This is a genomic window from Limimaricola variabilis (assembly GCF_014195545.1).
In the GTDB taxonomy this organism is placed as follows: Bacteria; Pseudomonadota; Alphaproteobacteria; order Rhodobacterales; family Rhodobacteraceae; genus Limimaricola; species Limimaricola variabilis.
The window spans coordinates 110,477-221,928 of record NZ_JACIBX010000003.1 but is presented as its reverse complement, the minus strand read 5'-3'; the positions used below and the strand labels follow the sequence as shown (position 1 = coordinate 221,928).

Below are 111,452 nucleotides of genomic sequence, written 5' to 3'. Positions count from 1 at the left end.
GCACCCGCTCAACATCGATGGTATCGGTGGCGGCGCGGCGGTGACCACCAAGGTGGCGATGCTCTCGGCTTCCGAGGACGACTGGGCCGATGTCGACTACTTCTTCGCGCAGGTCGCGGTCGCGGAGCGGCTGGTGGACTTCAAGCCGACCTGCGGCAACATCCTGTCCGGCGTCGGCCCGGCGGCGATCGAGATGGGGCTGGCGCCGGTGACCGGCGACGTCACCGAGGTGAAGATCCGCGCGGTCAACACCGGCGCGCGGGTCGTGGCCCGGGTGATGACGCCGGGCGGGCGGCTGTCCTATGACGGCAAGGCGGCCATCGCCGGGGTTCCGGGGACGGCGGCGCCGGTCGAGCTGAGCTTCCGCGGCGTGGTTGGCTCGGCCACCGGGGCCTTCCTGCCCACCGGGCAGCTGCGTGATGAGATTGGCGGGGTCGAGGTCACCTGCATGGACGTCGCCATGCCGATGGTGATCGGCCGGGCCGCGGATTTCGGCGTGACGGGCTACGAGAGCGCGGCCGAGCTCGATGCCGACCGCGATCTCTTCGCGCGGATCGAGGCGGTGCGGCTGGAAGCTGGGCGGCGCATGGGAATGGGTGACGTGACAAAGTCGGTGACGCCGAAGTTCGGATTGCTCGCGCCCGCGCAGGGCGGCGGCTCGATCGCCACACGCTATTTCATGCCATGGAACACCCATCCATCCATGGCGGTGACCGGGGCGCAATGCCTGGCTTCCTGCGCCCTGACCCCAGGCACGGTGGCCGATGGTCTGCTCGAGCGCCCCGTGGGCTCGCCCGCGAACGTCGTGCTCGAGCACGGCTCGGGCACGATCGACGTGCTGGTCGAGTATTCGACCGAAGGCGGCTTCACCCTCGAGGCGGCCGGGCTCCTGCGCACCGCACGAAAGCTCGCGGAGGGCAAGGTCTTCGTGCCAAAGTCAGTGTGGGGCGGCTCGGAATAGGGAACGCAGATGAAGGTCCACATCCTCGACGACTGGTTCGACACGCTACGCGGGCTACCGTGTTTCTCGAAGCTCGGAGGTCACGACATCAACGTATGGACCGATCACGTCGAGGATGTGGACGAGCTGGCCCACCGGCTGCGCGAAGCAGAGGCGCTGGTGCTGTTCCGCGAACGTACCAAGGTCACCCGGAAGCTGCTGGAGCGGCTGCCGAAGCTGCGGCTGATCTCCCAGCGCAGCGTCTACCCGCATGTTGATGTCGTGGCCTGCACCGATCACGGCGTGCTCTTGTGCTCGAACATGCATGCCGACGCGCCCTCCTATGCCGCGGCCGAACTGACTTGGGGGCTGATCCTGTCGGCGATGCGCCAGATCCCGCAGCAGATGGCCGCGGCCAAGGCCGGGCGCTGGCAGATCGGCGTCGGCAAGACTCTGCGCGGGCGCCGGCTCGGGCTCTACGGCTACGGGAGGATCGCCAAGACCGTCGCGGGCTATGCCGAGGCCTTCGGCATGGAGGTGGTCTGGTGGGCCTCCAAGGAGGGGCGCGCGCGGGCTGAGGCCGATGGCGTGCAGGTGGCAGCCAGCCGTGAGGCGTTCTTCGCCGAGAGCGACGTCGTCTCGCTGCATGTCCGGCTAAAGCCCCACACGCGCGGCATCGTCACGCTGGACGACCTGTCGCGGATGCGGCCCGGCTCGGTGTTCGTGAACACCTCTCGCGCGGGGCTGATCTCGCCCGGCGCGCTGCTTGAGGCTCTGAACCGAGGCCGTCCCGGCATGGCGGCGATCGACGTGTTCGACACCGAGCCCGCGATCGATCCCGCCGATCCGCTGCTCGCGCATCCGAACCTGATCTGCACGCCGCATATCGGTTTCGTCACCGAGGACGAGTTCGAGCTGCAATTTTCGGACATCTTCGACCAGGTCGTGGCCTATGCGAATGGCGCGCCGATCAACGTCATCAATCCCGAAGCCCGGCCCGGCGCTTGATCCCGGCGACCACCGGCGCACCGGTGATCACCAGCACGATCCGTGTCAGGTGATGCGCGATAACATAGCCGAGATCAGCCCCGGCGACGATCGCAAGCACCGTCATCTCGGCCTGGCCACCCGGCGCGAAAGCGAGGAAGGCGTCGACGCCCCCGGCGAGGTCGAGCCACCGCACCAGCGATGACACCGCCGCCGCCAGCGCCGCCAATACCACTACATAGGCCGCGCCCGCCGCCACGTCGCGGCCGAGCTCGCGCATTGTGACGCCCACGAAGTGGACGCCAATGCCACAGCCGATCAAGAACTGCGCGGCGAGGATCGCCTCGGCGGGCGGGCGCGCATGGATCAACCCCGAGAGCGAGAGCGCGGCGGTCACGATCATCGGGCCGAGGATCGAGGCGCCGAACAGCCCGATCCGCTCGCCGCCCTTCCACCCGATCCATGCGGCGGCGGCCATCAGTGCCATCTCCGCCAGCGGCAGGTCGGAGGCGGGCGCGCCGATCGGGTTCGATAGGCTGCTGCCGTAGAGCTGTGTCAGCAGGATAGGGGCCAGCGTGACGATGAACAGCACCCGCGTCGCGTGGATGAGCGACAGGGCCCGCGCGTCGCCGCCCGCCTCGATGCCGAAGATCACCATGTCCTGTAGCCCGCCGGGCATCGCCGCATAATAGGCCGTCGCTCCGTCGAAACCCCAGACCCGCCGGAAGAACGGCACGCCGACCGCGCCGATCACCGCGATGAAGACCGGCACCAGCGCGATCGAGACCGCCATTTCGGGCAGCCGCGCCAGCACGGCAGGCGTGATCGAGGCACCGACCGCGACGCCGAGGATCGTGCGACCTGCGACAGAGACCTGCCCGAAGCCACGCAGCGGTAGCCCCACGAGTGCCGAGAGGAGGCAGGCGAACATCGGCCCAAAAAGGAAGGGCAGGGGCAGGCTCGCGGCATGGAAGACCAGCGTGCCAAGCGCTGCGACAGCTGCGGTAAGGGCGATGCGGGCAGCGGGCGGAAGCGGCAGGCGAGGCATCGGAAACTCCGCGTTGACTCGGTATGTGTCCAATTGTATCCAACTGTATGCAGTTTGCAAGGGGAGCATCATGACGCTGAGCGAGGAGGATCGCGGCGAAGGGCAGGGTGGTGCCGCCTATCGCCGCCTGCTCGAGGAAATCCGGGCTGGCCGGCTGGCAGCGGGCGACCGGCTGCGTGAGACCGAACTGGCCGAGCGGCTGGGCGTCAGCCGCACGCCGGTGCGCGAGGCGATCCGCCAGCTCGAGGCGGACGGTCTCGTCACCCATGTCCCGCGTCAGGGCGCAAGCGTACGCGGGCTCGACTACGCGGAGGTAATGGAGCTCTATGAGATGCGCGCGGTGCTCGAGGGTACGGCAGCGCGTCTCGCGGCTCGAGCGGCCTCGGAGATCGAAATCGATGAGCTCGCCACCTTGAACGAGGAGTTGGTCCGCGCCGGTGCCACGCCACAGGCCTACGACCTCAACCGGCAGTTCCACGCGGCGCTTCTGGATGCCGCCAAGAACCGCTTTCTCACCCGTTCGATCCAAGGGCTTCAAAAGGCGCTGATGATCCTCGGGCCGACGACGCTCACCGCGCCCGAGCGGGCCGAGCGGGCGGTCGAGGAGCACCGCGCCGTGCTCGACGCGCTCATCGCGCGCGACGGCGTGCGCGCCGAAGCCGCGATGCGCGCGCATATCGAGGCCGCCCAGCGGGTGCGCGTTCGCGCTGTCCGCGCCAAGGCGCCACCGCTTGACGATGGAGACATGCTGTGACGGACACGCCCGACATTCTGGTGATCGGCGGCGGCAACGCTGCGCTTTGCGCCGCCATCGAGGCCGCGGAGGCGGGGGCGCGGGTGCTGATTCTCGAGGCTGCGCCCAAGCCCTATCGCGGCGGCAATTCGCGCCACACCCGCAACTTCCGCTGCATGCATGATGGACCGCTCTCGGTGCTGGTCGATGCCTATGAGGAAGAAGAATACGTAGCCGACCTGATGAAGGTGACCGGCGGCAAGACTGACGAAGGACTCGCGCGCCTCGCCATCCAGTCCTCGCAGGACTGCCTGCCCTGGATGGAGGCGCATGGCGTGCGCTTCCAGCCCTCGCTCTCGGGCACGCTGAGCCTCGCACGGACCAACGCCTTCTTCATGGGCGGCGGCAAAAGTCTGGTGAACGCCTATTACCGCACCGTCGAGGCACTGGGCGTCGAGGTGCGCTACGAGGCGCATGTCACGCATCTCGAACTCGATGGCGACTGCATCGCTCGGGTCGACTTCGATCATGAGGGCCAATCCCATAGCCTGTCACCGCGCGCCGTGGTCGTGGCCTCGGGCGGGTTCCAGGCCGACCGCGACTGGCTGGCGCGGGCCTGGGGACCGGCGGCGAAGAACTTCCTGATCCGAGGCACGCCCTACAACCGCGGCGTCGTGCTGGCCGATCTATTGGGTCAGGGCGTGGCCTCGGTCGGCGATCCGACCCAGTGCCACGCGGTCGCCATCGATGGGCGCGCGCCGCTCTATGACGGCGGCATCGTCACCCGGCTCGACTGCGTGCCGTTCTCCATCGTGGTCAACAACGAAGGCGAGCGCTTCTACGACGAGGGAGAGGATGTCTGGCCCAAGCGCTACGCGATCTGGGGCCGTCTGGTCGCAGCGCAGCCCGACCAGGTGGGCCACGTCATCATCGACGCGAAGAGCATAAACCTCTTCATGCCCTCGGTCTTTCCGCCCCTGAGGGCGGACAGCATCGAGGAGTTGGCCGGGATGATGGGGCTACCCGCACAGAAGGTCGCGGCCACGGTGGCCGAATTCAACTCGGCTTGCGGCGACACCTCGGGCTTCAGCCCGATGGAACTCGACGGCGTCACCACGACAGGGCTGACCCCGCCCAAGACCAACTGGGCCCGGCCAATCACCGAGCCGCCCTTCTACGGCTACTCGCTGAAAACCGGTGTCACGTTTACCTATCTCGGGCTCAAGGTCGACGAACGCGCGCAGTGCGCCACCGACCGGGGCCCGATCCGCAATCTCTGGGCCGCAGGCGAGACCATGGCGGGCTCGATCTTGGGCCAAGGCTATCTCGCCGGCTTCGGCATGACCATCGGAACCGTCTTTGGACGTATCGCAGGCAAGGAGGCCGCCGCATATGCAAATGCAGCCTGAATTCGTCGAAGAAGCACGCCGCCAGGCGGAGATCTGCAACGCCTGCCGCTACTGCGAGGGCTATTGCGCGGTGTTCCCCGCCTTGCAGGCTGAGCGCGCTTTCGCGGAGGCCGACCTCACACAGCTTGCCAATCTCTGTCACAACTGCCGCAACTGCTACCATGCGTGCCAGTACACCGCGCCGCACGAGTTCGACCTGAACCTGCCCAAGGCGCTGGCAGAGCTGCGGCATGACAGCTGGGACACCTTCGCCTGGCCCGGCGGGCTCGCGCGCGCGTTCCAGCGCAGCGGCACGATGATCGCCGTCGCCTTCGTGCTGGGCTTCGCGGCGCTTTTCCTCGCCGCGCGCGCCCTGCCGGCGGAGGGCGAGGGCTTCTACGCGGTGCTGTCGCACAACGCCATGGTGGCGATCTTCGCGCCGGCCTTCCTACTGCCGCTCGCGAGCCTTTCCGTCAGCCTGCGCCGCTATTGGGCGCATGTCGGAGGCGGGCGGATCACGCTCGGCCATCTGCGCCATGCCTTTGGCTCGGCCGCGAAAATGCGCAACCTCGCTGGCGGGCATGGTGACGGCTGCAACTTCGAGGAGGAAGACCGCTTTAGCCAAGCGCGCCGACATGCCCACACCGCCGTGCTGGTAGGCTTCCTGCTTTGCTTCGCATCGACCTCGTCTGGCACCGTGCTGCACTACGTCTTCGACGCGCCCGCGCCTTACGGCTTCTGGTCGCTGCCGAAGCTCCTGGGCGTGCCGGGCGGGCTGCTGCTCGGGGTGGGTGCGCTGTGGCTCGCGCATCTCAAGCTTAAGGCCGATCCCGAGCTCGGTGCACCGCGCGCCTGGGGCGGCGAGATGGGCTTCGTACTGCTCCTGGCCTTCGTAGCATGGAGCGGGCTGGCGCTCTGGCTGCTGCGCGATCACGCGGCGCTGCCAATGATCCTCGCGCTGCATCTGGGCGGAGTGCTGGCCTTCTTCCTGCTGATGCCCTTCACCAAGATGGCACATGGCTTCTACCGGCTGGCGGCGCTGGTCCGGGACGCGCAACGGCGGGAGGCGAGCTAAGCGAATTCAGGATAGCGGGAGGACGGCTTCGAACCGCGCTCCTTGGGTGCCCGAGGCGAGCCGCACATCGCCGCCATGCGCCTGCGCGACATCGCGCGCGATCGCAAGCCCCAGACCACAGCCCGCAGTGCCGTCATCCTCCGCACGAAAGAATCGGTCGAAGATCCGTTCGCGCAGGTCGTCTGGCACACCGGGGCCGTCATCCGCTACAGCGAGGGTGACGGCCTCAGGGGCGAAATCGAGCGTCACGGCAATTTCACCGCCATGAGCCGCGCCGTGCATCAAGGCGTTGTCGAGCAGATTGACCAGCATTTCCTCCACCAGCACGCGGTCGGCTATCACCGACCGGGGCGTACCGGTCGAGGCGAAGGAAACTTCCACACCCCGCCGCAAGGCGCGCGCGGCGAAGCCTCGGGACGTTTCCGTCGCCAGCGCCACGAGGTCGAGTTGGGACCGTTCGCGGCGCAGGCTGCGGCCGCGGACCTTCTCCATCGACAGCAACTGGTTGGTCAAACGCCCGGCGCGCCGCGCATCTGCCGCCAGATCACCGGCACGGCGGCGCAAGCTGGCCTCGTCGGGTGCGGTGAGAAGTGCTTCGGCCTGAACTTGCAGCGATGCGATTGGATTTCGGATCTGGTGAGCTGCGTCAGAGATGAAGGCGTCGCGCGCGGCGAAGGCTGCACGAAGCCGCGCTAAAAGGTCGTTCGTCGCCTCGACCAAGCGGTTCATCTCGGGCGGCACCCAGCGACGGATCGGATGGAGATCGTCGGGGGTGCGGGCCGCGATTGCCGCTTCGAGCTGGCGCATCGGCCGCAAGCCACGGTGGATACCGAACCAGACGATCAGCCCGGCCGTGACAATCACAGAGGCGAGCGAGAAGATCGTCTGTGCCAGCAGCCGCAGGCTGAGCGCAGCGCGTTCGGACACGGTTTGCCAGACCTGCACCGTGACCCAGCCTTCGAAACGCGGGTCGTCGAAGTGCTCGCGCAGCGTCACGACCCGCACCGGCACCCCGTCCAGAGTGCTGTCGTAGAAGCGCGGCATGTCCGCGCCATCGCCGGGTGGCGGCGCGGGAGCCTCCGAGAAGCCGGTGACGAAACTGCCCTCCGGTCCGACAATCCGGTAGAAGACGCGGTCTCCCAGCGCCTCGCTCAGCGCGCCCGTGAGCGCACCGGTCAGGATGTCGCCCTCGCTCAGCAGCACGTCACGCGAGATCACCAGCGCCACGGCCATCAGCGTCTGGTCATAGAGCCGCTGCGACAGCTGCGTGGCGCTGTCGAGTCGCGCCCAGGACGCGAGACCGGCCACCAGCACCAGTGGCAGCACGATCATCGTGAACAGCCGCGCCCTGAGCGACAGCCGCATCACGCGCCTCCGTCGTCGAGCATGTAGCCCAGGCCGCGCGCGGTCCGGATCGTTACGCCATGACCCTCGATCTTGCGCCTTAGCCGTGACACGAGGATCTCCACGGCATTGGGCTCGACCTCCGAGCCCGTACCGTAGAGCGTGGCGGCGATTCTCTGTTTCTCGACGATGCGGCCGGAATTCGCCGCGAGAACCTCGAACAGGGCCAACTCGCGGCGGGGTAGGTCGATGGGTCCTGCCGGCCCGGAGAGCCGGCGTGCGGCGCGGTCGAGCCTGAGCGCCCCGAAGCTTTCGACATTGGCGCGCAGTTCCGGCCGCCTGCGGGCCAGCGCGCGCAGCCGCGCCACCAGCTCGGCCACCTCGAAAGGTTTCACGAGATAGTCGTCAGCTCCGGCCTCGAGCCCGGTGACCCGGTCCGAGGTCTTTCCCATCGCGGTCAGCATCAGGACTGGCACGGCATCGCCGCGCACCCGCAGGCTGCGCAGGATTTCCAGCCCGCCCAAGCCCGGCAGGTTGACGTCGATGATGGCAATGTCGGCCCCCTCGTTGCGCAGGAACCTCTCGCCCTCCGCCCCGTCGGCGAGCCAGTCGACGGCGAAGCCATGATCGCGCAGCGCGGCAGAAAGCCCCTTGGCGAGGCCCTCATTGTCTTCGATCAGAACGATCCGCATGAAATTCGATCCCGACAGCTTTCGGACAGGTTGCGGGTGTATCCCGCCGGGTCAGGGCCACCGGCGACAGCCGCCGTGGACCCCGGGCACGGCGGGGACGAGGAGATCCGCCGGGACCGTTCGAACTCTAAGACATCAAGGGAGGACGACTTGTCAAAGAATCTCGGCATCACCCGCAGGACGGGACTGGCCATGGCGCTGTGGACCGGCGTCGCGCTGACGCTGCCCATGTCGGCGCAGGCCTCGGTCAGCTTCGAAGGCGAGACCATCGAGTGGATCATCCCGTTCTCGCCCGGCGGCGGCTCGGACACTTGGGCCCGCTTCAACGCACCGTTCCTGCAAAAGTACCTGCCGGGCAATCCGACGGTGGTCGTCGTCAACGAACCAGGCGGCGGTTCGACCAAGGGCGCGAACCTTTATGCAGCCCGCGCCAAGCCGGACGGATTGCAGCTGCTGGGCACCTCCGGCTCGACCCAGTTTCCCTACCTCTTGAACGACCCGCGCGTGCGTTACGACTATCAGGACTGGAAGGTGGTCATGGCCTCGCCCACCGGTGGCGTGGTCTACACCACCCCCGCGACCGGGGTGACCGCGCCTGAGGAGATCGGCAAGCTCGCGGATCAGAAGCTGACTTATGCCAGCCAGGGCGCGACTTCGCTCGATCTCGTGCCGCTGCTGGCCTTCGAGGCGATGGGGCTCGATGCGCGCCACGTCTTCGGTTTCCAGGGCCGCAGCGATGGACGGATCGCCTTTGAGCGCGGCGAGGTGAACATCGATTACCAGACCTCCTCCGCATATATCAGCAACGTCCAGCCACTGGTCGAAGCCGGTCAGGCCGTGCCGCTATTCAGCTGGGGCGCTCTCGACGAGGATGGCGTGCTGGTTCGCGACCCGACCTTCCCCGACCTGCCGCATTTCGGCGAGGCCTACGAGACCCTGACCGGTCAGCCGGCCGAGGGACCGGAATTCGACGCCTACTTCGCATTCTTTGCCGCCGGCTTCCCGGCCCAGAAGCTTGTCGTCGTGCCGTCGGAAACCCCCGACGAGATCGTCACGGCCTACGAGGCAGCCTTCGAGGCAATGAAGGCCGATCCTGAATACCAGTCCGCGAAGGAGGCCGTTCTCGGTACCTACGAGCAGGTGACCGGTCCGCAGGCCCAGACCCTATTCGAACGTGGTACCACCATCGCGCCCGAGCTTCGCGATCAGGTGGTCGAGATGCTGGCCGGCGAATACGGCGTTCGTCTGGGCGAATAAGCCCGGCCGCCGGGCGGCCCTCATGTCCGCCCGGCACCATTCCCTATTACCGACATCGCTGCGGCGGGCATGCGCTTGGCCTACCCCATCGCGCAAAGCGGTGGGGGCGGGCGCCGGCTTGTCGCTGCCATACCAAGGATCGCTGCCGTGGCGGACACGCTCATCAACGCTCTCGCGACTTTGCTCACCTTCCAGCACCTGCTCTACATGCTGCTGGGCGTCTCGGTCGGCCTGACGGTCGGCGTCATCCCGGGTCTGGGCGGCATCGCCGGCCTCTCTCTTCTGGTGCCGTTCCTCTATGGCATGGACGAGGTCTCGGCGCTGGCGATGCTGATCGGCCTCGTCGCGGTGATCCCGACTTCTGATACATTCTCCTCGGTGCTGATGGGCATTCCCGGCTCATCGGCAAGCCAGGCCACGGTGCTGGATGGCTTTCCTTTGGCCCGGCAGGGACAGGCGGCGCGCGCGTTGTCCGCCGCCTTCGTCAGCTCGATGTTCGGCGGCCTCTTCGGTGCGCTGGTGCTGACCGGTTTCGTGGTAATCGCCCGGCCGCTGATCTTGATGTTCGGCTCGGCCGAGCTTTTCATGCTGACCCTGTTCGGCCTCTCGATGGTTGCTGTGCTCGCGGGGCGCAGCCTCGCCAAGGGGCTCGCGGCCTGCGTCGTGGGCTTGCTGATCGGTTCGATCGGCGGCTCGCCCGCGACCGGCGAATTTCGCATGATCATGGGATTCGACTATCTCTATGACGGCATTCCACTCGTCGTGGTGGGTCTCGGCTTCTTCGCCATCCCCGAGATCGCCGACCTGCTGCGCCGCAACGCCGCCATCGCCGAAGGCAACGCGCTGGGTTCTGGCTGGGGGCAGGGCCTGCGCGACTGGTGGCGAAACGTGTTCCTGTCGCTGCGCTGCTCGGGCTTGGGCTGCATGATCGGCGCGATCCCGGGCCTCGGCGGCTCGGTGGTCGACTGGATCGCCTATGGCCATGCGGTGCAGAGCACCAAGACTGATCCGAAATTTGGCCAGGGTGACATCCGGGGCGTTGTTGCCCCTGAAAGCGCCAACAACGCCATGCAGGGCGGGGCGCTGTTGCCGACCATGCTGTTCGGCATTCCCGGCTCGGGCTCGATGGCGGTGTTTCTGGGCGGCATGGTGCTACTGGGAATCGAGCCCGGCCCGGCCATGGTCGGTGCCGATCTCGACATCACCTATTCCGTGATCTGGTCGCTGGCGATCGCCAATGTCATGGGCGCCGGGATCTGCCTGATGCTGGCGCTTCCGATCGCCCGGCTGACCCGCGTGCCGTTCCAGGTGCTGGCGCCTTTCATGATCGCGCTGATCTGCTTCGCCGCTTTCCAGGCCACCCGCGACCTCGCCGATCTCGTGGCGCTGCTGGTGCTGGGCGTGCTCGGCGTGCTGATGAAGCGCTTCGGCTGGCCGCGTCCGGCGCTGTTGATCGGCTACGTGCTCGCACCTCAGGCCGAAACCTATTTCTACCAAGCCGTGCAATTCTACGACTGGGGCTTCGTCACCCGTCCCGGCGTGATCATCCTCGCATTGCTCACCGTCGCCTCGGTTGTGCTCGGCCTGCGCAATCGTGTCGACGACACCGGAAGCGCGGGTAGCGTCGAGGCTGGCGGGACCGATCGCCAGCGCCTGCCGCAGGTGCTGTTCGCGGCGGCGATCGGCCTGTTCTTCCTCTGGGCGCTACGCGATGCGCTCGGTCATAGCTTCCTTGGCATGATCTTCCCGGCCAGCGCCGCGGTGATCGGCCTGGCGATGATCGCGCTGCTGCTGCCGCAGCTGGTCACCGCCGCGCCGGGCCATAAGGCGCGCTTCGATGCCGAGCTTGCCGTCACGCCCGATCAGGGGCTGGCGGGGATGTGGGGTGGCATCGGCTGGATCGCCGCGCTGGTCGCGGGCAGCGCGGTGCTGGGCTTCTATGCGGCGCTGCTGCTGTTCTTCCCGGCCTTCCTTCTGTTGCGGGCCCGGACCCGGCTCGTCCCGGCGGCGCTGATGACCGCCTCGGCGGCTGGGGTGGTGCTGCTCCTGGCCTGGGCGCTGTCGCTCAACTTCCCCTACGGGCTCGCGCAGGAGCACATGGCATTGCCTTGGCCCTTCAGTTGATCCGAGCCTGCTCGAAGCTGCGGCGCCGGAAGCCCCGGTGCCGCGTCCGTCTCCACCGACTTTTCTGACGGCCTGTGGGCCTCGTTCGGAGCCTCCATGACTCAGACTGGCATACCCTTTCTCTTTTTGCGCGGTGGCACGTCGCGGGGGCCGTATTTCCGGCGCTCGGACCTGCCCGAGGATCGCGAGATCTTGGCTGAGGTGCTGATCGCGGCGCTCGGCGCCGGGCACCCGCTCAACATCGATGGTATCGGTGGCGGCGCGGCGGTGACCACCAAGGTGGCGATGCTCTCGGCTTCCGAGGACGACTGGGCCGATGTCGACTACTTCTTCGCGCAGGTCGCGGTCGCGGAGCGGCTGGTGGACTTCAAGCCGACCTGCGGCAACATCCTGTCCGGCGTCGGCCCGGCGGCGATCGAGATGGGGCTGGCGCCGGTGACCGGCGACGTCACCGAGGTGAAGATCCGCGCGGTCAACACCGGCGCGCGGGTCGTGGCCCGGGTGATGACGCCGGGCGGGCGGCTGTCCTATGACGGCAAGGCGGCCATCGCCGGGGTTCCGGGGACGGCGGCGCCGGTCGAGCTGAGCTTCCGCGGCGTGGTTGGCTCGGCCACCGGGGCCTTCCTGCCCACCGGGCAGCTGCGTGATGAGATTGGCGGGGTCGAGGTCACCTGCATGGACGTCGCCATGCCGATGGTGATCGGCCGGGCCGCGGATTTCGGCGTGACGGGCTACGAGAGCGCGGCCGAGCTCGATGCCGACCGCGATCTCTTCGCGCGGATCGAGGCGGTGCGGCTGGAAGCTGGGCGGCGCATGGGAATGGGTGACGTGACAAAGTCGGTGACGCCGAAGTTCGGATTGCTCGCGCCCGCGCAGGGCGGCGGCTCGATCGCCACACGCTATTTCATGCCATGGAACACCCATCCATCCATGGCGGTGACCGGGGCGCAATGCCTGGCTTCCTGCGCCCTGACCCCAGGCACGGTGGCCGATGGTCTGCTCGAGCGCCCCGTGGGCTCGCCCGCGAACGTCGTGCTCGAGCACGGCTCGGGCACGATCGACGTGCTGGTCGAGTATTCGACCGAAGGCGGCTTCACCCTCGAGGCGGCCGGGCTCCTGCGCACCGCACGAAAGCTCGCGGAGGGCAAGGTCTTCGTGCCAAAGTCAGTGTGGACCCCATAGTCAATTTATTGCCAGGCCAAAGTTCTGCGGAAACCTTTTCGGTCATATCGAAGCAGTGGCGTAGCGCATATTCTCATTAGTTCCCCGCCGGAACCGGCGCGCCCTCATGCAATAACCTCTTCGACATTAGGGTGACCCAGAAGTCGCGCGGAATCGGCGTACACTTACGCTCGATGAGAAGCCGACGAAGATCATCGCGGACATGATCGCCGAGGTACCTGAATGGCTGAGAGAAGCTATGAGGGAGCTCGAGCGGGGCAGAGGAGACGGACATAAAGCGATCGCGTTTCACGTAAGAACAGATAATCGGAATGCTAAAGGAGCGGGATACCGACAGCTGGGGCGGTTCAATACTTTCAACCAAAGGCAGTCTTGAACACAGCGAAATCGCCCCTATCTTTGGTCTGAGCGCTGGAGAGAGACGGTTCCGGTCTGCTCCGAGGTCTGCGTGATCGTGCGACCTCGTCTTGACGGCCGTGGCGGCTTCAGCCGTCCTATCCGATGCGGCCATCGGGCGAAATTGCCCCGGACTTCCCTGATGGAGGTTCGTTATGAACTTGATCGTCTTTCCCCCCGTCGCCGCCGCACCCGTGGAGGGTGCATCCATCCTCGAGATCGCCCTGAACCGCCTCGGTGCCTGGTACGACGCCGAGCGCTATACGCTCGGCGGCGTGCTCGCCCAGGCCGGACGACGCCAGGCTGCCGCCGCTCTCGAGCGGCTGGAACAGCTGCATCTCGAACCGGACTCGAGCGAGGAGGACCTGCGGGACCTGCTCGAGGAGGCCGTGAGCTGCCTCGAGTTTCTGCTCGATACCGTGAGCGAGATCCCCAGCCGTTGCCGGCTCACAACCGCTTATGGTCTGCCCGGACCCGCGCCTTTCGATCGTCACGTGCTTTGGTCGGGAGCGCGGCTCCAAGACATCGTGGCGACGCTCCATCGCGCGCTGGCGACCTGAGGCGGGGCAGGGGCCCGGGGCATTCCCTCGGGTCCCTTGCCGTTTCATTGCATGGTTCGGAAGGCAGGAAGTTGAGGACCACAGGCACGGGGCGGTCAGCCAAGGAGGGCGGCCTCGACTGCATCCCGCGCGTTGCGGCCATACTCTGAGCGAGGGTGGCCGGTCTCTCCGAGCCAGTCGGGGATCAGGGCACCCTGCGATGCAAAATGCTCGACATGAACGAACGTGACCTGACCGTCCGTGTATGCGACTTCGTTCAGAGTTCGCCATGTTCCAGGCCGCACGGTTTCCAGAAGTTTTCGCGTGGCGCGAACGTAGTTGAGCCCGGTTCCCAGCCCGAACATGACGACGAGGCGCGTTCTTGCCGGGAGCGTGCCCAAAAACTCCGATGCACAGTTCGTCGCGACCTCGTTCCCGAAACCGGTTCCCGTGAACCTGTCGAGCATCCCGCCTCCCGATCCTTTCCAGGTGCGGGATTTTTCGTCGTATCGCACTACGGTGCATCGCACGAGAGATCCGAAATGGAAGCGGCCGCTCCGATCCGAAACAAGCCTGTCGACCATCTCCTTGTATCGACCGCCCTCTGGCTGAGGCACTACACCGATATGTGCGAGGATCTTGCCCACGGCGGTGCGCGATCCCCTGTAGGCGATCGCGTCGTGCGGTGCGCTGGCCAGCGCACCGGCCTGCGTGGGCCCCTTCGAGAACCCCAGAACCACGATCTCGGGTTCGGCGTTCCCCCAGGCAAGGGGGTTCGAGGTAATGCGCCACGTTCCGTCCGGAGACGTCCGCCTCGTAGTGTCGAACTTCACGGTATTCGCAGAAGCAAAGCAGCGGGTGCAGTCGACGCGACCGTGCAGGGGCAGACAGGCCATCGGGCTCTCCGAATGTCGGGATGGAACGGGGAAATCGGTCAGTGCGGGCGGCGCCGGTTCCGGCGACGCCGGTGACGCCGGCTGTCGTGGCAGACGGTCACGACGGTTTCGGTCGCGAGGATCGCGTGGATCTTGAGACGACCGCGCAGCTCCGGATGCTCCGCTTCAAGCTCATGAAGGGTGTCGCGATCCAGGCGGACGAGGGTTCGACCGTCGAAGGACGTTTCATCGCGGCCCCAGGCAAGCACCAGATCGAGCGCCTGCGCCCGGATCGAGCGACCCTGCATACGGGCGCGAGCGTGGCGGCAGGTCCGGAACCCCGGGTGGATTGCGCCGATCATGCCAGATCCCCCGCATCGCGACGCAGCGCCAGCTCGAGCGCCTTACCCACGAAGGTCGGCGCATCGGCACCGATCGCATCGGCCACGTTGCGGGCCGCGGCCGCGTCGAACGTATAGCTGCCGTCGAGCCAGGCCGCGGCCTTCGCACCGAGCGCTTCGGTCGAGCCAAGCCGCCGGGTCGCATGGCGCCCGATGAAGTCGGTCAGCTGCTCCATCCGGTCGAAGGCGCGCAGGCGCTCGTTCATGATGGGATCGTCGGAAGGACCGGTCGGGGTCGGTTGGAAACCGCGCCGCCCGGGAAGCCAGCGGCGGGCCTCGTCGAGTGAGATGCGCACCGGCTTTGCCCCGGGAACGGCGGTGAGGCCGGCCGCTCCGCTCTGGGAAAGCGCGTTGCGCACCGCCCCCTCGGTGATGTCCGCGAGAAGCGCCACCTGTCGGATGGAAAGATCGTCCGTCCAGGTGCCCTCCTGTCCATCGATGGCGGCGCGGGCGGAAGCTGCATCGAGGACGTCGGCCAGCGCAGACGGCGCCCCTCGGTTCGGAAAGCCATGGACGCTGCCGTCCCAGTCCTCGCGGGGGAGGCTGGAGAGGAAGTGCGCCATGCCATGCAGGGCATCCACGTCATAAAGATCGTCGCCTGTGGGCGCAAAGGCATAGGCGTGGAGCGCCTCGATCCCGGCCGCGATGGGGAAGCGGGACAGGTCCACAGCTTCGGCGCGGGTCTCCTCGGGATCGCATCCGAGAAAGGCTTCGCCCTGTTCCGGGCTGTCGGTGGCAAGGACGATGTGCTTCGCCTGCACGATGAGCGAGGCGGCGAGCTCGCGGCGAAGGTCGGAGAGGGAAGGACGCGACATTGTGAACTCCATGCAGCGTATCTGCATGTCACCTCTACGGCGCGGTCGGTACTCGCGTCAACAAAAATATGCAGACACGCAAAATAAATGCTTACTCAACCTTCGGCGAGGTCAGAGCGGAGCAGGGAAGGAGAAGACGGTCGTATCCGATAAGACGGGTTATCGGATAGTAATGGGGCATGGATACCGACCCCCTCCACCGCGACGCATATGCCGTTCGCCGTGCCATCGAGGTGTGCCATGGCGACCTTGGTGCAGGCTTCAGCTGCTTTCCCCGGGGCTGCTGCGGCGATGTCTCCCAACTTCTCGCGGCTTTCCTCGAGAGCCAGGGCCATGGCACGTTCGACTACATCTGCGGCCTCCGGTTCGAAGAAGACGGTCCGCCATCGTCGCATGCCTGGCTCAAGCGGGGCGGGCTGATTATAGACATCACCCGGGACCAGTTCGACCCAGGCCTGGGCCCGGTGTTCGTCGCGGCCGATAGCAGCTGGCACGACGACTGGTTCCCAAGTCGAGATCCCCACGGGCCCGGCGAGTGGACCCTGGAACTGCACTCAGTTTATGCCCGTATTCAGTTAGAACTGAAAAGCGGGAGCGGCACCGCATAGACCTCTGTCGAGAGGGTGCGGCGTACTGATCCAAGTACCCTCGCTCTCGACTCCCCGCAAAGCTTGGAAGGGTGTCAAACCCTGACGATCCGATCTCCACACCGTTCTTGTGGAAGCTCCTGGAAGTCGAGTTAATAGGATGCTCCCTCACGGCCTCCGAGGCAAACGGTTCGAAGCATTGCGCCGCCTGTGCGTAACTTCCCTGAGCTGGCATTGCGATAGGGCGCGTAAAAGAATGCTCCAAGGGCAATGCCAGTAAGGACTGGACAACTTGGGATTGCAGAAAATAAGATGATGTTTGTGGGGGCGAAGGCGAAGGTGGAACGTTGATTATTGGTTCAGAGTATATTCGATCAGGTTACGGAGAGGTGCTGCTCGAATACCCATGCGATACTGCGATTTCCGCCAAATCTCACTATGTTAGAACCCTACATCCCGACGTGAGGGATTACTACGGGAGAAAACGCAGTTATCTCCTGAGGGAAGTTGAAGATCCAGAGCGCATCTTGAGAGTTCAAGAGCTTTGTATGATGGCTGATTGCCTTTATTATGGACTTTTTGGTTACAAAGATATTTGCAAGGCTGCGGCGCTTTATAGATACTGTGACAATGCGGGATTGCCCCGCGCCTCCCATAATATTGGATTATTATGCCTCGCCGAAGGAAATTATCAGGGGGCATTAACTTCATTTGAGAAGGCGTCTGAGACGCGAGCCGATTCATGCTTAAATCTCGCGCTTCTTCATGATGATATGAAGATCTCATATGAGAGGAAAATGCTTCGGGAGAAAGGAGCCTCTGCTCTATATGAGCAGCCCGGATACGCGGAACATTATAAAATAACAGTGCCGAACTACCTTGAGAAGGTTAAGCTGTATGCGGATCAGGGTGATGCAAATTGCGGTAGATATATTGAGGGTAAAAATTATTCTGCCGCCTCTCAAAATGACGATCAATGTGATTTTCAGAGAGGATTCGAGGACATAAAGTCCAGGGCGTACGGTGGAGATCCCATCTCTATGCTTCAGTATGCTTGGGAAGGGTATGCTGGGGCAGAAAAGATATGGATGAAGGAGCGGGACTTCATCCAGAAGTCCGGCCCGAAGGATCAGGGTCATCTCCTCTATTGGCTAAGGTTGTCAGCATTGGCCAATAACTCAGATGCATGTGTTCAATATTCCTCTTTGAAGGCAAGGCACTATGCTAAGGGTAGCATCGAGTTTGCTTCTGGCGATCTCCCCCTTTTCCGGAAGGCCGCAGGATATGGAGCTCGGGCCCCCCAGCAGCTTCTCGGAGTTGCGATGATGAGTGGAGATTTGGGGCTTTATTTGCAGGATGAGGGTTGCTTCTGGTGGATTCTTTCACAAAAAGAAGGGGCGGGGGTATTTAGGCCTCATGAGAAAAACTTTCGTGTCCCATCCTGTATGTTTATGGGGGATGATAATGAGAAAGGGAAGTATTCCGAGGCTTGCGAAAGCTTGATATCTTCTATGAGCAGGTCTCGCGGGCAAGATATTGAACTGCGTGCTTTGGAATGGAGGCCAGATCCCATGGATGACTACATTGATCAAACTTGGTGGTCTAATTATGATGCCCCCGTTCATTTTGAGGTTCCGCTGGGGAAAATATCGCCCTACAACGTTGATCTTAGCGTGCTCTCAGCTCCATCCTTTTATGAGGGGGCTATTGAATACAGGGCATGGCTGTAGCAGATCACTCATGACCCATGGGAGATGTGCAAAAATAACCTGCAACTCCGTATCTTATAGGTATATCCAGCGCTCTACATATGGGCTGGCTTTTTTAGCCGTTCTTTTTAGGCTTTCCTAAAGGTATGGCAAGGTGCGTCCGCTATCGATCTACTTCCATCGTTTATTGCAGCGAGCTGTTTCGTGTAACAAACCCTCAAGGGCCTGTTGGGAGAGCGGATTGGCTTATGGGGCGTGTGCGAAGGTCTTTGTCATCATCTGCGCGCAGACCATATCGCCCAAGCCGGCGTATGCAGCGGGATCTTCGGGAGATCGACGCTGCGTTGACCGGCGTGGTAGGAGCGCTGCTTCATGACTCCAGTCGGGTCGCCGGCACGATCGTCGGGGCCGCCACTTCGAAACTGGTGGCGGCTGGCGTCATGGCCGGGACTTTCGGGGCGATCGGGCTCTTCGGCGCAGCCAGCACAGGCACTGCGATCGCCACGCTGTCCGGGGCCGCGGCCACCACTGCAACGCTGTACTGGATCGGCTCGAGCGTCGGGATGGGGGTCGCTGGGGGCAGCCTGATCCTGACGGGCGGAGGTCTCGTTCTCGGCATTCCCGCTGCCATCCTGGTGCGACGGCGCCTCTTCGGGCGACGCCGCAGGCCGGAGCAGTTGTCTGAACTGGAACAGGCGGCACTTTACGCCGCGCTTCGTCTGGCCGCCCCGCTGCGCGTGGCCCGGGCCCGTTCCATGGCCCTGTCACCGCTCGAGCGGCGGCTTTACGCCCGGGAGGGCCTTGCGCCGCTCCTCGCCGTCATGGGCGAACTCTCCAAGGATGGGAAGGAAGCAGCATGCGCCGAACCGCAGGGATCTCTCGCCTACTGGCCGCGGCGACGCCTGCGGCGCTCCGCCGCGCGCCTCGCGAAGATCAAGAAACGATGGAGCCGAGCGTAGGCCGACGCAGCGCTACGGTGGTGCTTGCGGTCACGCTCCAGCGCCTGCTCGACGATCCGGAGCGTGCCTGGAGCGTGGAGGAGGCGCTCGTTCTCGACGCGTTGCGCCGCTCCAGCACCGCGCTGGACGAGGCCAGTCCGAAAGAGCTGGCAGACTACATGGCTGGCCTCGAGCCGGAGCAGTTGCGCGGGGTGATCTCGAACGTGAAGGGCATCTACCACGAGCTGCTTTTCGCAGCCGCCGAGAATGCCGATGGGGATGCCGTATTCGCCCGGCTTCCCGAAGCCACCAACCACCCGGGCTCGGATGTGGAGTTCGTTGTGAACGGCGAGGTCATCGGGGCGGTCCAGCTCAAGGCTGTGGCTGCGCCGGAGCATGTCTACGAGCACCTCGCCAACTACCCGGGTATCGAGGTGCTGTCGACCGAGGAGGTGGCGGCGATGATCCCCGGTGTGTCGGGAAGCGGGTTCGCCAATACGGAGCTCGAGGCGGAAGTCCGTGCGGCATTCGGCGCCCTGCCGGGCGAGAGCCTGCCGCAGGACCTGCTGGAAGCGGCCGGGGCCTCGCTCTTCGTCAGCGCCGCTCTGACCGCTCGGGGAGCTCTGCGCGCGGGGCGCGTCGAGCCCCGCGCCTTGAAGGCCGCAATGGGAAACCTGGGGGTCGGTCTGACCACGGCCCTCGCGCTCGATGTGCTGCTCGGCGGCGTGTAGGCGTCTACGCCTCGATGACGATCCGGACCTTCTGCGGATCGACGCCGAGTTCCTCGGCCAGATGCTGGCGATGCTCCTCGATCACAGCGCCGAAACTCCGGCTTCCGGACGCTGCGGATGGCGCCTTCCTACCCCCGTGGGCGGCGTCCCACGCCCGCCGCGCCGCTTGAGCATCCGGGAAACCGACCTCGGGCATCCGCTGCCATTCTCCCGCTTCCACCGAACCGAGCACCTCGTCCGCGTCCATGTAGGCCACAGGGTTGCGGTAACCCGGCCACCGGAAGCTGCCCTCCACCTCGGCATACTCCTCGAACTGGATCAGCCAGCGGCCGTCCTCGTCCTGCCGCACGTGCCGGACCGTGCCGCTCAGGAACGCCTGCCCGTGCCGATCCTGGTCGCCGCGTTGCCGGGGATCGTTGGCATTGTGAACCAGCAGCACCCGGCCGGCGGTCGAGACGCGGGTGGGATCGATCTTCCACCAGCCGGCGCCGCCGACCTCCATGATGTCCTTCCGGGTCTTGCAGGTGAAAATCACGACGATCTCGCTCATGGCACGCTCCAATCTTTTGCTACAAGGTATACGATAGCTATAAAAAACTATCTGTCAACTACATACTTTTTATATGTAGGCTATGACTTTCTGGATGCCTCTCCGAGCGCTGACAGGGCCTCTTCGTGGCATGAAGCTTGTTGTCGTTCAGGCGGTTGCGACGGCAACCCGCTTGTCGATCGGACGAAAAAGGTGCCCTGTAGAAGCAAGCTTCCGGGTCGCAGACTCCAAGGAACGTCCATGCCTCTGTCCCAAGTCCAGATCATCCAGTCCCTCGCCGAAGCCCTGGCATGGTTCGAGAAGGAGCTCGGATGGGGGGTGGCGCCGGCCGAGCTCAATCACCTGACGGGCCGGATCGGAGAGCTCTATGCCGCGATGATCACGCGTGGGCAGATGGCGCTTGCCACCAACCAGCAGGGTTACGATGTGGTCAGCGCCGAGAACGAGCGCATTTCGGTGAAGACCGTGACGACCTCATCCCAGGTCAGCTTCAACGTTGCGACCTTCGATCTGGTCGACCGGGTGATCGTGCTTCGCCTCAACATGGACGAGGGAGAGGCTTCGATCGAGGAACTGCTCGACTGCTCGGCCGAAGAGGTCCGGCAGACCTTCCGCTGTTCCGCGGGCAAGTATGTCTTTCCGACAGCTTCGCCCACCCGGCCTCGAAGGGAGGTCGAAGACCTCAGGGTCACTGCCTCGGCACGCCATGGCGCGCATGTCGTGCAGCAATACGAGAACGGGACGATCTTGGTGGAAACGTCAGGCACCAGGGAAGCGACAGCAAAACCGGTCCTCCGCACGATCGCGGGCGATATCGGTGTCGATCTGGTAAACGGCAGCGGCAACCCGAAGAACACCCGGCAACTGGGTGCGGACATCATCCGGGTGCTGCAAGAGGTAGATTCCGCCTGACCATGGCCGAGTACGGCAACCACATAGTGCTACCCAGCCCAGCAGTGCGTTACGCCCTGCGCGCCAAAGGGTACACAAAGCTCAGGGATCAAGATGATCGCCGCGCGATATACGCGTCGTTTATTCGCCATTCAAATCGATGACGCCCGGGCCGGAAATCCATCCCGGGCGCGTTATCATTAGGACTCATCTCTAAAGGGCGATGGAGACCCTATAGCATCTGGCGCAGCCAGCTTAGGCCTTGTAAGGCTTCTGCCCCAGTTTCCAGAGATTATAGATGTTGCGGAGATAGATGTCCGTTTTTTCAGAGGCGCCCTGTATCAGCATCCCCTGATAATCGCCCCCCGTAGCCGTTGTGCCAGGCTGAGAGCGCACATCAAACACCCCAAACTCGGTGGGCCAATAGTCTTCATCTACAGCCGCTGCAATATCCTTGACACGGGCCTCGTAGGCTTGACGCTCTGCTGGGGTGACGGTGCAGGCATAAATCTCAGAAAGTACGACGGTCAGGCTGCCTTTACGCTCACCGATAAACAAGACAGGGAACAACAGCCCAGACATATAGAGGCGCTCAATAACCCCAATGACGCGCTCATCGTGATCCTCGTCCCAGATCACAGCCAGATCCTGAATCGACGCACTGGAACGCTTGCCGCCAGTTTCGTCGAGCCATGTGGCTCCGCGGAGCACGGAGTAGTGCGTTCCTCTACCAATCTGACCACGAGGGCAGGGTTCGTCATAGAGGCAGTGCAGGAAGGCAGAGTAGTGAGGTGTATCACTCATAGGGTTTCCAATCTGTTTCGAGTTGATCGCGGGTTCCCCCGCCGCACCCCAGCTTTCGGCTGGAATGCATTGCCCAAAATGCGCTCTCGAAAGCGGATATCAAGACCAGAGATGCAACATCTTTGCGGATATGTCCGTCGTCAGACCATCGTGTCCCAAATCATCTGACGACGGACAGGTGACGCCGCACGCCTTGCGGTCTCAGTATCAGAGAGCTTCTTTCGCTTCTGCTCTTCCAGGATGGCGAGCTTCTCGGCGTGAGATCGGTGGCTTCGAGCGGCGCGACGAGGAGCCGTCTCGGCGACAGGTGCCTGGCTCGCTTTGGGTGGCGCCGGAGCCGATTTGGCAACCGGAGCGGCAGGCATCTCGCGAGGCAGTTAGTCGAGGCGGATAGCGGTCGCGACCTCCTCGCGCCATACGCCGAGGGTGCGGTCGTCGATGCCGGTGATCTTGCTCAGACCGGCCGGAGAGAGCCCCTCTCGGATGCCATACTCGAGGGTGGCGCGCTTGTCTTTGAGGCTTACCTCGGCGGGGTTTCGGCATGGGAAGATCGAGGGCAGGGGCATCGGGTTTGCGTCCAGTGGGCAGGCCTGGAAGGGATGTGGGTTTCTTGGGACAGTTATGGAAACGAAGGACACGGAGTACCGGCCGGGACTTCGTGTCCCGAAGATCCCAAGTTGAGTTGGGAGAGCCGGCTCACCGCATATGGGTATGGGACATTGTCCCGGCCGGAACAGTGTCCCGCCTTCGGCTTCGAAATGCTCCGACTTGAACACTGTTCCGGCCGGAACAGCGTTCAGGGAGACACGGTGTTCCGGACGGGAATCCGTGTCGTGGTGGTCGAGATTGAACGGTGTTCCGGTCGGAACAGCGTTCAGTCCTGTTCGGGAAAGCCCGCCGCCGGCGCGCCTGGGAGAGGTTCGGAGAGGGGCAGCGCGTGCGCCCCCCTCCGGGCACGAGAGGGGGTTCCGGGGAGAGCGTAGAGCGTCCTCCCACCGGTCGGCAGACGGCCCCGTCGGAGACGCCGAAAAGGAGGTCCAGGAGGAAACAGCGGCGAGCGTTTTCCTCTTACGTCGCTGGGGGTCAGGGGGAGAGCGAAGTCTCCACATGCGGGGGTAAGGGTTTGGGAAGGGGGCGGCGCCACTGTCCCAGGGTGTTGGTGGGGTCAGGGGAGGAAGGGCGGAAGCAATAACCTCCCATGCGAACGGGAGAGAGTCTGGATGCGCTTGCGCGTCCTGACACTCTCTTAGTGAGTATGCCCCTGTCAGAAATCTGTCACGAAAAGGAGCGAGCCGGTATTTGAGGCGCGATTTCCCCTCCGGAAACCAGAACCGGAGGGAGGGCAGAATGTCACAAAACCAACTCACACACGCTCAAAAAATGAGGGCGGACGGGAAGTTCCCCATCGTTCTCCGCTTCGCGTCGATGACGCCCGCGGACGCGTTCGGAATGATTGCCCACGGCGAGCGGACGATCGGAAACCTGGATCACGTTGACCCGGCTCGGACGCACATAAACAAGATCGTCACCGGGTCGGTCGAGACGGCGAAAGATCTCGTCGCAATGTCGAGGGAGATGTCCGAGCTTAATCTCCGCTCCAACCTTCTCGGCCTCGAGAAGATGGGTCGGAAGAAGGATCTCGCCGCGGCGAAAAGGACGGGTCTTCGTCAGCCCTGGAATGAGCAGAAGAAGAGCCGGGGCCCGCTCCGTGAAGCAGTGCTCACAGTGCACCGAGACTTCTTCCGAGCGGATGAGGATACGCCGAAGAAGGAGATTTTCCAGTTCCTCGACGATCAGGGCTTGGTCGCCCGTTTTGACAAGCGCAAGATGCAACGCTTCGCCCGCGTCGGTCACGCGTTCCTGGTTGAAGAGTTTGGCGAGATGCTCGCTTACGAGCGCATCGACGTCGACGAGCAGTCGATCCACTTCCAAGCGATCCTGGCTCAGGTGAGTGAGGAGAAGCCGAGCAAGCGTTACGCGCTCGGACGCAAGCTCTGGAAGCTTACGGATCACCGGTGCATCGGGGATCACGTCGAGACAAAACTCGTCGACGGGAAGCCGAAACGGGTCGTCGTCAAGCGTGGCTACGAGGTCGCTCAAGACGTTGTTGGGGACTTCTTCGATCAGCCCGAACATCGAGACATGGGCATCGTCCGCGGTGAGGCTCGAGCGGCGAAATCTCGTCGGGCGAAGATCGAGGCGAAGGACATCGAGGAGGGGCTCAAAGCGGCTGGAGACGTGGCCATCCCTCGCGGCTCGAAGCAAGCCCAGGCGATGTGGCTCATCCGGAAAGCGATGGCCGAGAAGATCGCTGAGAAGGGCTCAGCCGAGAAGGTTCGGAAGGACGATCGGCAGACACTCGCGCTCGACTACCTGGAGGCTCTTGGCGTCATTTCCCCGGACGTGCGGCACGAGGCGAAAACCCGTCGCGAGCGTCAGGCACTTCTCGACCTGCATGCCGTAAAATACGGCACGAGTGAGCAGATCATCGAGAAGCCGGAAGCGGTCGCCGATCTCGTCATGGAGGAGATGAAGGCCCGAGCCGAGGCCGCAAAGAAGGACGAGGAGGCGCGTCAGAAGGCGGCGCGGAAGGGGTTCCTTGACAAGGTGCGGAGAGAGCAAGCGGCGGCCGAGAAGGCGGCGATCGAGCGTCGCGCCCAAGAGGATCGGGAGCGTGCCGAGTGGTTCAAGAGGGAGGACAAGGAGCGCGCCGAGAAGGCCAAAGAGCTCGCCGCGAAGGAGGTCGATCTCGTCACGAAAGAGACCGAGCTTACCGAGAAAGAGACGAAGCTCAGGGCCTTCGCGAAGTCTCTCGGCGAGATGCGCGACAAGCTCGTCTCATACGCGAAGCCGCTCTACATAATGGCGAAGCAGCTCGGCATGCTGAAAGACCCGGAGGTCAAGCACGGGATGGAAGCGATCCGCGAACTCGGCGCCGATCGCGACTAATCCGAGGTCTCTGGTGAGGGCGCCGGGCGTGCCCTCATCACCTCGAAAAACTCTCGCGGGGTCATCGGCGCGAGGTAGGTTCGAGGGTCATCACCCAGCGCGAAAGCGATCTGTCTGATCGTGTCGAGACGCGGGTTTTTCGCTCTCCCGCTCATGATTTGTTGAAGGGCGTTCCTGTTCATACCGGCGCGCTCCGATAGCTCGTTCATCGACCATCCGGTGCGCTCAAACCCGGTCCTGATCTTCGTCCGAAATAGATCCATCGCCCGCCTCTATGTCTCCCCTGTATGCATGAAATATCAGGCGTGCAGCACTCGTCGAGGTTGAGACCATATCAAGCCAAAATCAAGCAAGAAGCCCGTGAGAAGCACGCCCAGGGCGTGCGCCGTATTCTCATCCAACTCGTGACCGGCGGAGGAAAAACTAACCTCGCCGAAGAAATCCTCCGCGATGCTGAGAGCCGCGGCTCGGTCGCCTGGTTTGCCGCCCATCGAGACAACCTCATCAGCCAGGCGGCGCGCCATTTTGGGCCGCAGGGTTCGAGATCGGGGTTCATCAAGGCGGGGCAGAGACCGCGATCCAGGTGGCCTCTATCGGCTCTCTCGGCTCGCGCTACGAGAAGGTCAGGACGCCGGATCTGATCTTCATCGACGAGACACATCACGCGCTGAGCAATCAATACCGGGTCCTTTATAAGGCGTATCCTGACGCGATTTTCATCGGGCTCACGGGAACGCCCTGGCTCCTCGACGGGCGGGGTCTGTGTGAGGCGTTTGAGGCGATGATCGACGGCCCGGCTCCGTCCTGAATGATCTCCGAGGGCTTCCTATTGCCATGCCGTGTCATCGGGTCTCGGCGTAAGCTCGGCGCGATCCACGTGGGACCCGGCGGCGACTTCGACCTCGTCAAAGTGGGGGAGGTTCTCGCTTGAAAGGAAGTCACCGGCGACGCGGTGGCGACGTTCTTGGAGCTATTCCCCATTAAGGGTCGAGGGGTCACTTTCACATGCTCAGTCGCGCACGGAGAGCAGGTCGTCGCGGCCTATCTTGCAGCCGGCGTCTCGGCAGAAACCCTCACCGGCGAAACACTGGATGATGAGCGGGAAGCCATCATCGAACGCATTGGCCAGGAGAAGACCCGGCAGCTCGTGGTCATAGATTGCGCCTCTGAAGGCTTCGATCTCCCCGAACTCGAGTGCGCCACGCTTCTACGTCCCAGCGCGAGCCTCACATTAGTGCTCCAGCAGATCGCCAGGGCGATCCGGCCGGTCTACGCAAAGGGCTTCGACCTTGAGACGAGAGAGGGTCGCCATGCCGCGATCCAGGCGAGCGGTAAGACCCACGCGAAGATCATCGATTGCGTCTCGAATACGCTTTGCCACGGCATCCCTGAACTCGACCATAAGTGGAGCCTCGAGTCCCAGGATCGGAAGGCTCGAGCCGCCTCGAAGACCGAGGACGGCGAGACGCTCGCGGTGCGTCAGTGTCTCGAGTGCTACGCCATCCATCCGAGCGCGCCGGAGTGTCCGCAATGTGGGCACGAGCACCCGGTCAAGAGCCGCATCCCCAAAGCTCGCGCCGAAGAGCTTCGCGAGCTTGAGAAGTCCGAGCGCGAACGGCTCCACCGCGAAAGTTAGAAAAAGGAGGAAGGCCGAGGAGAGCGTCGAGAAGACCCTTGAGGACTGGCTCCCAGCTCGCACGAGAGCGGGGCTACAAGCCCGGCTGGGCCTATCAGCGGCACAAGCTCAGGCAGAGCAAGAGGTCGGCCGCATGAAAGAGCGGACGATACAGAACGGTATCCTCGTCGCTTTCTCGACCGCATTTGCAGGAGAGGCGATCTGGTGGAAGAACGATACCGGCACCGGAAAGAGCATGGACGGGAAGCGGGTCATCCGCTTCGGCCTCAAAGGCTCGCCGGACATCTTGGGATGCTATCAGGGGCGTTTCATCGGCGTCGGAGTGAAGACCCCCACCTGCTCTCAGGAAGAGAGCCAGAAGAGGTTCCAGAAAGTCTTCGGAAAGTCAGGCGGGATCTACATCGTCGCGAGATCACCGGAGGCGGCCGTCGCCGAAGTCAGGAAGCGGTTCGCATCGCTTGCCGCATAGCTTCGAGCCCCTCGGCCATTTTCCGGCGCGAGGGCGTATCTGAGAGGCTCGCGGGTGGGGTTACTTTCACCGCGCTCCACGGCCTCCTGAGCGCGCTCACGCACTCCCAGCGTCGAGAGGAAGGCGGCGGTATCCTGGTCGAAGGGTATCCCGATCCGCCCGCCTGATTTCGAGACGCTCACGAGAAGCTCGCCGTGACGAAGGAGGACGGCACCGTCGAGTTGGCGCACGCTATCAGAGCCGCGGGAAACGGCTCCGATGAGTTCGAGCTTCCGATGGTTTGAGAGGCTCACTCGACGACCTCGGCGGCTTTGCGTCGAGCGAGCTGAGCGGCATGGCGTTCCATTTTGTCATGGTTGCTCTCATGCTTCCGGATGTGAAGCTCGTGGCCGGCTTCGAGCTGGAGCGCCCATTGCGGCGCGGCGATCTTGGCGTCCATCGGGTCGAGCTTACGCCGTTCGAGGTCTTTCACATGGCCGGCCGAGTATATCTGAGAGAGCTCCTCGTCATCGAAGCCGAGGAAGGGTCTCTCGCCGTGCCGGCGGTGGAGGATATTCCGAGAGTGCACGACGTAGACCTCCCATAGCGCGAGCTGAATCGAGTTCTCATGAGGGAGGAAGGGGTGGAGGTCGACGAAGTGGCCGGAGGTAGCCTCTTCCACCTTTTTAACTGAGACGGCCCTGAGTGAGACGCCCACGAGCCCGCCTGTCTTGTTGTAAGAGAGGCTCAGGCGGTGAGGTAAGGCGAAGTCAGCTTCAGCCTCGGCGGCCATCGACTGGAGCTTCTCGACGCTCATTGCGCGGAGCTTCTTCCAGGCGCCTTCAATACGAGGGAGTGCGCGCTTTGCGACGCTCGGCGGAATGTCGGGCGGGAGGTAGGCGAGTGGGTCGAAGAATGGATCGGTCATCGGTATCCCTTTCAGGGTAAGCCGGGCCGTGGCGCGATGCCCCTGCGGTATGATCAGGCGGTGGCTGCGCGGGCGTAGAGCTCACCCTCGAAGACGGCGAGGCGATCCTCAATCGCGTCGACCTCGTCGTCGTTAGCACTCTCGAGAACCTGCTCGAGGAGCTCGATGGTGGCGGTCAGGGCGCCGGAGGTCATGGCGCGAGCCTCGTCGATCAGCTCAACGCGGGCGGCATTGATGAGCTCTTGCCTGGCATCCTTGACCGAGAAGCGGACGTCCTTCCACTCGGCTCGGCCGGTCTCAACGGTCATCGTGTCGCCGTCGCGAGCCGCGCTATAGGCGGCTGTCTTTCCGGCCTCGAAGCCGTTCGCCTTCGCGTCGGAGTGGACGCGGACGAGGAGCTCGAGGAGGGCGGGAGCCGCCTTGAGGTTATCGGTCACATAGGCGGCCGGGATGAAGATCTCGTCGCCATCTGCATGTGTCGCGTCGAGCACCTCGATACGACAGAGGGCGCCGTTGAGGATAGCCATTCCGCCATCGAATGCGATGGTCTTGAGAGCGGAGAAGTTCTTGAGGTTGTTCATGGTGTTATGTCCTTATCAAGCGAGGGGTGGGCCGCCCATGCTGTTCAGAAGCGGGTCTCGAGAACGAGCTCGGCATCGACTGCGACTTCGTCGGCGAGACGATAGAGGTTCCGTCGAGCGGCCGAGATTTCGAGTTTCTCGTGATTGGAACCAGTCCGCTCCAGACGGGTGATGTATTCGTCGCCGCCGTCGATGAACTTGCCGTAGGTGGCGACGAAATCGGCCGCCTCCGGCATTTGGCGAAGGATGGGAGCAAAGAAGCCGGGCATCGGCGTGTTGCGGTCAGCTTCGGCCTGTGCACGGAGCGCGCAGGCATTCAGGACGAGAGGATGGAGCGCATCCTCGAAAGCATTAAACGCCGCTCTCATGGCCAGCTTCTCGGCACTGTCGAACTCGCAGTCGCAGGCGAGGTCGTTTAGGGCGATGCGCGCCTCGCACACAGCGTCGAGGAGGGGGGTGGTGTCCTTGAGATTCGTCATAGTCTTCTGTCTTTCATGTTCGATATGAGAAGGGGGTTGCCGGGACTTTGACCCCGGCGGTGGCCTTAGGCGGCGTTCTCGCGCTGAGCGTCGAGATCAGCTTCCCAGCATTCCCGAACGGCCTTCTGGAGCTCCTCGATCGCTGGGTAATCGCCAAAGCGATGCCAGATACCGCCATGTTGACCGACGGCGACAACGGCGCGCGAACCGTCAGCCTCGACGTCGATGCTGAGGCATTCCTCGTCGCGCATCTCAGCGATCACGGCCTTGGCGCGGGCGGCGGAGATTTTCTGAATCTTGCTCATGGTATTTGTCCTTCGTTCTACCCCGCGGCGGTTGGGGCGTTGTGTTTTTGTTCTCCGCCGCTGAGTAGAAGTTAGAGAGAGCATCCCACCCCTCAAAACAAAAAGCAGCAGAAATACGAGATATGTTACAACTTTACTATAAGCCACTGAAAGACAACAAAAGAAAAACTCCTTCGAGATGGCGGGGCTTGGCCACAGAGCGGATCGGCGTGATCTCGAGGGTCTTGGCGGTCTCGCCTCGTCGGAGGAAGGCGATGGCGCGAGCGGCGTCTCCGAGCGTGTAGAAGTCACCTTCCGGGCTCTCGACGTTCACGCTCATAACAGAGCCCAAGCTCGCAAGAGCCTCCAGCGCTTGGGCGCATTTTTCCGGATCAGAGTGAGAGACTGAGTGCCGGCCGCCGTCGAGCATGTAGATCGCGACCTCGAAGGGCTCGCGGCCGATGTCATAGCTCTCAGGGGTATCGAGCGCGGCGCCCATACCCACTTCGTCCCAGAAGTCGCCCTCGCGCTCGTAGAGCTCGTCCTCGAGCCATTCAGCCACGTCCTCGACGCTCGCGAAATGCTCGACGCCTCCAGGGCCGGATACCCGGATCGGATTATCGGCCGAGCCAATGGTGAAGGAGAGGGCGTATTCGTGAGTGAGTGCGCCGTCGGCGATCGTCATGGGAGGCCTCCTGTTTGCCTGTCTTTCGAGCTTGAGGAGGATCTAAGTTCGTTTGTCGGCGGTCGGAAAAATCCGGCCGGTATAGACAAGTATTCTCGGCGCTATACCGGTATCCCTCGCGAGATACCGGAGGTATACCGATGCACCAGAAAGAAACCCCGGCACGAGGCCGAGTGATGTGGGATGGGGCTATGACTTGGCGAGAAGCGATTTCAACTTCTGAGCGCTCTCTGCATCGGCCGTCCGAACGAACGCGATGCCATCGTTTGCAGAGACGGCAACGGTGTAGGTGCTATCCTCGTTCATATCGACGGTGATGAAGGGGGCATTCCTACGAACCTTCACCACCCGGCGATCCGCCTCCCTGACCGAGATCAGCTTGCCTTGGCGCTCGGCGAGTTCGAGTTCCAGAATGGCGGCGCCGGGCTCCTTCATAGCTGACGACATCCTCCTCATAGGAGCTCTCGTCGGTATCACCATACCCTGGGCAATCCTCGATCCCGCAGCCGCCGTGGCAGTTGCAGTTTTCGGGGGTATTTATAAAGCTCGCACCGCGCTCCAGCATCATGTCGAGCTTCTTGGTCAGTATGCCACTGCGCTTCTGCGCCTCGACTGCATCGACCTGATCCTCGAGGGAGAAGCGCATCGTGAAGTCGCGGAAGGTCTTCGCTTCGCCGGAGATAAACTTCAGATCCTCGCTGCGAACGATCCGCGCTCCGACAGGTAGTTGAAGCTTCCCCACATCAACTCGCGAGATGCCGGCGCCGGAGATCCAATGCACTGGAGCAGCCTTCATATTTACCCCGTCCATGATCGGGTCCGTCAGGTTTTCGCCTGATGCACTGAATCGCTCACCCGTTTTGGGGTCGAAGAAAACGCCCTCACTTTCGCGCATTCTCGTCGCCCTCCTTGAGCCACGACTTGGCCCATACTGCCTGGAACTGCTTTTGATCGGTTTTCGCCACTGCCCGGTCTCCTTTTAAGGAGGTAGGCCCCCGGGGATCTCGGCGGAAATTGCCTGAGCCCTGCATTCAGTGTAGGCAGAAAAAAATTTCAGAGGGGGCAGGGGTTTGAGCACCACGGATGATGCGCAGGCTGCGATGTTCGACAAGATCGATAGGTTCATAGCCGACGAAACAGTTCGCAACGTAGCGATCGCTCATGCCCCCGCGGTGATTCCGGAAAACATCCTTGCAGACTTGGACGTAGTTCTGCCCCACCGCCATGTGAGCTATCGCGACGGCATCCTAATCCAGTTTTCGTTCGGCTTGGCTGAACCAGAATGGGATCTGACGATGCGCCCCACCGGAGGACGCACGCTCGCTCAGGCGCTGGGTGTCTTTCTTGCTGACCGGCACATCAAGTCCGTGAAAGACGCCTACCAGAACATCGCGAAGAACACGGACCGTCTTGCCCGCGGCAACTTCGCCGAGTTCGACAGCACACTCATCTGGGGGAACGGCGCGACGGTAGATCAACGTCAGGCCTTGTTCGACTATGCTTGCGCCCGCGTCGCGGAGACAGCGCGCCCCGTCTTTCCGATGCCCGAACTGAACCGGTCGACGCTGACCTTTGCTCGAACCGCGGAGCTTCTCCTGGGGCTCGTCGACGTTCCATCCCAGGGAGCATACGACCAGTTCACGACGGCCGCCCTGCTACAGACTCTCGTAGCAGAACATGACGCCAGCGCGGCCAGGGTGGAGACCAAGAACCTGAACGCCTCGGACAAGAGCTCGCGGGCGGCAGGAGACGTCCAGATCGTCGCCGGCAGCCACGTCCTCGAGGCGTTCGAGGTAACCGCCAACAACTGGTCGACCAAGATGGACGGCGCCTCGAAGACGATCCGAGACAACGACCTCTCCAGGCTTCATGTGATCGCCCGCCGGCCTGATGCCGAACGTGCCGCTTCAATCGAGCGCCTGAAGGAGCTTACAGAAGACATCGCAGTCCTGGATGTCCGACAGGTCATCGAGGTCCTGACAGCTGCCCTCACCCGCCCTCAACGCGCCGATGCTCTGGTAAGGCTCTATGAGCTACTCGACCGATATCAGCCGGACGTCGACCGGGTGAACGCCTACGTCCGAAAACTTGAAGAGGCGGGGTTAGTGGAGCGCGGCGGCGACTGATGCGCCGATGACTTCGGCGAGGCGCGGCGGCACGGCATTTCCCACTTGGGTGTATTGAGAGCTCTTCGAACCCTCGAACACCATGTCGGCGGCGAAGGTCTGAAGCAGCGCCGACTCCTTCACAGTAAGTCGGCGTCCGCCGTCGAGCGTGCCTTCGCGAGGCTTGCCACCGCTTTTGAGGTGGTGGTGGTATCCTGGGACAAGATCCATCTCGTCAATGAAGTGGGTCTTATTGCCACCCGCCGCGGCCAGGATTGTCGGAGCTGGCTTGCTGAGGTCGATGGCGCGGCCGCCGCCGTTGAAGAGTTGCCCGGCGTAGGGGCTCTGGCGGAGATCTGGATTGCGAGCGTAGACGACCTTCGATCCGTTCGGCACCCCCTGGACCTCTCCCGACCGGATGACCGAGCGGGCTGCGACGTAGTTCTTCTCGCAGTGGGTCGGTGCTGGGAAGGCGATAGAGCCTTTGAGTATCCCAATCAAAACGATGCGGAGTCGCTTCTGTGGCACGCCGTAATCGGCCGCGTTGACGAGGTGCGGTCCGATGATCGTGTAGCGATCGTCGAACTGTGCCAGAACTTGGTTCAGATACTCGCGATTGCGGGAGGCGAGAAGACCGGCGACGTTCTCCATGATAAATGCTCGAGGCATGATCTCATTCACGGCATGCGCGAAGTGAGGAAGCATGTCGCGGCGATCTTCGGCAGCGAGGCGCTTACCGCCGTTAGAGAAGGGCTGACAAGGCGGTCCGCCAGCTACAACATCAACACCACGCCATTGCCTGAAGTCATAACCGACGACAGATTTTTCTTCCGCCTTTGCGTGAGGCAGGTTTCGCGCATAGGTCGCGAGCGCGTCGCGGTTGGTGTCGAGGCCCATGACCGACTGGAAACCGGCACGCTCCAGCCCGATGCTCAGCCCGCCAGCACCGCAAAACAGATCTATGCTCGTGAACTCCAACTGTCTCTCCCGGATTTGCTTTTCTCAAGTTGAAGCAGAATCGCACGCGAAGGACAAGAACATATTGACAACATGCTGACCTAAGCGTAGGAGCGCCGTCCCATTAGATGTGCACCTACTATGGTAGGCACATCACGGTTCCTGTACTCGTCAGAAATGTTACAGCGTGCGTCGCCTACAGCTGGAAGAACCACTGTCAAGCAGGACTGCTATAAGATTTTCGCCCACCGGTAGACCCGTTCGGCGGGACGGGTGGTCTCCTTAAGGGGAAAGGTGCGGAGGTGACGCATTCCGTCCGGTCCGAGACCTTCCCTTTGCTCTGGGTCCGGTCCTCTACCCAAGCGAGCGGAGAGATCAATAAGACCGTCGGTTTTCCCATCCTACCACGCCACCTGCGCAGGACGCTGAAGAAGCTGCCGTTGACCAAGAAAAGCTGAGTCAGGACCTGCGCGAAGAGCTCGTGCCTTGAGTCTACAAGGCGACACTTCAGCCTGTCAGCTCCTTTATGAACTCTCTGCGTGAGAGGATGAGCGTCGCCGCCCGGGCCGGCAGTGGAGGTGCCCGCGTCGGCGGCTCCTACATCCAAGGCGCGATCTTCAATCCCAAGACCCTGATCGCGCTCCTGAACATCTATCGCGTTCACTACAACTTCTTCGAACCGCGGGCCTACGTATGTCCCTACGAGGAGATCGACGCTCTCATAGATCCTCCGAAGCTGATACCGCGCGCCCTGAGGATACCTGGGACGGATGAGTTCGTTGATCTACCGCCACGGGCGCGGCGCTCGCGCGCGAATGACGCCGGCCATGCGCCACGGCATGGATGCCTATACGAAGCGCAAAGACGGCACGCAGGACCCGCCCGACATCTACCGGATGCTGTATCGCCCATGGCTTTACATGGGCGCCAAACTCGGCGCGCGGTTCGAGCGATCCCGAGGAGGAGAAAGCAAAAAGGCTCCAACCACGTTATAGGCCAAGTGCCTGACGAAAAAGGGTTTCAATCATAGGGCGACTGAACCAATATCTTGGTTCACTTGGTCCATTCAGGTGGCCGAGATATGGCATACCTAAGAGTATGCTCATGTGTAGTAGGTGAATGATTTCAGAGGATTAAGAGGCCGCGTCCGTCAAGCTGGTGTAAATTCCGGGATGGTCATTGCGGATCATCGGTCAGGCGGCTTGTGTTGATAGGCTGAGAAGCGGGTCGATCTGCGCCGCATCGATGAGCGCAAAAGCTTCGACCTGCATGTAGCGATGCTGGCTTTGCCAGTCGTCGTTCTGCTCGAAGAGCACCGCACCGATCAGGCGGATGATGGACTCCTCGTTCGGGAAGATGCCTACGACATCTGCCCGCCTCTTCACCTCCTTGTTGAGACGTTCCAGTGGGTTGGTGCTGTGCAACTTCGTGCGGTGCTGGGCCGGAAAGGCCATGTAGGCGAGGACGTCGGCCTCGCTTTCGTCCATGAGCGCGCCGAGCTTCGGCCAGCGTGGGCGCAACTGGTCGGCCACGTGGCGCCAGACTTCGATGGCACTCTTCTGGTCGGGTTGGGTGAACGCCTGACGGATCGCGGCGGCAACCACCGTATGCTGCCCCTTCGGCACGTGGGCGAGCGCGTTGCGCATCCAGTGGACCCGGCAGCGTTGCCAGGTCGCCTCGAACACCCGGGCGATCGCGGCCTTGAGGCCGGTGTGGGCGTCGGAAATGACCAGCTTCACGCCGGCCAGGCCCCGGCTCTTCAGGCTGCGCAGGAAGTCGGTCCAGAAAGTCTCCGCCTCCGAGGGGCCAATCCTGAGGCCGATGATCTCACGGCGTCCATCCGTGTTCACGGCCACGGCGATTATGGCCGCGACAGAAATGATACGGCCGCCCTGACGCACCTTCAGGTAGGTGGCGTCGAGCCACAGGTAGGGCCAGTCGCCAGCCAGGGGACGCTCCAGGAAATCGTGGACGCGCTCATCGATGTCCTTGCAGAGCTTCGACACCGTGCTCTTGGAGATCCCTGACAGTCCCATCGCCTGCACCAGATCGTCGACCTTCCGGGTCGAGACCCCACCGATCCACGCCTCTTGGATCACCGCTACCAGCGCCTTCTCCGAGGTGCGACGCGGCTCGAGGAAGCCGGGGAAGTAGGTGCCCTGCCGCAGCTTGGGCACCCGCAGGTTCAAGGCGCCGAGCCGCGTCTTCAGCTCTCGATCCCGGTAGCCGTTGCGATAGGTCTGCCGGCCGTCGCCCCGCTCGTAGCGGCCAGCGCCGATCAGACCCTCGACATCGTGCTCCATCAGCGTCTGGAGCACCGCCTCGGTCACAGCGCGGAGAAAGTCGCCCTCATCATGCTTTTGCAGCAGCTCGATCAGGGGCATGTTGGTGTCGGTCATCGGGGTCTCCCTCGGTCCGTGGTTGAAGTCCGCAAACTCCACCATAACCGACGTCCTCGATGGCCACCCCGGTTACACCGTCAGCGCGGTGTGAAAGTCCACCACGTGGCAGGACACTACCGGATTAAGATGGACGCTGACGAGTTAGAAGCCAGGCTTGGACTTCTTTCCAGGGGGGATAACGAATATCGTGTGACTGCCCGGGAGAGCACCGACTTAGAGTTCAAGCGCGACATGGCGATCGCGACATTTCGGAAATCTCTGAAGACCATCGCGGCGTTTGCCAACAAAAACGGCGGGATCATTGTGTTCGGGGTCTCCGATAATCCTCGCATGCTCGTCGGACTCAACGGCCAAGTCTTAGACGAAGGTCAACAATCGGAGCAAATCGCCTCAGTGATCTCGCCGATTCCCACCACGCACTTCGTTACGCTTGATATTCAGGGCCGGGACATTGGGGTGCTACTCGTTGAACCTCTATCGAAACCACCTGCCATCGCAATCAAGGATCTCTCGGGCGCTCAAGGCACTGACAATATTCTGCGCAAAGGCACGGTCTACACTCGGCGTAGGGGGCAGACCGCCCCCATCACAGGTGAAGAGTTCTCGCAGCTCCTACAATCTCGGGATGAGAGAATCCGAAGCGAAATATTCGCATATCTGGGCCGAGGCCGTGAAATCGGATTTGACCAAGTTGTTGTTGCCGACCCGAGAAGTGACTCGGAGGAAGGCAATGAGGAGATGACTTTCTATCTGCCTGCCACAGCTGCATCCAACATGAACGTTATCGACAGGGGAACTTTGGTGCAGGACGGCGGCGCGCCAGCCTACAAACTCGTAGGCAACGTTCAGCTGTCGACACCTGCCGACAGAGACCCACGAAACCCAAAGCGACCCTCCGATGCAGTTGAGGAGATGCGCCCGACTATCAAGGAGATTTTTGGGGATGCGTTTCCTTGGTCGCATTCGCATCTGCGTAGAGCAGCGGATCACCTTGGGTTCTGGAACAAACCAGAAGGGGACAAGACCCACACTGGCGTAGAGCCTATCACGGGAACTACGCTTTATTACGCCAGGGCGCGGGAAGCAGTATCCCAGTTCGCGAGGCAGACACCAGACGACTTCGTTGAAGTTGTCGGCTCACAGAGAACACAACAAGCTTGGAGGCAAAGCCGCCTTGAGGCCGGCGATGCAGATGATCCAGAGGGTGACATTTGAGAGCTGGTCTCAAGCAAACCTACCAAAGAAACGGGTCATGGCTCCAAAGTTTATGAGATGGGCCGCGATCGAAACGATCGCGGCCCTTTGCTTCTGGAGCGATTGCTGAGCTGAAGGCCTCCCATCATACGGAATGCGTCAGTGCGGAGAAGGCCTACTTTCTTCTCACTCTATCAATCCCAACAACTCTCTCGCATCCGGCACCTCTACTGTAAGCAACGGCACGGTCCGTTCGCTAAAGATCTCCATCTCGTCATCGTCGGGGTCCGGTATCCAGCTGCCGACGACGACCTCGGTGCCTCGCATTGTGACCTGCTCATAACCGTCCCTTCGCGCCAGGGTTCTAAGGGCATGCTTCACCGGTTCGGCACGGAGAGCCTTCGCTGCCACCTCAAGTTCCTGTAGACCCTCGCGGATTGCGGTGAAGATCCGCTGGCGCTTTTCGAGAACGCCTTCGACGTCGCGCTCACCGAGCTTGCCGGTGATCTTCAGAACACTGACCAAGCCGCCGCGCGCGAGGCCCAGCTTCTTTGACGTCTTCCATGTTCCGCGGCTCGACGGGAAGAGCCACTCAAGCTCCTTGGCGGTCGAGTTTACCTGCGCCTCAATCGGAAGCACGTCGCGCTCGAGGACCTTCAGAACTTCCGGCAGGCCCCGGGTGAGCTCGCGGATGACGATCATGTTCTGGTTGGTGATCTCGCGACGCTTGACGTCCTGTTTGATCTTCGCGACGGTCGACTTGTCTGAAATCTCGACTGCGCAGCAGTTGCCGCAGAGGGCGAGGCTGCCATCGGGCAGGACAGCGAAGAACCCGTAGATATGGCGCTGCCGGTTTCGGCAGAAGGCGCACCTGACTTCGATGTTGGCACGATAGCCGATGGGCTCCAGGCGGAGCGGCTTCACGCCCGCTGGGACCTCGGAGATGACGCCGGGTTGTTTCTCCGGGTCGGTGATCAGGAAGTCGTCGTCGTCAGCAGCATAATGCTTGCTCATGTAGCGTGACCTTATGTCATGGTTGAAAGTCTCAGGTCGTCCCTCCCGCATACCGATATGGCCGATTCGTTCTCTTGTGCAAAGTTAAAACTGGCGCACCACATATTGCGTTGCCCACCACATCGTGATGCCGGTAAAAAAGACCCCCGATTGCAAGACCGGGGGCGAGATGCCCAGACCCATCGAGCGGGGTCAGGGTAGGTATTTAGAAATCAGCGGGCGAAGCACTGGAGCTGGCTGGATGCGGTCTTGAGCGTCTCACCGGGAGCCGGGAAGCTCTGACCCGTCGTCTCGACCAACTTGCGAACGTTGAACGGGAGATCGGCGATCGAGGTAGAGGCGGCCGTTCACACCATAGCTCCGGAGCGGTGCATCCATGTCGCGGTCGACCGCCGACACTGGCTCAGGCGCGACCGCCTTGAGCGCCACATGATCTTTTGGCCGCTCATCGCGATGGTAAGCCCAGCCGGCTTCGTTCAGCGTCAGACCATCGCGATAGGCTTGGCCGCCGCGCTTGAAGCGTCCGAAGCCCCGCTCGTCGAGTGCCTTCGAGAAGGCCTTCGAGGAGATCGGCCGGCCGTTCGCGTTCAGGCGGCAGTGGTTCTCGTATGCCTGATAGAGCTGACCGGCAGCGATCACTTTACTGTCCTCACGCTCGCACGCGTCGTCGATGAAATCGGCGAGAACGTCGGTCTCGGTCTTATAGGTCTTCCGCTGTTTCACGATGGCGGCCGGCTCCGGGATCTCGCGGCTCAGGCCTTTCTCATACCACACACGGGCCCCCATGACGGCCCAGGCAAGGATCGCCGGAAGCTCGGCCGCGAGCTGTTCGTCGAGCCGCTCGTTCTTCGGGAGCGAGACGCCCGGCTCGTAGTCTTCGTCGTTCGGGTTCGCGAAGTGAGCGCGGAAGGGGATGTCGACCACGCGCCGCCAAATCGCTTTGTCCTGAGAGTAGATCGAGGGGCGGTTGTTGGTCTCGTAGAAAATCTTGCCCTCGGGTTTGAACTTGATCTCCGACTTATATTTCTTCGCGGCCTTGAGCACGCCTCCACCGGAGAGGAGCTTCATCACCGCCTCGTCGAGGACGTCGTCCAGATCGCCTTCCTCGGCGTGAATGACGCGAGCGCCGCGAAGATCGGCGACGGCCTCATTCGTGCCGCCCATCTCCTTACGGCCGCCGCGTTGCTTCATGAGAAGGTCTTTTTCGACCTCGGCGATATGCTCCGGGATAATGCTCGCGACCGTGTTGAAGAAGCGACCCTTCATGTTCGAGCCCCGGCCCGATGCGAAGAAGAACTTCTGCTCGGTGGTCTCTCCGGTGATCAGGTATCCGACGAGCCGTTGGACGTAATCGATCAGATCCTTATCAGCGAGGAAGGCCTGAGAGATCGCCTTGAGCCAGACCGGGCACGCGGCCGGATCGAAGGCGACCCAGCGGCGGCCCTCGTGATCCTCGATCGTGGGCACGGAGAGCGGCGTCATCTTCGTGATCAGGTGATCTGGTTCGGACTTGATGACCTCGCCGGTGATCAGGTTGATCGTGCCGTTCGCCACGGTGAGGAGGTGCTTCTGAGCGTCGATAGCCTTCTGCTCGACCTGCATGTGATCCGTCGCGATCTTGCCCATCGCATTCACGGCCTTCAGATCCTTCGCCTTCATGGCGCGGGCGGCGATCTCTTCGTGGCAGAATACGACGTCCTGACCGTTGAGGAGCTCGCGAGCCTCTTTCGCGTCCTTCTTCGAGGTGCAGTAGTGCTCGACGATCCCGTGCTCATGCGCGATGCGCACGATGGCGGCCTCGAAGTTGATCGCCTCGGCGGTAGTCTGAGCGGCACGACCGAGCGGGGCGTCGTCCTTCTCTTCGAGTTTCCACCGCTTACCCGTCCACGCCATCGTGCCGAGGCCTGAGACGTAGATCAGCTTCCCCTCGTAGCGAGCGAGCATGCGCTTCGCGTTGTCAATGTCGGAGCCGTCGAGGTCGAGGGCGGCCCAGAGGTCGCGGCCCGAAATCCGACCGGCGAGGCCGAGGTCGACCTCCGGCATCTCGACCGGTTCTTTCTCGGCGGCAAGCGTCTCGGCTTGAGCGCGCCACTCACCCTTCGCGGCTTTCTTAGCGGTGCCCTTCGCGACGGCGTCGAGGGCTTCATCGGTGGTGGCGGCAAGGCTCTCGTAATGACGGATGCCGGCGGCTTCCAGCTTCGCGGCGACGGCGGCGCCGATACCTTTGATCGCGGTCAGGTCGTCCGCGGGTAGATTGGACGCGGCGGAGGAGCGGGCAGTCTTCGCGGCGGCCTCACGGATCGCGGCGGCTTGCTCTTCGCGGAGAGCAATCTTGCGCGCGATCTCTTTCATCATGGTGGTCTTCATAGCTCGATACCTTTTACTTTTTTCCACCGATCTGACGCCGGCTGGAGAATATTGGGGTCGTCGTCAGGCCGCCCAAAACGGCCCTGCGATTTTTCTCAGTCGATCGTATCGAGGGCGATCACGCCCCGGTCGTCGCATGCCGAGAGCACACCCACGGCGCGGGGCTTCACGCCGGTCGGAAGGGTCTCGAGGTCGCGAGGAGCGACGAGATAGTCTTTGCCGCCCAGACGTATGACCGAGACGCGTTCGCCGATCAGCGACTTACCGATGGCGACCCGGGCGGCTTGATGACGCTCAGCGTAGGTGCCGGTGGCCTTGGCCAGAACCTGGAGCTCCAGGAATTGGCTTGTGGTGCCTATATAGGCGGGCTTGCGCAGGATTTTCACAGCGTTTCCTCTCGTGATTATTTCCCGTTTGTTCCGGGTAGTTTTCAGGTAGAGAGGAAGTGGTGCCGTCCCCAAACGATCGGTGAAGATTTTTTAACTTCGGGGCACATTTTCAGTCGCAGAAGTCCCGGAGCAGGATCGTGCAGGATGATCGCCCTGGTATCGTCCTGGCACAAAACTCCTTATTCTTTCAGGATTTGTCTGTCTTTCGACGAGGTGGCGGGATAATCCAGGGCTTTCGGAAGAAATCCCTTTAGGAGAGGGGCGTTTTTAGTTTGTAGGATGATGACATTACCCCCACGCGGGCGCGAGGGAGTCTGTGGTTTTACCATTTTTAAGAATGACCCTTCTCTATGAGAGTTTTTCCGGAAAAGGGTGGATCATCCTTATAGCATGAAGAGTGAAAGGAACTGCCTGAAAACATTTGAGAAAGAGCCAATCCGGAGCCAGGATGATCGTCTTGGATCGTCCTGATTTCCCGCGATTTCCGCTCTGACAAGGAAAAGAGGCACTCGGTTTCGCCGAGGTGGTATGTTCTGGTCGGTGGGTGAGATCGGGGCCGTTTCGACTTTTTTCTTCCGGTTGGTCTCGGTCGACAACAGGTGCTTCTCAGACACATTGAGGAGACTTCCATGACTGACCTACTCGAGCGCCTGAACACTGTTGCGAATGACGCTTACGAGGCCGCCTCGGCATTGCCTAAGGCTGACGATCCGCACTTGGAGGGGCTCATCTTCGAGCTCGTCGAGCGGACGGACGCGATTGCTCGGCACACTTGCTTCGCAATGGATGGTGCGTGCTCTCTCTGGAGTGCTCGGACGGCCGCGGCCGACCTAATGGAAGATGCCGATCTCGAGGCCGATATTGCGGCCGGGCGGGATCTGTGGCGTCTCGTAGATGAGTGGCCCAACGCGGACGCGTTCTGGAATGTCATCCACCCGATGGTCTTGGCTCTCGGTGCGGTTCCGACGGATGAGGCAGGATATGGCGAGGGCTTCTCGGTCGAGAGCGCGCTGGAGCAGCTCCTCGAGGAAGTACGTGCACGTCGCCTCAGGCATGAGCTATCCTAAGCCCATGCTCTCGAACGAAGCCCAGCTCATCCTCGTCCTGATCTCGGCCGTTTTTACGGCCGGGGTGCTCCTCGCGCTCTGGCTCGAGGTGCGTCGAGGGCGGCGCCGGGATCTGAGGCACGTCGCCGAGAAGGCGATGAGAGACGCGCCGTATCACTTGCTCGATCGGTAAGCGTTTCCGGCGCGCCGAGCTCGGCACCATCTTTCTCGAAAGACAGAGAGAGACCCGCCCTCTATTACCCTCGAACTCATCGCGTGCATCGCCGCATCTGTGATCCTCGACGGCGTGTCGTGCCTCGTGAGTGCGTGGTAAGATCGTCGAGCCTGCCTCACATCTGAGCCTGACCCGGTGGTCGTGGCGAGCATGATCTCTCGTATCCGCGCTCAAGTCGAATGGGACGCAACGAGGCCGGCGATTAGTGCCGATCCTAAAAAGGAAAAGCCGATCTCGTAGGGCCGGGCGCGGTGATTTCCGCGGCGCCAGCTCTATCCCTATTTCCCTGTAAAGAAAAGGAGACTGACGCACCCACCCCCACCCAGATCAAGGCCTTCCTCGATGACTTGGCGCGGATCTCGCTGAGGCATGGGATTAGACTGGCGTAGGGCCACGATGGCATGCATCTCGTGGCGGATCACTGTCGTGGGTACTACTTTAGCGGTGGCGACCTGGCTGTTGCCGTGTGCGATAAAGAGCGCACAATAATCGAAAGGTGCGGTTGGCGCGGCCCTCTCTCATTCGACCCGACCCAACTCTCCGTCCACGAGCCGGTCGATATTATGGGCGGCCGGTCGCCCGATCTCGCGAGGATGTTGCGGGAGGCGTATATGGCCGGCGTCGAGAGCACGAGGGCAGGGGTGGAATGGCGAGCACCCCGGAGACGATGAGAGCCGCGCCAAGTTCCAGGATGAGGCCGACAAATACGCCGCGAATATGCCGCGAATATCATGGGAGGGTAGGGGTGATGACCGAGAAACCGGCAACTTGGGCAGGCATCGTCACAATAGTTCCCGGCCTCCGCGGCGGCCGCCCCTGCATTCGCGGCCTGCGCATTACGGTGGACGATATTCTCGATTGGCTGGCGTCGGGCATGAGTGAGGCTGAAATCCTTGCGGACTACCCCGAACTGACGCAAGCCGACATCCGGGCGGCTTTAGCCTTCCCTGCGGAACAGAAGCCGTGAGCATCAAGATCGACCCGGCGGAGGTAAGGCTGATCGGCGAGCCGTGCGAAAAGACTGGCATCGTCCGGGTCCGGTATCGCGGGTATGAGTTCGAGGCGAAGGTCTTGGAGCTCTTTCGGGTTCGAAAGTTCAAGCGTGGCGCCGCAACGGAGATCGTGGCCTTCAAGCCGGAAAGACCGCCGCAGAGTATAGCGGCGGAGACGCTCTCCAGCCTCTTCGCCGCCATGTCCAACCACGAGCGCCTCGAGTTTATCTCGACGACTCAGGGAGCGACAAATGACTGACGCAGAGCTCGACACGATCGCCCGCCTCGATGAGATGCGCTCCGAAGATTGGGGAGGCCGTGCGGCGCTCTTCCAATGGCTCACCATGCCGAATAGGAGCCTCGGCGGTGCGCGCCCGTGTGACCGCCTGGAAGAAGATGCAGACGCGATCCTGGCATCGTTCGGCGCTGAGATCTCGGGGCCGTGGCATGGATAATCCGAGGGAGATCCTGATCGACCCATCGGAGGTCGAGTTCCACCTCAAGGACGGCACGCTGACCCACATCTCGTATCGGGGATGGGATTTTCAGATCGAGAGCTTTGACTACATGCGGCACCGCGTGAAGCGATATCGTGATCCCTCATCGCCTCGCGCTGGCTTCTCGCGTGAAGACTTGCCGGGGGTCACCGGGGCTGACCTGATCCGCGAAAGAGTGGCAGCGATGTCGAACCACGAGCAGCTCGAGTTCATAGCCTCCACTCAGCGAGGCACCCCGGCCGGGAAGCTCACCCAACTCCTTGAAGCGTGGGAGCCGATCGACGAGGAGCTCCCGGAGATCACCGATCCCATCGCGTCGGATGACGAGGACGATTGCCCCTGATCCGGCGAATGTCGCACCATGCCCGTGCGTTGCGACGTCGGCGTCAACCGCCTGAATCGAGAAAAAATAATAATAATCAAAAACTTAGACGGGACCCTGCGGCCCTCCGGATTCTATTGTGGGCATGCGGGCAGCTCAATCGGCGGCATCCGTCTCATTAAAATCCTACCGACGCTCGCGCTCGTTGCCCTGGTGGCCCAGTTCCTCGCGATGCGGAATGAGGCCCGGGTAAAGACCGCGCAGATCGGCGTCATGGAGCAAGCTATCGAGGCCCGCGACGCCGAGATCCGATCACTTGAAGAAGAAGCCGTCGCCCTCGTCGAGCGTCACCTCAAAGACCTCGCGGCGGTGCAAGCCGAACTCGATAGACAGATAGAGCGTGCCGGCTGATATCGCGCCGCTCGCGAGAGTCTGGATGGACTCGAGGATGGCGAGGTCGCCCCGGTGCTCAGGGGCTCTCTGGAGGCCCTCCAGTGATCCGGACGATGATGATCCCAGCCCTGGCTCTCCTGGGCGCATGTGCGGCCCCTGAACCCGTCGAGAGGATGGTGAGGGTGCCGATGCCGGTATCACCGCCCGCGGCTCTTCTCCGGTGCTCCCAGGCGCCGTCGTCGCCGATGGGCAAATACACTCAGGATGACGTCTCCGACTTCGTCTTGGATCTCTCGGAAGCGGACGAGGATTGTCGCGAGAAGCTCGACGCGTTGCGGCATAGTCCTATCGGCAGAAAGCCATATTCGGATGATCTTCTAAGCCGCCCGAAGGCGGAGTCCAACATTGTGGTGGCCACTCTGAAGGGTATGATCTTCTAAGCCGCAGGGCGGATGTCCAACATCTACCTCATGGCGACCATCCTGCCCAAACACCGTTGAGATGAATGCGCTGACTGAGGCTTTCGCGTCACATCCGCCAGCGATGTGAGAGGTCTGGCTATAGGGACGGCCCGGGAATCTGTGTCCCTGTCGCCATCCTCAATCGTATGAGTTCGGTTCCTATATGACCCCAGTCATCGAGCGCCTTACACGCCCTTGTTACATAAGCTCTATTATGGACCATCAAATCGGATGAACTGCCTCAACTGAGTGCTCCAAGTTAATTGTTAGTGCATGGTCGGGGCGTTGTTGCAGAACTCCCCGCCTGACGGTTCACACAGCGGATCAGCCGCTTAGGTGGGCGGCATGACGAAGCCCATGCCTGCCCGCTACCGCACGACGAACTGGTCCGCTTACAACGCCGCGCTGTGGAAGCGAGGCTCCCTGCTGATCTGGCTGGACCGGGAGATGACGTGGCTTGCTCCGCATGAGGGGCAACCGGGACGTCCCCCGATCTTCTCCGAAGGCGCCATCCAGTTCTGCTTGTCGATCAAGGTCCTGTTCAAGTTACCGCTGAGGCAGACGGCCGGGATGGTGGCCAGCTTGTTGCGGATGGCCGGTCTGGACTGGCCGGTGCCGGACTACTCGACGCTGTGCCGCAGTCAGAAGGCCTTGGCCGTCCAGATCCCGTATCGCCGGGCCGATGGCCCGCTCAACCTGCTCGTCGACAGCACTGGGATCAAGTTCCTGGGCGATGGCGAATGGCAGGCTCGGAAGCATGGTCCGCAGGGCCGTCGCCAGTGGCGGAAGATCCACCTGGCCATGGATACAGCCACGTCCGACATTCGCGCCGTGGAGTTCACACCCAGCCGCGACGGCGATAGCCCGGTCCTTCCGGACCTGCTCGACCAGATCCCTGAAGACGAGCCGATCAGCATCGTGACCGCCGACGGCGCCTATGACACGCGTCGCTGTCACACCGCGATCATCGAACGCCAAGCCACGGCGATCATCCCGATCCGCAAGAACGGACGACCCTGGAAAGAGGATGGACCGGCCGCTGCGGCCCGCAACGACATCCTCCGGGCCACACGGCACTTCGGACGCGCCTTCTGGAAACGATGGACCGGCTACCACCTCCGCAGCCTTGTCGAAGCCAAGATGCGCTGCCTCAAGGCGTTCGGGGAGCGCATCGCCGCAAGAGACCCCGACCGCCAGACCGCCGAAGTCCACATCCGTATCGCCCTCATGAACCGCTTCTCAGCCCTCGGCGCCGCCGAAATCGTTCGCGTGGGATGACCTAATTGGGAAAGGGCTAACTGCGCCTCAAGCCTGAGTTCTGCAACAACACCCCCCGACCCGCAAGGCTGAAAGCGCGATCTCGAACCCAAATGGCTGCCGCGCGATTGAGGAGCGCATATGAGCTCTGCGGCCGGGGATCTGAACCCCATCGAAAACCGGCTTGAAGCAGCGACACAATGGATGAAGCATGTGCGACGTCCAGTGTCAGGCAGAGAAAGGCCGATCATGCCCGGGAAAAAACAGACGAGCGAGACCGACGGGCCAGCCAAGGTCCAGCCTCGCCCTAAGAGATCCAAAACAAAGCGGACATCCATCGCAGGTGGGCTCTACGCCCAGACGGCCAGACCACCAGAGGAAGACAGCCAACAGCAGAGTGAGACCCCGGTCGAGCCCTCACGTTCGGAGGTGACCCTAAGGATCGAAGATGACCTGATCCGGCTCGCCGAGGAATACAGCATCGATCTCAAAAGCTTCGTCGAATTCAAGCTGAGAATGGCGATCAGCGTCCACCAATGGGCTGATCGGCGGGCGCCAGAGCGCGCCAGGGACAAGGTCGAGTGGGACATCAGGCGCGCGCGGGCCGATGCCAGGCGAGCGGCGTTGGAGAAGAAGTAAGGAGCGCGCAACACCACCAGCTTACGGAAGAACGCTGGACGAGGCCCATATGTTCGCATTGTGATGCGGCGGTTGGTGAAGGGTTGGATAATGGCTGACATCGATACAGGGCTACTGCTCCGCGAAAGTCTCGCGGCAGATACGAAGATCCGTCGAACGATGTCGCGCCATGCTTGTGCGCCAGATGGTCAGATTGCAAGCGGGTCGCATGCCGACCGCCCGCCTCACAAAGAATTTCTACGCCTCGCGCTCTTCTTCCAGACAGGCTGTTTCGACCCCATCAATGTCTATTGTCAGCCACGATACATCCCCTTGGCTTACGGCCTGAAAGAGGGCTTGGGTGGCAGGCAGGACGAAGGCCACACCGTCTTCGAGTTGTACGGTGTCAATGTCTGTTCCAGATGCGCGGATGTCCTGGTCTTCTGTGATGCCAACAAAATGTGCCATTCATACTTTCTTTGCTGACGCTGAATAAGCGTGAGAAATGTCCGTTTCGGATCGCGTAGGAGGGGGCGGCTCGCGAAGCGATGGCAATCAGAAGAACTTCTCTATGGACCAAAGTAGCTCTTCTTCGATTTGGCTCCGATGCAGCTCCACACCTTTCCATTCGATGACGATGTCGTAGCAATCGCTGCCGACGAGCTTCTCGACATACAGCGCAGGACACTGATCGTTCGGTTTGGTCAAGGAAAGGCGATTTCCCGATGGGACCTCCAGATCGTGATCGAACAGATTGTAAGCAATCGTGTCGATCGTCTCTTTTCTGTCGTTGATCCGGTCACGGATCGAGTTCGCGGTGAAGGTGAATGCCCAGTCTTCTGCGTCGGTGATCGTCATGGAGCCTCTATGGGTTGTGCTTCTGTCTCGATAGTTCCTAAATACTTGTATGGCCAGACGTCAGTGTCTCGCTAACTCCCGCCGGTTCCGATCGGATCGCAGGCTGCTTGCGTGTCGAGTGCTCTGAACTGAGGTTTCAAGCTCTATTGGCTACCTTGAGCGGGGGGCTGTTGCCACGCACTCTACTTGACCTCGTAGTTTAAGGCCCCGCGTGCGATCCATTCGGCGTCATGACAGCTCACGAGCGTGAAGTTATCTTGTTTGGCTGTAAGAGCCGATCCCCGAAGCTTGAAGATTCATGCGGGCGAGCCACCCGCACCAAGTGCAGCCAAAGCCTCGGTGATGCGCATCGCCTGCTCAGGAAGCGCGCATCGGCACTATAAGGGCCATACTCATCCGAGGGCGTGGAAATGTTCGACCGCCAGGCGCTTGAGGTGGTGCTTTGGCAGCACGAGCGAGGTCTTTCCCACGATGTCATTGAAGCATGTCGCGGCTTTGCGGAGGTCCGCGCGGGATAAAGCTTTTCCCGTTGCGGCATCCCGCCGCTCAAAGGCAAAGATGCAGTCTTTAGTGGCACAGTTGATCACGCGGATCTCATCGGCCTCACCGGCGTCGTCGAGGGTGACGTCGACAGCTAAGGCGTCCTGGCCAGAGAGCGAGCACCCGGTTATGACGGGGAAGCCGTGCTGCCCGCTCTCCTCGATGCGGAGTTGGAAGTCGGCGCGGTCGACGGCAGCCTTCAGTTCCTTCGTCCGATGCGCTGTGTAGTGCCGGTTGAGGATCGTGCCAGCCTTGTGGCCGGCAATCGCTTGGCGCTGTCCCTCTGCCACGTCTTCAGCGCTCAGCATCGAGCTCAGCGTCTTACGAAGAGCATAGAAATCCTCGTCGAAGTCACCGAGCCCCAGCGCATCGAGGATGCGGTTCAAGGCCTTGCTGAACGGGCCAGTGAGATCGTCGATCTCTGAACGCCGGGCCGCCTCAGGGAACAGTAGCGGACCATGCTCGTCTCCCAATCCTCTGATCCAGTCCGCAAATCCAAGGTCGAGCAAGGATTGCGGGATAGGAATCACGCGGCTTGCGTCTTCGGTCTTGCCATGTTGGTCGCAATCGAGCCCGATCGCCAGACAGTCGACCCCATTGCGACGCACGAAGTTCGAGCGCTTTAGCAGGAGGATTTCCTCGATGCGGCTGCCGATCGTGAGCACGATCAGAGGTACCCAGTAGAGCGAGTCCCGGATGATGGTCGTACCAGGTCTCCAACGGCGGTGCTCGGAAAAGCACCCGGTATAGATCGGCGACGTCAGGAAGCGTCGTAGACGCTCCTCGGTCCATGGCATGCGAAGCTTGGGACGCGTCACACGGACATAGAGCGGATCATCGGGGGCCGCAGTGGCCACGGCGCGCCCTACAGCCTTGTAGGAAATCGCATCGGGTGCATTCTTGCATCCCAAGTCCTTTGCAGCGCGGAACATGCGCGACAGGCCATCGCGATTGCGCTTCAAGGTCTGCATTGTCAGCCGAGGGGTGAGCTGCTCTGCGAGCAAGGCACGCTTTTCGACATTCGAGAGATGATTGTGGCCGCGGATCGTCCTCATGATCTCTTCGTCCGCCAGGTCGGCGATCGCGATCTCGTCATCCTTTGTGCGCTGGTATTTCTCGGGATGTTTCGGGGTCAGGCGACAGAAGCGGTTCTTGCCGTGCTTCTTGCCGTGGTCCTTTGGCAGGCGCGCCATCCACGCGAAGAAATTTTCTTGGTCCTCATCCCGGATCGTGGGGGCCGGAACATCGCCGAAGTATGTTAGGGCGAGTTTAGCGATCGCGTCGATGTTCCCCTTCATCGACTTGGACGGATACAGCTTGAGCGCCTGGCTCCAGCACTCCGAAAGCGACACCTGCGGTGACGTCACGAAGGTGTCGACGGACACTGTCGAATGATGCCCGACGAGCGGCTCCGCGATGGTGCGCGCGTCTTCGCCGTCGGCGGCGCGTCCCTCGAGATCCATCAGCTGCCTGATGAGATCTACGGCACGGCGTCCAAGGTCGTGCGGAATGGAGTCTCCAAGGGCTATGTTGCATGCCCCCGCGGCATCGGCGACCATCGGTTCTACGAGCGCAAAATCATTGCGCCGCGCCTTGCGCTTGAGCGTCACGCTTTCCGTTTCGAGTCGGTGGATGCGAGCATCGATGTCGGCGTCGGAGAGCTCAGACGCGGCGTCCTGCTCGGAGATGATGCGGGCAAGCGTCCGACGCAGCAGTTCGGTCAGGATTGTATGAATTTTGCCTTCGGGGATGCTGTCCAGCGTCGTCTCGGTCATCAGTCGTGTCTCTTCGCGTTTTAGAACGGCGAGGAGACAAGCCGCACGACCCATCGCCTCGGACAGCAGAGGTGTCCGAAGGGAGAGAACCAGGAGCTTCTTGCCGGATATTTCTGCGATGACGTTGGGTAAACGTTTGCGGAAGTAGTAGGTCTGTCCCCTGAGCTGAAGGTAGGGGCCGGCGGGTCGCGGGCGGGGTCGGCGCACTGCGCCCCGGGATTGACGGTCCACAGCGGCGTTTTGTGTCACAGTTTGTGTCACACCCCGGGTGGAACCTCTGCCACGCGACGGTATGGGAGACGCTAAGTCTCTGTGCTGTCTGTCTTTTCGGGATTTCATGGCTGGGGTGGTAGGATTCGAACCTACGGTACACGGTACCAAAAACCGCTGCCTTACCACTTGGCTACACCCCAGCAGGTGTGGCGGCTGTCTAACCTTGTCGGTGGGCGGCTGCAAGAGTGGGAGAGGCAGTTTTTGCGCTTCGCCGGGGCATTTTTCGAGGTGCCCCGGCGGAAGGCGACGGCGCTCGGCCGGCGGTTCGCTAGGCCGGACGGTCAGAGGCGGATCGGGTCGGACTTCGCGAGGCGGTCGAAGCCCATCAGCGTCTCGACCAGCTTCGGCATGGCGTCGAGCGGCACCATGTTCGGGCCGTCCGAGGGGGCGGTGTCGGGCGCCTCGTGGGTCTCGATGAACACGGCCGCGATTCCGAGGCTCACGGCGGCGCGGGCCATCACCGGGGCAAATTCGCGCTGGCCGCCCGAGGCGCCGCCCAGCCCGCCGGGCTGCTGCACCGAATGGGTCGCGTCCATCACCACCGGGTAGCCGGTCTTCATCATCTCGGGCAGCGACCGCATGTCGGCCACCAGCGTGTTGTAGCCGAAGGAGACGCCGCGCTCGGTGAGCAGGATGCGGCGGTTGCCGGTCGAAGCGATCTTCTCGGCGACATTGGCCATGTCCCACGGCGCGAGGAACTGGCCCTTCTTGACGTTGATCACCGCCCCGGTCTCGCCCGCCGCCAGCAGCAGGTCGGTCTGGCGGCACAGGAAGGCCGGGATCTGCAGGATGTCGGCCACTTCGGCGACAGGCGCGCAGTGATCGGCGCCGTGGATGTCGGTCAGCACCGGGCAGCCGATAGCGCGCTTGACGTCCTCGAGCACCTTGAGCCCGGCCTCCATGCCGAGGCCGCGCTTGCCCGAAAGCGAGGTGCGGTTGGCCTTGTCGTAGCTGCCCTTGAACACGAACTGCGCGCCATGCGCCGCGCAGGCCTCGGCCATGCGGCCGGCGATCATCTGGGCGTGGTCGGACGATTCGAGCTGGCACGGCCCGGCGATCAGGGTGAGGGGATGGTCGTTGCCGACGGTGAGCGGGCCGATGGAGACGTCGATCATGGGGCAGGGGCCTTTCGGGTGGCTGTCGCCCCCGGTCTAGCGCGCGCGAGGGGCGGCGTCACGCGCCGCCCGCAAGCCATCTCAGCTCGAGACCTGTTCGCGCAGGATCGAGACGGTGAGCGACAGCATCAGGTAGATGCCCGAGAAGATCAGAAAGGCCAGCGCCGTGTTCTCGACCGCGCGGGGATAGGTCGCCTCGTCAGGCGCCACCGGCTCGACCCCGAGCGACAGGTAGCGCACCTGCCGGTTGGCCTCGATCTGGGCCGCTTCCATCTGCTGCAGCGCCTGCTGCACCAGGAGCGTCTGGAAGCCGTAATCCTCCTCGGCCAGCCGCAGCTCGGTGTTGCGCGCGGCGAGCGAGGCGCCCTGCTCGGAGGCCTCGGTCATCTCGCGGCGCAGATCCGAGATCAGCGCCTCGATGCCCGCGATCTGGCTGCGGACCGAGTTGACCTGCGCCTCGTTGGGGCGTCGTACGCCGAGCCGGGTCTGCAGTTCGAGCTGCAGCTGCTGGCGCTGGGTTTCGAGCGCCGAGATCTGCTGGGTGCGGGCCGCGGTCTCGCCCACCGGGTCGATCTGCTGCACCTCCTGCTGGATGCGCAGCCAGTTGGCCAGCGCGTCGGCGCGGCGCGCCTCGGCCGCCTCGTAGCTGTCGCGCGCGCCCTGCATCTGGTCGTTGCGCAGCCGCGAGGTGAGCTGGTCGACCTGCTCCTCGGCATAGCCGAGCAGCGCCTCGGAGAAGCGTTGCGACGTCTCGGGATCGGGCGCGATCACCTCCATCTTCACGATGCCCTCGGTCGGGTCATAGGAGATCTTCACGTGATCTTGGTAGAGCGCGTAGGCGGCCTCGTTGGTCGCCGGCTGCGGCAGGCGCTGCAGCGGGTCGATCGCCGGGTCGGAAAAGACCTCCTTGAAGCCCTCCTCCTCATCGAGCCGCACCATCGCGGCGCGCGAGGTAAGGTAGGACTGCACGGTGATGCTGTCCTGCTGGGTCGCCATGGAGGTGCCTTGGAACAGCCCGCCCAGCCCCGCGCCGGACTGCGGCTCGGCCTGCTGGATCACGAATTCCGAACGGGTGGCGTACATCGGCGTCGCCACGACGAAGAAGTAGTAACCCGCCACAACCGTCGGCAGCAGCACGAACAGCGCGAGCCGCAGCATCAGCAGCCCCATCCGGCGGCGACGTCGCCGCGCGAGATCGCGCTGGATGCCGCGGATCTCCGAGGCGCGGCGCTCAGCCGTGTCGGAGGGGATCACCCGCTCGGTCGAGGGCAGGTCGCGGCTCCGGTCGGGGATGGTGGAAGGCAGCTGCACTCGCGGTTCAGACGTGACCTCTTCCATGGCGGTCTCCTGTGCCGGGACCACCAGCTCGATGATGTTGGACCGCTGGAACGGATCGATGCCGAGATCGCGCAGCTGGCGCACCGCGTCGAAATCCGAGGTGATGTCGAGGCCCTGCTTCTGCGCCACCCGGCGGGCCATGCGCAGCTGCCGGCCGGTCAGCCCCTCGCGGCGGATCCGGTCGATCTGCTGCGCCACCTCGTCATTGCCGTCGCCATCGCCGGGCGCGGTTTCGGGCATCTGCTGCTGCAAGGGGTGCATCGCCATCGCCGAGGCGGCACGCGCGGCGGCCTCGGCGGCCTGCTCCTCGGCACGGGCCGGATCGGCGGGGCGGGGGGTGAGCGGCGCGCCGGCGCGCAGCCGGTAGCGGGTGACCCTAGGCGGAGTAGTCATAGAGCTCGCGCGCCTCCTCGAGTGTGTCGAACATGTGCAGCTTGCCGTTCCGCAGCACCGCCGCCTGCCGGGCAAACCGCTCCAGCGTCTGAGGCTGGTGCGAGACGATGATCACCGTCGTGGTCTCGAGCCGCTCGCGCAGGATCTCGCCGGCCTTGCGGTTGAACTCCGCATCGGTGGTCTGGGGCATGCCCTCGTCGATCAGGTAGATGTCGAAATCGAGCGCCAGCATCAACGAGAAGGTGAAGCGCGCGCGCATGCCCTGGCTGTAGGTGCCGACCGGCCGATCGAAATACTCGGCGATGCCGCAGAGCCAGCGGCAGAAGGCCTCCACGTAGTCGGGGTCGAGCCCGTAGAGACGGGCGATGTAGCGGGCGTTCTCGCGGGCGCTGTGGCGCGGCACCACCCCGCCCATGAAGCCCAGCGGAAAGGAGATCCGGCTGCCGCGGGTGATCCGGCCCTCGTCGGGCTTCTCCAGCCCGGCCATCATGTTGATCAGCGTGGTCTTGCCGGTGCCGTTGGGCGCCAGGATGCCGAGCGAACGGCCCAGCTCCACCCGGAACGACGCCCGGTCGAGGATGATCTTGCGCTGCTTGCCGGTCCAGAAGGACTTGCTGACCTGATCGAATTCGAGCATCGGCTTTCCCGTTCGGCCTTTCCCCGTGCCTCAACCCATGATGCGGCATCGGGGTCGGCCTACCCCGGTGTAACCATGGTTTATGGCGAAAGGGCGCCAAAATCCTTACCAAAGCGGGGGAATGTTTCCCCCGACCGCCCAGAACCGCCGCTGCCTGCGGCGAAACCGTGGCGCGCCTCGCGCGTTTGTCGACGAACCCCCTCCAATGGAGTCGCGACATGCGCAAATTCGTCAAGTACTTCGCTCTCTACAAGCTGGCCCGCAAGGTGCTTCGCCGCGGCCGGCGGGTCTGAGCCCGCTCTTGCGCGGGGACGGCAGGCACATAGATCGGGCCCATGGATCAACTTCGTGCCGATCTTTCCGCCTGCCGCCTCTGCGCGGATCGTTTCGCGGCCACCGCGACGCGGCACGCGCCGCGCCCGGTGGTCTGGTTTCGCCCCGGCGCCCGGCTGCTGATTGCCAGCCAGGCGCCGGGGCTTCGCGTTCACGAGGCGGGAACCCCGTTCTGGGACCGGTCGGGCAAGCGGCTCCGCGACTGGCTCGGCATGGACGAGGACACCTTCTACGACCGTTCGCGCGTCGCCATCGTGCCGATGGCCTTCTGCTTTCCAGGTTATGACGCCAAGGGGTCGGACCTGCCGCCGCCGCCGGTCTGCGCGCGGGTCTGGCGCGACCGGGTCCTGTCCGAGCTGACCGATATCCGTCTCACCGTGCTGATCGGTGGTGCGGCGATGAACTGGCATCTGGGTCGCGGCCCCGGCGTGACCGAACGGGTGCGCGCCTGGCGCGACCACGCCCCCGGCGTCTTCCCCTTGCCTCACCCGTCCTGGCGCAATACCGCATGGCTCAAGCGCAACCCGTGGTTCGACGAGGAGGTGCTGCCCGCGCTGAAGGCGCGCGTGCACGAGGTGATGGAGGAGTGACGCATGGAAACCGGTCTCGATCAGGCCGCGGCCGAGATGGACGCCGCCCCCGAGGATGACGCGGCGCGGCTGCGCTTCTACGGCCGTCTCGCCGATGCCGAACTCTACCTGCTGCTCGCCGAGGAGGCGGGCGAGGAAAGCGTGACCCCCGCGACCCTCGAAGAGGGCGGGCAGGTCTATGCGCTGGCCTTCGACCGCGAGGAACGGCTGTCGGACCACGCGGGCACCGCCGCCTTTCACGCCGCCGTGCCGGGCCGCGCATTAGCCCAGATCCTCGGCGCGCAGGGGCTCGGCCTGGCGCTCAACCCCGGTTTCGCCTCGGCCCGGCTCCTGCCGCCCGAGGCGCTGGGCTGGCTCGCCGAGACGCTGACCCACGCGCCTCAGGAGGCGGCCGATCGCCCGGTCACGGTCAATCCGCCCAAGGATTTCCCCGAGGATCTGCTCGCCGCGCTGGACCAGAAGCTGACCTCGGCGCGCGGGCTGGCGCGCGAAGCGTTCCTCGTGCGGGTCGAATATGCCGATGGGCGCGAGGCGCCGCTGCTGGCCTTCCTCGATCCGGCGCCGATGGCCGAGCGCGGCCTCGCCGTCGCGGTGGGCGAGGCGCTGACCTTCTCGGGGCTGGAGGAAGGTGCGCTCGACGTGACCTTTCTCGCCTCCGAGAGCGAGACGGCGCGCCGCATCGCCCGCGTCGGCCTGCGCCTCAAGCTGCCGCAGCCCCATGTGGCGACCGGCCCCAAGGCCCCGGGCAGCGATCCGGACAAGCCGCCGCGCCTGCACTGAGACGTCAGTAGCCGCGCACCCGGTCGACCTCGAACAGGAGCGGCTCGCCCGCCTCCGCGCGGCGGATGTTCTCGGCGATTACCCGTGCTGCCGTGGCGGGCCGGGTGGCCGAGGCGACATGCGGCGTCACCGTGACCCGCGGATGGGCCCAGTAGGGGTGCTCGCGGGGCAGCGGCTCGGTGCGGAACACGTCGAGCGTGGCGTGACCGATCCGGCCCGCATCGAGTGCTTCCAGCAGCGCCGCGTCGTCGATCAGCGCGCCGCGCCCGGGGTTGATCAGCGCCGCCCTTGGCGCCGGCAGCGCAAAGCGCGCGGCATCCAAGATGCCCTCCGTCTCGGGCGTCAGCGGCAGCAGCGCGACGATGATCTCCGCCCCCGTGAGTGCGGCGGTCAGCCCGTCCTCGCCCGACAGGCAGCGCAGCCCCTCTATCCGCTTGGGCGTCCGGCTCCAGCCGGTCACCGGAAATCCCAGCCCCGCCAGCGTCGTCGCGCAGGCACGGCCCAGCGCACCCAGCCCCAGCACCGTGACCGGCCGGTCTGCGGCCAGGGGGGGCGGCACCGGGGTCCAGTCGCGTTCGGGGTTCACCACATGCGCATCCATTCCGAGATGGTGGCGCAGCACGTGGCCGGTCACGTATTCGACCATGCCGCGTTCGAGCCCGGCATCGACCATCCGTGTCAGCGGCTGGGTCAGCGTGGCATTACCGACGATCCGCTCCACCCCGGCCCAGAGCGACAGCACCGCGCGGGTGCGGGTAAAGGGCGTGAAGTCGCGCAGATCGTCATTCGGGGCATAGACAATGTAGTCGACCGTATCGGGCGCCGCCTCGCGCACCACCTCGGCCGTGATCCCGGCATGGGCCAGGGCGGAGGGCAGCAGGTCGCGATAGTCGGCCCAGTCGCTCTCGGGGGCGGAGAACAGGATCTTCATGTCACCTCGGCTTGTGGACATGCGCGCTCTGCACCAGCCCGAAGGCCAGCAGCAGCACCAGCATCGCCGATCCGCCATAGCTCACCAGCGGCAGCGGGACGCCCACCACCGGGGCCAGACCCATCACCATCGACATGTTGACCGCGAAGAACAGGAAGAAGGTCATCGCGATGCCGATCGTCACCAGCGAGGCGAAGCGGTCGCGGTTGTTCACCGCCGAGACGAGGCAGAAGAAGATGATCAGCGCGTAGAGCGCGAGCAGGGTGGAGGCACCGACGAAGCCGAACTCCTCGGCCAGCGTGGTGAAGATGAAGTCGGTGTGCTTCTCGGGCAGGAAGTTGAGCCGCGACTGCGTGCCCTGCATGAAGCCGCGCCCGGTCCAGCCGCCCGATCCCAGCGCGATCTTGGCCTGGGTGATGTGGTAGCCCGCCCCGAGCGGATCGTTCGACGGGTCGAGGAAGGTGTCGATCCGGCGGTACTGGTAATCCTTGAGGAGCTGCCAGGTCGTGCCGCGCGAGGCGAAGACGGCATAGATCGTGCCGACCCCGGCAGCGATCACGGTGGCAAAATAGGCCCAGTGGACGCCCGCCGCGAACATCACCGTGGCGCCGCCGATCAGCAGCAGCAGCGCCGTACCCAGATCGGGCTGGGCCAGCGTCAGCAGAGTCGGGATCGAGATGAACACCACCGGCAGCAGCACCCAGAACGGATGCGATGTCCGCCTGAGCGGCAGCCAATCGTAATAGGCGGCGAGGAACATCACGAGGCTGATCTTCATCAGCTCGGAGGGTTGCAGCCGGATCGGGCCGAGATCGATCCAGCGCTGGGCGCCCATGCCGACCTCGCCGAACATGTCGACCGCAACCAAAAGCGCCAGCGAGCCGCCATAGGCGATCAGCGCCATGTTGCGCCAGAACCAGATCGGCACCATCGCGACCACCAGCATCGCCACCATGCCGACGCCGAAGCGCTTGACCTGCGGTTCCATCCACGGCGTGGCCGAGCCGCCGGCCACCGAGTAGAGCATCAGGAAGCCGAAGCTCGACACGGCAGCGAGCAGCAGGATCACCGGCCAGTTCAGGTAGAGCAGCTTGCGAAAGCCGGTCGGGACGAACTTGGCGTTGGTCTCTAGGTAGCTCATTTCAGGCCCTGTCCGACGCGGTCATGCCGCGCGCCACGTGGTTCTCGATCCGCTTCTGCTGCTCGGCGATCGCGTCGCGCAGGTTGGAGGGATAGGCCTCCAGCGGCGGGGGGCCGTCATAGAGGGCCTGCAGCGTCACGTCGCGGGCGATCGGCGCGGCGACCGACGAGCCGCCGCCGCCATGTTCGACCACCACCGACACCGCGAAGCGCGGGTTGTCATAGGGCGCGAAATTGACCCACAGCGCGTGGTCGCGCCGTTCCCAGGGCAGGTCGGCGTTGGAGGTGACGCCGCGCGCCCGTTCCTCGGCGGTGATCCGGCGCACCTGGCTGGTGCCGGACTTGCCCGCCATCTGCATCCCCTCGGCCACGATCCGCGCCCCGAAGCCGGTGCCGCGCTGGGCGTTGGAGACGTCGAACATCGCCGCGCGCACCCGGCGCAGAAAGTTCTCGTTGAGGCCCATCGGCTCGCCCGCGCCAGAGGGCTGGATCACGCCGCCCACCGAATGCACCAGCCGCGGCCGCACGTCGCGTCCGGTCGCCAGACGGGCCGACATCACCGCAAGTTGCAGCGGCGTCGCCAGCACGTAGCCCTGGCCGATCGAGGCGTTGACCGTGTCGCCGATCCGCCACGCCTCGCCGTAGCGGTCGCGCTTCCATTGCGTGTCGGGCGCCACGCCCATGCTCACCGCCGACATCGGCACGTCGTGCTCGACGCCGACGCCGAGACGGCGCGCCATTTCGGCGATGCGGTCGATGCCGATCTTCTGGCTGACCTCGTAGTAATAGACGTCGCAGCTCTCCTGCAGGGAGCGGTGCATGTTGACGTTGCCGTGCCCGCCGCGCTTCCAGCAGTGGAAGCGGGTGCCGCCCACCTCGGTATAGCCGGGGCAGTACTCGGTGTCCTCGGGGCCGACGAGCCCCGATTCCAGCGCCGCCATGGCGACCACCATCTTGAAGGTCGAACCGGGCGGGTAGGCGCCCTGCACGGTCTTGGCCGAGAGCGGGCGGTACTTGTTCTCGTTGAGCGCCCGCCAGTCGGGTCCGGAGATGCCCCGCACGAAGAGGTTCGGGTCGAATGTCGGCGCGGAGGCCACGGCGCGCAGGTCGCCGCTCTCCAGATCCATCACCACCACCGAGGCGCTCTCGCCCTCGAGCCGTGCCTCGGCGTAGCTCTGCAGCCGGCTGTCGATGGCGAGCTGGATATCGGCGCCCGACTTGCCTTCCTCGCGGTCGATCTCGCGCATCACCCGGCCGGCGGCGTTGACCTCGATCCGCTTGGTGCCGGCGCTGCCGCGCAGCACGTCCTCGTATTTCGCCTCGACTCCAGTCTTGCCGATCTGGAAGCGCGGGATCTGCAGCAGCGGGTCGGGATCCTCTATCTTCGAGAGGTCGTAATCCGAGACCGGGCCGACATAGCCCACCACATGCGCGGTGTCCGAGCCGCGCGGGTAATGCCGCGACAGGCCGACCTCGGCGGTGATGCCGGGCAGGGCGGGGGCGTTGACGGTGACCTTGGCGACGTCGTCCCACGGCACCCGCTCGGCCACGGTGACCGGCACGAAGGCGGGGCGGCGGGCCATCTCGGCCTTGGCACTCTCGACCTCCTCGGGCGACAGGTTGATCAGCCGTGCCAGCCGGTCGAGCGTGTCGTCGACATCGCCCGCATCCTCGCGGGTGATGATGACGCGGTAGTTCTGCTCGTTGACCGCGAGCGGCACGCCGTTGCGGTCGAACACCAGCCCGCGCGCCGGGGCGATCAGCCGCATGTTGATGCGGTTCTCCTCGGCGAGGCTGCGATAGATGTCGCCCTCGTCGACCTGCATCGAACGCATCCGCCAGCCCAGCACGCCGACCATGGCGAGCTGCGAGGCGCCGATCACCAGGCTGCGGCGCCCGATGCTGCGTGCGCTCTGCTGGGTTTCCTTGGGGGGACGTTTCATGTCGAGATCCTCCGTCGGGAGTCGATCTGGCCGCGGCCGATGCCCAGAACCCAGCGCGCCGCGAAGGCCACCACCGGGTAGGCCAGCGCCGTGGCGAGCGCCTGGCTCACCACCAGGGTCCAGGGCGGTGCCGGGATCACCGCGATCCACAGCACGAACTGCGTCGCCGCGAGGATGCCCGCGATGGCCAGCGCCGCGGCCAGCCATTCGGCGGCAAAGCCGCCGGCGCGCAGCCGGACATGCCTCCGCCGCAGCATCTCGGTCGCGATCACCGTCAGCGCGGCGCCGAGCCCCGGAGGCCGCTGGAACAGGAAATCGACCAGCAGCACCACCGCCGCGATCAGCCAGACCGGCACCAGCTCCGGGCGGCGGATCGTCCAGAGCAGCAGCGCGGCGAGCAGCAGGTCCGGCCCGGCCCAGCGCGGCGGCAGCGTGTCGAGCGGCAGCAGCCGCAGGAAGACCAGCGCCAGCGCCAGCGCGGCGAAGCCCGCCCGTCCGATCCAGAGCCGGGCCTGACGCGGGCTAGCCATCGGGGGTCTCCGCGCCGGGATCCGAGGTTTCGTCCACCGCGCCCGCGAGGCTCTCCGGGGCCGGGGCGGGCGGGCCGAACATCTCGCGCGGCTCCGGCACGATCAGCCGGCCGGTCTCGTCGACGGTCTCGGCCTGATGGCTGCGCAGCACCCGCAGGAACTCCAGCCGGCCGTAATCGGCGGCGAGCCGGATCCGCAGCCGGCCATCGGCGCCCAGCGCCACCTGGCCCACCAGCAGGTCGGCCGGGAACATGCCGCCATCGCCCGACGACACCACCCGGTCGCCAGGGCGCACCAAGTCGGGGTTCTCGAGGAAGTCGATCGGCGGGTAGAGCGTGTTGTCGCCCGCCAGGATCGCCCGCTGGCCCGAAGGCTGGATCGTCACCGGGATGCGCGAGGAAGTGTCGGTCAGCAGCAGCACCCGGCTGGTGCCCTGTCCGACTCCCGAGATCCGGCCGACCAGCCCGATCCCGTCCATCGCCGGCCAGCCATCGAGCACGCCGTCGCGGGCGCCGACATTGACCAGCACCGACTGCCGGAAGGGCGAGCCGCTATCGGCCATCACCACGCCGGTGATGTAGGTCAGCCGCGGGTCGAGCCGGACGTTGTTGAGATCGAGCAGCTTGGCGTTCTCCTGCTCCAGCTGCAGCGCCGCCTCGCGCCAGGCGCGCATCTGCTGCAGCTCGCGCCGGAGCTGCTGGTTCTGCTCGTGCAGATGCGCGTAGCTCTGGAAGTTGGAGGCCATGACGGCGAGCCCGGTGACCGGCGCCAGCGCCCAGTCGAAGGAGGGCAGGACCCGGTCGATCACCTCGGCGCGGATCCGCTCGACCCGCGGGCTGTCGATCCGCCACAGCGCGAACAGCGCCACGAGCGCCAGCAGCAGCAGCCCGACCAGCAGCCTGCGGATCGGTCGGGCGAAGGTCTCGCCATTGTGTCGTGCTTTCGCCAAGGAGCGGGCACCCCCTCGTCATCTGGCCATCCGGCCCCCGCCGGTCATCCGGTCGGAGGCCTGGCGCCGCGGGGGCGCCGTTCAGCTGTCGTAGTCTATCACATGGCGCAGCTGCTTCTCGTATTCCAGCGCCTTGCCGGTACCGAGTGCGACGCAGTTGAGCGATTCGTCGGCCACTGAGATGGCGAGGCCGGTCTGCTCGCGCAACGCGAGGTCGAGCTGGCCCAGAAGCGCGCCGCCACCGGTGAGCATCACGCCGCGATCGACGATGTCGGCTGCCAGATCCGGCGGCGTCGCCTCGAGCGCGGTCATCACCGCCTCGCAGATCTGCTGCACCGGCTCGGCCAGCGCCTCGGCGATCTGCGCCTGGCTGATCTCGGTCTCCTTGGGCACGCCGTTGAGCAGGTCGCGGCCCCGGATATGCATCGACTGGCCGCGGCCGTCATCGGGCATCCGCGCCGTGCCGATCTGGGTCTTGATGCGCTCCGCCGTGGCCTCGCCCACCAGCAGGTTGTGCTGGCGACGCAGGTAGCTGACGATCGCCTCGTCCATCCGGTCGCCGCCGACCCGCACCGAGCGGGCATAGACGATGTCGCCGAGCGACAGCACCGCGACCTCGGTGGTGCCGCCGCCGATATCCACGACCATGTTGCCGGTCGGATCGGTGATCGGCATGCCCGACCCGATCGCCGCCGCGATCGGCTCCGCGATCAGCCCGGCGCGGCGGGCGCCGGCGGACAGGACAGACTGCCGGATCGCGCGCTTTTCCACCGGGGTCGCGCCATGCGGCACGCAGACGATGATCTTGGGCTTCGAGAAGGTCGTCCGCTTGTGCACCTTGCGGATGAAATACTTGATCATTTCCTCGGCGACGTCGAAATCGGCGATGACGCCTTCGCGCATCGGCCGGATCGCCTCGATCGAGCCGGGGGTCCGGCCCAGCATCAGCTTGGCGTCCTCACCCACGGCGAGCACTTTCTTCACGCCGTCCTTGACGTGGTAGGCCACCACCGAGGGTTCGGACAGCACGATGCCCCGTCCCTTGACGTAGACCAGCGTGTTCGCGGTCCCCAGGTCGATCGCCATGTCAGACGAAAACAAGCTGCCCAATCCGAACATGGCGTGATCTATCCCGTTTCCAGTGTCATGAAAGCCCGCGATTCCGCATAAGGCGAGCCTCGCGCCTTATAGGCATGACGGGGCAGGGCGGAAAGGCCCCGTGGCCCCTGCGGTCAGCGCATTTTTGCCGTATCACGATAGCTTGCGCGGTGGAGACGGCGCGCGGGCGCCGTCTCCCGGGGCCTCACTGGCCCGCATCCATGTAGCCCACGCCCTTCACATCGGCGTTCGGCGCGGTCTTTTCGCGCCGCACCAGCAGTCGGTTCACGGCGTTGATATAGGCCTTGGCGCTTGCTACCACGGTGTCGGTATCGGCCGACTGGCCGGTGGCGATGCGCCCGTCTTCCTCGAGCCGCACCGACACGGTGGCCTGCGCGTCGGTCCCCTCGGTCACCGCCGCCACCTGGTAGAGCTGCAGCCGCGCCTCGTGCGGGAACAGCGCCTTGATCGCATTGAAGGTGGCGTCCACGGGGCCGTCGCCGGTGGCGTCGACCGACTTCTCCTCGTCGTCGATGGTCAGGGTCATCTCGGCGTGCTGCGGGCCCTCGGTGCCGCAGATCACCTTGAGCGACTTGAGCCGCACCCGGTCGGAGACCGCTTCGTTCTGCCGGACCAGCGCGATCAGGTCGTCGTCGTAGACCTCCTTCTTGCGGTCGGCCAGATCCTTGAATCGCACAAAGGTGTCGTTGAGCTGGTTGTCGGCCAGCTCGAAGCCCAGCTCCTTGAGCTTGGAGCGCAGCGCCGCGCGGCCCGAATGCTTGCCCAGCGGCAGCGAGGTGCCCGACAGGCCGACATCCTCGGGACGCATGATCTCGAAGGTCTCGGCGTTCTTGAGCATTCCGTCCTGGTGGATGCCGCTTTCATGCGCGAAGGCGTTCTTGCCGACGATCGCCTTGTTGAACTGCACCGGGAAGCCCGAGACGGTGGCGACGCGGCGCGAGATGTTCATGATCTTGCGGGTGTCGATGCCGGTGTCCCAGGGCAGGATGTCGTGACGCACCTTGAGCGCCATCACCACCTCTTCCAGCGCGGTGTTGCCGGCGCGCTCGCCCAGGCCGTTGATCGTGCACTCGATCTGCCGCGCGCCGCCCTCGACGGCGGCGAGGCTGTTGGCCGTCGCCATGCCCAGATCGTTGTGGCAGTGGGTCGCGAAGATGATCTCGTCGGCGCCCGGCACCTCGGCGATCAGGCGCCGGATCAGCTGGGCGCTCTCCATCGGGGCGGTGTAGCCCACCGTGTCGGGGATGTTGATCGTGGTGGCGCCGGCCTTGATCGCGATCTCGACGACGCGGGCGAGGTAGTCCCACTCGGTCCGGGTGGCGTCCATCGGCGACCACTGCACGTTGTCGCACAGGTTGCGCGCGTGGGTCACGGTGTCGTGGATCCGCTGCGCCATCTCGTCCTTGGTCAGGTTCGGGATCGCGCGGTGCAGCGGCGAGGTGCCGATGAAGGTGTGGATGCGCGGCGAGCGCGCATGTTTCACCGCCTCCCAGCAGCGGTCGATGTCCTTGTAATTGGCGCGCGCCAGGCCGCAGATCGTCGCGTTCTTCGACTGCTTGGCGATCTCGCTCACCGCCTTGAAGTCGCCTTCGGAGGCGATCGGGAAGCCGGCTTCGATGATGTCGACGCCCATTTCGTCGAGCAGCTCGGCGATCTCCAGCTTCTCGGCATGGGTCATGGTGGCGCCGGGCGACTGCTCGCCGTCACGCAGCGTCGTGTCGAAGATCAGGACGCGGTTTTCGGGACGGGTGTCGGGGGTGGTGGTCATCTCTCAATTCCTCTCGGGTCCGGGTGCTTTCTCCGGCGCGATTGTCCCCTCTGAGCGGTCGCGCCGATGGGCACGCTCAGAGGCGAGTAAGGAGAAGGAGGGTCCGAAGCGCGGGCAGGCCCGCGGGGGACGAGAAGGTGACGTTCCGGCTCATGGGCGGGACTATATCGCCCGAATCCGCGAAGAAAACCCCTAAGCGGTCAGAAGCCCCAACTCGGCATCCGAGGCCACGCGGTCGTACTTGTCGGCGGGCGGCATCGGCCGGTCGCGCCAGTCCGGCTCGAAGACGAAGCTCGACCGTTTCCGTCCCTCGGGCAGCGCGCCGTTGCCCGATCCCACGGCGTAATCATAGTAGAGCTTCACGATCTGGTCGTACCGCACCTGCTGCGCGGCCGGGTGCTCCAGGCAGGCCGTGCGCCAGCGGCGGACCCGGTCGTATTCCGGCGTCTCGGGCAGGGCGAAGCCCTCGTAATGCTCGAGGAACCAGAACCGCATCATCAGCGGCGTATAGACCACCTCCGCGAGGCCGTATCCGTCGAAGAACCAGGTGCCGTCGGGGTTGTGCCGTCGCAGCATCTCGTCCAGCCAGCGGTAATGCCCGAGCAGCGCCTCGCGCTTCTCGTCCATCTCGGCCCGGTCGGTGTTCATCACGAAGAGATAGCCCGCCATGCCGAAGGGTCCCTCGCGGGTGATGAACAGCCGCTCGATGCCGCGCTCGAACGGGTCGGCGCGGGCGATGCGCGGCTCGGCCCAGCGCTCCTCGACATAGCGCAGGATGACGAGGCTTTCCTTCAGGATGCCGCCAGCTTCGGTCTCCAGCACCGGCAGCGCCGTGGTGCCGCCGGTCTTCTCCAGAAGCCAGTCAGGCCGCGGCTGGGTGATGTCGATGACGTGGAAATCGACCGCGTCGGTGAGGCCCTTGAGCGCGAGCAGGATCTCCACCCGCTGCGAGAACGGGCAGACCGGGATGTGGTAGATGACGGGACGGGACATGCGCCCTCCTTCCTTGCCTCGCGGCATGATGCCACGCATGGCGACGTCCGTCACGGATTGACCGGGACGCCCGCCCGCCTAGCTCGGGCCGCATGACACAGGACATGAAACGCGCGCTCGTCACCGGCGGCGCCAAGGGAATCGGGCGCGGCCTCGTCGAGCGGCTAGCCCGCGAGGGTTGGCAGGTCGCGGCGATGGATCGCGACGCGGCGGCGCTGGGTGGTCTGCCCGAGGGCGCGCTCGCGATCGAGGGCGACGTCTCGGACGAGGCCTCGGTGCGGGCCGCGATCGCGGCCACCGGCTGGGACGGGCTCGACCTGCTGGTCAACAATGCCGGGCTCGCCGGGCCGGAGAGCGGGCCGGTCGAGGAGCTGGCGCTGGACGACTGGAACGCCTGGATCGGCACCAACCTCACCGGTGCGCTGCTGATGACCAAGCATTGCGTCGCGCTGCTGCGGGCGCGTCGGGGTGCGATCGTCAACATCACCTCGACCCGGGCGCATCAATCCGAGCCGAACACCGAGGCCTATGCCGCCGCCAAGGGCGGGCTGACCGCGCTGACCCATGCGCTCGCGGTCTCGCTCGGCCCCGAGATCCGGGTCAACGCCCTCGCGCCCGGCTGGATCGTCACGACCGGCTGGGACGAGCTGCGCGAGATCGACCACGCCCAGCATCCGGCGGGCCGCGCCGGCCGGCCCGAGGACGTGGCCGAGGCGGTGCTGTGGCTGGCGCAGGCGGGGTTCATGACCGGGCAGGAGGTGCTGCTCGACGGCGGCATGACCCGCAAGATGATCTATGCCGAGTGACCGCGCCCTCGTCATCGGTGCCTCAGGCGGCATCGGCGCGGCGCTCGCCTCCGAGCTGGAGGCGCGCGGCCAAGCGGTGACGCGGCTGTCGCGCCGCGATGACGGCTTCGATGCCGTCGACCCGGCCTCGGTGGAGCGGCATCTGGGGGCTCTGCAGGGGCCCTTCGACCTCATCCTCGTGGCGATCGGCATCCTCGCGCCCGAGGGGCAGGGGCCCGAGAAGTCGCTCGACGCGATCGAGGCCGATCACATGGCGCGGGTGATGGCGGTCAACGCGATCGGCCCGGCGCTGATCTTGCGGCATGTGCCGCGGCTGCTCGCGCCCGGCGGGCGGGCGGGGGTGCTCTCGGCGCGGGTCGGCTCGATCGGGGACAACCGGATCGGCGGCTGGCATTCCTACCGCGCCTCCAAGGCGGCGCTGAACCAGATCGTCCATGGCGCGGCGATCGAGCTTGCGCGCCAAGACCGCGACGCGATCCTCGTGGCGCTGCATCCCGGCACGGTCGAGACCGACTTCACCGCCCGCTATGCCGGGCGCCACCGCATGGTTTCGGCCGAGGAAGCGGCGCGCAACCTGCTGCAGGTGTTGGGCAATCTCGATCCGGCGCAGTCGGGCGACTTCTACGACTGGCGCGGCGAAGAGGTGCCGTGGTGAGAGTTGGTCGCGCGGCGCGCCAGCGCCGCGCCGTATAGGCCTACTCTTCGGAAGGTGTCTCCGAGGCGTCATCCTCTACGTCAGACGTGTCGGGCGTGTCGTCCGACGACACCTCCGGCGCATCCGGCTCCGGTGTCTCCGCCGGGATGTCCGCATCCGCCTCTGGGGTGGCATCGGTGCTCTCGGCTTCGGCTTCTGGCTCGGCGGGGGTTTCGGCCTCGGGCTCCGACCCCGTTTCCGCCTCACCGGCCGCCTCGCCCGGCTGCAGCACCGGAGCAGTGCCGACGAAGGCCCCGTCGCTCCAGCCGCCTTCCTCGGTCTCGCCGGTGGCGTAGCGCATCACGCCACGGCCCTGACGGCGACCGTCGCGGAACTCTCCCTCGTAGACGTCGCCATTGGCGTAGGTGGCGATGCCTTCGCCCTCGATCTCGCCATCGACCCACTGGCCCTCGTAGGTGAAGCCGTCGGGCATGGTGATCTTGCCCTGGCCGTGCCGCTGCCCGTCCTCGAAGCCGCCCTCGTAGACCGTGCCGTCGGCATAGGTGGCGACGCCCTGGCCCTCGCGCTGGCCCTCGACCCAGTCGCCCTCGTAGCTATAGCCGTCGGCATAGGTCATCCGGCCGCGCCCGTGGTTCTGGGCGGCCTTGAACTCGCCTTCATAGACGAGCCCGTTGGCATAGGTGGCAATGCCCTGGCCCTCGATCACGCCCTGGTTCCAGTCGCCCTCGTAGGTCGAGCCGTCCGGGTAGGTGATCTTGCCGGTGCCATGCGCGAGATCGTTCTCGAACTGGCCGACATAGACCGAGCCGTCGGGGTAGGTGACCTCGCCCTGGCCCTCGATCCGGCCCTCGACCCAGGCGCCGACATAGCGGTAGCCATCGGTGCCGGTGAAGGTGCCCTGGCCGTGCCGCAGGTCGTTCTTGAACCCGCCCTCGTAGACGTCGCCATTGGCGTACTCGACCCGGCCCGTGCCCTCGCGCTTGCCGGAAACGAACGCGCCCACATAGACGTCGCCATCGGGCTGCTCGAGCCGGCCCTCGCCCTCGATCCTGCCGTCGACCCAGCTGCCCTCATAGACCAGCCCGTCGGGCATGGTCAGCCGGCCCTCGCCGTCGCGCTCGCCCGAGCGCAGCGTGCCCTCGTAGACCGAGCCGTCGGGATAGGTGATCTTGCCTTCGCCTTCCTTGACGCCGTTGACCCACTGGCCCTCGTAGACATAGCCGTCAGGCCCGGTCAGGGTGCCGTTGCCGTGGTGCATGGCGTTGCGGAACTCGCCCTCGTAGCGGGTGCCGTTGGCGTATTCGGCGATGCCGCGGCCGGTGATCTTGCCGTCCTCCCACTCGCCCTCGTAGCTGCCGCCATCGGCGAAGGTGATCCGGCCCACGCCCTCGGGCTTGCCACGCGCGAACTGGCCCTCATAGACCGAGCCGTTGGGGAAGGTGGCGGTGCCGTCGCCGCGGATCTCGCCCTCGAACCACTCGCCGCGATACTCGTAGCCATTGGGCAGCCGGTAGCTGCCCTGGCCGTGCTGGCGACCGTTGAGGAAGGTGCCCTCGTAGACGCCGCCATCCTCGTACTGCTTGGTGGTGACCTCCTGCGCGAGGGCGACCTGCGCCTGCGCGAGACCGATCGCCGCCGCGAGAGTGAACGCGCGCATGGCTCGTGCCTGCATGACCGATTGCCCCCGATCGACGGGCCCGGTTCGACCGGCCCCTGTTTCCGCTTTCGCGGCAGAGTAGCGGCGGGTGGGGGGCAAGACAACAGCCGCGGCACCGTCGCGGCCGAGGCCGCGCGCATGTGTGACCGGGACTTGCGCCGCCCCCCGCGCTCCCTAAGCTGCGGACCGAGCAATGCGCCCGGAGGCACCATGACCGGCAACAAGACCCAACCCACGGGCGAGAGCGTCGAAGCCTTTCTCGCGGCCGTCGAACCCGAGCGCCGGCGCGAGGACGCGCAGGCGCTCGACGCATTGTTTCGCGAGGTGACGGGCTTCGTGCCGCAGATGTGGGGGCCGTCGATCCTGGGCTACGGCTCCTATGACTACGTCTATGACAGCGGCCGCTCGGGACGGTTTCTCGCCACCGGCTTTTCGCCTCGAAAGGCGAACCTCGTGCTCTACATCATGCCCGGCTACGACGAGGCTAACCCGATCCTCGCGCGTCTGGGCAAGTATCGGACCGGCAAGTCGTGCCTTTACATCAACAGGCTCGCCGACGTGGATCGCGGCGTTCTGGCGGAGTTGATCCGGCATGGGCTCGACCGGCTGGAGACCTTCTGGCCGGTGCATCCGATCTGAGCCGCCCCGCAAGGACCGAGATGACAGAAGACGACACGCCGCGGCCCGGCCGCTGGATCGCCATGGCCGCGCTGCTGGTGGCGGGCTTCATGAACCTGATCGACGTGACCATCGTCAACGTCGCGATCCCGTCGCTGCAGGCTGCCTTCGACGCCACCGACAGCCAGATCGAATGGGTGGTCGCGGCCTATATCCTGAGTTTCGCGTTGTTTCTGCTGCCCGCCGGTCGCCTCGGCGACGTGGTCGGGCGGCGGCGTATGTTCGTCTTGGGCGTGGTCGTGTTCACCCTGGCCTCGGCGCTGTGCGGCCTCGCGCCCGGCATCGGCGCGCTGGTCGCGGCGCGGGTGCTGCAGGGCGTGGGCGGGGCGATGATGACACCGCAGACCCTGGCGCTTGTCCCGGCGCTGTTTCCCCCCCGCGAGCGCGGCGCGGCCTTCGCGCTGTTCGGCCTCTCCGCCGGTCTGGCGAGCGTCACCGGGCCCGTGCTCGGCGGGTTCCTGATCGGGGCCGACATCGCCGGGCTCGACTGGCGGCCGATCTTCCTGGTCAACATCCCCGTCGGGCTGGTCGCGGTGCTGGGCGCGATGCGCTTCGTGCCGAAGGTGCCGGGCGACAAGGCGCTGCGCCTCGATCTAATCGGCATGGCGCTGGCGGGGTTGGGGCTGATGCTGCTGCTCTTCCCGCTCATCGAAGGCCGCCAGCTGGGCTGGCCGGGCTGGATCTTCGCCATGATGGCGGCGAGCCTGCCGGTCGGCGCGGGCTTCGTGCTGTGGCAGCGCCGGCAGGCGCGGCGCGGCGCGCCGCAGCTCATACCGGCGAGCCTGCTGGCCAATGCCGATTACGTCACCGGCTCCTCCCTCGCGACGCTGCTCTTCGCCGGGGTGCCGGGGTTCTTTCTGGTCTTCGCGGTGTTCCTGCAAGTCGGTCATGGGCTGACGCCGCTGCAATCGGGCGTCACCACCATGCCGTTCTCGCTCGGCGTGCTGGGCGCCTCGCTGGTGTCGGGGCGGCTCGGCACCCGCTGGCCGCGCCAGCGCATCGCCGTGGGCGCCTTGATGCTGGTCGTCGGGGTGACGGCGCTGCGGCTGCTGGTGCCGGGCGAGGAGGCGGCGCTGTCGCGGCTGGCTTTCGTGGCGCCGCTCGGGCTGGCCGGGCTGGGGCTGGGCACCGCCGTCTCGCCGCTGTTCCAGACCGTGCTGGCCAATGTCGCCGACCGCGACACCGGCGCCGGGTCGGGCGCGCTGCAAAGCTTCCAGCAAGTCGGCGGCGCGCTGGGCGTGGCGGTGATGGGGCAGCTCTTCTTCGGCGCGCTGCGCGCGGGCGGCGGCTACGGGGACGCGCTGACCGCCGCGCTGTGGTTCAACGCGGCGGCCTTCCTCGCCGTGGCGATGCTGGTCTGGCGGCTGCCCGAGCCGCGTCTCGTGCCGGGGCAGGGGCCCGACGGGGCGCCCGATCCCACCCCGGCGGAGTGATCACAGCATCAGCTGGTAGGTATGGGGCATCCAGCGGAAGCCCTCGCCCTCGGCGCTGACATAGCCCAGCCCGGGGAAGGGCATGTGGTAGCCCATCACCGGCATCCGGTTCTCGGCGGCCATCGACAGCACGCGGCGGCGCGTCTCGACCGCCATTTCCTTGTCGACGTCGAAGCTGACATGCCAGTCGGGCTGGCCCACCGACCAGACATAGTGGTTGGCGAGATCGCCCATCAGCAGCAGGTCGCTCTCGCCGCCCGCAACGGTGAAGACGAGATGCCCCGGCGTGTGGCCAAAGGCCTCCATCGTGGTGAGGGGGCCGACCTGATCGCCCTCGACGAGGAAGTTCAGCTCGCCTTCGAGCGGGCGCACCTTGCTCTCGAAGCCCTCGTTCTCCTGGCCGGCCCAGTAGTCGAACTCGACCCGGCCGGCGTGATGCGCGGCATTGGCGAAGGTCTTCTCGCCGGCCTCGGTCATCAGCCCGCCGATATGGTCGCCATGCATGTGGGTCAGCACGACATGGGTGACGTCCGAGGGCTGCTTGCCCGCCGCTTCGAGCGCGGCGGTGATGCCGGCGGGGTCGGTGCCGGTATCCACGAGGATCACCTCGCCGCCCGCCTCGATCAGCACCGGGTTGAAGAAGAACCGTGCCTTGTCCGAGGGGATGAAGTGCTCGTCGCTGACCTGCGCGAAGGTCTCGTCATCGACATTGAGCCCGAAGATCGAATGCGGATCGGGCACGACGCGGCTGCCGGCGAGCAGGTCGGTGACCTTGACGTCCCCGAGCATGAACACCCGGTGGGTCGGCAGCTCCATCTCCATGCCTTCGGCCTGTTGGGCGCGGGCGATGCGGGGCAGGCCGAAACCCGCCGCCATGGGCAGGGCCGCGCCGGCCACGAGAGCCGCGCGGCGGCTGATCGAATGGGACATGTCACCTCTCCTGTGCACTTGTGATGCCTTGGGAGGATAGGGCGCATGGCGCAGCCGCCTAGAGACGTCCCGCTTCGGGGCGGCGGATCACAGCCACCATTGGTCGATCGCGGCGATGTCGTCGTCGGACCAGCCGAAATGATGGGCGTATTCATGCACCGTCACATGCGCCACCATCTCGGCCAGCGTCACGTCGCCCCGCTCGGCCCATTCGTCGAGGATCGGGCGGCGGAACAGCCAGACCACGTCCGGCCCCTGCGGCACGTCCCAGTTCGACTTCTCGGTCATAGGGATGCCGTCATAAAGCCCGGTCAGGTCGAAGGCCTCCATCTGCATCTGCTCGAGAATGTCGTCGGGCGCGAAGTCCACGACCCGCAACGCCACCTCCGCGGCCGCTTTGCGGAACGGCTCGGGCAGGGTGGCCACGACATGGCGCGCGATCGCCTCGATCTCCTCGAGAGAGGGAGCGAGCGGGCTTTGGGCGAAGGGGTCGGGCAACTGGTCCATGGCCCCCGATATGGACAAAACGCTGCCCTTGTGAAAGAGCCGTCGCGAACAGGAGAGCCCCATGACCACGACCCGTTTCGCCCCGTCCCCCACCGGTTGGCTGCATATCGGCAACCTGCGCGCCGCGCTGTTCAACCATGCCATCGCGCGGCAGCAGGGCGGCGAGTTCATCCTGCGCATCGACGACACCGACCAGGAACGCTCCAAGCCCGAATATGTCGACGGCATCCTTGAGGCGCTCGACTGGCTCGGCATCACCCATGACCGGGTGGAGCGGCAATCCGACCGGATGGAGCGCTACACGGCGGCGCGCGAGAAGCTGATCGCCGACGGGCGGCTCTACGAATGCTTCGAGACCCCGACCGAGCTCGACCTCAAGCGCAAGAAGCAGCTCAACATGGGCAAGCCGCCGGTCTATGACCGCGCCGCGCTCGACCTGTCCGACGCCGAGAAGGACCGCCTGCGCGCCGAGCGCGGCAGCCATTGGCGCTTCAAGCTCGACCGCGAGCGGATCGAGTGGGAGGACGGCATCCTCGGGCCGATCTCGATCGACGCCGCGAGCGTGTCGGACCCGGTGCTGATCAAGGAAAGCGGTCAGGTGCTCTACACCTTCGCCTCCTCGGTCGACGACGCCGAGATGGGCATCACGGATGTGGTGCGCGGCTCGGACCACGTCACCAACACCGCGACCCAGATCCAGATCATCCGCGCGCTGGGCTACGAGCCGCCGCGCTTCGCGCATCACTCGCTGCTCACCGGCCCGCAGGGCGAGGCGCTGTCGAAGCGGCTCGGCACGCTGAGCTTGCGCGACCTCAAGGCCGCGGGCATCGAGCCGATGGCGATCCTGAGCCTGATGGCACGGCTGGGCTCCTCGCAGCCCGTCGAGCTGCGCCAGACGCCTTCGGAGGTGATCGAGGGCTTCGACATTGCCACCTTCGGCTCGGCACCGACCAAGTTCGACCCCGCCGATCTGGAGCCGCTGACCGCGCGCTGGCTGTCGCAGCAGCCGCTGTCAGAGGTCGCCGAGGACGTGCGTGCGGCGGGCGTGCCCGACGATCTGGCCGAGGCGTTCTGGGCCACGGTGCGCGGCAACCTCAAGACCCGCGCCACCATCGCCGAATGGTGGGCGGTGTTCCGCGACGGTACGGCGGGCCGGGCCGAGCCCGAAGATGCCGAGTTCGTGGCGCAGGCGCTGGGGATGCTGGGCGAGCCGCCCTATGGCCCGGACACCTGGAAATCCTGGACCGATGCCGTGAAGGCCGAGACCGGCCGCAAGGGCAAGGGGCTGTTCCTGCCGCTGCGCCGCGCCGTCACCGGCATGGATCACGGCCCGGAGATGGCCGATGTCATGGCTCTGATGCAGGTCAAGCCGCAGGTCTGACTGGCAAGCTTTCGGCTTCGGCTCCGCTACGGGGCTGGACCCGGACCGGCCACGCCATACCTCCCGCCTCTGACGAGATGGGAGAACGGCCATGCGCGACTGCGTCATCGTGGGCGGCGGCCCGGCGGGACTGACCGCCGGGATCTACCTCGCACGCTTTTTGCGCGACACGGTGCTGTTCGATGCCGGAAGGCCGCGCGCGCATCGCATCCCACGCACCCGCAACCTGCCGGGCTATCCCGAAGGCGTCGAGGGGCCGGAGCTTCTGTCCCAGATCCGCGGCCAGCTCGCCCATTACGAGGGGCGCGAGGTCGAGATCCGTCGCGAGGCGGTGACCGGCGCGCGCCGCATCGAGGGCGGGTTCAGGGTCGAGGCCGAGGGCGGCGCGGTCGAGGCGCGCAGCCTGATCCTCGCCACCGGCGTCACCAACCGGCCGCCGCGCATCCCCGAGGCGCTGCATGACGAGGGGGTGGCGCGCGGGCTGATCCGCTACTGCCCGATCTGCGACGCCTACGAGGTGCAGGGCCAGAAGGTCGCGATCCTCGGCTCCGGACCGCACGCGGTGGCCGAGGGACGCTTCGTGCGTCACTACACCGACGACGTGACCGTGGTGCGGCCCGAGCACGCGCCGCTCGACGATGACGGCGAGCAGGCGCTCGCGCAGGCGGGGCTGAAGATCCTGCCCTCGCATCGCCGCGATATCCGGCTCGACGGTGATGCCATCGTCATCGAGATGGAAGACGGGCGCGTTGCGCGCTTCGACACGCTCTACGTGGCGCTCGGGACCGACCCGCATTCCGACCTCGCGCAGGCGCTGGGCGCCGATCTGACCGAGGCGGGCTGCATCCTCGTCGATCCGCATTGCGAGACCAGCGTCGAGGGGCTCTTCGCGATCGGCGACGTGGTCGCCGGGCTCGACCAGATCGCCTATGGCATGGGCCACGCCGCCGTCGCGACGACGGCGATCCACAACCGGCTGCTCGGCGCCTAGTCCTGCGCCCGCAGCACCTGCGCCGGGCGCACCCTGAGCGGCCGCCAGGCAAAGGCCAGTCCGGCCAGCAGGCTCGCCAGCGCCCCGCCCAGAACGATGCCGATGGCCGAGGGCCAGATCACCGCGAAATCGGTCTCCATGACGAAGCGCGCCACCGCCCAGCCGCCCAGAACCCCGGCGCCGAGCGCCACCAGACCGGCCGCCGCGCCCAAGAGCGCCGCCCGCAGCGCGAAGCTCGCGAGGATGCGGCGGCGCGAGGCGCCCAGCGTCTTGAGGATCGCGGCCTCGTAGCTGCGCGACCGCTCGCCCGCCGCCGCCGCGCCGATCAGCACCAGGAAGCCGGTGAGCAGTGTCGCCGCAGCGCCGTAGCGGGTGGCGGCGGCGATGCCGTCGACCACCCGGGTGACCTGCGCGATGGCGTCGCGCACCCGGATCGCGGTGATGTTGGGATAGGCATCGGCGAGGTCGCGCAGGATCGCGGCCTCGGCCGCTTCCTCGGCATAGACCGTGGCGATCCAGCTATGCGGTGCACCGGCGAGGGCCGAAGGGTTCATCGACATCACGAAGGCGATCGCGGCCGAGCCGAAATCGACGCGCCGCAGATTGGCGATGGTCGCGGTCACGTCACGGCCCAGCACGTTGACCGTGATCTCGTCGCCGATCCCGAGCCCGATCTCCAGCGCTTCCTCCTCGGCGAAGCTCACTAGCGGCGGACCCGCGTAATCCTCGGCCCACCATTCGCCCGCGACGATCTCCTCGCCATCCGGCGGCGTGGCGGAATAGGTCAGGCCGCGATCGCCATGCAGCACCCAGTGATCGGCGACCTCGCGCGCAGCTCGGCCGTTGATCTCGCTGACGATGCCGCGCAGCATCGGCGCGCTGTCGACCCGGCTCACTTGGCTGTCACCGTCGAGCCGCGCGCGGAAGCCCTCGATCTGGTCGGGCTGGATGTCGACGAAGAAATAGGCCGGCGCCACCTCGGGCAGGTCGTCGGTGATGGCGCGGCGCAGATTGCCGTCGATCTGGCCGACGGCGGCCAGCACCGACAGGCCGAGGCCCAGCGACAGCACCACCGAGCCGGTCTCGCCGCCGCGCTTGCCGATCGCGCCGAGCGCCAGCCTGAGGCCGGGCCGCCCGCGCGCCGCGCGGCCTGCCCGCCGGGCCAGCGCCTGCACGCCGAGCGCCGCCAGCGCCAGGAGCGCCAGCGCCGCCGCGATCGAGCCCGCCGTCGACAGGGTCAGCTTCCAGGTGCCCGAGAACAGCACCGCCGATCCGATCAGCACCGCCAGAAGCCCGAGGATCGCCCCCATGTAGCGCCGCCGCGGCAGCGCCCGGCCCGCGCCCATCGCGTCGCGGAACAGCGTCGCGGCGCGCACGTTCTCGGTCCGCGCCAGCGGCCAGAGCGTGAAGATCCCGGCCACCAGCGCCCCATAGAGCGCCGCCTCGATCAGCGGGCGGGGGTAGAGGCCGAACTCGGCCGGGATCGGCAGCCGGGCGGTGATCACCGGCGCCAGAAGCAGCGGCGCGAGAATGCCCAGCGCCAGCCCGAGAACGAGGCCGAGGACGGTCAGCGCGCCGATCTGGAAGAAGTAGGTCAGGAAGATCGTGCTGCGCGTCGCCCCCAGCGTCCGCAGCGTCGCGATGGTCGCGGTCTTGCCCGCCAGATAGGCGCGCACCGCCGCCGAGATGCCGACGCCGCCCACCGCCAGCCCCGACAGCCCGATCAGCACCAGAAACGAGCCCAGCCGGTCGATGAAGCGTTCGGTGCCGCCCGCGCCGCGGCGGGCGTCGCGCCAGCGCAGCCCGCTGCCCTCGAAGCGGCCCTCCGCCTCGTCCTCGAGCGCCTGCAGAGCGGCGCCGGGGGGCAGGTCGAGCCGGTAGGCGGTGGAGAACAGCGTGCCCTCGGCCAGAAGACCCGATTCCGACAAATCCTCGCGCAGAACGAGGCTGCGCGGACCGAAATCGAAACCGCCCGCCGCGCTGTCGGGGTAGCGCGCCAGCACCGCCATCAGCACGAAATCCTGCGTGCCAAGCCGGACCCGGTCGCCCGGCGCCAGCGCCAGCCGATCGGTGAGCGCGCGCTCCATGACGATCCCGGGCAGGCCGCCCGTTCCCGCGAAGGCCGCGTCGAGCGGCATCTCCGGCTCCAGCCGGACCTCGCCCACCAGCGGGTAGGCGTCGTCGACGGCGCGGATCTGGGTCAGCGCGCGCTCGGCCTCCCCGTCGCGCGCGACCACGGCCATGGAGCGGAAATCGACCACCTCCGAGACGGTGTCGGCCACGCCCTGCATCCAGGCCAGCTCGCTCGCGTCGGCATAGCGGTAGGTCAGCTCGATCTCGGCGTCACCGCCGAGAATCGCAGCGCTTTCGCGCTCGAGCCCGGCCTGAATCGCCGAGCGGACCATGCCGACGGCGGCGATGGCGGCGACGCCCAGCGCGAGGCAGGCGAGAAAGATGCGAAACCCCCGCAGGCCCCCGCGCAGCTCGCGCCGGGCGAGCCGGGCGGCGAGGCGGGCGCTCATGCCGCCACCCGCCCGTCCATCAGCCGCACCACCCGGTCGCAGCGCTCCGCGAGCTCGGGCGCATGGGTGACCATCACCAGCGTCGCGCCGTGCCGGTCGCGCAGGTCGAACAGCAGGTCCATGATCGCCGCGCCGTTGGCGGCGTCGAGATTGCCGGTCGGCTCGTCCGCCAGCAGGATGCGCGGATGCGGCGCCGTGGCGCGGGCGAGCGCCACGCGCTGCTGCTCACCGCCCGAGAGCTGGCCGGGGTAATGGCCGGCGCGGTGGCCCAGCCCAACGGCGGCGAGCTGCGCCTCGGCGCGCTCATGCGCGTCGCGGTGGCCCGCCAGCTCAAGAGGAATTGCGACGTTCTCCAGCGCGGTCATGGTCGGGATCAGGTGGAAGGACTGGAACACCACCCCCATATTGTCCCGGCGGAACCGGGCCAGAGCGTCCTCGTCCAGCGCGGTGAGATCGTGGCCCAGCGCCGCGACGGTGCCGCCGGTGGCGCGCTCGAGCCCGCCCATGAGCATGAGGAGAGACGACTTGCCTGACCCACTCGGACCCACCAGCCCCAGCGTCTCGCCCGGGCGCACGTCGAGCGTGATCCCATGCAGGATCTCCACCGGCCCGGCATTGCCCGACAGCGTCAGCTCGGCTTCCTTGAGGGAGAGAACGGGGTCGGTCATGCTGAGGGCCTTTCGTCGCACACGCCCCGAGCGATATGGGGCCGGGGGCATGATGCGCAAGCTGATCCTGGCGCTGCCAATCGTCGCGGCCCCGCTCGCGGCGCAGGCGGGCGAGGTGGTGATCGCCGCGCTGGGCGACAGCCTGACGGCGGGCTACGGGCTGCCGCAGGGCGAGGGGCTGGTGCCGCAGCTTCAGGCCTGGCTCGACGAGGCGGGGGCAGAGGTGCGGCTGATCAATGCGGGCGTGTCGGGCGACACCTCGGCCGGCGGGCTGGCGCGGGCCGATTGGACGCTGACCCCCGAGGTCGACGCGATGATCCTGGCGCTTGGTGGCAACGACTATCTGCGCGGGCTCGATCCCGAGGAGATGGCGCGCAATCTCGACGGCATCTTGGGCAAGGCCGAGGCGGTGGGGGTCGAGACGCTGCTCGTCGGGATCAAGGCGGGATCGAATTACGGCCCCGATTACGCGGCCGCCTTCGATGCCGCCTATGCCGATCTGGCCGAGACGCACGATGTGCCGCTCTACCCGGATTTCTTCGCGCCGCTGCAGGCGGACGGGGAGGGGGTCGAGGCGGCGCGGCGCGCCTATCTGCAGGCCGATGGTCTGCATCCCAACGCCGATGGCGTGGCGCGGATCGTAGAGGAGATCGGCCCACTGGTCCGCGATCTGGCCGAAAGCGCGCGGGCGGAGTGATCCGGCCCGCATGGGCCGGGGCCCATGTGAAACGGGCGCGGCCCCGGCCGCGCCCGTTTCGGAAATCAGGTGCGAAGCGGCCCCGCGGGGCCTGCCTCTTACATCGGCTTGAGGTTCACCGCCGATTCGCGGCCGTCGCGGCCGGCTTCGATGTCGAAGCTGATCTTCTGGTTGTCGGCGAGGCCGGTCAGGCCCGAACGCTCAACGGCGGAAATGTGGACGAAGACGTCCTTCTTGCCGCCATCGGGCGCGATGAAGCCATAGCCTTTGGTGGTGTTGAACCATTTCACGGTGCCGGTAGCCATCGTGCTGTCTTCCTTAACAAGTATCCGCTCGCGGAATTGCAGCGGTGTCGGCTCTGTCAGTGCTGATCGAGGGACTGAGGCCGTAAAGGAGACAGTGGTCGATAGAGGTAACGTCGCCTTGTCCAGTTAACCCGAATCAGCCAGAAAATCAATTCGCATTCGGGCGCGACGCCGGGCGGATCGGCGGCTCTTTGCGCGTCCCGTCCACCCCGTCGGCGCCCTTGGAAGGAGCGCTATGGAAAGCGAGATCTGCCTGTGGCGCCACGACGGTTCGGTCGAGGTCGTGCATCGCGGCACCGGCCGCATCGAGGCGCCGAACTGGTGTGCCGATGGCAGCCTACTGGTGAATGCCGAAGGGCGGTTGTGGCGGCTCGCGCCCGGCGCGGACCGCCTCACGCCGGTCGAGACCGGCTTTGCCACCCAGCTCAATAACGACCACGTGCCATCGCCGGACGGGCAGGTGATCGCGATCTCCGACAAGGCCGAGACCGGCGCCTCCTGCATCTATCTGGTGCCGGCGGCGGGTGGCGCGCCGCACAGGCTGACCGCGCAGTTGCCGTCGTGGATGCATGGCTGGAGCCCAGACGGGCGGCGGGTGGTCTATGCCGGCGCCCGGGATGGCGGGCCGGTGGGGATCTATCTCGCCGAGGTCGAGACCGGGGACGAGACCTGCGTGACGGCCGGCTTCGATCATGCCGACGGGCCGGATTTCTCGGCCGATGGACGCTGGATCTGGTTCAACGGCGAACGTGACGGCGCGGTCGACATCTGGCGCATCCGCCCCGACGGCACCACGCCCGAGCGGATGACCGACGGCCCCGGCGTCGACTGGTTTCCGCACCCGTCGCCGGACGGGCGGCACGTCGTTCATCTGCGTTACCCACCCGGCACCCAAGGCCATCCGGCCGACCTCGATGTCGCGTTGTGGCTGCTGCCGCAGGCGGGTGGGGAAGGGCGCGAGATCGTCCGCTTCCGGGGCGGGCAGGGCAGCCTCAACGTGCCCTGCTGGGCGCCGGACTCGTCCTCTTTCGCCTTCGTGCGGTACCCGGCATGAGCACGGGATGGCCCAAGGCCCGGGCCGGGCAGGCGATCGGGCTGCTCGGCGGGTCGTTCGATCCGGCCCATGAGGGGCACATGGCGATCACGCTGGAGGCGATCCGCCGGTTCCGCCTCGACCGGGTGTGGTGGATGGTCAGCCCGGGCAATCCCCTGAAAGCGCGCGGCCCGGCGCCGATGGCGCGGCGCATCGCCCAGGCCGAACGGGTCGCGCAGCACCCGAAGATCCGGGTGACCGACATCGAGGCGCGGCTTGGCACGCGATATACCGCGCAGACGATCGCTCGGCTGACAGCGCGCTATCCGGGCGTCGATTTCGTTTGGCTGATGGGGGCCGACAACCTCGTGCAGCTGCATCGCTGGCAGGATTGGCGGCGCATCGTCGAGAGCGTCCCGATGGGTGTCTTCGCACGGCCCGGCGACCGGCTGGCGGCGCGGCTGTCGCGGGCGGCGCGGGTCTATCGCGGCGCGCGGCTGCCGATGCACGCGGCCGAGGGGCTGGCGCGCGCCCCGGCCCCGGCCTGGTGCTTCGTGAACCTGCCGATGTCTGCGGCGTCGTCGACCGCGATCCGCGCCGAAGGCGGTTGGCCGCAGGGCGCAGGAAAACTTGCGGAACCGTGAGGCGCAGGGCGTTGCCGAACGCGCGCGGCGCGCTCTATCTATCGGACATGAAAGCACGACTGACCCGACGCGGGCTGCTGATCGGCGGCCTATCGATGACCGCCTCGGCTGCCATGGCGCAGCCGCTCACTTCGTTGCGGCCGCAGGCCCGGCCGGACGGCGCGGTGGCGCTCGACGCCGCGCCTTCGGGGCTGCGCCCGCGGCTGCGCGATTCCACCGCGCAGTTCGTCGAGGAGGCGCGGCTGGGCGGGCGCACCGGCTTCGTCGCGCTCGACGCCCGCTCGGGCGAAATCCTCGACCAGCATGACGCCTATACGCGCCTGCCGCCCGCCTCTGTGGCCAAGGCGGTCACCGCGCTCTACGCGCTTGAGGCGCTGGGGGGCGATTACCGCTTCGAGACCACCCTCGTGGCCACCGGCCCGATCGAGAACGGCATCATCCAGGGCGACCTGGTGTTGGCCGGGACGGGCGATCCGACGCTCGACACCGATGCGCTGGCCGAGATGGCGCTCGAGCTCAAGGCGCTGGGCGTGCGCGGCGTGGCGGGCGGCTTCGCGGTCTGGGGCGGCGCGCTGCCGCAGCAGAGCCAGATCGACCCGGTGCAGCTGCCGCATCTGGGCTACAACCCCGCGGTCTCGGGGCTCAACCTTAATTACAACCGCATCTATTTCTCCTGGGCGCGGTCGAGCGGCGGCTACGAGCTGACGCTCGACGCGCGGGGCACCGACACCCGTCCCGTGGTCGATATTGCGACGATGGAAGCGGTGGATCGCGGCACGCCGGTTTACACTTACGCGCAGCAGAACGGCGTCGATGTCTGGACCGTCGGTCGCCGCTATCTCGGCGACAGCGGCGCGCGCTGGCTGCCGGTGCGGCGCCCGGCGCTCTATGCGGGACAGGTCTTCGCCGCCCTCGCCGAGGAGCAGGGGATCGAGCTGGGCACGGTGTCCGAGGCGTCCTCGGCCCCGAACGGCACGGTGCTGGTGCGCCACCAGAGCGCCGATCTCACCAAGCTGATCCGCGACATGCTGCTCTATTCGACCAATCTGATCGCCGAGCAGATCGGCCTTGCCGCCAGCGTGGCGCGCGGCACCGGCGTTACCGATCTGCCGGGCTCGGGCCGGGCGATGTCGGACTGGGTCGAGGCGCGCTTCGGCGCGGCGCCGGATCTGGTGGACCATTCCGGGCTCGGCGGCGCGTCGCGGATCTCGGCGATGCAGATGGCCAAGATCCTTGCCACGCCGCAGGCGCGGCGCGATCTCAAGCCGTTGCTCAAGTCGATCCGCCTCTACGGCCCGCGCGGCGAGGCGCTGGCCCGTCCGCCGGGGGTGGTGGTGGCCAAGACCGGCACGCTCAATTTTGTCAGCGCGCTTGCGGGATACGAGCGCACGATGGGCGGGCGCGACATCGCCTTCGCGATCTTCTCGGGCGACGTGGCGCGCCGGATCGACGCGCAGGACGAGGAGGAGGAACGCCCCGAGGGCGCGCGCGCCTATAATGGCCGCGCCAAGTGGCTGCAGCAGCGGCTGCTGCAGCGCTGGGGCATCGCCTACGCGGCGGAGGGCGCGGTCAACTAGATCCGCGCGCCGCGCCCGCGCGGCCCCATGAAGAACCACACGATCAGGCCGAGCACCGGCAGGATCAGGATGGCGAGCGTCCAGAGCACCTTCTTACCCGTGCCGGCCGAAGAGGTGATGACGTTCCAGATGGCGTAGAGATCGAGCAGGAAGACGATCAGACCGAAGATCCGCATGGGCGTGCCCTTTCATGGCTGTTGCCCGTGAAACGCTCCGCCCCGCCTGCCGGGTCCCTCTGCCTAGTGCCGCTTAAACGGTCAAGTGTCGGGCCCGCGCGCCGCGCTCGATCGCCGCGGCGTGCAGCCGGTCGATCGACAGCTCGTAGCGGATCTCCTCGAGCATCCGGCCCTCGCCCTCGGTGACGTTGCCGTCGGCGGCCGCCACGTCGCAGGCCAGCGCATAGGCGGTCTCGTAGAGCCGCTCGGGCAACGCCTCGCGGATCAGCCCGAACAGCGCGTCGAGCCCGTCCTCCTGCTCCAGCAGGTCGAACACCGTGTTCGAGATCTCCGACAGGTCGTCGCCATAATCGGCGAAAACCGGCAAGTGGTTGACCATGTTGGTGATCTTCACCAGCTCGGAGGTGCGGATCGTTTCATCCGACGCCGAGACGGCGATCATCAGCGCCACCAGCGCATCCTGCGCGGTCATGGAAGGGGTGTCGCTCATGGGTCTTGCTCCTTGCATTCACGGGCCAATTTATTGACGCCGTGACCCCCCCGCAATAGGAGAGCCGGGATCATTCCCAAGAGGTGACACGATGTCCGAACTGCGCGACGCGGCGATGCAGAGCAAGGCCTGGCCCTTCGAAGAGGCGCGCGCGCTGCTCAAACGTCTGAACGGCAAGGACCCCGAGAAGGGGTATGTCCTGTTCGAGACCGGCTACGGGCCGTCGGGTCTGCCGCATATCGGCACCTTCGGCGAGGTGCTGCGCACCACGATGATCCGCCGCGCCTTCGAGGTGATCTCGGACATCCCGACCCGGCTGGTCTGCTTCTCGGACGATCTCGACGGCATGCGCAAGGTGCCCGAGAACGTGCCCCAGCAGGAGATGATGCACGAGAACCTGCAGCGGCCGCTGACCTCAGTGCCCGATCCCTTCGGCACGCATGACAGTTTCGGCGGGCACAACAACGCCATGCTGCGCCGGTTCCTCGACACCTTCGGCTTCGAGTACGAGTTCGTCTCGGCGACCGAGTTCTACCGGACCGGCAAGTTCGACGACACGCTCAAGCTCGCCACGGAGCGCTATGACGACATCATGGCGATCATGTTGAAATCTCTGCGCGACGAGCGGCGCGAGACCTACTCCTGCTTCCTGCCGATCCACCCGGAGACGGGCCGCGTGCTCTACGTGCCGATGAAGCATGTCGACGCCAAGGAGCACACCGTCACCTTCGATGACGAGGACGGGCGCGAATGGACCCTGCCGGTCACCGGCGGCAACGTGAAGCTGCAGTGGAAGCCCGATTTCGGCGCCCGCTGGGCCGCGCTCGGCGTCGATTTCGAGATGTACGGCAAGGACCACTCGACCAACACGCCGATCTATGACGGCATCTGCAAGGTGCTGGGCGGCCGCGCGCCGCACCACTTCACCTACGAGCTGTTCCTCGACGACCAGGGTCAGAAGATCTCCAAGTCCAAGGGCAACGGCCTGACCATGGACGAGTGGCTGAGCTACGCCTCGACCGATAGCCTGAGCTACTTCATGTATCTCAAGCCCAAGACCGCGAAGCGGATGCATTTCGACGTCATCCCCAAGATGGTCGACGAGTATCACCAGCAGCTGCGCGCCTTTGAGGGCCAGGACGCGAAGGCGCGCTTGGCCAACCCGGCTTATCACATCCATCGCGGCAACGTGCCCGCCTCGGACATGGTGGTGCCGTTCCAGATGCTCTTGAACCTCGTCTCGGTGTCGGGTGCCGAGGACAAGGAAACGCTGTGGGGCTTCATCCGGCGCTACGCGCCCGAGGCCGCGCCCGAGACGCATCCGGGGCTCGATGCGGCGGCGGGCTTCGCGATCCGCTACTACGAAGACCGCGTGAAGCCGACCAAGACCTACCGCGCGCCGACCGAAGAGGAGCGCGCCGCGCTCGAGGATCTGCGCGCGCGGCTTGCCGCGTGGCAGGGCGGGGCGGATGCCGACGGGCTGCAATCCGAGGTCTTCGCGGTCGGTCGCGAGCGGCAGTTCGAGCCGATGCGCGACTGGTTCAAGGCGCTCTACGAGATCCTGCTCGGTGCCTCCGAAGGGCCGCGCTTCGGCGGTTTCATCGCGCTGTACGGCGTCGAGAACACGGTCGCGCTGATCGACCGGGCGCTCGCGGGCGAGCTGGCGGGCTAACGCGCCCCGGCGGTCTCGCGCCGCCACAGCCGCCACAGCGCGACGAGGCGCGCGGCGGTCTCTTCGGGCGGCGCGCCGAACAGCCGGCGCGCCACCGGCAGCGCCTCGGCGGCGAGATCGGCCTGCCGCCTGGCGGCCAGCGCCGTCAACGCGGCGCGCGCGGTTTCGTCCCGGGGCAGTTCGCGCGCGGCGAGATGGGCGCAGAGCGCGTCGAGATCGTGGTGATCGCCGATCAGGTCGCCCAGCCGCTTTGCCTGCTTTTCGCGCGCGTCGATCAGGGCGGGCCATGCCGGGCGCAATAGCTTCATATGGGCGCGGTGATCCTTGGCGCGCTTGCGCAGCTCGTGCAGCCTCGCCGCATCGGGAGCCTCCTCGGCTGCCGCGAGCGCGCGCGCGGCGCGGGCCAGCGACCGCTCCAGCCCCTCGTGGAGCAGCACGCGCCCTTTCCCTTCGATCCGCCAATGCCCGGCCCGTTCGCCCATCTGCTCCAGCGCGGCACGCAAAGCCGCGAGTTCGTTCTCGCCGCCATTCTGAGCGGCGCGGGCCTCGCGGGTGAGCGCCGTGCGCAGCCCGGCATAGGCGCGGCGGTCGATCTCGTTGGCGTAATGGGTCGTCAACTTGTCGAAGCTGTCGAGCCGCGCCTGTGCGTCGCGATGCCCCGACAGCGCTCGCGCGGCGTCGCGCAGGGCGCGGTTCTCCGCCTTGAAAACCGAGAGGCCGGGGCGCATCAGCCGCAGCAGCGCGCGCGCCTTCTTGGTGTCCTTGCGCAGCGCGTGGATCGCCTCCTCCATGTCGGCCTCCGCCGCGTGCCCGGCCGCACGCGCGCCGCGCTCCGCCAGCACCCGCCGCAGACCGGTCTTGAGCGAGCTATCCTCGGGGGCGATGCGGAAACCCATGATCTCTCCGATACGTGATGGAACCAAACGCCTGTGTTTTCAGCTGGTTCCTGCTCGCGCCGGTTGGGGTGCGAGGGGGAATGACCTGCCCCGCGCCTCGAGCGCGACGCGCGGGACGAGAACGAGATGGGACGGATCATGCGGACGAAGTTGGTGGGGTTGGTGCTCGCGCTTGTGGTGGCTGGCGCGGCATTGGCGCAGCAGGGCGGGGCCCAGGATGCGATCAGGTCGGTGATCGAGGACCAGCTCGGCGATTTCACGGCGCGCGATGTCGAGGGCGCCTATGACCATGCCAGCGACACGATCCAGAACCAGTTCGGCAACGCCGATACGTTCGGCCGGATGGTCAAGCAGGGCTACCCGATGGTCTGGGACAACGACAGCGCCCGCTTTCTCGACCTTGAGGAGCGCGAGGGCGTCTGGTTCCAGAGGGTGCTGATCCGCGACGGGCGCGGCGTGCCGCACCTGCTCGACTACCGGATGATCGAGACCGCCGAGGGTTGGCGCATCGACGGGGTGATGCTGCTCGCCGGGCCGGAATTCGGCGTCTGATCGCCGTTGCGGCCGCACGGTGCGGCCGCGGCTTCTTCATTTCCTGTGGCTATACCTGCCCTCCGTCCGGGGGCCGCGGCTCCCGGGCCCGGACCGGGCGGAGCGGAGGAGCGGCGGGCAGGGGGGCCACGTCGCCGCCGCTCCGCCCCAGCGACAGGGGGCCTGCCATGCCGATCACCGACGCCTTGATGCCGACGCCGTATTCCGCCGGGCTGGAGGTCTGGTCGAGCGGCGACGGCACGCCCGGATCGGACACATACGCGCAGTCCGGCGCGGGGGTCTTCGTGCCGGCCGATCAGGATTTCGGCGGCGCGCTGGAAATCTTCAAGACCGCCGCCGTGCAGAAGCTGCGCTACATGGGCGAAACGCCGATCCTGCCGGGGCTCTACCTGCGGGTTACGGCGCGGGTGAAGGCGCTGGCCGGGGCGTTGCCCTCGGTGCGCGTGGCCGGTTGGGCCGGGCGACCGGGCGGCGGGGCGCTGGGCGGGATCGTCACCGCCGGGCCGGAGGTGCCGCTCACCGCCTATGGCGCGGTGGTGGAGCTGTCGGCGATCATCGGACCGGGCGGGTTGCCGGGCGTCGATCTGGTCTGGACCGGCGCCGATCGCGGCCATCTGGGCGTCGACCTGACCGGGCCGTCTAGTGGGGTGGTGCGGATCGACGATCTGGTGATCGAGGATGTCAGCCATCTGTTCGCCGCCGATCTGGCAGGGCTGGTCGATGTCCGCGACTACGGCGCGCGGGGCGACGGCAGCGGTGACGACGCGGCGGCCTTCGAGGCGGCCGACGACGCGGCGGCGGGCCGGACCGTGCTGGTGCCCGAGGGGCGCTACCGGCTGGCCTCGAACGTGACCTTCCGCAGCCATGTGCGTTTCGTCGGGACGGTGGAGCCCGTCGGCGCGGCCAAGCTGATCCTGCAACGCGATTTCCGCTTCGGGGCCTATCTCGACGCGCTGGGCAACGAGGAGCTGGCCTTCGCCAAGGCCTTCCAGGCGCTGCTGAGCTTCTCGGACCACGATTCCCTCGACCTCGAAGGGCGGCGCATCGGCCTGTCTAAGCCCTTCGACATGGCCGCCGCCGTGCCCGACCGGGAAACCTTCGCCACCCGCCGGGTGATCCGGAACGGGCAGTTCCAGCCGATCGACGGTGCAGCCTGGACGCCTGCCGCGGTCCGCGCCCAGGCCAGCTATGCGCCGGCCAATCCGACCCGGCTCGACAACGTGGCCAATATCTCGGCCATCGCGCCGGGCAGCCTCGTCACCGGCAACGGGGTGGGGCGCGAGGTCTATGTGAAGGCGGTCGATATCGGCAACCGGCGGATCACTCTGAGCCAGCCGCTCTTCGACGCCGAGGGGGTGCAGGAATTCACCTTCACGCGGTTTCGCTACCTGATCGACTTCTCGGGCTTCAAGGATCTCAGCCAGTTCGTTTTCGACGACATCGAGTTCCAGTGCAACGGCGTCGCCTCGGGCATCATCCTGCCGCCTGCCGGGCTGACCTTTCACCTGCGCGACTGCTTCGTGACCAAGCCGCGCGATCGTGGCCTGACCTCGCATGGCGGCGGCTGCCAGGGGATCATGATCGACCGCTGCCAGTTCCTGTCGAACGAGCAGGGCCTGCCGGTGGAGCAGCGGAAGACTCTGTGCTTCAACGTCAACGCCAACGACGTGAAGATCCGCGACAGCCGGATCGTGCTGTTCGAGCATTTCTGCGTGCTGGCCGGCACCGGCAATCTGATCGCGAACAACCACTGGTTCCACGGCGACTCGCTCTCGGACGGGGTGCGCAAGGGCGGGATCATCCTCACCCGGCCGAACCCGGCGACGCTGATCGTCGGCAACTACATCGACAACAACTTCATCGAGTGGAGCAACGAGCACGACGAGAGCCCGGGCCTCGGCCAGCAGTTCAGCTTCGGCGGGCTGACCGTGTCGGGCAACATCTTCATCGCGACCGACGTGGCGCGCTGGTTCAACTGGATCGTGGTCAAGCCACGCGGGCCGGGGCATTTCATCCACGGGCTGCACGTGACCGGCAACGTGTTCCGTACTTTCAACGGCTATGTCGACCGGGTGGAGCGGGTCGACACCAGCTTCGCCGATCTCGATTACGGGCGGATGCGCGACATCACCTTCACCGGCAACGCCTTTCACGGCATCAACCAGCCGGTGCGCAACCCCGCGAGCCTCACCGCCGAGCGCGGCGCTCCCGAGAGGGTCTGGGTGGTGCCGACCGCGCCGCATCTGCCATTCCTCGGTCGGGCGCGGGTGGTCGAGGCGGCGCTGCCCGAGGGGCGCCTTGCCGACGCGAGAGGCGATGCTGTCTACGAACAGCCTTGGCTCGACACGGAATATGGCGGCGACAGGCGCAGCTTCCGGATCGTGTTCGACACGCCGGTTAGCGGGCGAATGCGATGCAGCGTGCGCATGGACCGCCCGGAATGAGGTTGGGCCGGGAACCGCGGCGGGGGGCTGCGCGTCGTCTGGTGTCAGCCCGCGATCCGCGGGCGTTTTCTCGGAGCGGAAGATGAGCAAGATGGCGACCCCGGCCGAATTGGTGCGCACTTCGATGACCTTCTGGACCCTGATGGCCGAGACCCAGGCCGTGATGGCCTATCGGCTGATGGGCATGGCGGGCCTCTGGTCGGTCACCGGCGGCGAGAACAACCGCATGGTTGACGAGAAGGTCCCGGCCTTCGCCGAGGCGATGGTGGCGGGCAACCGCGCGCTGTGGTCCGGCAAGCGGCCCGACCAGGTCGCGCTGGCGACGATGCTGCCGCTGCAGCGCCGCACCGCCTCCAACAACAAGCGGTTGGCGCGGCGCGGGCCGAACTTCCTGACCCTTCCGCGCTGAGCGGCCGGTTTCCGCCGGTGCGCCGGGTGCGCCGGAACGGGGCCATGGGGGAGTGGGTTTTATGCGGCGACCCAGCCCCCCCAACCAAGGTGCACGTGATGCAGAACCCGTTTTTCGAGCTGCCCCTGCAGATGTGGCAGACCAGTACCCGGATGTGGATGTCGGCCCTCGACACCCAGATGTCGATGATGCGGGCCTTTCTCCCGCAGGCCCTGCAGGAGCAGGCCGAGGAAGTGGGCGAGGCCGCCCGCGACATGACCGAGGCCAGCGGCAAGGGCGTCGATTTCGCGGCGCAGGCGGCGAAGAGCCTAGCCGAAGGCGGCAAGGACGGCGCCCGATCGAGCGTCCCGGTGTAGTCGAAAACTCGTCTGACGAGCATGGCGGCCCGTCCCTCGGACGGGCCGTTTCCTTGTGCGGCGCACGGTCCGGTTCCCAGATGGTTCGGCGCGTGTTGATAGCCGGTAAGGGGGGGGCAAGGGAGCGGCGTCGGACATGCCAATTCGCCCCGACCCTGCACAGGGTCCGCGGTCAAGGACTGGCGCTCGCCCGATCTTGGGCAGTCACGGCGATATCCAGAAAAAGGGGGAGATCTGGTGGAGTCGAGGGGGATCGAACCCCTGACCTCGTCATTGCGAACGACGCGCTCTCCCAACTGAGCTACGACCCCACTGGTCGCGTATCTGGCCTGTCCGGCTGGCGGTGTCAAGCCGGTCGGATCAGTTTTCGAAGTCGGCGCGGGTCAGGTGGAAGGCCCGGCCAAACCCGCCGACCAGAAAGCCGCCTTCGACCTCGAGGCGCAGCAGTCGGAAATCCGCGAAGTGGTAGTAGATCTCCGCGCCGGGATGCGCGGCAAGCCAATCCTGCTGTGCGGCCGCCTTGTCGGCGGGCAGGGCGCGGGCGTCGAGGCTGAGGCGCGGGGCGGCCATCGGGTCGCCGGAGGTCGTCTCGTCGAGCATCAGCGCGCAGCGTGGATCGGCCTCGAGCGCCGTCCAGTGGCGCGACAGGGTGGAGACCAGCATCAGCAGGTCGGCAGACCGCGTCGGAAGCAGCGCGACGCGGCTGAGCTGCGGCCGCCCGGTGACGGGGTCGAGCACGCCCAGCACGCCGTGCCGGGCCGCGTCGCGCAGGCGCCGGGCCTGCCGGCGGGCGCCGTCATCAGTGGGGCGGATCGGGTCGGTCATGGCAACAGCCTGACGCGCGGGGGCGGCGCGATCAAGCGTTCAGGAGCGCCGCCATGTCTCGGTCATGAGGCCGGTGCCGGGATCGCCCGTCAAAAGATGCGTAACGCCGAGCCGAAGCTTCCGCCCCTCACGGATCTGCCGGACAAGCAAGCCGCCGCTCTTGGCATGGACATCGCCCGCACGATTGGCTTGAGTCCCGGCGGCATTTCCATCTCCTCCCGCCAGAAAAGCTTGGCGCAAGGGAGGGGGAGACGGTCAACGGCGCAGCCGCCACAGATAGGCGGCATAGGCGGGGACCTCGCGCAGCGCCAGCCGCAGCTGCGCCGAGCGCTTCTGCCCCCCGCGCGGGGCCGATCCGCGGGCCTTCAGGCCGAGCCGCCGGGCCACTAGCAGGGCCCGCGGCAGATGCGGGGCGTCGGTGACGATCACCACCCGCTCGGCCCCGATCCGCTCCAGGATCGGCAGTGCCAGCCGGATGTTCTCGAGCGTGTTGCGCGAGGTGGTCTCGGGATGGACCGCATGATCGGGCACCCCGGCTTCGAGCAGTAATTGCCGCATCGCCTCGCCCTCGCAGGGGGGGTGTTTGCCGAGCCCGCCGCTGGGCACGAGGTGTGCCACCTGTCCGGCATGGTAGAGCGCCGCGCCATGCAGGGTGCGCCGCCGCAGGGTCGGCGAGGGGCCGTTTTCCCAGACCGCGGCGCCGAGGATCACCGCGGCATCGTGGCGGCCCGTCATCGCGGCGCACTTTCCGCGCCGCGTCGGCGCGCTAGGCTGTGACAGGCAACATGGAGACGGCGCATGGAAGAGCTTCTGAACGGCATCGGCATCGCGGCACTGGTGATCCTCGCCCTGGTGGGGCTGGCCGTGGGCTGGGTGGCCAGCCTGCTGACCGGGGGGCGCAGGCGTGCGCTGTACATGATCGTCGGCGCGCTGGCGGCGATGGCGACGCCGTTTCTGCTCGCGGCGCTGGGCGTGACGATCCTGGCCGCCGGCGGCCTGCTGCTGGTGGTGATCGTCGCGCTGATCGGCGCGGCGCTGGTGCTGGCTCTTATCCGCGCGATCGCCAAGTAGCCGCTCAAGAGGCGCGCGGCTTGCGGTTCTTGGTGCGCTGCACGTTGCCACCGCGCTGACCGGGCCGACCGGCGGTAGAGCGGCCCTGCGACCGGCTCGCCGCGTCGGAGGCCTGGGCGATCGCCTGCTGCCGCGCCATGGGGTCGTCCGACACCATCAGGTCGACCGTCTCGAGCCGCTTGATCTCGTCGCGCAGCCTTGCCGCTTCCTCGAATTCGAGGTTCTCGGCGGCCTTGCGCATGTCGGTCTTGAGCCCGTCGAGCACCGCTTGCAGGTTCGCGCCGGCCATCGGCTTGTCGACCTTGGCGGTGACCCGGTTCATGTCGACGTCGCCCTTGTAGAGACCGGCGAGGATGTCCTCGACGTTCTTCTTGACGGTCGCCGGGGTGATGCCGTGCTCCTCGTTATAGGCGATCTGCTTCTCGCGGCGGCGCTCGGTCTCGGCCATCGCCCGCTCCATGGAGCCTGTGATCCGGTCGGCATACATGATGACCCGGCCGTCGGCGTTGCGCGCGGCCCGCCCGATGGTCTGGATGAGCGACGTTTCGGACCGCAGGAAGCCCTCCTTGTCGGCGTCGAGGATCGCCACCAGACCGCATTCGGGGATGTCGAGCCCCTCGCGCAGCAGGTTGATCCCGATCAGCACGTCGAAGGCGCCGAGCCGCAGGTCGCGCAGGATCTCGATCCGCTCGATCGTGTCGATGTCGGAATGCATGTAGCGCACCTTGATGCCCTGCTCGTGCAGGTACTCGGTCAGGTCCTCGGCCATGCGCTTGGTGAGCGTGGTGCACAGCGTCCGGTAGCCGCGCGCCGTCACCTTGCGGATCTCGTCGAGCAGGTCGTCGACCTGCGTCTTGACCGGGCGGATCTCGATCATCGGGTCGAGCAGGCCGGTGGGGCGGATCACCTGCTCGGTGAAGACGCCGCCCGCCTGTTCCAGCTCCCACGCCGAGGGGGTGGCCGAGACGAAGATCGATTGCGGGCGCATCGCGTCCCATTCCTCGAACTTGAGCGGGCGGTTGTCCATGCAGGACGGCAGGCGGAAGCCATGCTCAGCCAGCGTGAACTTGCGCCGGTAGTCGCCGCGATACATGCCGCCGATCTGCGGCACCGAGACGTGGCTCTCGTCGGCGAAGACGATGGCGTTGTCGGGGATGAACTCGAACAGGGTAGGGGGCGGCTCACCGGGCGCACGACCCGTCAGGTAGCGCGAGTAGTTCTCGATGCCGTTGCACACGCCGGTGGCCTCGAGCATCTCGAGGTCGAAATGGGTGCGCTGCTCGAGCCGCTGCGCCTCTAGGAGCTTGCCCTCGCCCTGCAGCTGGTCAAGTCGGGTCTTGAGCTCCGCCTTGATGCCCTTGATCGCCTGCGCCATGGTCGGGCGCGGCGTGACGTAGTGGCTGTTGGCGTAGATGCGGATGCGGTCGAACTCGTCGGTCTTGGAGCCGGTGAGCGGATCGAACTCGGTGATGCTCTCCAGCTCGTCGCCGAAGAAGGACAGCCGCCAGGCCCGGTCCTCGAGGTGGGCGGGCCAGACTTCGAGGCTGTCGCCGCGCACCCGGAAGGCGCCGCGCGCGAAGGCCGCGTCGTTGCGGCGGTATTGCTGCGCCACCAGATCGGCCATCACCGCGCGCTGCTCGTAGTTCTTGCCCTTGTGCAGGTCGACCGTCATCGCGCCGTAGGTCTCGACGCTGCCGATGCCGTAGATGCACGACACCGATGCCACGATGATCACGTCGTCGCGTTCAAGCAGCGCGCGGGTGGCGGAGTGGCGCATCCGGTCGATCTGCTCGTTGATCTGGCTTTCCTTCTCGATGAAGGTATCCGAGCGCGGCACGTAGGCCTCGGGCTGGTAGTAGTCGTAGTAGGAGACAAAATACTCGACCGCGTTGTCCGGGAAGAACCCCTTGAACTCGCCGTAGAGCTGGGCGGCCAGCGTCTTGTTCGGGGCGAGGATGATCGCCGGGCGCTGCGTCTCCTCGATGATCTTGGCCATGGTGAAGGTCTTGCCGGTGCCGGTGGCGCCGAGCAGCACCTGGTCCCGCTCGCCGGCGCGCACGCCGCCCGCGAGTTCCTCGATCGCGGTGGGCTGGTCGCCGGCGGCCTGGAACTCGGTCTGCATGCGGAACCGCTTGCCGCCCTCGAGCTTTTCGCGCCGTTTCACCTCCGGGGCGGGCGCGTGCAGGATTGGCATCTGTTCGGGCGAGTTGTTGTGCATCGGCGGACTCCTCGGGACCGAACCAATCTGGCCTCTTTTCGTTCCTGTGCAAGAGGGGTGCGGCGTCTTTGCCCGCTTGCATGGCGCCGCCGTTTTGCCGATAACGCCGCAAGATCAGAAGGGACCAAAGATGCGCGCACGGATCTACAGACCCAGCAGGGCCGCCACCCAGTCGGGCACCGCCAAGACCGAGGCCTGGGTCCTCGAATACGCGCCCGCCTCGAAGCGCGAGATCGACCCGCTGATGGGCTGGACCAGCTCCACCGACACCCAGAGCCAGGTGAAGATGTATTTCGACAGCCGCGACGCGGCGGTGGCCTATGCCGAGAAGCACGGGCTCGACGCGATCGTGCAGGAGCCGCATGTGCGCAAGCACAATATCCGTCCCGGCGGCTATGGCGAGAACTTCTCGACCACCCGGCGCGGGGCCTGGACGCACTGATCTTGTAAATCCGACTCAAGTTGAGGCGGTTTCGCGGTCGAGATCCGGCGAGGAGGCCGGGTGCCACAACATCGAGTGTTCGACCGGATCGGACGCCATAGACTTCTACCGAGGGCGGCCTGATGGCCGCCCGTTTCGTTTCAGGGATCAGCCATGACCATCACCCATCTCGTCACCCATTCGGGCGGCTTTCACGCCGACGAACTCCTGTCCTCGGTCATTCTGACCCGGCTGTTTCCCGACGCCGAACTGGTGCGCAGCCGCGACAAGGCGTGGATCACCCCCGGCGAGGGGCGGATCATCTACGACGTGGGCGGTCAGTTCGATGCCGAGACGCGGATCTTCGATCACCACCAGAAGCCCAACCCGCTGCGCGAGGATGGCCAGCCCTACAGCTCCTTCGGCCTGATCTGGGCGCAGTATGGGCGCGACTACCTGCGGGCGCTGGATGTCCCCGAGCATGATGTCGAGAAGATTCACGCCTCCTTCGACCGCGGCTTCGTGCTGCCCGTCGACCTGCTCGACAATGGCGCGGTGGACGCCTCCTCGGCGGGGCCGCTGTTTTCGGGGCTGACGCTGCCGGTGCTGCTCGAAAGCCTGAAGCCCGCCTTCGATGACCGCGAGGAGGGCGCCGATGATCACGCCTTCGCCGCCGCCGTGCCGGTCGCGCGCGCCTTCGTCGAGGCCCGCATCCGCCGCTCGGCCGCGAAATACCGCGCCGAGGCGATGGTGCTGTCGGCGATCGAGGCGGCAGGCGAGGGGCGCATTCTGGAGCTGCCCATGGGCATGCCGTTCCGCGCCGGTGTCGAAGCGGCGGGCGCCGATCACCTGCTCTTCGTCGTCCACCCGCGCGGCTCGGACTGGGCTCTGACCACGATCCGCACCGGCGACGACACTTTTGAGACCCGCGCCGATCTGCCCGCCGCCTGGGCGGGGCTGACGGACGACGCGCTGGAGGCGGCGTCGGGCGTGAAGGGCGCGAAGTTCTGCCACAATGGCCGGTTCATCGCCGTGGCCTCGAGCCTCGAGGCGATCATGGCGATGGCGGAACTGGCGGTCGCGGAGGCGACGGCGAGTTAGGCCGAAACGCAAGGCTTCAGAGCAGGATGCAACGTCTGCGATGCACAGGGAGCAGACGTTGCATTGCGCAGCCTTCAGGCCGGACCGATTGTCGCGATCGGCCCTTAGGCGCTCCGCGCGCCTTGTCTGGCAGTGGCAGCTTTGAATGGCTGCGTCATAACGGTCGCGTCTCTCTCTCGGCTCTCAGGGTTGGCCGGGGAGGACGCAGAGCATCTCGTAGAGCAGGTTGGCGGCGATCATCGCGGTATTGCCTGACGGGTCGTAGGGGGGCGAGACCTCGACAAGGTCGCAGCCGACGAGGTTCAGCCCCTTGCAGCCGCGCACGATCTCAAGCGCTTGGATCGTGGTCAGCCCGCCCATCTCGACCGTGCCCGTGCCCGGCGCGAAAGCTGGATCGAGGCTGTCGATGTCGAAGGACAGGTAGACCGGTGCGTCGCCGATCGCCGCGCGGATATCAGCCATCACCGGCGCGAGCGACTTGTGCCAGCGCGCCTCCGCCGGGATGACCGTGAAACCCCTGTTGCGGCCCCAGTCGAAATCCTCGGGCGCGTAGCCCGTGCCCCGCAGGCCTATCTGGAACACCTTCTCACAGCGCAGCAGACCGTCCTCGACCGCCCGCCGGAAAGGGGTGCCATGGGCGATCTCCTCGCCGAACATCGCCTCGTTGGTGTCGGCATGGGCGTCGACATGGATCAGCGCGACAGGGCCGTGACGCGCGGCCACCGCGCGCAACACCGGCCAACTCAGCGTGTGATCTCCGCCCAGCGTCAGCGGGATCGCGCCGTGCGACAGGATCTCTGAGTAGGTCGCGGTGATGATGTCGCAGCTCTTCTTCAGGTCGAAGGTATTGATCGCCACGTCGCCGATATCCGCGACCTGCAGATGATCGTAGGGCGCGGCGCCGGTGGCCATATTGTAGGGGCGCAGCATCCGGCTTTCGTCGCGGATCTGGCGCGGGCCGAGCCGGGTGCCGGGGCGGTTCGAGGTGCCGATATCCATGGGAATGCCGACGAAGCAGGCGTCGAGCCCTTCCGCGCTCTCTTGCTGCGGCAGGCGCATCATCGTCGCCGGACCACCGAAGCGCGGCATCTCGTTGCCGCCGAGCGGTTGGTTGTATCGGGGGCGGGAATCCTGGGGCATGCGGGCATCGCGTCTGGGGCAAGGTCGCCCCGAGCCTAGGCGCGGTGCGGGAGGCGAAGAATACGCTCCGCGGAAAGGGAACATTGAGCTTCCTCAATGCAATTTTCGATGCCACCTTCGGTGGGCTGCGCCTTGTCCCGTTTGACAACATTGCAGGCTAGGTCGCGGCGACGCTGCCCCCTCGGCTTTGGTCGAGGAGGGCGTCGCACAGGGTCTTCACGAGATGAGGCTGGGGGTCGCTTCTGGTTACCAGTTCCATGCTGCAGGTGAAGTTGTCCTCGCAGTTCCCAAAGCGGCGCAGGCGACCCGCCTCCAGGTAGGAGCGTGCCGCGTGATCCGGCAGCAGGCCGAGATAGCTGCCGCTCAGCACCAGAAGAAGCTGCGCCTCGATCTCGCCCACGACCTGATCGGTGTCGTTCAGCTTCTGGGTCTTCTTGCGCCGCCTGTTCCAGTATCCTCGATGGACCCAAGGGTAACGATCGAGCATCGGCTGATCGATCTCCGTTTCGAGACGTGAGAAGAGCGGATGGCCCTCGCCGCAATAGAGGCTGTTGGTTTCCTGGTAGAGGGCCTTGTAGGACAGCCCGGTCAGGCGGTTGTCGAAGGCGCCGATGCCGATATGGAAGCTGCCATCCGCCAACCCGCGCAGGATGTTCTGCGGCTGCTCGATGAGGATGTTGAACTTCGCCGTCGGAGCCATCCTGGCCAGATCTCCGATCGCTTGGGGCATCTTGAACTGCGGGTCCGTGGCGATGCAGTCGACGATCGCGATCCGCACCTCGCCCGTCAGGCTGCCCTTGAGCGCGGAGAGCCGACCCGACATGTCCTCGAGCGTGCCCAGCAGATCCTGCGCGAGCCGATGGACCGTCTCGCCCTTCTCGGTGAGCCGGAAGCCCCGTCGCCCACGCTGGCAGAGCTTCACGCCGAGGCGTTCCTCCAGCGCCGTGATGTGGTTGGAGATCGTCGGTTGGCTGATGCCAAGCTCCGCCTGCGCCGCGCTGAAGCCGTTGTTGCGCACGACGCTGTCGAACACGCGGAGAAGATGAATGTCGGCGCCCGATACCTGCATGTTGCATTGGTGTGACCAAATGTATGCGATGGCAATGCGGGATTTCATGCGCGGACGCGGCCTGTAGGCTGGCCGACGAATTGCCATGACTGGCGTGCGGAGCGAAACGTTGCGCGAGCCCTCCATGACCGTCACCGCACCCTCCACGGTCGATGCCGACACGCCCACCTGCCGAAAGACCCGCGCCATGACTGCCCCCGTGACCGCCGCGCTGAAGGACGCGACCTTTTTTCCCTACTGGCTCGACAGTCCCGATGCGCCGGCCGCCGAGGCGCCGCTTTCGGGCAAGCTGGACTGCGATCTGGCGATCGTCGGCGGTGGCTTCACCGGGCTATGGGCCGCGATCCTCGCCAAGGAAACCGATCCGAAGCGCGAGGTGGTGCTGATCGAGGCCGAGCGGATCGCGCATGGCGGGTCGGGGCGGCCGGGCGCCATCGTCTCGACCTCGGTGATGCATGGGCTCGGCAACGCCAAACGGATCTTCCCCCGCGACCTCGATCGGCTCGAGGTCTTGGGTCGCGACAACATGGCCGGGTTCCGGCGCACCATCGCGGAGCATGGGATCGACTGCGACCAGGAATGGAACGGTGAGCTGACGGTCGCCGTCGGGCCCGGGGGGCTGCCGGTGCTGCGGGAGGAATACGACCTCCACAGGGCGCATGGCCACGAGGTGGAGTTGCTCGACGAAACCGCACTCAGGGGGCATCTGCGGTCACCGATCTTCTCGGGCGGGCTCTGGAGCAAGCGCGACAGCGGCACGGTCCACCCCGCCAAGCTGGCCTGGGGGCTCAAGCGCACGGCGCGAGCGCTGGGCGTGCGGATCTACGAGCATAGCCCGATGGGCCGGGTCGAGGATCTCGGCGCGAGGCTGCGCCTGCAGGCGGGGGAGGGCGTGATCGAGGCGCGGCGGGCGCTCTTCGCGACCAACGCCTTCGCCGCCGGTCACCCCCGGATCCGGTCCCGGGTGGCCATGCTGCGCGACCGGATCCTGATGACCGAACCGCTTTCGCCCGAGCAGATGTCGCGCATCGGCTGGGCCAACCGGCAGGGGGTCTACGACACCCGCACGCAGCTCAACTACATGCGGCTGACGCGCGACAACCGGATCCTGTTCGGCGGGCGGCTCGGCTATTACATGAACGCGCCGCGCGACCCCCGACCGGATCGCGGGCCCGCCCCCTATGAGGGGCTGGCAGAGGCGTTCCTTACGACGTTTCCGCAGCTCGACGACATTCGCTTCACCCATGCATGGAGCGGGCCGATCGCGCTTACCACCCGCATGGCGGTGCATTTCCAGAGCTATCACGGCGGCAAGGGCCTGTATGCGGGCGGCTATTCGGGTTTCGGCGTCTCGGCGAGCCGGTTCGGGGCACGGATCGGGCTGGCCAGGCTCGACGGGTGCGAGGATCCGGATCTCGACCTCGAATTCGCGCGCACGATGCCGGCCCCGATCCCGCCCGAACCCTTCCGCTACCTCGGCGCTCGCCTGACCCTGCACGCGCTCGACACCGTCGACCGCAAGGGTGGATGGCGGCGTCGCTGGATCGATCTCGTCACGCGGCTCGGTATTCCGTTGAGCTGAAGAGGAAACGTAGGCGGTAGGTCGACCTAATTACAGGCCCTGTTGCGACGGCCCACCATTCGCGGACCGTCGCTCATGCAGATGCCTACCCCCGCGACGGCGGGGGTGGGCGAGTCCATCAGAAGCTCCAGATGGCGTTCACGAACGCGCCGCGGCTGTGGTCGAGATCGGTCAGATCGCTCGAGAAGCTGCCGAAATCGTAGCCCGCGCCGATCCGGGCGTTGTCGCTGATCCGGTAATAGGGCGCCGCGAGCACGCCGTGGTCGAGGGCCTCGGTTTCAGGCTGGTAGAGCGCGCGGTACTCCAGCAGCAGGTCCCAGTTCTCGGCGAAGCTCCACTCGCCGCGCAGCACGAAGACATGCGCCGTGGAATCCTGCCAGTCCGGCTGCGCCCGGTCGGTCGCCAACTCGCCCAGCCGGACGCCGTATTTCGCGCCGACCGAGAGGTCGCGGCCGAGCCGGTAGTCGAGATCGGCCGAGACGACATGGCTGCGCTGCAGCGGCGTGCCGCTGTCGGCGGCGCCGACCGCGCCGCGATCGAGATCGGCGCGCATGTCATACGACAGGACCACGATGAGATCATCATCCATGACCGGCCGCAGCGCGTAGGACAGCCCGGCCTCGGCATATTCGCCGTCGGCCTGGCCAGCGCGGCGTTCATGCGCGTATTCCACCCGGGCGCGCAGCGTGCCGCCGAGATCGTCGGTCAGCTGCCGACTGCGCGCCGCGATCAGCACGCCGTCGCCGTTCTCGCCGGGCACGTCGATCTCGTGCAGCTCGATCCGGGCACGGGCCGCCCCGTGCGGGCGCTCGACCGCGGCGCCGAAGCTCAGCGTGCGGCGGGTGCGGCCCTCGGTCTCGGCGTCGATGGTGGCGGCGAGATCGAGGCTGAACCCGTCCGGCGCCCAGGTCAGCCCGTAGCTCTGACCGTGGCCGTCGCCGGCCCCGCCGAGCAGCAGGTCCTGCTCGGCAAAGATCGACCAGTCGTCGCCTATGTCGCGGCGCTGGCCCAGCACCAGCCCGTGGCCCGCGATATCGTCGGTCGCATCGCCGACGACGCGGTGGCGCAGATAGACCTCGCCGTCGTCGCGAGCATAGCTCAGTCCGGCCTCGAGCCCGGTGCCGGCGCTGCCGAAGCCCAGCTCCGCCTCGGCGCTGAGCCGGTCGGTGAGCGCGCCCGACAGGCCCGCCCCGTAGCGGTGATAGCGGTCGAGATCCCCCTCGGCCGCCAGCGTTCCCTCGGCGAAGAGATGGGCGGTCGCGCCACCCATGCGGCGCTCAACCCTCAGCGCGGCGTCGCTGCGCGTGCCATTTTGGCCGCCGCCCGACAGCGTCTCGCGTTCGAGGCCAAGGCGCAGCTCGGTGGCCGGATCGATGCGCTGCGCCAGATCGAGCCGCAGTTCGCGGCGGCGCTCTGTGCCGCGCTCGACGCTCTCGGCGCCGAAGCCGAGCCGCGTGGCCTCCGTCACCGCGACCTCGACCTCCGCCCCGGCACGGGTGAGCGTCTCGGGCTCGGCGGCGCCGGTTCCTGCGAAGCCGGCTTCACGCCGCTCAACCCAGGCACTGGCCGTGCCCTCGGTCCCGGCCAGCGGGGCGAGATCGGCCTCGGCGCCGAGCGACCAGGCGGTGGCTTCGGTGCCCGGCGCGCCGGACGCCTCCGTCGAAAAGCTCAGCCCGCCATCGGAGGAGCGGTTGAAGGCGCGGCCCGACCCTTCCGAGCGCGCCAACTCGGCCGTGAGGCGCAGACCCGGCGCCGCCTCGAGCGTGGCATCGACCCCGGCCACACGCATCCGCGCATCGCCGGTCTCCTCGTCGAGCGCGGTCGCCCCGACGCTCAGCCCGCCGCCGATCTCCTGGCGCGCCCGCAGCCCGGTCGAGAGATCGTCGATGCCGTCGGCCGGGCGGGCGTAATCGGCGCGCAGGGTGATCTCGTCGCTTTCATCCGAGAACAGCGCGCGGCCGACCTGGCCCATCAGCGGCCGGCCGAGCAGCACGTGGCCCTGGGCGTGGTTGACGCTGTAGTCGAGCCCTTCGACCAGCTGCCGCCGCTCGATCAGCCGGCCGGTCTCGTCGCGCCGCTCGACGCTGAGCTGCACCGTGCCGGGCAGCACGTCTCGATGTGCGAGGCGATAGGAAGCGCCACCGGTGGCGTCGAACAGGTCGGTCTCGGGCAGCGCATCCTCGCGCGAGGCGAAACCCTCGACGCTGCCGGTCTCGGTCGCATGGCGGCCGCTCAGCCCGTAGATGCTGCGCTCGGCCCGGATCAGGTCGCCATCGGCAAGGCTGACGCGGGACTGGCCGAAGGTCAGGTGGCTGTCGTCGCGGGCAATCCTGGCGAACAGCCGGCCGTCGCGGCCGCCGGGATGCAGCAGCGCGCTGCCATCGCCGAAATCGGGCGCACCCGGTGCGGCGTGCAGCCGGGCCAGCGCGTCGCGCCGCTCGGTGCCGGTCAGCCCGTCGAGCAACTCGTCGAGCGGCCGCCCGCCACTGTCGGCCGAGGCGGTCAGCGTCCAGCCATCTCCGACCGGTCCCTGGGCAAAGAAGGCGGCCCGGCCTTCGCTCCAGCCGGTTCCCTCGTCGAGATCGCGCCCGAAGGTCAGATCCAGCATGCCGGTCCGGGTCCAGAGCGGCCGCGCCGCCTGCGCCTCGGGCGCCACCGCGCCCAAGCCAGCGAGTCGCGGCCCGGCCGGGGCGACGGGCTCCGGCACGGGGAGGGACGCAGCCTCGACGAGGGCAGGGGACGACGCCTCGGGATCGAGCGTCACAGGCCGCAGCGCGGGGCGGGCCGAGGGACGGCCAGGGGCGCGGATCTCGAAGGCGAAGGCGTCGGGGGCGGTAGCCTCGGCCGCCGCGCCGGGCACGGCCGGCAGCCCCTCGATCACGAAGGCGGATCCATCGGCGCGGGCCGCCAGTGACTGGCCGCTGACGGCGAGGGTGACTCCGAGCGCGGTGGCGGCGAGAAAGTTGTTGCGGGTCACCGGGCGTCTCCACGGATCAGGGTTTCGAGGACCAGCGGCTGGCGGCTCGCGCCGCTGGCGTGGTGACGCGAAATGGCGTCGGAGATGGCGTCGAGGCGGGCGCGGGCGATCTCGGTCCGGGCCGGGTCGAGATAGACCAGCCCGAGCCGGGTCGGCCCTTCGGCCAGCGCGGCGATCAGCTCGCGCATGCCGTCCTGCCATTCGGGGCGCAGCTGCCCGTCCGGGCCGAAGGCGGCGTCGGTCAGCTGCAGCACTGCCTTGCGGCCCGGCTGCACGCCGAAATCCATCCGCGCCATCTTGCCCCGGGTCAGCCGGGTAACCTGCGGGTTCGGAGTGCTGGGGATCCAGCCCTCGGGCAGGGCGCGCTCGTCGAGCTTGAGCTGCATGTTCGAACCGATCCCGGCCCGGGGCAGCATCGCGCAGGGCACCGAGAAGCGACCATGCGCGTCGGTGAGCACCGTCTCGCCGCCCGGCGCGCGCAGCACCATGCCGCCGAGGCCCGGCTCGTCCGCATCGGCACGGCCGTCGCCGTCGCGATCCTCGAACACCCGGCCGACGACATCGGCGCAGTCGAACACCCGTTCGGGCACGAGGATGAGGGCGGCCTCGGCGCGGGCGAGGACGGTGCCGTCATCGGGGTCGCGCAGCACCGCCATGGAAACGTGGCGGCCGTCGCCGATCCCGCCCGCCGCGACGATCGAGAGGGTGATCACGATCTCGCCATCGGCATCCGGGGTCAGCCCGGCGAAGCGCAACAGCCGCCCGTCGATCTCGGGCTCCTGCGCCCGGCTGTTCACCCGTGCCGATCCCGCGCTGTAGACGAAGCCTTCCGGCAACAGGTCCTCGACGTCGATCCGGTCGTATTCGACCTCACGCGCCACGATCCGGAACGGCAGCGCCGTGCCGCGCGTGGCCTCTTCCGACAGCGCCGCGAAGTCGAGCGCCGGGTCCCCCAGAGCGGCATCGACGGCGATGTGGTTGTTGACCACGTTCGGATCGCCGGGCTCGAGCAGGAAGCTCATGAAATAGCGTGCCGCCTCACCCGCCGCCGGCGGGTTGACCGAGGCGCTGATCTCGCAATCGCCGCCCGGGATCGGGTCGCCGGCGCAGGCGGTGGCGTCGAAAGGCGCCTCCGAGGCCGCGGGAATCCGCGTCGAGGCGCCGGCATGAAAGCCGCCGGGCAGGTCCATGGTGATCCGGTACTCGGTCTCGGTGATCGGGCATTGCGGCGCCGCGTCGGGCACGAGGTCGAAGCGGTAGAAGCCGTCCGCGCCGGTGACCTGCGCCTGCTGTGCCGGGTCGACGAGGCAGCGGCGCGGCAGCGGTGCGCCGGCGGTGTCGACCAGCCGCACCGTGACACCGGCAATCGGTGCCCGGGTGACCGAGTCGTAGATCACGCCCGAGGGGTCGATCGCCAGGTTCTGCTGCTCGAGCGCCTCACCCGGTTCGAGATCGCCGATGCCGAAGCCGCCGAGTGGATCGCCCGCGGGGTTGTTCATCACCACGCGGTAGCCCGAACCGGAGTCGACGAAGAGCTTGTAGCTTCCGTCCGCGTCGGTGGTGACGAACTCGACCGCCTCCCCATCGGCATCGAAGATCGGCTGCGGGCTACCCTCGGCATCAACCACTCTCACGCGGTAGCCCGCGCCGACGCCGCGATCCCGGCCGGGATCGAAGCGGCCGTCATGGTCGATATCGTCGAACACCGTCCCGGCGACGCTGGCGATCGGCGCGATGCGGATCCGCGCCCGTCCCTCGATGCAGTTCGCCGGGTTGAGGGCCTCGCACACACCGTAGCCGACATCATATAGCCCCGGCTCGGAAAAGCGCGGCACGGTGATCCGCCCCTCGGCGTCGATGCCGAGACCGGGGAGGCCGGCATCGTCGGTGATCGAGAACACCGCGTCGGAGGCAACAGCCGGCGCGCCGCCGAAGCGGTCATTGCCGATCACCGAGGCGGTGCGCCCGCCCGACACGCCATAGATCGGCCGGTCGCTGAAATCATCGCTGCCGGCGGTGACCTCGGCCGCTGCGACGGCAAAGCGGACCACCGCCTGGGCGCAGTTGCCAGGGTTCAGCGCTTCGCAGGCGCGATAGGTGACCGCGTAATCGCCGGCCGCCGTCCCGGCCGCCAGGCGAAGCACGCCGACCGCGTCGAGGCTCAGCCCCTTCAGCGGCGAGGCGACCAGGCTCAGCTTCAGGTCCTCGGCCTTGGCGGGGGCGCCACCGATCCGGTCGTTGGCGAGAACGGCCGCGACCTTGCCGCCATCACGTCCCTGGAGCGGTGCAGCGGGGGCGTCGTCGGTGAGCGTCAGCCGCGCTGCCGCGATCACGATCTCGGCCGTGCCATCGGTGCAGTTGTCGGAATCGGCCACCTCGCAGAAGCGGTAGGGCAGGGGGTAGCGCCCTGCCGGCGTCCCGGCTGCAACTGTGACCAAACCTTGAGCATCAAGCGTGATACGGCCATTCGCCGTCGCCGCGCCGTCGCGCAGCGCAAAGCGCAGTTCACCGCTCCGCGCGGCCCGCCCGTCGATCCGCGCCGCCTGCAGCAGGCCGTCCAGCCCGCTCGCGCCGTCCCGCCCATCCGCGCGCAGCGAAACCGGACCGCCCGCCGCAAGAGCCAACGTCTCATGCACATCGCCGACATTGACGGTGAGGTCCTGGCGGCTTTCGTTGCCGGCGGCATCGGTGCCGGTCACGGTGAGTTTGTAGGCGTTGTCGCCGGCGGCGCTGCCAATGGCCTCGAAGTCCGGGGCGGCCTTGAAGGCGAGGCTGCCATCGGTGCCGATCGCGAACTTCGCGGCGTCGGCGCCGGTCAGCGTCCAGCTGACGCTTTCGTCGGCGGCATAGGCGGCGACGGCGGTGCTGTTCTCGGCAATGGTGACCGTGGCGGTAGCGCCGGTCTGGCCGTCCGGGCCGGTCAGCACCGGGGCCGCCTCGTCGACATCACCGACGTTGACAGTGAGGTCCTGGCGGCTTTCGTTGCCGGCGGCGTCGGTGCCGGTCACGGTGAGTTTGTAGGCGTTGTCGCCGGCGGCGCTGGCCCTGGCCTCGAAGTCCGGCGCGGCTTTGAAGGCGAGGCTGCCGTCGGTGCCGATCGCGAACTTGGCGGCGTCGGCGCCGGTCAGCGTCCAGGTGACGCTCTCGTCGGCGGCATAGGTGCCGACGGCGGTGCTGTTCTCGGCGACGGTGACCGTGGCGGTGGCGCCGGTCTGGCTGTCCGGGCCGGTCAGCACCGGGGCCGCCTCGTCGACATCACCGACGTTGACAGTGAGCTCCTGTCGGGCGGCGTTGCCGGCCGCGTCGGTGCCGACGACGGTGACCTTATAGGCGTTGTCGCCGGCCGCGCTGCCATTGGCCTCGAAGTCGGGCGCGGCTTTGAAGGCGAGGCTGCCGTCGGTGCCGATCGCGAACTTGGCGGCGTCGGCGCCGGTCAGCGTCCAGGTGACGCTCTCGTCGGCGGCATAGGTGCCGACGGCGGTGCTGTTCTCGGCGACGGTGACCGTGGCGGTGGCGCCGGTCTGGCTGTCCGGGCCGGTCAGCACCGGGGCCGCCTCGTCGACATCACCGACGTTGACAGTGAGCTCCTGTCGGGCGGCGTTGCCGGCCGCGTCGGTGCCGACGACGGTGACCTTATAGGCGTTGTCGCCGGCCGCGCTGCCATTGGCCTCGAAGTCGGGCGCGTCGCGGAAGGCAAGGCGGCCGTCGGCGGCGATCGCGAACTTGGCGGCGTCGGCGCCGGTCAGCGTCCAGGTGACGCTCTCGTCGGCGGTGTAGGCGGCGACGGCGGTGGTGTTCTCGGCGATGGCGACCGTGGCGGTGGCACCATTCTGGCCGTCCGGGCCGGTCAGGACCGGAGCGGTGGTTTCGGTGCTGCCGACGGTGGCATAGATCGTCTGGGTGCTGGCGTAGTTCTGCGCGTCGGTGGCCTGGATCACCACTTCATAGGTGCTGTCGCCATTTGCGTCGTTCGGGCTGGCAGCGGTCTGCGGGACCAGAAGGCGAAGGGCGCCCGCTCGGTCGATCGAGAACTTGCTCTCGTCGGCGCCGCCGACGATGGCCCATGCGACGTCACGATCGGCGGTCCAGGTTCCCAGTGCCTGCTCGTTGTCGGCCAGAGTGGCCTCGTAGACGTTGCCAGTGCTGCTGTCCGGAGCGGTGATCTTGGCGGAGTTGGCCCGGACATCCTGCAGATAGGCGTTGAGGTCGTCGAGCAGGCCGTTCGCCGCGTTGCCGCTGACATCGGCGCCGTCAGCGTGGACCAGGTCCGAGCCGACCGTGCGCAGGCCGTAGTTGCTGCCTTTGTCGGTATCGGTTTCCGAGCGCAGTACGTAAGTGCCACCGCTATAGGTCAGCGTGTAGGAGGGCGAGCCCGGGGAGGGGATGAAGCCGAAATGGTGTAACTGATTTTTTGCCGTCTCGCGCCAGTTGATCGCACCTTCGACGTCGATCACCTCGCCTGACGTGGTGATGATCCGCATCACGCCGGGGATGTCGTTGCCCTGCGCGGTATAGATCCCCGTGTCCGAGACCTGCCGGAAATAGGCGACGTCCACGTCGAGCGTCGAGAAGTTCTTGATGTTGTCGGTCTTGTTCTTGCTGGTCCCGACATCGCCGATGAAACCCTCCGGAAAGGGCACGGAGACGATTTGCGCCTTCTGAGCCATCGCCCCGGGCACCCAGAAGGCCAGAAGGATCGCGGCAATACCGAAGGATTTGCGGGTCCGGCCCATGGCGGGGCGATTGGGGCGATGTGGTTGGGCCATGGCAATAGGTCTCCTGCGGCGCGCGCGCCGGGGGTGAGGGTCGTGGGGCTGTGAAGGGAGGGCGGCGGCAGGGGGCGCGTTTTGCCCCTATTCGAGGGAGGGAATTCTCATCTGGACCTTTCCGCCTGTCCTGAAGGCCGGGAGGCCGAAAGATCGACCCGCCGCGCGAGAGAGTTGCGGAGCCCTGTCGAGCTCCGGAGGACCACTTTCAGCAGCCATGAACCGATAAGGTCGTCCCGGTCAGGGGAGGTCAAGGATAGTGGGGAGCCAAAAACATGAGCGTTGCTCGTTTCGTGACGTCACAATAACAGGCACCTGCCTATTCTTTAGTATTGCCCCAGAACTGCCACATTTGCCTTGGGTTTGGCCAAGGATAGCCAGGTTTTATCCTTCGTTCGCGCGGCGGTGACGGCAGGCCCCGAAGGGTGATTCCCGCAGCTGCCCAGATCGCCGCCGGGTGTTAGGTGCCCGGGCTTTTTGGAAGCAGGGCGCGTCGGCCTCCTTTCCTGCGCAATAGCGCAGATTGCCGGCGGGGCCGGTGCGTCGATGGCCCGAGGGGTGCCAAGTGCCGAGCCACAGGTTCGGTATCGGGTAGCAGGAACGGTTTAGCTTTGCTGCCGGCCTGCAAGTTCCTGATCCGGCCGAACTTCAGCGCGGCGCTTGAGATGGCATCGGACTGAAAGGCTAGAAGTCTGGCACCCGGCCGGTGCCTTTGTGATCTACAACTTGAGGGGGAGTTGCGCCTACAAGGCAATAAGCCCCAAATGGCCAGCCTGGAGGACGAGCAGGCACCCAGCCCGACGTTGGGGCAACCTCTTGCGGGCGCGACGGGGGCAGCGGCCCGGAAGCCGACAAGGCCACTACATGGCATCACCGAGGCGGGGAAAACGAAAGCGGCACGCATCGCTTCTCGGCTGCGCCGGCTTGCCCCAACGACATGCATAGGATTTGGGCAATTGCCTTCCTTTTAAACAAGGGGCTTCGAACCCTGCCACAACCGCTGGTGCATGTGCTGTCCAGCCGCTAGAAGGCGCCGAAATTAGCGGGTCGAGAAGAAAAGAACGGGTGACATGGCTGAGACTACAGGCGAGCTGCGCCACGCCATTGCGGGGATGGACGACGAACAGCTACCGGTGCCGCGGCACCGACTGCACGGGCCGGGGCACTTCCTCGGCCTTTACGCAGCGGAACATGTGGCGGCGACTGAATTCGTGATCGGCGCGGCCTTCGTGGCGCTCGGCGCCACGATCCACGACATCCTGATCGGCCTGCTGATCGGCAACATGCTCGCGGTGCTGAGCTTCTGGCTGATCACCGCGCCGATCGCCGTGAAGACCCGGCTGAGCCTCTACACCTATCTCGAACAGAACATGGGCGAGCTGTTCTCGCGGCTCTACAATGGCGCGAACGTGCTGATCTTCGTCGTTATATCGGCAGCGATGATCACAGTCTCGGCCACCGCGTTGCGGGTGCTGTTCGGGGTGCCGCCACAGCTGATGCCCTATCCGACGAGTCCGGCATTCGTGCTGATCGCCGCCTCGGCCAGCGTTATCGCCGTGCTCGTGGCCTATTACGGCTTCAACGTGCTCAGCGAGTTCGCCTCGATCTGTGCGCCCTGGCTGATGGTGATGTTCACCGCGGGCGGGATGGTCCTGCTTCCGGCGCTGAACGAGTCGCTGACCGGCCAGACCACACTCGACAGCTTCCGGGCCTTCGTGGATCTCGCGGGCGCGACGGTGTTCACCGGCACCAATGCCGCGGGCGAGCCCGGGATCGGCATCTGGGAGGTCATCGGTTTCGCGTGGGCCGCCAACACCTTCGCCCATTTCGGGCTGATCGACATGGCGCTGCTGCGCTATGCCCGCAAGACCCGCTACGGCTTGTGTACGGCGACCGGCATGATGTTCGGCCACTACGTCGCATGGATCTCCGCGGCGCTGATGGGCGCGGCCACCGCGGCCTTCATGCAGACCTCGATCGCCGTCGTCTCGCCGGGCGACGTGGCCTATCTCGCGCTCGGCGCCAGCGGCTTCGTCATCGTCATCGTGGCGGGGTGGACCACGGCGAACTCCAACCTCTATCGAGCGGGCCTCGCCGCACAGGCGGTGTTTCCGAACACCTCGCGCACCAAGGTGACGTTGATCGTCGGGGCCGTTGTGGTGGTGGGCAGTTGCTTCCCGATCATCTATCGCAGCTTCCTGCCGCTCCTGACCTATGCCGGCCTGCTGCTGGTGCCGGTCGGCGGCATCGTCTTCGCCGAGCAGCACCTGTTCCCGCGGATGGGGATGAAGACCTACTGGCACAAGCTGCGTGGAGCGCATCAGAACGTCCCGGCGATCGCCACCTGGGCGGCGGCACTGGTCTTCGGCTTCGGCCTGAATTTGATCGACCTTTTTCCCTTCTATTACCTCTTCGTGCCGACCTGGATCCTGTCGATCCTGCTCTACAGCTGGCTGGCCAAGCGCGCCGGGGCGGATAAGGAGTGGCCGGAGGCCGAGGACAGGCTCGCGGCTTTCGATCAGGCGGTGAAGGAGCACCATCAGGAGCTGGCGGCGCGCGAGGCGATCGAGCCGGCAAAGGACAGCACCGTCCTGACCAAGCTCATCCGTGCGGTCTGGATCGTGGTCGGGCTCCTTATCCCCGCGGCGCTGGCTTGGCGGGTGCTGTTCAACAGCCCGGACCTTGATGCCTATTATGCGAACCGGGAGCTCTTCTACAGCCTGACGATCTGGTGCACCGGGATCTACTTCACCTTTGCCTGGTGGGATCTGCAACGGTCGAAAGCGCCCCGGCGGATGGCTGCGGCGGTGGAGTGCCCGGCCGAGTGAGGCGGCAATCGCGCGGTCCCCGACCCCTTACGGCCGCCTCGCGACGGGCTCCTTGATACCAATGGGCAGCTCCGACTGCTGCCGGGACAATCCCGACATGAGAAGGCCGCCCATCGGGCGGCCTTCGCTTTTGCCATCTGGGGTGGTCTCAGTCCTTGAGGGCGCGCTTGGCCTCGCCCTTCATGTCCTGGCCATGACCCTTGAGCTTCTGGGCCTTGCCTTCGTTCTGCAGGTCCTTGTCGCCGGTCGCGTCGCCGAGCTTGTCCTTGGCGGCGCCGGCGGCCTTGTTCATCGCGCCTTTGGCCTTGTCATCATGCTCGCTCATCTCGTCTTCCTCCGATGCGGGATCGCAGCACGGGCGCCGGACGCGCCTCGTGCCTGCTTGCGGGATAAACGCATGAGCGGGGGACACCGTTCGATGGGTCTCCCGCTGTCGGCCAGAACGTGCCGAGGCGGCCATGGCCTAGCCTGTTTCTGCCTCAAGGAAGCCTACCACCGCCTCCAGAAACCTGTCCGGCGCGGTGTTCATCGCCTCATGGCCCTCTCCTTCGAACTGAGCGCGCCGCACGTCCGGCAGGACTTCGGCCAGCGCGTCGGTGACGAACATCTCGGGCGGGGTCTCGGAGCCGGTCAACAGCAGCACCGGGATCTCGAGCCCCGCAAAGCGGTCGGCATCGAAGTCGTAGCGGCTCAGCGCCATGACGTCCTGCAGCGAGGCGCGGGCGTCGTCGACCACCTGCTTCCAGTCGCTGGCGGCCATCAGGCTCTGCATGATGTCGCGGGGCAGTTCGAAGACACCCTCGTAGAAGGCCTTCGCCACGCCGAGCCAGTCCTGCCTATCCGCGGCCTCACGCATCCGCTCGAGTACGATCGGCTGGGGTCCCTCGGGGCGGGGTGGCTCGTAGAGGATCAGCTTGGCGACAGCCCGCGGTCGCCGCGCCGCCGCCGCGAGCGCGACCTGCGCGCCATAGGAATGCCCGAGCAGGTGGACCGGTGTGCCGATATGGTCGATCAGGGCCGCGACATCCTCGGCCTCGTCCTCGACGCTGTGACCCTCGGTCGCCGTGCTGTCGCCCCGCCCGCGGCGCGCGAAGGCGTAGACGGTAAAGTGCCGGGCCAGCTTGGGCCGCGTGCGAAACCAGTTCGAGCGATGATCGCTGAACGAGCCATGAACCAGAACGAGCGGCGGGCCGGATCCGTCCTGCTCGTAGGAGAGGGCGACGCCCGTCGGCGTAACGAAGTTTCTCGTCTCCGACGGCTGGGCCGCGTTGCCACGGGTCATAAACGGTCCTCCCTCCCACAACCGGAGCGCCGGGGCCGAGGGGCTTCTCGACCCACCGGATGTCGGCCCCGGTCCGTTGGATCAACCGGCCGCGTCCCGTGCTGTTCCGGTCAAGCCGTATGCACGGAGCGTGTCGACTATCGGGGGCGGGGGTTGAAATGTTGAAAGGACGTTTCCAGCGGCGGGCCCGGCCACACAAGTGCATCGCGTGCGCAGATGCGGGATTGTCCGTAGGCGCGCGCGGTGCAAACTGGGCCCAGCATCGCCAGAGGGAGGCCAGCCGTGAGCCGACACGCCAAGATCAACGACGCCTCCAGCTTCTGGATGCCGTTCACGCCGAACCGCGACTTTGCCGCCGATCCGCGGCTGATCGTGGCGGCCGACGGCATGTATTACACCAGTGATGACGGGCGGCAGATCCTCGACGCCACCGCGGGGCTGTGGTGCGTCAATGCCGGCCACAACGATCCGCTGATCGTCGAAGCGGTGCAACGGCAAGTCGCCACGCTCGACTATGCCCCGCATTTCAACTTCGGCACGCCGCAGGCCTTCGAATTGTCGACCCGGCTCGCGGGCCTGTTCCCCGAGGGGCTCGACCATGTCTTCTATACCAACTCCGGCTCGGAGTCGGTCGACACCGCGCTCAAGATCGCGCTGCACTACCACCGCATGCGCGGTGACGGGGCGCGGACCCGGCTGATCGGCCGTGAGCGGGGCTACCACGGCACCGGTTTCGGCGGCATCTCGGTGGGTGGCATCGTGAACAACCGCCGGCATTTCGGCACGCTGCTCAACGGCGTCGACCACCTGCGGCACACTCATGACCCGGCGCGCAACGCCTTCTCGCGCGGCTGCCCCGAGCACGGGGTGGAGCTGGCCGAGGATCTGGAAAGGCTCTGCGCGCTGCACGACCCTTCGACCATCGCCGCCGTCATCGTCGAGCCGATGGCAGGATCGACCGGCGTGCTGCTGCCGCCGAAGGGATATCTCGCGCGGCTGCGCGAGATCTGCGACCGGCACGGCATCCTGCTCATCTTCGACGAGGTGATCACCGGCTATGGCCGTCTGGGCAAGATGACGGCGGCCGAGTATTTCGGCGTGACGCCCGACATCATCGCGACCGCCAAGGGGCTGACCAACGGCGTGGTGCCGATGGGCGCGGTGGCGGTCAGCCGCGAGATCTACGCCTCCGCGATGGAGCGCGCCGACACCCCGATCGAGCTGTTCCACGGCTATACCTACTCGGCGCATCCGCTGGCGGTGGCCGCGGCGCTGGCAACGCTCGAGAGCTACCGCGCGAACGAGATGTTCGCCCGTGTCGAGGCGTTGGCGCCGAAATGGGAGAACGCGCTGCACGAGTTGCGGGGACGGCCGCATGTCGCCGATATCCGCAATCTCGGCCTTGTCGGCGCGATCGAGCTGGAAAGCCGTCCCGGCGCACCGGGTGCGCGAGGCTGGCAGGCGATGAAGCTGGCTTGGGAGGAGGGGCTGATGATCCGCGTGACGGGTGACATCATCGCGCTGTCGCCGCCCTTCATCATCACCGAGGCGCAGGTCGACGGGCTGTTCGACCGGCTGGCCGACATCCTCGACCGGCTCGATTGAAGCGAGGCGGTTCGGGCGGCTTCGATGGCCGCGCCCCCGGATCGCCGCGTCGTCTGGGCTCGGCGCTGATGGCGCTCGCTGGCAAGGCGGACGAGAAGGGGGCTCTACCGCCGTTGAAGGAAGAGGACCGCGCGGTTGGACTTGTCGTTAGGTTGGACAGGACCCGGCGGAGGCAATATCGCCTTGAAGGCGGGGGACGGTTTTTGCATCTTCGCGCAAGCTTGGACGAATCGTCCCGGCCGATGCCCCAGCCCGATTCCATCGGGCCCGGGCCGTCGCGGTCCCATAGCTCAACTGGATAGAGCAGCTGACTTCTAATCAGCAGGTTCGGGGTTCGAGTCCTCGTGGGATCGCCACAATCCGATTTGCTTCCAAGCGCTTGCCGCAGCTTCCGGGTCCCGGTGATTAGGGGCATGTCCGGAGAGCAGGCCGCTTCTGGCGCCGCCAGTGCAGAGACAGGTTCTTCGGATGGCGGTCTTGCGAAGTGGTCAGGGCCGAGACCTTGCCGGGAATTTTCCGGGCAATTTCTTAAAGGCAGCGAATTCGAATGCTGATATCTCCCTTCCGATATTCAACTCGAAGCTGACGAAATGAGAAAGTATTCGCGGTGTACGGTCTAAGGGATCGACTGAATTGATTAAAATTGGGGCAGTCGGCCGCTCGATCTTCGTGATACTGGAACTCCGAATGCCGTTTTGGGCAGGCGGCACGTTTGATAGCTTCGATCAATAGATCGGTTGCTAAATAGTTCGTCTGATTGCGGCGCTACGAGCTTCTGATATCATTGAGATCTTGTCGGCTCTGAATAATCATTCGGGGCATTCCCTCTGGGCAGCGC

Annotated in this window: 106 protein-coding genes, 3 tRNA genes and 1 pseudogene (1 of these 110 cut by a window edge); 54 read left to right on the top strand and 56 right to left on the bottom strand. The window is 66.0% G+C overall.

Features of this window, described 5'->3' with window-relative positions; all coding sequences use genetic code 11:
- Both FHS00_RS06780 and FHS00_RS06775 read left to right on the top strand, forming a co-directional pair.
- Positions 1-961, top strand: partial view of a 4-oxalomesaconate tautomerase gene (locus FHS00_RS06780; RefSeq protein ID WP_183471132.1) — the 3' portion only. Its footprint begins 131 nt before the window's first position; only the last 961 of its 1,092 coding nucleotides appear in the window; its start codon lies off the left edge, out of view; its stop codon occupies positions 959-961.
- 9 nt (positions 962-970) lie between these two features.
- Positions 971-1,948 carry a D-2-hydroxyacid dehydrogenase family protein gene (locus tag FHS00_RS06775; protein ID WP_183471130.1) on the top strand — a complete coding sequence of 326 codons (978 nt, stop codon included), beginning with the start codon at positions 971-973 and terminating at the stop codon, positions 1,946-1,948.
- Here FHS00_RS06775 and FHS00_RS06770 read toward each other — a convergent pair.
- Complete coding sequence (locus tag FHS00_RS06770; protein ID WP_183471127.1) at positions 1,920-2,975, bottom strand: AbrB family transcriptional regulator; 1,056 nt, start codon at positions 2,973-2,975, stop codon at positions 1,920-1,922. The two genes, FHS00_RS06775 and FHS00_RS06770, sit on opposite strands and share 29 nt — an antisense overlap.
- A gap of 76 nt (positions 2,976-3,051) precedes the next feature.
- Between FHS00_RS06770 and FHS00_RS06765 the strand changes: the two genes are divergently transcribed.
- The 3 genes from FHS00_RS06765 to tcuB are packed head-to-tail and all read left to right on the top strand — an operon-like array spanning position 3,052 to position 6,171.
- Positions 3,052-3,729, top strand: a complete 678-nt coding sequence (locus tag FHS00_RS06765; RefSeq protein WP_183471229.1) for a GntR family transcriptional regulator — start codon at positions 3,052-3,054, stop codon at positions 3,727-3,729.
- A complete protein-coding gene (gene tcuA, locus FHS00_RS06760) occupies positions 3,726-5,117 on the top strand; it encodes an FAD-dependent tricarballylate dehydrogenase TcuA (protein WP_183471125.1) in 1,392 nt (463 codons plus the stop codon). Before FHS00_RS06765 ends, tcuA begins: the two co-directional genes overlap by 4 nt.
- Entirely contained in the window at positions 5,101-6,171 is a 1,071-nt protein-coding gene (gene tcuB, locus FHS00_RS06755; RefSeq protein WP_343064586.1) for a tricarballylate utilization 4Fe-4S protein TcuB, read from the top strand. Before tcuA ends, tcuB begins: the two co-directional genes overlap by 17 nt.
- Positions 6,172-6,177: 6 nt before the next feature.
- On the opposite strand, the gene FHS00_RS06750 is transcribed toward tcuB, so the two are convergent.
- Positions 6,178-7,536, bottom strand: a complete 1,359-nt coding sequence (locus tag FHS00_RS06750; RefSeq protein WP_183471123.1) for a sensor histidine kinase — start codon at positions 7,534-7,536, stop codon at positions 6,178-6,180.
- Positions 7,536-8,207 (bottom strand): response regulator transcription factor, encoded by a 672-nt coding sequence (locus tag FHS00_RS06745; protein ID WP_183471121.1) that lies wholly within the window; start codon positions 8,205-8,207, stop codon positions 7,536-7,538. The genes FHS00_RS06750 and FHS00_RS06745 overlap by 1 nt, the downstream gene beginning before the upstream one ends.
- A 192-nt stretch (positions 8,208-8,399) precedes the next feature.
- Here FHS00_RS06745 and FHS00_RS06740 point away from each other — a divergent pair, with 192 nt between their 5' ends.
- The 4 genes from FHS00_RS06740 (at position 8,400) to FHS00_RS06725 (ending at position 13,726) form a co-directional block, all read left to right on the top strand.
- Positions 8,400-9,464: a Bug family tripartite tricarboxylate transporter substrate binding protein gene (locus FHS00_RS06740; protein WP_183471225.1), complete on the top strand. Its 1,065-nt coding sequence runs from the start codon at positions 8,400-8,402 to the stop codon at positions 9,462-9,464.
- A 207-nt stretch (positions 9,465-9,671) separates the two neighbouring features.
- Positions 9,672-11,588 carry a tripartite tricarboxylate transporter permease gene (locus tag FHS00_RS06735; protein WP_246391155.1) on the top strand — a complete coding sequence of 639 codons (1,917 nt, stop codon included), beginning with the start codon at positions 9,672-9,674 and terminating at the stop codon, positions 11,586-11,588.
- A gap of 96 nt (positions 11,589-11,684) precedes the next feature.
- A complete protein-coding gene (locus FHS00_RS06730) occupies positions 11,685-12,770 on the top strand; it encodes a 4-oxalomesaconate tautomerase (RefSeq protein WP_183471117.1) in 1,086 nt (361 codons plus the stop codon).
- Positions 12,771-13,321: 551 nt separating this feature from the next.
- Positions 13,322-13,726: a hypothetical protein gene (locus FHS00_RS06725; protein WP_183471115.1), complete on the top strand. Its 405-nt coding sequence runs from the start codon at positions 13,322-13,324 to the stop codon at positions 13,724-13,726.
- A gap of 95 nt (positions 13,727-13,821) precedes the next feature.
- On the opposite strand, the gene FHS00_RS06720 is transcribed toward FHS00_RS06725, so the two are convergent.
- The 3 genes from FHS00_RS06720 to FHS00_RS06710 are packed head-to-tail and all read right to left on the bottom strand — an operon-like array spanning position 13,822 to position 15,796.
- Positions 13,822-14,601 carry a hypothetical protein gene (locus FHS00_RS06720; protein ID WP_183471113.1) on the bottom strand — a complete coding sequence of 260 codons (780 nt, stop codon included), beginning with the start codon at positions 14,599-14,601 and terminating at the stop codon, positions 13,822-13,824.
- A gap of 38 nt (positions 14,602-14,639) precedes the next feature.
- Entirely contained in the window at positions 14,640-14,942 is a 303-nt protein-coding gene (locus FHS00_RS06715) for a hypothetical protein (RefSeq protein ID WP_183471111.1), read from the bottom strand.
- Entirely contained in the window at positions 14,939-15,796 is an 858-nt protein-coding gene (locus FHS00_RS06710; protein ID WP_183471109.1) for a hypothetical protein, read from the bottom strand. Before FHS00_RS06710 ends, FHS00_RS06715 begins: the two co-directional genes overlap by 4 nt.
- A gap of 179 nt (positions 15,797-15,975) precedes the next feature.
- On the opposite strand from FHS00_RS06710, the gene FHS00_RS06705 reads away from it, so the two are divergent.
- From FHS00_RS06705 to FHS00_RS06690, 4 genes are all read left to right on the top strand, one after another.
- Positions 15,976-16,404, top strand: a complete 429-nt coding sequence (locus tag FHS00_RS06705; protein WP_183471107.1) for a hypothetical protein — start codon at positions 15,976-15,978, stop codon at positions 16,402-16,404.
- 326 nt (positions 16,405-16,730) lie between these two features.
- Positions 16,731-18,113, top strand: a complete 1,383-nt coding sequence (locus tag FHS00_RS06700) for a hypothetical protein (protein WP_183471105.1) — start codon at positions 16,731-16,733, stop codon at positions 18,111-18,113.
- Positions 18,114-18,403: 290 nt separating this feature from the next.
- Positions 18,404-19,051: a hypothetical protein gene (locus FHS00_RS06695; RefSeq protein WP_183471235.1), complete on the top strand. Its 648-nt coding sequence runs from the start codon at positions 18,404-18,406 to the stop codon at positions 19,049-19,051.
- Between the two features lie 17 nt (positions 19,052-19,068).
- Entirely contained in the window at positions 19,069-19,761 is a 693-nt protein-coding gene (locus FHS00_RS06690) for a hypothetical protein (RefSeq protein ID WP_183471103.1), read from the top strand.
- 4 nt (positions 19,762-19,765) lie between these two features.
- On the opposite strand, the gene FHS00_RS06685 is transcribed toward FHS00_RS06690, so the two are convergent.
- Positions 19,766-20,311 (bottom strand): hypothetical protein, encoded by a 546-nt coding sequence (locus tag FHS00_RS06685; protein ID WP_183471101.1) that lies wholly within the window; start codon positions 20,309-20,311, stop codon positions 19,766-19,768.
- Between the two features lie 240 nt (positions 20,312-20,551).
- On the opposite strand from FHS00_RS06685, the gene FHS00_RS06680 reads away from it, so the two are divergent.
- A complete protein-coding gene (locus FHS00_RS06680; RefSeq protein ID WP_183471099.1) occupies positions 20,552-21,223 on the top strand; it encodes a DUF6998 domain-containing protein in 672 nt (223 codons plus the stop codon).
- Between the two features lie 234 nt (positions 21,224-21,457).
- Here FHS00_RS06680 and FHS00_RS06675 read toward each other — a convergent pair whose 3' ends face one another.
- Both FHS00_RS06675 and FHS00_RS06670 read right to left on the bottom strand, forming a co-directional pair.
- On the bottom strand, positions 21,458-22,006 hold the full coding sequence (locus tag FHS00_RS06675) for a hypothetical protein (protein ID WP_183471097.1): 549 nt from the start codon (positions 22,004-22,006) through the stop codon (positions 21,458-21,460).
- Between the two features lie 377 nt (positions 22,007-22,383).
- Positions 22,384-22,572, bottom strand: a complete 189-nt coding sequence (locus FHS00_RS06670) for a hypothetical protein (RefSeq protein ID WP_183471095.1) — start codon at positions 22,570-22,572, stop codon at positions 22,384-22,386.
- Positions 22,573-23,353: 781 nt separating this feature from the next.
- Between FHS00_RS06670 and FHS00_RS06665 the strand changes: the two genes are divergently transcribed.
- Positions 23,354-24,955 carry a hypothetical protein gene (locus FHS00_RS06665; protein ID WP_183471093.1) on the top strand — a complete coding sequence of 534 codons (1,602 nt, stop codon included), beginning with the start codon at positions 23,354-23,356 and terminating at the stop codon, positions 24,953-24,955.
- Here the strand turns inward: FHS00_RS06665 and FHS00_RS17955 are convergent.
- The gene (locus FHS00_RS17955) at positions 24,952-25,218 is read right to left on the bottom strand and encodes a helix-turn-helix domain-containing protein (RefSeq protein WP_425486034.1); all 267 of its coding nucleotides are present in this window, start codon (positions 25,216-25,218) and stop codon (positions 24,952-24,954) included. The genes FHS00_RS06665 and FHS00_RS17955 overlap by 4 nt on opposite strands.
- 24 nt (positions 25,219-25,242) lie before the next feature.
- Here FHS00_RS17955 and FHS00_RS17950 point away from each other — a divergent pair, with 24 nt between their 5' ends.
- The 4 genes from FHS00_RS17950 to FHS00_RS06640 all read left to right on the top strand — a co-directional run bounded on the left by FHS00_RS17950 (position 25,243) and on the right by FHS00_RS06640 (position 27,060).
- Complete coding sequence (locus FHS00_RS17950; RefSeq protein ID WP_183471088.1) at positions 25,243-25,596, top strand: DEAD/DEAH box helicase family protein; 354 nt, start codon at positions 25,243-25,245, stop codon at positions 25,594-25,596.
- On the top strand, positions 25,539-25,763 hold the full coding sequence (locus FHS00_RS17655; protein ID WP_183471086.1) for a DEAD/DEAH box helicase family protein: 225 nt from the start codon (positions 25,539-25,541) through the stop codon (positions 25,761-25,763). The genes FHS00_RS17950 and FHS00_RS17655 overlap by 58 nt, the downstream gene beginning before the upstream one ends.
- Before the next feature lie 144 nt (positions 25,764-25,907).
- Positions 25,908-26,591: a helicase-related protein gene (locus FHS00_RS06645; RefSeq protein ID WP_183471084.1), complete on the top strand. Its 684-nt coding sequence runs from the start codon at positions 25,908-25,910 to the stop codon at positions 26,589-26,591.
- A 133-nt stretch (positions 26,592-26,724) separates the two neighbouring features.
- Positions 26,725-27,060: a VRR-NUC domain-containing protein gene (locus tag FHS00_RS06640; protein ID WP_183471082.1), complete on the top strand. Its 336-nt coding sequence runs from the start codon at positions 26,725-26,727 to the stop codon at positions 27,058-27,060.
- A gap of 289 nt (positions 27,061-27,349) precedes the next feature.
- Here the strand turns inward: FHS00_RS06640 and FHS00_RS06635 are convergent, their stop codons facing one another.
- From FHS00_RS06635 to FHS00_RS06610, 6 genes are all read right to left on the bottom strand, one after another.
- On the bottom strand, positions 27,350-27,967 hold the full coding sequence (locus FHS00_RS06635) for a hypothetical protein (RefSeq protein WP_183471080.1): 618 nt from the start codon (positions 27,965-27,967) through the stop codon (positions 27,350-27,352).
- A 53-nt stretch (positions 27,968-28,020) separates the two neighbouring features.
- A complete protein-coding gene (locus tag FHS00_RS06630; RefSeq protein WP_183471078.1) occupies positions 28,021-28,548 on the bottom strand; it encodes a hypothetical protein in 528 nt (175 codons plus the stop codon).
- Between the two features lie 44 nt (positions 28,549-28,592).
- Positions 28,593-29,027, bottom strand: a complete 435-nt coding sequence (locus FHS00_RS06625) for a hypothetical protein (RefSeq protein WP_183471076.1) — start codon at positions 29,025-29,027, stop codon at positions 28,593-28,595.
- Between the two features lie 65 nt (positions 29,028-29,092).
- Positions 29,093-29,332 (bottom strand): hypothetical protein, encoded by a 240-nt coding sequence (locus FHS00_RS06620; protein ID WP_183471074.1) that lies wholly within the window; start codon positions 29,330-29,332, stop codon positions 29,093-29,095.
- A gap of 136 nt (positions 29,333-29,468) precedes the next feature.
- The gene (locus FHS00_RS06615) at positions 29,469-29,996 is read right to left on the bottom strand and encodes a hypothetical protein (RefSeq protein ID WP_183471072.1); all 528 of its coding nucleotides are present in this window, start codon (positions 29,994-29,996) and stop codon (positions 29,469-29,471) included.
- 331 nt (positions 29,997-30,327) lie between these two features.
- Positions 30,328-30,891, bottom strand: a complete 564-nt coding sequence (locus tag FHS00_RS06610; RefSeq protein WP_183471070.1) for a hypothetical protein — start codon at positions 30,889-30,891, stop codon at positions 30,328-30,330.
- Between the two features lie 205 nt (positions 30,892-31,096).
- Between FHS00_RS06610 and FHS00_RS06605 the strand changes: the two genes are divergently transcribed.
- Positions 31,097-32,122: a hypothetical protein gene (locus tag FHS00_RS06605; RefSeq protein ID WP_183471068.1), complete on the top strand. Its 1,026-nt coding sequence runs from the start codon at positions 31,097-31,099 to the stop codon at positions 32,120-32,122.
- On the opposite strand, the gene FHS00_RS06600 is transcribed toward FHS00_RS06605, so the two are convergent.
- A complete protein-coding gene (locus FHS00_RS06600) occupies positions 32,099-33,079 on the bottom strand; it encodes a DNA cytosine methyltransferase (RefSeq protein WP_183471066.1) in 981 nt (326 codons plus the stop codon). The two genes, FHS00_RS06605 and FHS00_RS06600, sit on opposite strands and share 24 nt — an antisense overlap.
- 749 nt (positions 33,080-33,828) lie before the next feature.
- Here FHS00_RS06600 and FHS00_RS06595 point away from each other — a divergent pair.
- A complete protein-coding gene (locus FHS00_RS06595; protein WP_183471065.1) occupies positions 33,829-34,053 on the top strand; it encodes a hypothetical protein in 225 nt (74 codons plus the stop codon).
- 198 nt (positions 34,054-34,251) lie between these two features.
- Here the strand turns inward: FHS00_RS06595 and FHS00_RS06590 are convergent, their stop codons facing one another.
- Positions 34,252-35,457, bottom strand: coding sequence for an IS256 family transposase (locus FHS00_RS06590; RefSeq protein WP_183471064.1), 1,206 nt, complete (start codon positions 35,455-35,457; stop codon positions 34,252-34,254).
- Between the two features lie 129 nt (positions 35,458-35,586).
- Here FHS00_RS06590 and FHS00_RS06585 point away from each other — a divergent pair, with 129 nt between their 5' ends.
- Positions 35,587-36,675: an ATP-binding protein gene (locus FHS00_RS06585; protein WP_183471063.1), complete on the top strand. Its 1,089-nt coding sequence runs from the start codon at positions 35,587-35,589 to the stop codon at positions 36,673-36,675.
- A 165-nt stretch (positions 36,676-36,840) separates the two neighbouring features.
- Here the strand turns inward: FHS00_RS06585 and FHS00_RS06580 are convergent, their stop codons facing one another.
- The 3 genes from FHS00_RS06580 to FHS00_RS06570 form a co-directional block, all read right to left on the bottom strand.
- Positions 36,841-37,668 (bottom strand): hypothetical protein, encoded by an 828-nt coding sequence (locus tag FHS00_RS06580; RefSeq protein WP_183471062.1) that lies wholly within the window; start codon positions 37,666-37,668, stop codon positions 36,841-36,843.
- Positions 37,669-37,926: 258 nt separating this feature from the next.
- Positions 37,927-40,035 carry a phage/plasmid primase, P4 family gene (locus FHS00_RS06575; RefSeq protein ID WP_183471061.1) on the bottom strand — a complete coding sequence of 703 codons (2,109 nt, stop codon included), beginning with the start codon at positions 40,033-40,035 and terminating at the stop codon, positions 37,927-37,929.
- A 95-nt stretch (positions 40,036-40,130) separates the two neighbouring features.
- The gene (locus FHS00_RS06570) at positions 40,131-40,421 is read right to left on the bottom strand and encodes a hypothetical protein (protein ID WP_183471060.1); all 291 of its coding nucleotides are present in this window, start codon (positions 40,419-40,421) and stop codon (positions 40,131-40,133) included.
- A 632-nt stretch (positions 40,422-41,053) separates the two neighbouring features.
- Between FHS00_RS06570 and FHS00_RS06565 the strand changes: the two genes are divergently transcribed.
- From FHS00_RS06565 to FHS00_RS06530, 8 genes are all read left to right on the top strand, one after another.
- Positions 41,054-41,491, top strand: coding sequence for a hypothetical protein (locus FHS00_RS06565; protein ID WP_183471058.1), 438 nt, complete (start codon positions 41,054-41,056; stop codon positions 41,489-41,491).
- A 962-nt stretch (positions 41,492-42,453) separates the two neighbouring features.
- A complete protein-coding gene (locus FHS00_RS06560) occupies positions 42,454-42,672 on the top strand; it encodes a DUF433 domain-containing protein (RefSeq protein WP_183471056.1) in 219 nt (72 codons plus the stop codon).
- Positions 42,669-42,956 (top strand): hypothetical protein, encoded by a 288-nt coding sequence (locus tag FHS00_RS06555; RefSeq protein WP_183471054.1) that lies wholly within the window; start codon positions 42,669-42,671, stop codon positions 42,954-42,956. The genes FHS00_RS06560 and FHS00_RS06555 overlap by 4 nt, the downstream gene beginning before the upstream one ends.
- On the top strand, positions 42,949-43,152 hold the full coding sequence (locus FHS00_RS17945) for an antitoxin Xre/MbcA/ParS toxin-binding domain-containing protein (RefSeq protein WP_183471052.1): 204 nt from the start codon (positions 42,949-42,951) through the stop codon (positions 43,150-43,152). Before FHS00_RS06555 ends, FHS00_RS17945 begins: the two co-directional genes overlap by 8 nt.
- The gene (locus FHS00_RS06545; protein WP_183471234.1) at positions 43,064-43,537 is read left to right on the top strand and encodes a hypothetical protein; all 474 of its coding nucleotides are present in this window, start codon (positions 43,064-43,066) and stop codon (positions 43,535-43,537) included. Before FHS00_RS17945 ends, FHS00_RS06545 begins: the two co-directional genes overlap by 89 nt.
- An 18-nt stretch (positions 43,538-43,555) precedes the next feature.
- On the top strand, positions 43,556-43,927 hold the full coding sequence (locus tag FHS00_RS06540) for a hypothetical protein (protein ID WP_183471050.1): 372 nt from the start codon (positions 43,556-43,558) through the stop codon (positions 43,925-43,927).
- A 788-nt stretch (positions 43,928-44,715) separates the two neighbouring features.
- Positions 44,716-45,648 carry an IS5 family transposase gene (locus tag FHS00_RS06535; protein WP_183471048.1) on the top strand — a complete coding sequence of 311 codons (933 nt, stop codon included), beginning with the start codon at positions 44,716-44,718 and terminating at the stop codon, positions 45,646-45,648.
- 120 nt (positions 45,649-45,768) lie between these two features.
- The gene (locus tag FHS00_RS06530; protein WP_183471046.1) at positions 45,769-46,266 is read left to right on the top strand and encodes a hypothetical protein; all 498 of its coding nucleotides are present in this window, start codon (positions 45,769-45,771) and stop codon (positions 46,264-46,266) included.
- Positions 46,267-46,503: 237 nt separating this feature from the next.
- On the opposite strand, the gene FHS00_RS06525 is transcribed toward FHS00_RS06530, so the two are convergent.
- From FHS00_RS06525 to FHS00_RS06495, 8 genes and pseudogenes are all read right to left on the bottom strand, one after another.
- Complete coding sequence (locus tag FHS00_RS06525; RefSeq protein ID WP_183471044.1) at positions 46,504-46,713, bottom strand: hypothetical protein; 210 nt, start codon at positions 46,711-46,713, stop codon at positions 46,504-46,506.
- An 87-nt stretch (positions 46,714-46,800) separates the two neighbouring features.
- A complete protein-coding gene (locus FHS00_RS06520) occupies positions 46,801-47,103 on the bottom strand; it encodes a hypothetical protein (RefSeq protein ID WP_183471042.1) in 303 nt (100 codons plus the stop codon).
- A 392-nt stretch (positions 47,104-47,495) separates the two neighbouring features.
- Positions 47,496-49,418, bottom strand: a complete 1,923-nt coding sequence (locus FHS00_RS06515) for a site-specific integrase (protein WP_221188743.1) — start codon at positions 49,416-49,418, stop codon at positions 47,496-47,498.
- A gap of 24 nt (positions 49,419-49,442) precedes the next feature.
- Positions 49,443-49,757: pseudogene (locus tag FHS00_RS17940) on the bottom strand (DUF6538 domain-containing protein); the annotation flags it as partial.
- Positions 49,757-49,831: transfer RNA gene (locus FHS00_RS06510), tRNA-Gln, on the bottom strand. The pseudogene FHS00_RS17940 and the gene FHS00_RS06510, both read right to left, overlap by 1 nt.
- Before the next feature lie 141 nt (positions 49,832-49,972).
- The gene (gene kdsA / locus FHS00_RS06505; RefSeq protein WP_183471040.1) at positions 49,973-50,806 is read right to left on the bottom strand and encodes a 3-deoxy-8-phosphooctulonate synthase; all 834 of its coding nucleotides are present in this window, start codon (positions 50,804-50,806) and stop codon (positions 49,973-49,975) included.
- 81 nt (positions 50,807-50,887) lie between these two features.
- A complete protein-coding gene (locus FHS00_RS06500; protein WP_183471038.1) occupies positions 50,888-52,537 on the bottom strand; it encodes a KpsE/RkpR family capsule polysaccharide export protein in 1,650 nt (549 codons plus the stop codon).
- Positions 52,521-53,174 (bottom strand): ABC transporter ATP-binding protein, encoded by a 654-nt coding sequence (locus FHS00_RS06495; RefSeq protein ID WP_183471036.1) that lies wholly within the window; start codon positions 53,172-53,174, stop codon positions 52,521-52,523. Before FHS00_RS06495 ends, FHS00_RS06500 begins: the two co-directional genes overlap by 17 nt.
- A 335-nt stretch (positions 53,175-53,509) precedes the next feature.
- Here FHS00_RS06495 and FHS00_RS06490 point away from each other — a divergent pair, with 335 nt between their 5' ends.
- Complete coding sequence (locus tag FHS00_RS06490) at positions 53,510-54,097, top strand: uracil-DNA glycosylase family protein (protein ID WP_183471034.1); 588 nt, start codon at positions 53,510-53,512, stop codon at positions 54,095-54,097.
- A 3-nt stretch (positions 54,098-54,100) separates the two neighbouring features.
- A complete protein-coding gene (locus tag FHS00_RS06485) occupies positions 54,101-54,877 on the top strand; it encodes an SseB family protein (RefSeq protein ID WP_183471032.1) in 777 nt (258 codons plus the stop codon).
- A gap of 4 nt (positions 54,878-54,881) precedes the next feature.
- Here FHS00_RS06485 and FHS00_RS06480 read toward each other — a convergent pair whose 3' ends face one another.
- From FHS00_RS06480 to FHS00_RS06445, 8 genes are all read right to left on the bottom strand, one after another.
- Positions 54,882-55,829, bottom strand: a complete 948-nt coding sequence (locus FHS00_RS06480; RefSeq protein ID WP_246391135.1) for a 2-hydroxyacid dehydrogenase — start codon at positions 55,827-55,829, stop codon at positions 54,882-54,884.
- Positions 55,810-56,949, bottom strand: a complete 1,140-nt coding sequence (gene rodA / locus FHS00_RS06475; RefSeq protein ID WP_183471030.1) for a rod shape-determining protein RodA — start codon at positions 56,947-56,949, stop codon at positions 55,810-55,812. The genes FHS00_RS06480 and rodA overlap by 20 nt, the downstream gene beginning before the upstream one ends.
- Position 56,950: 1 nt before the next feature.
- Positions 56,951-58,891, bottom strand: a complete 1,941-nt coding sequence (mrdA, locus tag FHS00_RS06470) for a penicillin-binding protein 2 (protein WP_183471028.1) — start codon at positions 58,889-58,891, stop codon at positions 56,951-56,953.
- Positions 58,888-59,421 (bottom strand): rod shape-determining protein MreD, encoded by a 534-nt coding sequence (locus tag FHS00_RS06465; RefSeq protein WP_183471025.1) that lies wholly within the window; start codon positions 59,419-59,421, stop codon positions 58,888-58,890. The genes mrdA and FHS00_RS06465 overlap by 4 nt, the downstream gene beginning before the upstream one ends.
- Positions 59,414-60,370 carry a rod shape-determining protein MreC gene (gene mreC, locus FHS00_RS06460; protein ID WP_183471023.1) on the bottom strand — a complete coding sequence of 319 codons (957 nt, stop codon included), beginning with the start codon at positions 60,368-60,370 and terminating at the stop codon, positions 59,414-59,416. Before mreC ends, FHS00_RS06465 begins: the two co-directional genes overlap by 8 nt.
- 81 nt (positions 60,371-60,451) lie before the next feature.
- Entirely contained in the window at positions 60,452-61,489 is a 1,038-nt protein-coding gene (locus FHS00_RS06455; protein WP_085895516.1) for a rod shape-determining protein, read from the bottom strand.
- 184 nt (positions 61,490-61,673) lie between these two features.
- Positions 61,674-63,257, bottom strand: a complete 1,584-nt coding sequence (locus FHS00_RS06450) for a 2-isopropylmalate synthase (protein ID WP_183471021.1) — start codon at positions 63,255-63,257, stop codon at positions 61,674-61,676.
- 192 nt (positions 63,258-63,449) lie between these two features.
- On the bottom strand, positions 63,450-64,250 hold the full coding sequence (locus tag FHS00_RS06445) for a glutathione S-transferase family protein (RefSeq protein ID WP_183471019.1): 801 nt from the start codon (positions 64,248-64,250) through the stop codon (positions 63,450-63,452).
- Between the two features lie 104 nt (positions 64,251-64,354).
- Between FHS00_RS06445 and FHS00_RS06440 the strand changes: the two genes are divergently transcribed.
- A complete protein-coding gene (locus tag FHS00_RS06440; RefSeq protein ID WP_246391132.1) occupies positions 64,355-65,056 on the top strand; it encodes an SDR family oxidoreductase in 702 nt (233 codons plus the stop codon).
- On the top strand, positions 65,046-65,711 hold the full coding sequence (locus FHS00_RS06435) for an SDR family NAD(P)-dependent oxidoreductase (protein WP_183471015.1): 666 nt from the start codon (positions 65,046-65,048) through the stop codon (positions 65,709-65,711). The genes FHS00_RS06440 and FHS00_RS06435 overlap by 11 nt, the downstream gene beginning before the upstream one ends.
- 40 nt (positions 65,712-65,751) lie before the next feature.
- Here the strand turns inward: FHS00_RS06435 and FHS00_RS06430 are convergent, their stop codons facing one another.
- Entirely contained in the window at positions 65,752-67,368 is a 1,617-nt protein-coding gene (locus FHS00_RS06430) for a 2-isopropylmalate synthase (protein ID WP_183471013.1), read from the bottom strand.
- Positions 67,369-67,578: 210 nt separating this feature from the next.
- On the opposite strand from FHS00_RS06430, the gene FHS00_RS06425 reads away from it, so the two are divergent.
- Positions 67,579-68,007, top strand: a complete 429-nt coding sequence (locus tag FHS00_RS06425; RefSeq protein WP_183471011.1) for a DUF1801 domain-containing protein — start codon at positions 67,579-67,581, stop codon at positions 68,005-68,007.
- A 20-nt stretch (positions 68,008-68,027) separates the two neighbouring features.
- A complete protein-coding gene (locus tag FHS00_RS06420; protein ID WP_183471009.1) occupies positions 68,028-69,479 on the top strand; it encodes an MFS transporter in 1,452 nt (483 codons plus the stop codon).
- Here the strand turns inward: FHS00_RS06420 and FHS00_RS06415 are convergent, their stop codons facing one another.
- Complete coding sequence (locus FHS00_RS06415) at positions 69,480-70,409, bottom strand: MBL fold metallo-hydrolase (protein ID WP_183471007.1); 930 nt, start codon at positions 70,407-70,409, stop codon at positions 69,480-69,482.
- Positions 70,410-70,496: 87 nt separating this feature from the next.
- On the bottom strand, positions 70,497-70,916 hold the full coding sequence (locus tag FHS00_RS06410; RefSeq protein WP_183471005.1) for a metallopeptidase family protein: 420 nt from the start codon (positions 70,914-70,916) through the stop codon (positions 70,497-70,499).
- Positions 70,917-70,977: 61 nt separating this feature from the next.
- Between FHS00_RS06410 and gltX the strand changes: the two genes are divergently transcribed.
- On the top strand, positions 70,978-72,297 hold the full coding sequence (gene gltX / locus FHS00_RS06405; RefSeq protein WP_183471003.1) for a glutamate--tRNA ligase: 1,320 nt from the start codon (positions 70,978-70,980) through the stop codon (positions 72,295-72,297).
- A 91-nt stretch (positions 72,298-72,388) separates the two neighbouring features.
- The gene (locus FHS00_RS06400; protein ID WP_183471001.1) at positions 72,389-73,288 is read left to right on the top strand and encodes an NAD(P)/FAD-dependent oxidoreductase; all 900 of its coding nucleotides are present in this window, start codon (positions 72,389-72,391) and stop codon (positions 73,286-73,288) included.
- On the opposite strand, the gene FHS00_RS06395 is transcribed toward FHS00_RS06400, so the two are convergent.
- Entirely contained in the window at positions 73,285-75,810 is a 2,526-nt protein-coding gene (locus tag FHS00_RS06395) for an ABC transporter permease (RefSeq protein WP_183470999.1), read from the bottom strand. The two genes, FHS00_RS06400 and FHS00_RS06395, sit on opposite strands and share 4 nt — an antisense overlap.
- Entirely contained in the window at positions 75,807-76,478 is a 672-nt protein-coding gene (locus FHS00_RS06390) for an ABC transporter ATP-binding protein (protein WP_183470997.1), read from the bottom strand. The genes FHS00_RS06395 and FHS00_RS06390 overlap by 4 nt, the downstream gene beginning before the upstream one ends.
- Positions 76,479-76,527: 49 nt before the next feature.
- Between FHS00_RS06390 and FHS00_RS06385 the strand changes: the two genes are divergently transcribed.
- Positions 76,528-77,175 (top strand): arylesterase, encoded by a 648-nt coding sequence (locus FHS00_RS06385; RefSeq protein WP_322336226.1) that lies wholly within the window; start codon positions 76,528-76,530, stop codon positions 77,173-77,175.
- A gap of 98 nt (positions 77,176-77,273) precedes the next feature.
- Here the strand turns inward: FHS00_RS06385 and FHS00_RS06380 are convergent, their stop codons facing one another.
- Positions 77,274-77,480 carry a cold-shock protein gene (locus FHS00_RS06380; RefSeq protein WP_085895532.1) on the bottom strand — a complete coding sequence of 69 codons (207 nt, stop codon included), beginning with the start codon at positions 77,478-77,480 and terminating at the stop codon, positions 77,274-77,276.
- Positions 77,481-77,715: 235 nt separating this feature from the next.
- Between FHS00_RS06380 and FHS00_RS06375 the strand changes: the two genes are divergently transcribed.
- Genes FHS00_RS06375 through dacB form a run of 3 tightly spaced genes read left to right on the top strand, consistent with a single transcriptional unit; the run spans position 77,716 to position 80,734 of the window.
- Complete coding sequence (locus FHS00_RS06375) at positions 77,716-78,534, top strand: TolB family protein (protein WP_183470993.1); 819 nt, start codon at positions 77,716-77,718, stop codon at positions 78,532-78,534.
- Positions 78,531-79,157: a nicotinate-nucleotide adenylyltransferase gene (locus tag FHS00_RS06370; RefSeq protein ID WP_183470991.1), complete on the top strand. Its 627-nt coding sequence runs from the start codon at positions 78,531-78,533 to the stop codon at positions 79,155-79,157. The genes FHS00_RS06375 and FHS00_RS06370 overlap by 4 nt, the downstream gene beginning before the upstream one ends.
- Positions 79,158-79,168: 11 nt before the next feature.
- Complete coding sequence (gene dacB, locus FHS00_RS06365) at positions 79,169-80,734, top strand: D-alanyl-D-alanine carboxypeptidase/D-alanyl-D-alanine endopeptidase (RefSeq protein ID WP_246391129.1); 1,566 nt, start codon at positions 79,169-79,171, stop codon at positions 80,732-80,734.
- Here the strand turns inward: dacB and FHS00_RS06360 are convergent.
- Positions 80,731-80,910: a PLD nuclease N-terminal domain-containing protein gene (locus FHS00_RS06360; protein ID WP_183470989.1), complete on the bottom strand. Its 180-nt coding sequence runs from the start codon at positions 80,908-80,910 to the stop codon at positions 80,731-80,733. The two genes, dacB and FHS00_RS06360, sit on opposite strands and share 4 nt — an antisense overlap.
- 73 nt (positions 80,911-80,983) lie before the next feature.
- Positions 80,984-81,400 carry a tellurite resistance TerB family protein gene (locus FHS00_RS06355; RefSeq protein WP_183470987.1) on the bottom strand — a complete coding sequence of 139 codons (417 nt, stop codon included), beginning with the start codon at positions 81,398-81,400 and terminating at the stop codon, positions 80,984-80,986.
- Positions 81,401-81,491: 91 nt separating this feature from the next.
- Here FHS00_RS06355 and FHS00_RS06350 point away from each other — a divergent pair, with 91 nt between their 5' ends.
- On the top strand, positions 81,492-83,072 hold the full coding sequence (locus tag FHS00_RS06350; protein ID WP_183470985.1) for a lysine--tRNA ligase: 1,581 nt from the start codon (positions 81,492-81,494) through the stop codon (positions 83,070-83,072).
- Here FHS00_RS06350 and FHS00_RS06345 read toward each other — a convergent pair.
- A complete protein-coding gene (locus FHS00_RS06345; RefSeq protein WP_183470983.1) occupies positions 83,069-83,968 on the bottom strand; it encodes a CHAD domain-containing protein in 900 nt (299 codons plus the stop codon). The genes FHS00_RS06350 and FHS00_RS06345 overlap by 4 nt on opposite strands.
- 138 nt (positions 83,969-84,106) lie before the next feature.
- On the opposite strand from FHS00_RS06345, the gene FHS00_RS06340 reads away from it, so the two are divergent.
- The 4 genes from FHS00_RS06340 to FHS00_RS06325 all read left to right on the top strand — a co-directional run bounded on the left by FHS00_RS06340 (position 84,107) and on the right by FHS00_RS06325 (position 87,729).
- A complete protein-coding gene (locus FHS00_RS06340; RefSeq protein ID WP_183470981.1) occupies positions 84,107-84,520 on the top strand; it encodes a DUF4864 domain-containing protein in 414 nt (137 codons plus the stop codon).
- A 167-nt stretch (positions 84,521-84,687) separates the two neighbouring features.
- Positions 84,688-86,964, top strand: coding sequence for a glycosyl hydrolase family 28-related protein (locus FHS00_RS06335; RefSeq protein ID WP_183470979.1), 2,277 nt, complete (start codon positions 84,688-84,690; stop codon positions 86,962-86,964).
- An 82-nt stretch (positions 86,965-87,046) separates the two neighbouring features.
- Positions 87,047-87,373, top strand: coding sequence for an antifreeze protein (locus FHS00_RS06330; RefSeq protein ID WP_246391126.1), 327 nt, complete (start codon positions 87,047-87,049; stop codon positions 87,371-87,373).
- Between the two features lie 98 nt (positions 87,374-87,471).
- Positions 87,472-87,729: a hypothetical protein gene (locus tag FHS00_RS06325; protein ID WP_183470977.1), complete on the top strand. Its 258-nt coding sequence runs from the start codon at positions 87,472-87,474 to the stop codon at positions 87,727-87,729.
- 235 nt (positions 87,730-87,964) lie between these two features.
- On the opposite strand, the gene FHS00_RS06320 is transcribed toward FHS00_RS06325, so the two are convergent.
- From FHS00_RS06320 to FHS00_RS06310, 3 genes are all read right to left on the bottom strand, one after another.
- Positions 87,965-88,040: transfer RNA gene (locus FHS00_RS06320), tRNA-Ala, on the bottom strand.
- Positions 88,041-88,089: 49 nt separating this feature from the next.
- Positions 88,090-88,554: a pyridoxamine 5-phosphate oxidase gene (locus FHS00_RS06315; protein WP_183470975.1), complete on the bottom strand. Its 465-nt coding sequence runs from the start codon at positions 88,552-88,554 to the stop codon at positions 88,090-88,092.
- Between the two features lie 255 nt (positions 88,555-88,809).
- The gene (locus FHS00_RS06310) at positions 88,810-89,289 is read right to left on the bottom strand and encodes a YdcF family protein (protein ID WP_183470951.1); all 480 of its coding nucleotides are present in this window, start codon (positions 89,287-89,289) and stop codon (positions 88,810-88,812) included.
- A gap of 63 nt (positions 89,290-89,352) precedes the next feature.
- On the opposite strand from FHS00_RS06310, the gene FHS00_RS06305 reads away from it, so the two are divergent.
- Positions 89,353-89,625, top strand: coding sequence for a GlsB/YeaQ/YmgE family stress response membrane protein (locus tag FHS00_RS06305; RefSeq protein ID WP_183470949.1), 273 nt, complete (start codon positions 89,353-89,355; stop codon positions 89,623-89,625).
- Between the two features lie 4 nt (positions 89,626-89,629).
- Here FHS00_RS06305 and uvrB read toward each other — a convergent pair whose 3' ends face one another.
- Positions 89,630-91,843, bottom strand: a complete 2,214-nt coding sequence (gene uvrB, locus FHS00_RS06300; RefSeq protein ID WP_281372275.1) for an excinuclease ABC subunit UvrB — start codon at positions 91,841-91,843, stop codon at positions 89,630-89,632.
- Positions 91,844-91,973: 130 nt separating this feature from the next.
- On the opposite strand from uvrB, the gene FHS00_RS06295 reads away from it, so the two are divergent.
- On the top strand, positions 91,974-92,285 hold the full coding sequence (locus FHS00_RS06295) for an ETC complex I subunit (RefSeq protein ID WP_183470947.1): 312 nt from the start codon (positions 91,974-91,976) through the stop codon (positions 92,283-92,285).
- Positions 92,286-92,438: 153 nt separating this feature from the next.
- A complete protein-coding gene (locus FHS00_RS06290) occupies positions 92,439-93,365 on the top strand; it encodes an MYG1 family protein (protein WP_183470945.1) in 927 nt (308 codons plus the stop codon).
- A 183-nt stretch (positions 93,366-93,548) separates the two neighbouring features.
- On the opposite strand, the gene speB is transcribed toward FHS00_RS06290, so the two are convergent.
- A complete protein-coding gene (gene speB, locus FHS00_RS06285) occupies positions 93,549-94,505 on the bottom strand; it encodes an agmatinase (protein WP_221188742.1) in 957 nt (318 codons plus the stop codon).
- A 157-nt stretch (positions 94,506-94,662) separates the two neighbouring features.
- Entirely contained in the window at positions 94,663-95,763 is a 1,101-nt protein-coding gene (locus FHS00_RS06280) for a LysR family transcriptional regulator (protein ID WP_183470941.1), read from the bottom strand.
- Here FHS00_RS06280 and FHS00_RS06275 point away from each other — a divergent pair.
- Entirely contained in the window at positions 95,762-97,156 is a 1,395-nt protein-coding gene (locus FHS00_RS06275; RefSeq protein ID WP_183470939.1) for an NAD(P)/FAD-dependent oxidoreductase, read from the top strand. The genes FHS00_RS06280 and FHS00_RS06275 overlap by 2 nt on opposite strands.
- 118 nt (positions 97,157-97,274) lie before the next feature.
- On the opposite strand, the gene FHS00_RS06270 is transcribed toward FHS00_RS06275, so the two are convergent.
- Together FHS00_RS06270 and FHS00_RS06265 are read right to left on the bottom strand one after the other, a co-directional pair.
- A complete protein-coding gene (locus FHS00_RS06270) occupies positions 97,275-100,133 on the bottom strand; it encodes a hypothetical protein (RefSeq protein ID WP_183470937.1) in 2,859 nt (952 codons plus the stop codon).
- The gene (locus FHS00_RS06265; RefSeq protein WP_183470935.1) at positions 100,130-104,899 is read right to left on the bottom strand and encodes a hypothetical protein; all 4,770 of its coding nucleotides are present in this window, start codon (positions 104,897-104,899) and stop codon (positions 100,130-100,132) included. Before FHS00_RS06265 ends, FHS00_RS06270 begins: the two co-directional genes overlap by 4 nt.
- Before the next feature lie 1,070 nt (positions 104,900-105,969).
- Here FHS00_RS06265 and FHS00_RS06260 point away from each other — a divergent pair.
- Complete coding sequence (locus FHS00_RS06260; RefSeq protein ID WP_183470934.1) at positions 105,970-107,727, top strand: purine-cytosine permease family protein; 1,758 nt, start codon at positions 105,970-105,972, stop codon at positions 107,725-107,727.
- A 148-nt stretch (positions 107,728-107,875) separates the two neighbouring features.
- Here the strand turns inward: FHS00_RS06260 and FHS00_RS06255 are convergent, their stop codons facing one another.
- Positions 107,876-108,052, bottom strand: coding sequence for a CsbD family protein (locus FHS00_RS06255; protein ID WP_183470932.1), 177 nt, complete (start codon positions 108,050-108,052; stop codon positions 107,876-107,878).
- A 138-nt stretch (positions 108,053-108,190) separates the two neighbouring features.
- Positions 108,191-109,009, bottom strand: a complete 819-nt coding sequence (locus FHS00_RS06250) for an alpha/beta fold hydrolase (protein ID WP_183470930.1) — start codon at positions 109,007-109,009, stop codon at positions 108,191-108,193.
- A gap of 324 nt (positions 109,010-109,333) precedes the next feature.
- Between FHS00_RS06250 and aptA the strand changes: the two genes are divergently transcribed.
- Positions 109,334-110,614 carry an omega-aminotransferase AptA gene (gene aptA, locus FHS00_RS06245; RefSeq protein WP_183471212.1) on the top strand — a complete coding sequence of 427 codons (1,281 nt, stop codon included), beginning with the start codon at positions 109,334-109,336 and terminating at the stop codon, positions 110,612-110,614.
- Between the two features lie 279 nt (positions 110,615-110,893).
- Positions 110,894-110,970 (top strand) — tRNA-Arg (locus FHS00_RS06240).
- Positions 110,971-111,452: the final 482 nt, after the last annotated feature.

Bases quoted from the DNA above. Each gene is read 5' to 3' on its own strand.
- FHS00_RS06265 (WP_183470935.1), bottom strand. From the start codon at position 104,899: ATGGCCCAACCACATCGCCCCAATCGCCCCGCCATGGGCCGGACCCGC.
- mrdA (WP_183471028.1), bottom strand. From the start codon at position 58,891: ATGAAACGTCCCCCCAAGGAAACCCAGCAGAGCGCACGCAGCATCGGG.
- FHS00_RS06720 (WP_183471113.1), bottom strand. From the start codon at position 14,601: ATGGCCTGTCTGCCCCTGCACGGTCGCGTCGACTGCACCCGCTGCTTT.
- FHS00_RS06490 (WP_183471034.1), top strand. From the start codon at position 53,510: ATGGATCAACTTCGTGCCGATCTTTCCGCCTGCCGCCTCTGCGCGGAT.
- FHS00_RS06410 (WP_183471005.1), bottom strand. From the start codon at position 70,916: ATGGACCAGTTGCCCGACCCCTTCGCCCAAAGCCCGCTCGCTCCCTCT.
- FHS00_RS06560 (WP_183471056.1), top strand. From the start codon at position 42,454: ATGACCGAGAAACCGGCAACTTGGGCAGGCATCGTCACAATAGTTCCC.
- FHS00_RS06615 (WP_183471072.1), bottom strand. From the start codon at position 29,996: ATGACGATCGCCGACGGCGCACTCACTCACGAATACGCCCTCTCCTTC.
- FHS00_RS06345 (WP_183470983.1), bottom strand. From the start codon at position 83,968: ATGGGTTTCCGCATCGCCCCCGAGGATAGCTCGCTCAAGACCGGTCTG.
- FHS00_RS06340 (WP_183470981.1), top strand. From the start codon at position 84,107: ATGCGGACGAAGTTGGTGGGGTTGGTGCTCGCGCTTGTGGTGGCTGGC.
- FHS00_RS06500 (WP_183471038.1), bottom strand. From the start codon at position 52,537: ATGACTACTCCGCCTAGGGTCACCCGCTACCGGCTGCGCGCCGGCGCG.
- FHS00_RS06620 (WP_183471074.1), bottom strand. From the start codon at position 29,332: ATGAGCAAGATTCAGAAAATCTCCGCCGCCCGCGCCAAGGCCGTGATC.
- FHS00_RS06325 (WP_183470977.1), top strand. From the start codon at position 87,472: ATGCAGAACCCGTTTTTCGAGCTGCCCCTGCAGATGTGGCAGACCAGT.
- FHS00_RS06305 (WP_183470949.1), top strand. From the start codon at position 89,353: ATGGAAGAGCTTCTGAACGGCATCGGCATCGCGGCACTGGTGATCCTC.
- FHS00_RS06580 (WP_183471062.1), bottom strand. From the start codon at position 37,668: ATGAGCAAGCATTATGCTGCTGACGACGACGACTTCCTGATCACCGAC.
- FHS00_RS06725 (WP_183471115.1), top strand. From the start codon at position 13,322: ATGAACTTGATCGTCTTTCCCCCCGTCGCCGCCGCACCCGTGGAGGGT.
- FHS00_RS06260 (WP_183470934.1), top strand. From the start codon at position 105,970: ATGGCTGAGACTACAGGCGAGCTGCGCCACGCCATTGCGGGGATGGAC.
- FHS00_RS06565 (WP_183471058.1), top strand. From the start codon at position 41,054: ATGACTGACCTACTCGAGCGCCTGAACACTGTTGCGAATGACGCTTAC.
- FHS00_RS06520 (WP_183471042.1), bottom strand. From the start codon at position 47,103: ATGACGATCACCGACGCAGAAGACTGGGCATTCACCTTCACCGCGAAC.
- FHS00_RS06630 (WP_183471078.1), bottom strand. From the start codon at position 28,548: ATGAACAACCTCAAGAACTTCTCCGCTCTCAAGACCATCGCATTCGAT.
- FHS00_RS06605 (WP_183471068.1), top strand. From the start codon at position 31,097: ATGTTCGACAAGATCGATAGGTTCATAGCCGACGAAACAGTTCGCAAC.
- FHS00_RS06585 (WP_183471063.1), top strand. From the start codon at position 35,587: ATGGACGCTGACGAGTTAGAAGCCAGGCTTGGACTTCTTTCCAGGGGG.
- FHS00_RS06670 (WP_183471095.1), bottom strand. From the start codon at position 22,572: ATGCCCCTGCCCTCGATCTTCCCATGCCGAAACCCCGCCGAGGTAAGC.
- FHS00_RS06750 (WP_183471123.1), bottom strand. From the start codon at position 7,536: ATGCGGCTGTCGCTCAGGGCGCGGCTGTTCACGATGATCGTGCTGCCA.
- FHS00_RS06415 (WP_183471007.1), bottom strand. From the start codon at position 70,409: ATGTCCCATTCGATCAGCCGCCGCGCGGCTCTCGTGGCCGGCGCGGCC.
- FHS00_RS06610 (WP_183471070.1), bottom strand. From the start codon at position 30,891: ATGCGCGAAAGTGAGGGCGTTTTCTTCGACCCCAAAACGGGTGAGCGA.
- FHS00_RS06635 (WP_183471080.1), bottom strand. From the start codon at position 27,967: ATGACCGATCCATTCTTCGACCCACTCGCCTACCTCCCGCCCGACATT.
- FHS00_RS06735 (WP_246391155.1), top strand. From the start codon at position 9,672: ATGCTGCTGGGCGTCTCGGTCGGCCTGACGGTCGGCGTCATCCCGGGT.
- FHS00_RS06495 (WP_183471036.1), bottom strand. From the start codon at position 53,174: ATGCTCGAATTCGATCAGGTCAGCAAGTCCTTCTGGACCGGCAAGCAG.
- FHS00_RS06380 (WP_085895532.1), bottom strand. From the start codon at position 77,480: ATGGCTACCGGCACCGTGAAATGGTTCAACACCACCAAAGGCTATGGC.
- FHS00_RS06625 (WP_183471076.1), bottom strand. From the start codon at position 29,027: ATGACGAATCTCAAGGACACCACCCCCCTCCTCGACGCTGTGTGCGAG.
- FHS00_RS06355 (WP_183470987.1), bottom strand. From the start codon at position 81,400: ATGAGCGACACCCCTTCCATGACCGCGCAGGATGCGCTGGTGGCGCTG.
- kdsA (WP_183471040.1), bottom strand. From the start codon at position 50,806: ATGATCGACGTCTCCATCGGCCCGCTCACCGTCGGCAACGACCATCCC.
- FHS00_RS06360 (WP_183470989.1), bottom strand. From the start codon at position 80,910: ATGCGGATCTTCGGTCTGATCGTCTTCCTGCTCGATCTCTACGCCATC.
- FHS00_RS06770 (WP_183471127.1), bottom strand. From the start codon at position 2,975: ATGCCTCGCCTGCCGCTTCCGCCCGCTGCCCGCATCGCCCTTACCGCA.
- FHS00_RS17950 (WP_183471088.1), top strand. From the start codon at position 25,243: ATGCATGAAATATCAGGCGTGCAGCACTCGTCGAGGTTGAGACCATAT.
- FHS00_RS06440 (WP_246391132.1), top strand. From the start codon at position 64,355: ATGAAACGCGCGCTCGTCACCGGCGGCGCCAAGGGAATCGGGCGCGGC.
- FHS00_RS06480 (WP_246391135.1), bottom strand. From the start codon at position 55,829: ATGTCCACAAGCCGAGGTGACATGAAGATCCTGTTCTCCGCCCCCGAG.
- FHS00_RS06370 (WP_183470991.1), top strand. From the start codon at position 78,531: ATGAGCACGGGATGGCCCAAGGCCCGGGCCGGGCAGGCGATCGGGCTG.
- FHS00_RS06745 (WP_183471121.1), bottom strand. From the start codon at position 8,207: ATGCGGATCGTTCTGATCGAAGACAATGAGGGCCTCGCCAAGGGGCTT.
- FHS00_RS06310 (WP_183470951.1), bottom strand. From the start codon at position 89,289: ATGACGGGCCGCCACGATGCCGCGGTGATCCTCGGCGCCGCGGTCTGG.
- FHS00_RS06425 (WP_183471011.1), top strand. From the start codon at position 67,579: ATGACCGGCAACAAGACCCAACCCACGGGCGAGAGCGTCGAAGCCTTT.
- FHS00_RS06450 (WP_183471021.1), bottom strand. From the start codon at position 63,257: ATGACCACCACCCCCGACACCCGTCCCGAAAACCGCGTCCTGATCTTC.
- FHS00_RS06485 (WP_183471032.1), top strand. From the start codon at position 54,101: ATGGAAACCGGTCTCGATCAGGCCGCGGCCGAGATGGACGCCGCCCCC.
- FHS00_RS06350 (WP_183470985.1), top strand. From the start codon at position 81,492: ATGTCCGAACTGCGCGACGCGGCGATGCAGAGCAAGGCCTGGCCCTTC.
- FHS00_RS06375 (WP_183470993.1), top strand. From the start codon at position 77,716: ATGGAAAGCGAGATCTGCCTGTGGCGCCACGACGGTTCGGTCGAGGTC.
- FHS00_RS06715 (WP_183471111.1), bottom strand. From the start codon at position 14,942: ATGATCGGCGCAATCCACCCGGGGTTCCGGACCTGCCGCCACGCTCGC.
- FHS00_RS06295 (WP_183470947.1), top strand. From the start codon at position 91,974: ATGCGCGCACGGATCTACAGACCCAGCAGGGCCGCCACCCAGTCGGGC.
- FHS00_RS17955 (WP_425486034.1), bottom strand. From the start codon at position 25,218: ATGGATCTATTTCGGACGAAGATCAGGACCGGGTTTGAGCGCACCGGA.
- uvrB (WP_281372275.1), bottom strand. From the start codon at position 91,843: ATGCACAACAACTCGCCCGAACAGATGCCAATCCTGCACGCGCCCGCC.
- FHS00_RS06535 (WP_183471048.1), top strand. From the start codon at position 44,716: ATGACGAAGCCCATGCCTGCCCGCTACCGCACGACGAACTGGTCCGCT.
- FHS00_RS17945 (WP_183471052.1), top strand. From the start codon at position 42,949: ATGACTGACGCAGAGCTCGACACGATCGCCCGCCTCGATGAGATGCGC.
- FHS00_RS06575 (WP_183471061.1), bottom strand. From the start codon at position 40,035: ATGAAGACCACCATGATGAAAGAGATCGCGCGCAAGATTGCTCTCCGC.
- FHS00_RS06275 (WP_183470939.1), top strand. From the start codon at position 95,762: ATGACTGCCCCCGTGACCGCCGCGCTGAAGGACGCGACCTTTTTTCCC.
- FHS00_RS06335 (WP_183470979.1), top strand. From the start codon at position 84,688: ATGCCGATCACCGACGCCTTGATGCCGACGCCGTATTCCGCCGGGCTG.
- FHS00_RS06775 (WP_183471130.1), top strand. From the start codon at position 971: ATGAAGGTCCACATCCTCGACGACTGGTTCGACACGCTACGCGGGCTA.
- FHS00_RS06525 (WP_183471044.1), bottom strand. From the start codon at position 46,713: ATGGCACATTTTGTTGGCATCACAGAAGACCAGGACATCCGCGCATCT.
- FHS00_RS06395 (WP_183470999.1), bottom strand. From the start codon at position 75,810: ATGAGCGCCCGCCTCGCCGCCCGGCTCGCCCGGCGCGAGCTGCGCGGG.
- speB (WP_221188742.1), bottom strand. From the start codon at position 94,505: ATGCCCCAGGATTCCCGCCCCCGATACAACCAACCGCTCGGCGGCAAC.
- FHS00_RS06250 (WP_183470930.1), bottom strand. From the start codon at position 109,009: ATGACCCGTGGCAACGCGGCCCAGCCGTCGGAGACGAGAAACTTCGTT.
- FHS00_RS06255 (WP_183470932.1), bottom strand. From the start codon at position 108,052: ATGAGCGAGCATGATGACAAGGCCAAAGGCGCGATGAACAAGGCCGCC.
- FHS00_RS06280 (WP_183470941.1), bottom strand. From the start codon at position 95,763: ATGGCGCGGGTCTTTCGGCAGGTGGGCGTGTCGGCATCGACCGTGGAG.
- FHS00_RS06455 (WP_085895516.1), bottom strand. From the start codon at position 61,489: ATGTTCGGATTGGGCAGCTTGTTTTCGTCTGACATGGCGATCGACCTG.
- FHS00_RS06420 (WP_183471009.1), top strand. From the start codon at position 68,028: ATGACAGAAGACGACACGCCGCGGCCCGGCCGCTGGATCGCCATGGCC.
- FHS00_RS06595 (WP_183471065.1), top strand. From the start codon at position 33,829: ATGAGTTCGTTGATCTACCGCCACGGGCGCGGCGCTCGCGCGCGAATG.
- FHS00_RS06540 (WP_183471050.1), top strand. From the start codon at position 43,556: ATGCCCGTGCGTTGCGACGTCGGCGTCAACCGCCTGAATCGAGAAAAA.
- FHS00_RS06705 (WP_183471107.1), top strand. From the start codon at position 15,976: ATGGATACCGACCCCCTCCACCGCGACGCATATGCCGTTCGCCGTGCC.
- FHS00_RS06515 (WP_221188743.1), bottom strand. From the start codon at position 49,418: ATGACCGAGACGACGCTGGACAGCATCCCCGAAGGCAAAATTCATACA.
- FHS00_RS06385 (WP_322336226.1), top strand. From the start codon at position 76,528: ATGATGCGCAAGCTGATCCTGGCGCTGCCAATCGTCGCGGCCCCGCTC.
- FHS00_RS06665 (WP_183471093.1), top strand. From the start codon at position 23,354: ATGTCACAAAACCAACTCACACACGCTCAAAAAATGAGGGCGGACGGG.
- gltX (WP_183471003.1), top strand. From the start codon at position 70,978: ATGACCACGACCCGTTTCGCCCCGTCCCCCACCGGTTGGCTGCATATC.
- FHS00_RS06315 (WP_183470975.1), bottom strand. From the start codon at position 88,554: ATGACCGACCCGATCCGCCCCACTGATGACGGCGCCCGCCGGCAGGCC.
- FHS00_RS06390 (WP_183470997.1), bottom strand. From the start codon at position 76,478: ATGACCGACCCCGTTCTCTCCCTCAAGGAAGCCGAGCTGACGCTGTCG.
- FHS00_RS06430 (WP_183471013.1), bottom strand. From the start codon at position 67,368: ATGCGCGCGTTCACTCTCGCGGCGGCGATCGGTCTCGCGCAGGCGCAG.
- FHS00_RS06740 (WP_183471225.1), top strand. From the start codon at position 8,400: ATGGCGCTGTGGACCGGCGTCGCGCTGACGCTGCCCATGTCGGCGCAG.
- FHS00_RS06685 (WP_183471101.1), bottom strand. From the start codon at position 20,311: ATGAGCGAGATCGTCGTGATTTTCACCTGCAAGACCCGGAAGGACATC.
- FHS00_RS06710 (WP_183471109.1), bottom strand. From the start codon at position 15,796: ATGTCGCGTCCTTCCCTCTCCGACCTTCGCCGCGAGCTCGCCGCCTCG.
- FHS00_RS06445 (WP_183471019.1), bottom strand. From the start codon at position 64,250: ATGTCCCGTCCCGTCATCTACCACATCCCGGTCTGCCCGTTCTCGCAG.
- FHS00_RS06590 (WP_183471064.1), bottom strand. From the start codon at position 35,457: ATGACCGACACCAACATGCCCCTGATCGAGCTGCTGCAAAAGCATGAT.
- FHS00_RS06465 (WP_183471025.1), bottom strand. From the start codon at position 59,421: ATGGCTAGCCCGCGTCAGGCCCGGCTCTGGATCGGACGGGCGGGCTTC.
- FHS00_RS06695 (WP_183471235.1), top strand. From the start codon at position 18,404: ATGCAGCGGGATCTTCGGGAGATCGACGCTGCGTTGACCGGCGTGGTA.
- tcuB (WP_343064586.1), top strand. From the start codon at position 5,101: ATGCAAATGCAGCCTGAATTCGTCGAAGAAGCACGCCGCCAGGCGGAG.
- FHS00_RS06290 (WP_183470945.1), top strand. From the start codon at position 92,439: ATGACCATCACCCATCTCGTCACCCATTCGGGCGGCTTTCACGCCGAC.
- FHS00_RS06330 (WP_246391126.1), top strand. From the start codon at position 87,047: ATGAGCAAGATGGCGACCCCGGCCGAATTGGTGCGCACTTCGATGACC.
- FHS00_RS06730 (WP_183471117.1), top strand. From the start codon at position 11,685: ATGACTCAGACTGGCATACCCTTTCTCTTTTTGCGCGGTGGCACGTCG.
- rodA (WP_183471030.1), bottom strand. From the start codon at position 56,949: ATGAGCTACCTAGAGACCAACGCCAAGTTCGTCCCGACCGGCTTTCGC.
- FHS00_RS06680 (WP_183471099.1), top strand. From the start codon at position 20,552: ATGCCTCTGTCCCAAGTCCAGATCATCCAGTCCCTCGCCGAAGCCCTG.
- FHS00_RS06675 (WP_183471097.1), bottom strand. From the start codon at position 22,006: ATGAGTGATACACCTCACTACTCTGCCTTCCTGCACTGCCTCTATGAC.
- FHS00_RS06640 (WP_183471082.1), top strand. From the start codon at position 26,725: ATGAAAGAGCGGACGATACAGAACGGTATCCTCGTCGCTTTCTCGACC.
- FHS00_RS06435 (WP_183471015.1), top strand. From the start codon at position 65,046: ATGCCGAGTGACCGCGCCCTCGTCATCGGTGCCTCAGGCGGCATCGGC.
- FHS00_RS06530 (WP_183471046.1), top strand. From the start codon at position 45,769: ATGAGCTCTGCGGCCGGGGATCTGAACCCCATCGAAAACCGGCTTGAA.
- FHS00_RS06400 (WP_183471001.1), top strand. From the start codon at position 72,389: ATGCGCGACTGCGTCATCGTGGGCGGCGGCCCGGCGGGACTGACCGCC.
- aptA (WP_183471212.1), top strand. From the start codon at position 109,334: ATGCCGTTCACGCCGAACCGCGACTTTGCCGCCGATCCGCGGCTGATC.